At 62.1% G+C, this 112,923-nt stretch carries 108 protein-coding genes, 2 tRNA genes and 1 riboswitch (2 of these 111 running past the window's edge); of the genes, 63 read left to right on the top strand and 47 right to left on the bottom strand.

Annotated features, from left to right (window positions below):
• The 5 genes from EK16_RS05000 to EK16_RS04980 all read right to left on the bottom strand — a co-directional run.
• Positions 1-403, bottom strand: partial view of an ABC transporter permease gene (locus tag EK16_RS05000; protein ID WP_081910273.1) — the start only. It extends 683 nt beyond the left edge of the window; 403 of the gene's 1,086 nt are visible here — the first part of the coding sequence; its start codon is at positions 401-403; its stop codon lies beyond the left edge, outside the window.
• 73 nt (positions 404-476) lie between these two features.
• Positions 477-2,090 (bottom strand): ABC transporter substrate-binding protein, encoded by a 1,614-nt coding sequence (locus tag EK16_RS04995; RefSeq protein ID WP_038035939.1) that lies wholly within the window; start codon positions 2,088-2,090, stop codon positions 477-479.
• A 339-nt stretch (positions 2,091-2,429) separates the two neighbouring features.
• Positions 2,430-3,176 (bottom strand): ABC transporter ATP-binding protein, encoded by a 747-nt coding sequence (locus EK16_RS04990; RefSeq protein ID WP_038035104.1) that lies wholly within the window; start codon positions 3,174-3,176, stop codon positions 2,430-2,432.
• Positions 3,173-4,243 (bottom strand): branched-chain amino acid ABC transporter permease, encoded by a 1,071-nt coding sequence (locus tag EK16_RS04985; RefSeq protein WP_081910272.1) that lies wholly within the window; start codon positions 4,241-4,243, stop codon positions 3,173-3,175. Before EK16_RS04985 ends, EK16_RS04990 begins: the two co-directional genes overlap by 4 nt.
• Positions 4,240-5,172 carry a branched-chain amino acid ABC transporter permease gene (locus EK16_RS04980; RefSeq protein ID WP_038035103.1) on the bottom strand — a complete coding sequence of 311 codons (933 nt, stop codon included), beginning with the start codon at positions 5,170-5,172 and terminating at the stop codon, positions 4,240-4,242. The genes EK16_RS04985 and EK16_RS04980 overlap by 4 nt, the downstream gene beginning before the upstream one ends.
• A gap of 130 nt (positions 5,173-5,302) precedes the next feature.
• On the opposite strand from EK16_RS04980, the gene moaE reads away from it, so the two are divergent.
• Together moaE and EK16_RS04970 are read left to right on the top strand one after the other, a co-directional pair.
• Positions 5,303-5,812: a molybdopterin synthase catalytic subunit MoaE gene (moaE, locus tag EK16_RS04975; RefSeq protein ID WP_051928952.1), complete on the top strand. Its 510-nt coding sequence runs from the start codon at positions 5,303-5,305 to the stop codon at positions 5,810-5,812.
• Positions 5,809-6,408 carry a thermonuclease family protein gene (locus EK16_RS04970; RefSeq protein WP_051928951.1) on the top strand — a complete coding sequence of 200 codons (600 nt, stop codon included), beginning with the start codon at positions 5,809-5,811 and terminating at the stop codon, positions 6,406-6,408. The genes moaE and EK16_RS04970 overlap by 4 nt, the downstream gene beginning before the upstream one ends.
• A 97-nt stretch (positions 6,409-6,505) precedes the next feature.
• On the opposite strand, the gene EK16_RS04965 is transcribed toward EK16_RS04970, so the two are convergent.
• The 5 genes from EK16_RS04965 to EK16_RS04945 all read right to left on the bottom strand — a co-directional run bounded on the left by EK16_RS04965 (position 6,506) and on the right by EK16_RS04945 (position 11,339).
• Positions 6,506-7,636, bottom strand: coding sequence for a branched-chain amino acid ABC transporter substrate-binding protein (locus EK16_RS04965; RefSeq protein ID WP_051928950.1), 1,131 nt, complete (start codon positions 7,634-7,636; stop codon positions 6,506-6,508).
• Positions 7,637-7,854: 218 nt separating this feature from the next.
• Positions 7,855-8,772, bottom strand: coding sequence for a 4-(cytidine 5'-diphospho)-2-C-methyl-D-erythritol kinase (locus tag EK16_RS04960; protein ID WP_038035927.1), 918 nt, complete (start codon positions 8,770-8,772; stop codon positions 7,855-7,857).
• Positions 8,772-9,569, bottom strand: a complete 798-nt coding sequence (locus EK16_RS04955; protein WP_081910271.1) for an HdaA/DnaA family protein — start codon at positions 9,567-9,569, stop codon at positions 8,772-8,774. The genes EK16_RS04960 and EK16_RS04955 overlap by 1 nt, the downstream gene beginning before the upstream one ends.
• A 5-nt stretch (positions 9,570-9,574) precedes the next feature.
• On the bottom strand, positions 9,575-10,753 hold the full coding sequence (locus EK16_RS04950; protein WP_231573609.1) for an AI-2E family transporter: 1,179 nt from the start codon (positions 10,751-10,753) through the stop codon (positions 9,575-9,577).
• 40 nt (positions 10,754-10,793) lie between these two features.
• Positions 10,794-11,339, bottom strand: coding sequence for a CDP-alcohol phosphatidyltransferase family protein (locus EK16_RS04945; protein ID WP_231573608.1), 546 nt, complete (start codon positions 11,337-11,339; stop codon positions 10,794-10,796).
• Between the two features lie 210 nt (positions 11,340-11,549).
• On the opposite strand from EK16_RS04945, the gene gltX reads away from it, so the two are divergent.
• The 3 genes from gltX (at position 11,550) to EK16_RS04930 (ending at position 14,299) form a co-directional block, all read left to right on the top strand.
• Positions 11,550-12,905 (top strand): glutamate--tRNA ligase, encoded by a 1,356-nt coding sequence (gene gltX / locus EK16_RS04940; RefSeq protein ID WP_038035920.1) that lies wholly within the window; start codon positions 11,550-11,552, stop codon positions 12,903-12,905.
• A 116-nt stretch (positions 12,906-13,021) separates the two neighbouring features.
• Positions 13,022-13,378 carry a MarR family transcriptional regulator gene (locus tag EK16_RS04935; RefSeq protein ID WP_038035101.1) on the top strand — a complete coding sequence of 119 codons (357 nt, stop codon included), beginning with the start codon at positions 13,022-13,024 and terminating at the stop codon, positions 13,376-13,378.
• Between the two features lie 96 nt (positions 13,379-13,474).
• On the top strand, positions 13,475-14,299 hold the full coding sequence (locus EK16_RS04930; RefSeq protein ID WP_051928949.1) for a C40 family peptidase: 825 nt from the start codon (positions 13,475-13,477) through the stop codon (positions 14,297-14,299).
• 87 nt (positions 14,300-14,386) lie between these two features.
• On the opposite strand, the gene EK16_RS11865 is transcribed toward EK16_RS04930, so the two are convergent.
• Positions 14,387-14,557: a Flp family type IVb pilin gene (locus EK16_RS11865; RefSeq protein ID WP_081910401.1), complete on the bottom strand. Its 171-nt coding sequence runs from the start codon at positions 14,555-14,557 to the stop codon at positions 14,387-14,389.
• 707 nt (positions 14,558-15,264) lie between these two features.
• Here EK16_RS11865 and EK16_RS11455 point away from each other — a divergent pair.
• The 11 genes from EK16_RS11455 to EK16_RS04875 all read left to right on the top strand — a co-directional run bounded on the left by EK16_RS11455 (position 15,265) and on the right by EK16_RS04875 (position 26,513).
• Positions 15,265-15,780, top strand: a complete 516-nt coding sequence (locus EK16_RS11455) for a pilus assembly protein N-terminal domain-containing protein (RefSeq protein ID WP_051928948.1) — start codon at positions 15,265-15,267, stop codon at positions 15,778-15,780.
• 262 nt (positions 15,781-16,042) lie between these two features.
• A complete protein-coding gene (locus EK16_RS04920) occupies positions 16,043-16,567 on the top strand; it encodes a TadE/TadG family type IV pilus assembly protein (RefSeq protein ID WP_197059610.1) in 525 nt (174 codons plus the stop codon).
• Positions 16,568-16,639: 72 nt separating this feature from the next.
• The gene (locus EK16_RS04915) at positions 16,640-17,254 is read left to right on the top strand and encodes a TadE/TadG family type IV pilus assembly protein (protein ID WP_038035095.1); all 615 of its coding nucleotides are present in this window, start codon (positions 16,640-16,642) and stop codon (positions 17,252-17,254) included.
• Between the two features lie 186 nt (positions 17,255-17,440).
• On the top strand, positions 17,441-17,944 hold the full coding sequence (locus EK16_RS04910; RefSeq protein WP_081910268.1) for an A24 family peptidase: 504 nt from the start codon (positions 17,441-17,443) through the stop codon (positions 17,942-17,944).
• 384 nt (positions 17,945-18,328) lie between these two features.
• Positions 18,329-19,150: a Flp pilus assembly protein CpaB gene (cpaB, locus tag EK16_RS04905; protein WP_051928947.1), complete on the top strand. Its 822-nt coding sequence runs from the start codon at positions 18,329-18,331 to the stop codon at positions 19,148-19,150.
• Positions 19,151-19,177: 27 nt separating this feature from the next.
• Complete coding sequence (locus EK16_RS04900; protein WP_197059609.1) at positions 19,178-20,632, top strand: type II and III secretion system protein family protein; 1,455 nt, start codon at positions 19,178-19,180, stop codon at positions 20,630-20,632.
• A gap of 25 nt (positions 20,633-20,657) precedes the next feature.
• A complete protein-coding gene (locus EK16_RS04895) occupies positions 20,658-21,236 on the top strand; it encodes a CpaD family pilus assembly protein (RefSeq protein ID WP_038035090.1) in 579 nt (192 codons plus the stop codon).
• 101 nt (positions 21,237-21,337) lie between these two features.
• Positions 21,338-22,618 carry an AAA family ATPase gene (locus tag EK16_RS04890; protein ID WP_051928945.1) on the top strand — a complete coding sequence of 427 codons (1,281 nt, stop codon included), beginning with the start codon at positions 21,338-21,340 and terminating at the stop codon, positions 22,616-22,618.
• A gap of 312 nt (positions 22,619-22,930) precedes the next feature.
• Positions 22,931-24,430 (top strand): CpaF family protein, encoded by a 1,500-nt coding sequence (locus EK16_RS04885; protein ID WP_231573607.1) that lies wholly within the window; start codon positions 22,931-22,933, stop codon positions 24,428-24,430.
• A 109-nt stretch (positions 24,431-24,539) separates the two neighbouring features.
• On the top strand, positions 24,540-25,535 hold the full coding sequence (locus tag EK16_RS04880; protein ID WP_038035085.1) for a type II secretion system F family protein: 996 nt from the start codon (positions 24,540-24,542) through the stop codon (positions 25,533-25,535).
• Between the two features lie 9 nt (positions 25,536-25,544).
• Positions 25,545-26,513 carry a type II secretion system F family protein gene (locus EK16_RS04875; protein ID WP_038035084.1) on the top strand — a complete coding sequence of 323 codons (969 nt, stop codon included), beginning with the start codon at positions 25,545-25,547 and terminating at the stop codon, positions 26,511-26,513.
• An 84-nt stretch (positions 26,514-26,597) separates the two neighbouring features.
• Here the strand turns inward: EK16_RS04875 and EK16_RS04870 are convergent, their stop codons facing one another.
• Positions 26,598-27,869, bottom strand: a complete 1,272-nt coding sequence (locus tag EK16_RS04870) for an NAD(P)/FAD-dependent oxidoreductase (RefSeq protein ID WP_038035083.1) — start codon at positions 27,867-27,869, stop codon at positions 26,598-26,600.
• A gap of 453 nt (positions 27,870-28,322) precedes the next feature.
• Between EK16_RS04870 and EK16_RS04865 the strand changes: the two genes are divergently transcribed.
• Positions 28,323-29,069, top strand: a complete 747-nt coding sequence (locus tag EK16_RS04865) for a pentapeptide repeat-containing protein (protein ID WP_197059608.1) — start codon at positions 28,323-28,325, stop codon at positions 29,067-29,069.
• A gap of 50 nt (positions 29,070-29,119) precedes the next feature.
• On the opposite strand, the gene EK16_RS04860 is transcribed toward EK16_RS04865, so the two are convergent.
• From EK16_RS04860 to EK16_RS04850, 3 genes are all read right to left on the bottom strand, one after another.
• A complete protein-coding gene (locus EK16_RS04860) occupies positions 29,120-29,998 on the bottom strand; it encodes an S-methyl-5'-thioadenosine phosphorylase (protein WP_038035914.1) in 879 nt (292 codons plus the stop codon).
• Between the two features lie 175 nt (positions 29,999-30,173).
• A complete protein-coding gene (locus EK16_RS04855) occupies positions 30,174-31,187 on the bottom strand; it encodes a universal stress protein (protein ID WP_038035079.1) in 1,014 nt (337 codons plus the stop codon).
• A gap of 19 nt (positions 31,188-31,206) precedes the next feature.
• The gene (locus EK16_RS04850; RefSeq protein WP_231573606.1) at positions 31,207-32,772 is read right to left on the bottom strand and encodes an SLC13 family permease; all 1,566 of its coding nucleotides are present in this window, start codon (positions 32,770-32,772) and stop codon (positions 31,207-31,209) included.
• 135 nt (positions 32,773-32,907) lie between these two features.
• On the opposite strand from EK16_RS04850, the gene EK16_RS04845 reads away from it, so the two are divergent.
• Positions 32,908-34,314, top strand: coding sequence for a dipeptidase (locus EK16_RS04845; protein WP_038035077.1), 1,407 nt, complete (start codon positions 32,908-32,910; stop codon positions 34,312-34,314).
• Positions 34,315-34,388: 74 nt separating this feature from the next.
• Here the strand turns inward: EK16_RS04845 and EK16_RS04840 are convergent, their stop codons facing one another.
• A complete protein-coding gene (locus tag EK16_RS04840) occupies positions 34,389-35,066 on the bottom strand; it encodes a pyridoxamine 5'-phosphate oxidase family protein (protein WP_038035910.1) in 678 nt (225 codons plus the stop codon).
• Between the two features lie 7 nt (positions 35,067-35,073).
• Complete coding sequence (locus tag EK16_RS04835; protein WP_051928944.1) at positions 35,074-35,340, bottom strand: cold-shock protein; 267 nt, start codon at positions 35,338-35,340, stop codon at positions 35,074-35,076.
• Between the two features lie 218 nt (positions 35,341-35,558).
• On the opposite strand from EK16_RS04835, the gene EK16_RS04830 reads away from it, so the two are divergent.
• From EK16_RS04830 to EK16_RS04805, 6 genes are all read left to right on the top strand, one after another.
• The gene (locus tag EK16_RS04830; protein ID WP_197059607.1) at positions 35,559-36,143 is read left to right on the top strand and encodes a DUF922 domain-containing protein; all 585 of its coding nucleotides are present in this window, start codon (positions 35,559-35,561) and stop codon (positions 36,141-36,143) included.
• 291 nt (positions 36,144-36,434) lie between these two features.
• Complete coding sequence (petA, locus tag EK16_RS04825; RefSeq protein ID WP_038035071.1) at positions 36,435-37,010, top strand: ubiquinol-cytochrome c reductase iron-sulfur subunit; 576 nt, start codon at positions 36,435-36,437, stop codon at positions 37,008-37,010.
• Between the two features lie 16 nt (positions 37,011-37,026).
• Entirely contained in the window at positions 37,027-38,271 is a 1,245-nt protein-coding gene (locus tag EK16_RS04820; protein ID WP_038035067.1) for a cytochrome b, read from the top strand.
• Between the two features lie 35 nt (positions 38,272-38,306).
• The gene (locus tag EK16_RS04815; protein WP_038035065.1) at positions 38,307-39,143 is read left to right on the top strand and encodes a cytochrome c1; all 837 of its coding nucleotides are present in this window, start codon (positions 38,307-38,309) and stop codon (positions 39,141-39,143) included.
• Between the two features lie 413 nt (positions 39,144-39,556).
• Entirely contained in the window at positions 39,557-39,931 is a 375-nt protein-coding gene (locus EK16_RS04810; RefSeq protein ID WP_156098486.1) for a hypothetical protein, read from the top strand.
• Between the two features lie 161 nt (positions 39,932-40,092).
• On the top strand, positions 40,093-40,755 hold the full coding sequence (locus EK16_RS04805; RefSeq protein WP_038035062.1) for an EI24 domain-containing protein: 663 nt from the start codon (positions 40,093-40,095) through the stop codon (positions 40,753-40,755).
• Positions 40,756-40,763: 8 nt separating this feature from the next.
• Here EK16_RS04805 and EK16_RS04800 read toward each other — a convergent pair whose 3' ends face one another.
• Complete coding sequence (locus EK16_RS04800) at positions 40,764-41,414, bottom strand: alpha-ketoglutarate-dependent dioxygenase AlkB (protein WP_081910267.1); 651 nt, start codon at positions 41,412-41,414, stop codon at positions 40,764-40,766.
• A gap of 210 nt (positions 41,415-41,624) precedes the next feature.
• On the opposite strand from EK16_RS04800, the gene dnaK reads away from it, so the two are divergent.
• Positions 41,625-43,550 (top strand): molecular chaperone DnaK, encoded by a 1,926-nt coding sequence (dnaK, locus tag EK16_RS04795; RefSeq protein ID WP_038035059.1) that lies wholly within the window; start codon positions 41,625-41,627, stop codon positions 43,548-43,550.
• Between the two features lie 306 nt (positions 43,551-43,856).
• Entirely contained in the window at positions 43,857-45,002 is a 1,146-nt protein-coding gene (gene dnaJ, locus EK16_RS04790; protein WP_038035055.1) for a molecular chaperone DnaJ, read from the top strand.
• 913 nt (positions 45,003-45,915) lie between these two features.
• On the opposite strand, the gene EK16_RS11450 is transcribed toward dnaJ, so the two are convergent.
• Positions 45,916-47,052, bottom strand: a complete 1,137-nt coding sequence (locus EK16_RS11450) for a DUF2066 domain-containing protein (protein WP_051928943.1) — start codon at positions 47,050-47,052, stop codon at positions 45,916-45,918.
• A 187-nt stretch (positions 47,053-47,239) separates the two neighbouring features.
• On the opposite strand from EK16_RS11450, the gene purM reads away from it, so the two are divergent.
• On the top strand, positions 47,240-48,346 hold the full coding sequence (gene purM / locus EK16_RS04780; protein ID WP_038035054.1) for a phosphoribosylformylglycinamidine cyclo-ligase: 1,107 nt from the start codon (positions 47,240-47,242) through the stop codon (positions 48,344-48,346).
• 3 nt (positions 48,347-48,349) lie between these two features.
• A complete protein-coding gene (gene purN / locus EK16_RS04775; protein ID WP_038035051.1) occupies positions 48,350-49,039 on the top strand; it encodes a phosphoribosylglycinamide formyltransferase in 690 nt (229 codons plus the stop codon).
• Between the two features lie 31 nt (positions 49,040-49,070).
• Here the strand turns inward: purN and EK16_RS11445 are convergent, their stop codons facing one another.
• Complete coding sequence (locus EK16_RS11445) at positions 49,071-52,256, bottom strand: ATP-binding protein (RefSeq protein ID WP_051928942.1); 3,186 nt, start codon at positions 52,254-52,256, stop codon at positions 49,071-49,073.
• Positions 52,257-52,598: 342 nt separating this feature from the next.
• Between EK16_RS11445 and EK16_RS04765 the strand changes: the two genes are divergently transcribed.
• The 9 genes from EK16_RS04765 to paaK all read left to right on the top strand — a co-directional run bounded on the left by EK16_RS04765 (position 52,599) and on the right by paaK (position 62,951).
• Positions 52,599-52,675: transfer RNA gene (locus EK16_RS04765), tRNA-His, on the top strand.
• Positions 52,676-53,049: 374 nt separating this feature from the next.
• Positions 53,050-53,529, top strand: coding sequence for a DUF992 domain-containing protein (locus EK16_RS04760; RefSeq protein ID WP_038035050.1), 480 nt, complete (start codon positions 53,050-53,052; stop codon positions 53,527-53,529).
• 187 nt (positions 53,530-53,716) lie between these two features.
• Positions 53,717-55,777 carry an elongation factor G gene (locus EK16_RS04755; RefSeq protein ID WP_038035043.1) on the top strand — a complete coding sequence of 687 codons (2,061 nt, stop codon included), beginning with the start codon at positions 53,717-53,719 and terminating at the stop codon, positions 55,775-55,777.
• Between the two features lie 322 nt (positions 55,778-56,099).
• Positions 56,100-57,920, top strand: coding sequence for an indolepyruvate ferredoxin oxidoreductase subunit alpha (gene iorA / locus EK16_RS04750; RefSeq protein ID WP_197059606.1), 1,821 nt, complete (start codon positions 56,100-56,102; stop codon positions 57,918-57,920).
• Between the two features lie 18 nt (positions 57,921-57,938).
• Complete coding sequence (locus tag EK16_RS04745; protein ID WP_038035041.1) at positions 57,939-58,889, top strand: 2-oxoacid:acceptor oxidoreductase family protein; 951 nt, start codon at positions 57,939-57,941, stop codon at positions 58,887-58,889.
• Positions 58,886-60,025 carry a 2-oxoacid:acceptor oxidoreductase subunit alpha gene (locus tag EK16_RS04740; protein ID WP_038035037.1) on the top strand — a complete coding sequence of 380 codons (1,140 nt, stop codon included), beginning with the start codon at positions 58,886-58,888 and terminating at the stop codon, positions 60,023-60,025. Before EK16_RS04745 ends, EK16_RS04740 begins: the two co-directional genes overlap by 4 nt.
• Positions 60,022-60,891: a thiamine pyrophosphate-dependent enzyme gene (locus EK16_RS04735; RefSeq protein WP_156098485.1), complete on the top strand. Its 870-nt coding sequence runs from the start codon at positions 60,022-60,024 to the stop codon at positions 60,889-60,891. The genes EK16_RS04740 and EK16_RS04735 overlap by 4 nt, the downstream gene beginning before the upstream one ends.
• Positions 60,888-61,442 (top strand): 2-oxoacid:acceptor oxidoreductase family protein, encoded by a 555-nt coding sequence (locus EK16_RS04730; RefSeq protein WP_038035036.1) that lies wholly within the window; start codon positions 60,888-60,890, stop codon positions 61,440-61,442. The genes EK16_RS04735 and EK16_RS04730 overlap by 4 nt, the downstream gene beginning before the upstream one ends.
• 192 nt (positions 61,443-61,634) lie before the next feature.
• Entirely contained in the window at positions 61,635-62,951 is a 1,317-nt protein-coding gene (gene paaK, locus EK16_RS04725) for a phenylacetate--CoA ligase PaaK (protein ID WP_038035035.1), read from the top strand.
• A gap of 170 nt (positions 62,952-63,121) precedes the next feature.
• Here paaK and EK16_RS04720 read toward each other — a convergent pair whose 3' ends face one another.
• From EK16_RS04720 to fabI, 13 genes are all read right to left on the bottom strand, one after another.
• On the bottom strand, positions 63,122-63,862 hold the full coding sequence (locus EK16_RS04720) for an ABC transporter ATP-binding protein (RefSeq protein WP_231573605.1): 741 nt from the start codon (positions 63,860-63,862) through the stop codon (positions 63,122-63,124).
• Between the two features lies 1 nt (position 63,863).
• Positions 63,864-64,634 carry an ABC transporter ATP-binding protein gene (locus EK16_RS04715; RefSeq protein WP_038035031.1) on the bottom strand — a complete coding sequence of 257 codons (771 nt, stop codon included), beginning with the start codon at positions 64,632-64,634 and terminating at the stop codon, positions 63,864-63,866.
• Complete coding sequence (locus tag EK16_RS04710) at positions 64,631-65,575, bottom strand: branched-chain amino acid ABC transporter permease (protein WP_038035029.1); 945 nt, start codon at positions 65,573-65,575, stop codon at positions 64,631-64,633. The genes EK16_RS04715 and EK16_RS04710 overlap by 4 nt, the downstream gene beginning before the upstream one ends.
• A complete protein-coding gene (locus EK16_RS04705; RefSeq protein ID WP_081910265.1) occupies positions 65,572-66,447 on the bottom strand; it encodes a branched-chain amino acid ABC transporter permease in 876 nt (291 codons plus the stop codon). Before EK16_RS04705 ends, EK16_RS04710 begins: the two co-directional genes overlap by 4 nt.
• A gap of 152 nt (positions 66,448-66,599) precedes the next feature.
• Entirely contained in the window at positions 66,600-67,784 is a 1,185-nt protein-coding gene (locus EK16_RS04700; RefSeq protein WP_051928941.1) for an ABC transporter substrate-binding protein, read from the bottom strand.
• A 367-nt stretch (positions 67,785-68,151) separates the two neighbouring features.
• Positions 68,152-69,417 (bottom strand): SAM-dependent methyltransferase, encoded by a 1,266-nt coding sequence (locus EK16_RS04695; RefSeq protein ID WP_038035027.1) that lies wholly within the window; start codon positions 69,415-69,417, stop codon positions 68,152-68,154.
• Positions 69,418-69,896: 479 nt separating this feature from the next.
• Positions 69,897-70,547 carry a 50S ribosomal protein L9 gene (rplI, locus tag EK16_RS04690; protein ID WP_038035025.1) on the bottom strand — a complete coding sequence of 217 codons (651 nt, stop codon included), beginning with the start codon at positions 70,545-70,547 and terminating at the stop codon, positions 69,897-69,899.
• An 81-nt stretch (positions 70,548-70,628) separates the two neighbouring features.
• Complete coding sequence (locus tag EK16_RS04685; RefSeq protein WP_156098484.1) at positions 70,629-71,597, bottom strand: YybS family protein; 969 nt, start codon at positions 71,595-71,597, stop codon at positions 70,629-70,631.
• Between the two features lie 402 nt (positions 71,598-71,999).
• Positions 72,000-72,236 (bottom strand): 30S ribosomal protein S18, encoded by a 237-nt coding sequence (gene rpsR / locus EK16_RS04680; protein ID WP_038035021.1) that lies wholly within the window; start codon positions 72,234-72,236, stop codon positions 72,000-72,002.
• Between the two features lie 18 nt (positions 72,237-72,254).
• Positions 72,255-72,611, bottom strand: coding sequence for a 30S ribosomal protein S6 (gene rpsF, locus EK16_RS04675; RefSeq protein WP_038035020.1), 357 nt, complete (start codon positions 72,609-72,611; stop codon positions 72,255-72,257).
• Positions 72,612-73,029: 418 nt separating this feature from the next.
• Positions 73,030-74,139 (bottom strand): chorismate synthase, encoded by a 1,110-nt coding sequence (aroC, locus tag EK16_RS04670; protein ID WP_038035018.1) that lies wholly within the window; start codon positions 74,137-74,139, stop codon positions 73,030-73,032.
• A 106-nt stretch (positions 74,140-74,245) separates the two neighbouring features.
• Entirely contained in the window at positions 74,246-74,899 is a 654-nt protein-coding gene (locus EK16_RS04665; RefSeq protein WP_051928940.1) for a histidine phosphatase family protein, read from the bottom strand.
• Positions 74,889-75,683 (bottom strand): enoyl-ACP reductase FabI, encoded by a 795-nt coding sequence (fabI, locus tag EK16_RS04660; RefSeq protein WP_038035017.1) that lies wholly within the window; start codon positions 75,681-75,683, stop codon positions 74,889-74,891. Before fabI ends, EK16_RS04665 begins: the two co-directional genes overlap by 11 nt.
• Positions 75,684-75,985: 302 nt before the next feature.
• On the opposite strand from fabI, the gene EK16_RS04655 reads away from it, so the two are divergent.
• On the top strand, positions 75,986-77,476 hold the full coding sequence (locus EK16_RS04655) for a replicative DNA helicase (RefSeq protein WP_038035015.1): 1,491 nt from the start codon (positions 75,986-75,988) through the stop codon (positions 77,474-77,476).
• 77 nt (positions 77,477-77,553) lie between these two features.
• On the opposite strand, the gene EK16_RS04650 is transcribed toward EK16_RS04655, so the two are convergent.
• The 3 genes from EK16_RS04650 to EK16_RS04640 are packed head-to-tail and all read right to left on the bottom strand — an operon-like array spanning position 77,554 to position 79,670.
• Positions 77,554-78,177, bottom strand: a complete 624-nt coding sequence (locus EK16_RS04650) for a hypothetical protein (protein ID WP_038035013.1) — start codon at positions 78,175-78,177, stop codon at positions 77,554-77,556.
• A 6-nt stretch (positions 78,178-78,183) separates the two neighbouring features.
• Entirely contained in the window at positions 78,184-79,383 is a 1,200-nt protein-coding gene (gene dapE / locus EK16_RS04645; RefSeq protein ID WP_038035011.1) for a succinyl-diaminopimelate desuccinylase, read from the bottom strand.
• Positions 79,380-79,670, bottom strand: a complete 291-nt coding sequence (locus EK16_RS04640; RefSeq protein WP_038035010.1) for an HPr family phosphocarrier protein — start codon at positions 79,668-79,670, stop codon at positions 79,380-79,382. The genes dapE and EK16_RS04640 overlap by 4 nt, the downstream gene beginning before the upstream one ends.
• Positions 79,671-79,783: 113 nt before the next feature.
• Between EK16_RS04640 and EK16_RS04635 the strand changes: the two genes are divergently transcribed.
• On the top strand, positions 79,784-80,017 hold the full coding sequence (locus tag EK16_RS04635) for a hypothetical protein (protein ID WP_038035008.1): 234 nt from the start codon (positions 79,784-79,786) through the stop codon (positions 80,015-80,017).
• A gap of 121 nt (positions 80,018-80,138) precedes the next feature.
• Positions 80,139-80,282 (top strand): hypothetical protein, encoded by a 144-nt coding sequence (locus EK16_RS12195; RefSeq protein ID WP_156098483.1) that lies wholly within the window; start codon positions 80,139-80,141, stop codon positions 80,280-80,282.
• Between the two features lie 67 nt (positions 80,283-80,349).
• On the opposite strand, the gene EK16_RS04630 is transcribed toward EK16_RS12195, so the two are convergent.
• On the bottom strand, positions 80,350-80,748 hold the full coding sequence (locus tag EK16_RS04630; RefSeq protein ID WP_038035007.1) for a PTS sugar transporter subunit IIA: 399 nt from the start codon (positions 80,746-80,748) through the stop codon (positions 80,350-80,352).
• Positions 80,749-81,040: 292 nt separating this feature from the next.
• Here EK16_RS04630 and nth point away from each other — a divergent pair, with 292 nt between their 5' ends.
• The 7 genes from nth (at position 81,041) to EK16_RS04595 (ending at position 87,993) form a co-directional block, all read left to right on the top strand.
• Positions 81,041-81,832: an endonuclease III gene (gene nth / locus EK16_RS04625; RefSeq protein WP_081910264.1), complete on the top strand. Its 792-nt coding sequence runs from the start codon at positions 81,041-81,043 to the stop codon at positions 81,830-81,832.
• A 66-nt stretch (positions 81,833-81,898) separates the two neighbouring features.
• Positions 81,899-82,537, top strand: a complete 639-nt coding sequence (pdxH, locus tag EK16_RS04620; protein WP_038035005.1) for a pyridoxamine 5'-phosphate oxidase — start codon at positions 81,899-81,901, stop codon at positions 82,535-82,537.
• Between the two features lie 74 nt (positions 82,538-82,611).
• The gene (locus EK16_RS04615) at positions 82,612-83,460 is read left to right on the top strand and encodes an SDR family NAD(P)-dependent oxidoreductase (protein WP_081910263.1); all 849 of its coding nucleotides are present in this window, start codon (positions 82,612-82,614) and stop codon (positions 83,458-83,460) included.
• A 172-nt stretch (positions 83,461-83,632) separates the two neighbouring features.
• Positions 83,633-84,658: an HlyD family secretion protein gene (locus EK16_RS04610; protein WP_038035003.1), complete on the top strand. Its 1,026-nt coding sequence runs from the start codon at positions 83,633-83,635 to the stop codon at positions 84,656-84,658.
• Positions 84,633-85,697, top strand: coding sequence for an ABC transporter ATP-binding protein (locus EK16_RS04605; protein WP_231573603.1), 1,065 nt, complete (start codon positions 84,633-84,635; stop codon positions 85,695-85,697). Before EK16_RS04610 ends, EK16_RS04605 begins: the two co-directional genes overlap by 26 nt.
• Positions 85,694-86,866 (top strand): ABC transporter permease, encoded by a 1,173-nt coding sequence (locus tag EK16_RS04600; RefSeq protein WP_038035001.1) that lies wholly within the window; start codon positions 85,694-85,696, stop codon positions 86,864-86,866. Before EK16_RS04605 ends, EK16_RS04600 begins: the two co-directional genes overlap by 4 nt.
• Positions 86,867-86,997: 131 nt before the next feature.
• Complete coding sequence (locus EK16_RS04595) at positions 86,998-87,993, top strand: acrylyl-CoA reductase (NADPH) (protein ID WP_038035000.1); 996 nt, start codon at positions 86,998-87,000, stop codon at positions 87,991-87,993.
• A 149-nt stretch (positions 87,994-88,142) separates the two neighbouring features.
• On the opposite strand, the gene EK16_RS04590 is transcribed toward EK16_RS04595, so the two are convergent.
• The 6 genes from EK16_RS04590 to EK16_RS04565 all read right to left on the bottom strand — a co-directional run bounded on the left by EK16_RS04590 (position 88,143) and on the right by EK16_RS04565 (position 92,991).
• Positions 88,143-88,595 (bottom strand): arsenate-mycothiol transferase ArsC, encoded by a 453-nt coding sequence (locus EK16_RS04590; RefSeq protein ID WP_038034999.1) that lies wholly within the window; start codon positions 88,593-88,595, stop codon positions 88,143-88,145.
• A gap of 3 nt (positions 88,596-88,598) precedes the next feature.
• Positions 88,599-89,108, bottom strand: a complete 510-nt coding sequence (locus tag EK16_RS04585; protein ID WP_038034997.1) for a UPF0262 family protein — start codon at positions 89,106-89,108, stop codon at positions 88,599-88,601.
• A 227-nt stretch (positions 89,109-89,335) separates the two neighbouring features.
• Positions 89,336-90,634, bottom strand: coding sequence for a histidinol dehydrogenase (hisD, locus tag EK16_RS04580; protein ID WP_038034996.1), 1,299 nt, complete (start codon positions 90,632-90,634; stop codon positions 89,336-89,338).
• A 136-nt stretch (positions 90,635-90,770) separates the two neighbouring features.
• Complete coding sequence (locus EK16_RS04575) at positions 90,771-91,223, bottom strand: DUF2948 family protein (protein ID WP_038034994.1); 453 nt, start codon at positions 91,221-91,223, stop codon at positions 90,771-90,773.
• 94 nt (positions 91,224-91,317) lie between these two features.
• Positions 91,318-92,607 (bottom strand): UDP-N-acetylglucosamine 1-carboxyvinyltransferase, encoded by a 1,290-nt coding sequence (murA, locus tag EK16_RS04570; protein ID WP_038034992.1) that lies wholly within the window; start codon positions 92,605-92,607, stop codon positions 91,318-91,320.
• 195 nt (positions 92,608-92,802) lie between these two features.
• Positions 92,803-92,991 (bottom strand): hypothetical protein, encoded by a 189-nt coding sequence (locus EK16_RS04565; RefSeq protein ID WP_197059661.1) that lies wholly within the window; start codon positions 92,989-92,991, stop codon positions 92,803-92,805.
• 184 nt (positions 92,992-93,175) lie between these two features.
• Between EK16_RS04565 and EK16_RS04560 the strand changes: the two genes are divergently transcribed.
• Positions 93,176-93,250 (top strand) — tRNA-Thr (locus tag EK16_RS04560).
• 90 nt (positions 93,251-93,340) lie between these two features.
• Here EK16_RS04560 and EK16_RS04555 read toward each other — a convergent pair.
• From EK16_RS04555 to EK16_RS04540, 4 genes are all read right to left on the bottom strand, one after another.
• Positions 93,341-94,123, bottom strand: a complete 783-nt coding sequence (locus EK16_RS04555) for a S41 family peptidase (protein WP_038034989.1) — start codon at positions 94,121-94,123, stop codon at positions 93,341-93,343.
• Between the two features lie 247 nt (positions 94,124-94,370).
• Positions 94,371-95,582 (bottom strand): YncE family protein, encoded by a 1,212-nt coding sequence (locus EK16_RS04550; RefSeq protein WP_038034988.1) that lies wholly within the window; start codon positions 95,580-95,582, stop codon positions 94,371-94,373.
• A gap of 184 nt (positions 95,583-95,766) precedes the next feature.
• Positions 95,767-96,065, bottom strand: a riboswitch (cobalamin riboswitch).
• 164 nt (positions 96,066-96,229) lie between these two features.
• Positions 96,230-98,188 (bottom strand): autotransporter outer membrane beta-barrel domain-containing protein, encoded by a 1,959-nt coding sequence (locus tag EK16_RS04545; protein ID WP_038034986.1) that lies wholly within the window; start codon positions 98,186-98,188, stop codon positions 96,230-96,232.
• Positions 98,189-98,400: 212 nt separating this feature from the next.
• The gene (locus tag EK16_RS04540; protein WP_038034984.1) at positions 98,401-99,144 is read right to left on the bottom strand and encodes a TerC family protein; all 744 of its coding nucleotides are present in this window, start codon (positions 99,142-99,144) and stop codon (positions 98,401-98,403) included.
• A 549-nt stretch (positions 99,145-99,693) separates the two neighbouring features.
• Between EK16_RS04540 and EK16_RS04535 the strand changes: the two genes are divergently transcribed.
• The 15 genes from EK16_RS04535 to EK16_RS04465 all read left to right on the top strand — a co-directional run.
• Positions 99,694-100,719 (top strand): aspartate-semialdehyde dehydrogenase, encoded by a 1,026-nt coding sequence (locus EK16_RS04535; RefSeq protein WP_038034983.1) that lies wholly within the window; start codon positions 99,694-99,696, stop codon positions 100,717-100,719.
• Between the two features lie 428 nt (positions 100,720-101,147).
• Positions 101,148-101,921, top strand: a complete 774-nt coding sequence (locus EK16_RS04530; protein ID WP_051928939.1) for a response regulator transcription factor — start codon at positions 101,148-101,150, stop codon at positions 101,919-101,921.
• A gap of 226 nt (positions 101,922-102,147) precedes the next feature.
• On the top strand, positions 102,148-103,410 hold the full coding sequence (locus tag EK16_RS04525) for a flagellar hook protein FlgE (RefSeq protein ID WP_038034981.1): 1,263 nt from the start codon (positions 102,148-102,150) through the stop codon (positions 103,408-103,410).
• Positions 103,411-103,450: 40 nt separating this feature from the next.
• Entirely contained in the window at positions 103,451-104,914 is a 1,464-nt protein-coding gene (gene flgK / locus EK16_RS04520) for a flagellar hook-associated protein FlgK (RefSeq protein WP_038034980.1), read from the top strand.
• Between the two features lie 236 nt (positions 104,915-105,150).
• On the top strand, positions 105,151-106,200 hold the full coding sequence (locus tag EK16_RS04515; protein ID WP_051928938.1) for a flagellar hook-associated family protein: 1,050 nt from the start codon (positions 105,151-105,153) through the stop codon (positions 106,198-106,200).
• A gap of 25 nt (positions 106,201-106,225) precedes the next feature.
• Positions 106,226-106,576, top strand: a complete 351-nt coding sequence (gene flaF, locus EK16_RS04510) for a flagellar biosynthesis regulator FlaF (protein WP_038034978.1) — start codon at positions 106,226-106,228, stop codon at positions 106,574-106,576.
• On the top strand, positions 106,573-107,157 hold the full coding sequence (gene flbT / locus EK16_RS11440; RefSeq protein ID WP_051928937.1) for a flagellar biosynthesis repressor FlbT: 585 nt from the start codon (positions 106,573-106,575) through the stop codon (positions 107,155-107,157). Before flaF ends, flbT begins: the two co-directional genes overlap by 4 nt.
• Complete coding sequence (gene flgD, locus EK16_RS04500; protein WP_051928936.1) at positions 107,154-107,573, top strand: flagellar hook assembly protein FlgD; 420 nt, start codon at positions 107,154-107,156, stop codon at positions 107,571-107,573. Before flbT ends, flgD begins: the two co-directional genes overlap by 4 nt.
• A 25-nt stretch (positions 107,574-107,598) precedes the next feature.
• The gene (fliQ, locus tag EK16_RS04495) at positions 107,599-107,865 is read left to right on the top strand and encodes a flagellar biosynthesis protein FliQ (RefSeq protein WP_038034977.1); all 267 of its coding nucleotides are present in this window, start codon (positions 107,599-107,601) and stop codon (positions 107,863-107,865) included.
• A 97-nt stretch (positions 107,866-107,962) separates the two neighbouring features.
• Complete coding sequence (gene flhA, locus EK16_RS04490; protein ID WP_051929105.1) at positions 107,963-110,017, top strand: flagellar biosynthesis protein FlhA; 2,055 nt, start codon at positions 107,963-107,965, stop codon at positions 110,015-110,017.
• 24 nt (positions 110,018-110,041) lie between these two features.
• Positions 110,042-110,815, top strand: coding sequence for a flagellar biosynthetic protein FliR (locus tag EK16_RS04485; protein ID WP_038034976.1), 774 nt, complete (start codon positions 110,042-110,044; stop codon positions 110,813-110,815).
• Positions 110,816-110,843: 28 nt separating this feature from the next.
• Positions 110,844-111,245, top strand: a complete 402-nt coding sequence (locus EK16_RS04480; protein ID WP_038034975.1) for a hypothetical protein — start codon at positions 110,844-110,846, stop codon at positions 111,243-111,245.
• A gap of 173 nt (positions 111,246-111,418) precedes the next feature.
• The gene (locus EK16_RS12500; RefSeq protein ID WP_038034973.1) at positions 111,419-112,036 is read left to right on the top strand and encodes a rod-binding protein; all 618 of its coding nucleotides are present in this window, start codon (positions 111,419-111,421) and stop codon (positions 112,034-112,036) included.
• A 223-nt stretch (positions 112,037-112,259) separates the two neighbouring features.
• Positions 112,260-112,697 (top strand): hypothetical protein, encoded by a 438-nt coding sequence (locus tag EK16_RS04470; RefSeq protein ID WP_038034972.1) that lies wholly within the window; start codon positions 112,260-112,262, stop codon positions 112,695-112,697.
• Positions 112,691-112,923, top strand: partial view of a hypothetical protein gene (locus EK16_RS04465; RefSeq protein ID WP_038034970.1) — the 5' end (the start) only. Its footprint extends 235 nt past the window's final position; 233 of the gene's 468 nt are visible here — the first part of the coding sequence; its start codon is at positions 112,691-112,693; its stop codon lies off the right edge, out of view. The genes EK16_RS04470 and EK16_RS04465 overlap by 7 nt, the downstream gene beginning before the upstream one ends.

The raw sequence follows: 112,923 nt of genomic DNA, 5'->3' as shown, positions 1-112,923 counted from the left end.
TGATGGTGGCGAGTGTCGCAAGCTCGAAGGTGGCGGGCACCACCCTCTGGATGTCCTCGATCACCGGCCGCGATGTAAGCAGCGACACGCCAAGGTCACCATGCAGCACCTGCCAGACATACATGGCGAACTGCACGATCAGGGGCTTGTCCAGCCCCATGGCCTTGCGCGTCGCCTCGTAGACCTCCGGCGGGGCGCGTTCGCCGACCACGGCCAGCACCGGATCGATGGGAATGACGCGGCCGATGAAGAAGGTGATGGCGAGAAGGCCGAGAAAGGTGACGATCAGCGAGACGAACAGCCGCAGGAAGGGGCGCAGGCGATCATACAGGCGCCGGAGCAGGGGATCCTCCCCGGCGCCGCCGGATCGCATGCCGACGCTGTCGCTTCTGAAATCCGACATGGGCCTTCTCTTGAACCGGAGAAAAAGGAGCCGGGAGGCATCAAGCCTCCCGACCCGTTCAGGAAGCAAACGCTCAGTCCTTCGTCACCGTCCAGTAGTGCACCTGCGAGATGGCGCCGCCGGTGATGAAGCCGTTCACGTTCTTGCGCATGGCCGACTGAATGATCTGCTGGAACATGATCACATACGGCCCTTCGCGCTGCACCTTGCGCTGCAGCTCGCGATACATCTCCGCACGCTTGGCCGTATCCTTCTCCAGAACGGCCGCCTCGGTCATCTTGTTGACCTCCGGATTGAACCACGAATTGCGCCAAGCCAGCTTGCCGGTCAGCTTGGCCTCGTCGCGGTTGTCCGGATTGTGAGCGAAGGAATCGGCGTTGGTGTGCGGATCAGGATAGTCCGGCCCCCAGGCGCCGAGATAGATCTCATGCTTGCGGGCGCGGTACTCGGTAAGGATCTGCTTGCCGGTGCCCACGACGAGCTCGGCCTTGATCCCCACCTTGGCAAAGGTGTTCTGCAGCGATTGCGCAATCTCCAGCCGGTCCTGCGCATTGCGCACATAGATCTTCACCGAAAAACCATCGCCATGCCCGGCCTCCTTCAGCAGGGCCCGCGCCTTTTCGATATTAAGCGTATAAGGCTTCTCCTTCAGCTCGCCGAGATAGGTCAGCGGCAGGAAGGCCTGATGCACCACATACTGCCCACGCAGGAAGGACTTGGTCATGCCCTCGTAATCGGCCAGATAGCGGAAGGCCTCCCGCACCTTGGGCTTGGAGAGGATTGGATGCTTCTGGTTGAGGGCGAAATACATGATCCGGCCCTTCAGGTCGTTCTCCACCTTCAGGTCCGGGTTTTTCATCACCGCGGCGATATCATCGGGGGTGAGCTTGCGGGCCACGTCGACATCGCCCTTCTCCAGCAGCAGCCGCTGCGAGGAGCTTTCCTCGATATGGCGCACGAAGACGGCCTTCATCGCCACCTTGCCGCGCCAGTAGTCCCCGGCCCGGTCAAGCACATAGATCTCGTTGGGCTTCCATACCCGCAGCTTGTAGGCGCCGGAGCCGGCGGAATGGGTCTTCAGCCAGCCGTTGCCAAAATCGCCATCCTTTTCATGCTCTTTCAGCAGCTTGGAATCGACGATGCCGGCAATCGGCGCCGTCAGGCAGTTGTAGACGAACGAGGGCGCATAGGGCTTGTTGGTGACGATTTGCACCGTGTAGTCATCCAGCGCCTTGATCTTCTCATCCACATTCTCCGGCGTGAAGCCAAACTGCGTGAGGATGAACGACGGCGTCTTCTTCAGTTTCACCGCCCGGCGCAGGGAATAGACCACATCATGGGCGGTGAGAGGATTGCCGCTGTGAAACTTCAGGCCCTTGCGGATCTTGAAGGTGTAGGTCACGCCATCGTCGGCCAGCGACCAGCTTTCGGCCACTCCGGGCTTTAAGGGGCCGAAGTTCTTGGGATCAAAGGTGATGAGGCGGTCATAGACGTTCTGGGCATAATCATAGGCCGAGAACTCGAACATCTCCGCGGGATCGAGCGAGATGAGATCGTCGATCTTGTCGGCCACGACGAGAACGTCCTTGGGCGTCTTGGCCAGCGCAGGCCCATAGCTGCCGGCCAGGGTGAGAAGCCCCGCCGCGGTCGCCGTCAGAAGGGCGCGTCGGGTCAGTGCATGAAGCATGTTTATCCTCCCTCTTTCCTCCGTTTGCTTGAGGCCTTCGCCCACATGAAAGGCGAAAGCCGCATATGCCGGCGCCACATATGCCTCTCTCCCGTCCCGGGCGGGCGCCGGTTATCAACGCGTGACCTGATGAAATCAGAAAAACCGATCACTTCACCAGATGAATGGTCACGCCAATGCCGCCATTATGCGCCAGCCCGCGCCGCTTGGAAACACGCCCTTTTGGCGAGAGGAAAGATCTCATCACGCCATGCGCGACAGAACCGGCGCCCGGCACGTATCCGGCGTGGATATCCTTTCATCATCAAACGGCCAGACCTTGCCAGAGGCAGAACAGGCTCATCCATGGCCTAGATAGGCTTTTTGCACTTCCACATTGGTGCGAATGGATTGCGGATCCCCGCTGGCGATGATGGCGCCATTGACCAGCACCGAGATGCGATCGGCCAGGGCGAAGACGGCATCCATGTCGTGTTCCACAAGCAGAATGGCCGTTTGCTCCCGCAGAGCGGCGATGCGCCCGCGCATGGCCTGCCGCTGTTCCGGGCCGAGGCCGGCCAGAGGTTCGTCCAGCAACAGCACCCGTGGTGCCATTAGCGACACCATCGCCAGCTCCAGAAGCCGCCTCTGCCCGTGCGAAAGAGCCGCGGCCGAAAGAGCGGCCACTTCCGTCAGATCATGTTTGGCAAGCGCAGCGTCCGCCCGCTCGCGATAGGCCCGGCAGGAGAAGGTCGGCCGGGGCAGACAGGAAATAAAGCCGGCGCGCCCCGCCGCCGCCAGCATGAGGTTGTCCATGACGCTTAAGTCATCGAACAGCCGCACCACCTGATAGGAGCGCACAAGCCCCAGCCGCACACGCCGCGCCGTGGACATGCCGGTCACCGCCCGGCCGTCCAGCAGGATCTCGCCCGCATCCGGCCGTGTCTCTCCGGCGATCTGATCGATGAGCGTGGTCTTGCCCGCGCCGTTGGGGCCGATGAGGGCATGGATCTCCCCGGCGCGCACATCAAGATGAATGTCACGGCTCACCTGCAGCCCGCCGAAGGCCTTGCTCAGCCCGCGCACCTCAAGGATCGTTGCGCTCATTGGTCCGCCTCCGCCCGCATCGCGCCCTGCTTTCCACGAGCCCGGACCTGCGCCGAAAACGCCGTGAACGCACCCGCCTGATGCAGGGCCACCGCGATCAGCAACAGCCCGAAGGGCAGGTGCCAGTAGCGCGTGAAGGAAGAGAGCACTTCCTCCAGGATCACGAACACCGCCGCACCGGTGAGCGGCCCGGTCACCCGCCCGCTGCCGCCGAGAATGACCATGAACAGCAGATCGCCCGAGCGCGTCCATTCCGCCATGGACGGCGAGACAAAGGCGGCATGATTGGCCGCCAGACCGCCGGAAAGCGCCGCCAATGCCCCGGCAAGCACATAAAGCGAAAGCTGCACGGCAAACACCGGATAGCCCAGCGCGCGCATCTTCTGATCATCCGCCTTCGTTCCGCGCAAGACCAGGCCGAAGAAGGTGCGCTTCAGTCCTGCATGCAGCAAAAGGGCGAGCAGCAGGCCCGCCACGGCCAGCCAGTGCATGATGGCGGCATCATCCAGATTGAGGCCGGCAATCTGCGAGCGCAGATCCAGCGTCAGCCCGTCATCGCCGCCATAGGCTTCAAGGCCCGAGAGCAGGTAGAAGATCATCTGCCCGAAGGCGAGCGTGATCATGAGAAAATGCACCCCGCGCGTGCGCAAGGCAACGAAACCGGTCAGCAGTGCCCAGCCCGCGCCCAGCCCGGCGGCCAGCGCGAAGTGAAACAGGCCGGATTCGCCGGCCAGCCAGTCCGCCCCGCCGTAAACCGCGTGCCAGACGGGAATGGCCACGGCATAACCACCAATGCCAAGAAAGGCGGCATAACCAAAGGAGACAAGCCCCGCAAGCCCCATGATCATGTTCAGGGAGGCCGCGGCCATGGCCAGGATGCTCATGCGCGTGGCCAGATCCAGCCAGAAGGGAAGGTTGAGCCACGCGCTCAGCCACGGCGCCATGAGAAGAGCGGCAAGCAGCACAATCTCGGCGTAAAGAAGCAGGCGCGCCCCACGCCGAATCAACGGCCGCGCGCGGGGAGGCTGTTGGATCTGTGCCGCTCCGTTTCGTTTCGGATCGTTCATGGCCGCCTCCCCCGTGTCCGTGGCGGAAACAGGCCCGCCGGCCTGATCGCCAGCACCAGCGCCATAAACAGATAAATGCTCATGGAGGAAATGGCCGGCGCTGCCGTCTCCGCCGCTTCTGCGGAAAGCACCGCCCTGAGGAGATCATCAAGGAAGGCGCGCCCCATGGTGTCGATCATGCCCACCAGCAGCGCGGCGATGAACGCGCCCATTAAGGAGCCAAGCCCGCCGATGATGATGACGACAAAGGCGATGATGATGACCTCGAAGGCCATGGCCAGGCTCGCTTCCGACAGCGGCGCCACCAGCACCCCTGCCAGCGCGGCTAGCCCGGCGCCGAAGGCGAAGATGCGCGCTTCCAGCGCCACGGTGTCGATGCCCAGTGCTTCCGCCATGGCCCGGTTGCTGGCCGTTGCCCGCACCTGCATGCCAAAGCGCGTGCGGTGAATCAGCAAAAAGGCCGCCGCCGCCACAAGAAGCCCGATTGCCACGATGAGAATGCGATAGGTGGGCAGAATGGCGCCGAAAACCGTCACATGGCCGCGCAGCCAGGCGGGAAGCGGCACGCCGCGCCCTTCCGTGCCCCAGACGAGCATCGCCAGCGCCTCGATCACCAGCAAAAGCCCGAAGGTGGCCAGCACCTGCGCCAAGGGGGACGCGCCATAAAGCGGCCGCGCCACCAGCCGCTCCGCCGGCAAGGCCAGCAGGGCAACCACCAGCGGAGAGAGAAGCAGGGCCAGCGGCCAGGAGCCGCTTGCGGCCGTGATCGTGGCCGAAACGAAGGCGCCCAGCATGTAGAATGCGCCATGGGCGAGATTGACGAAATCAAGAATGCCGAACACCAGCGTCAGCCCCGCCGCCACCAGAAACAGCAGCAGGCCGTATTGCAGGCCGTTGATGAGCTGGCTGAGAAGAAGGGCCCCGTTCATGATCCGCGCGCTTTCCTGCCCGTGGAAGGGTTGAGGATTCGCCCCCGATGTTTTGGTCTGGATCTCCTTTGCGCTATGATGCACAGCAAGGCAATGCCTTTTGCACCGGACTTTTTTCGGGAGAACGAGCATGGACATTCCCGATCCGCAACGGGGGCCCCTGGCACGCACCGTCACCGAGGTGCGCGTGCAGGAGGCGCCGTTTGACGCCGCAGCGGAATACGCGGACTTTTCCCGCCGCAAGGACGGACGCGGCGCCGTGGTCATGTTCACAGGCTGCGTGCGTGATTACAGCGAGGATGCCCATGTTTCGGCCATGACCCTGGAGCATTATCCGGGCATGACCGAAAAGGCCATGGCCGCCATTGTCGAGGAGGCCTGCCGCCGCTGGCCGCTGAAGGCCGTGCGCGTGATCCATCGCCATGGCCGTCTTGAGCCGGGAGAGGATATCGTGCTTGTCCTTGTTGCCTCCGATCATCGCGCCGATGCGTTCGCCGCCTGCCAGTTTCTCATGGACTGGCTGAAAACCCGCGCGCCATTCTGGAAACTGGAGGAAACGCCCAAAGGTCCGCGCTGGGTGGAGGCCAAGGCCGCCGACGATGCCGCGGCCGCGCGCTGGGAGCGTGAAGAGGCCTCGTGAACGTCCGCCGCCGCTTGAGAAGAAAAGCCGCCGATCTTGGCCACCCGTACCGGCGCCGGCGCCGCAGCCCTTTATGGCGCCTGCTCGATCTGCCCCTCGCCGCCCTCCTGATTACGGCCGCCATCTGGCTGGTCGGCCATTTGCCGCCAGAGGAAGGAACGGCTCGCATCATCGATGGCGATACCCTCATCCTGAATGGCAAGCGCATTCGCTTAAAGGGCATCGATGCGCCCGAGCTGCATCAGACCTGCCGCCGGGCTGATAACCGCTCCTGGCCCTGTGGCCGCCGTGCCCGCGCCGCCTTGCGTGCGCTGATCAGGGGAAGGCGCCTTTCCTGCCGCGCCATGGATCACGACCGTTATGGCCGCACCGTCGCCTATTGCCGGATCCTGACGGATGACGACAGGAAAGGCGAAGACGTCGGGCTTGCGCTCATCAAGAAGGGCCTGGCCATTGCGCGGCCGAATGCCCCGCTCTCCTACCGGCTGGCCGAACGCCGGGCGCGTCAGGCCCGCATTGGTCTGTGGCAGGGCCCCTTCCTTGATCCCGCCACATGGCGCAAGGTCTGCAGCGGAAAAGGCCATTGCCCCGGTTAGAAATTCTGGCCTCGATCGCTGAAATGTCGGATGCCGAAACAAAAGGCCTGCCGGAGGGTTTCCGGCAGGCCTCGTGTTCATGCCCTGACAGATGGGATTATTTCTTCTCCATCTGCTTCTTGTATTCGTCGTAGTACATGTATTTGCCGTCGTGCCAGATGTACACGACATAGCCGGGCAGGGTCACATCGCCCTTCTCGTCGAAGGAGAGCTCGCCCAGAACGGTCTTGAACTTGCCCTTGTGCAGGGCCTCGGTGACCTTGGCCGGATCCACGGACTTGGCCTGCTCCGCCGCCTGCTTCCAGGCCTGAATGGCGGCGTAGGTATACAGCACATAGCCCTCCGGGTTGATGCCGGCGGCCTCGAACTTCTTCACCACCTCAGCCGCGGCCGGGCTCTTGCGCGGATCGGGCGAGAAGGTCATCAGCGTGCCTTCCCCGGCCGGACCGGTGATCGCCCAGTATTCCTGCGTCACCAGCGCGTCACCCGACATCAGGCGGGTCTTCATGCCCTGATCGCGCATCTGGCGCACGATAAGGCCGGCCTCGGTGTGATAGCCGCCGAGGTAGAGAAGGTCGATCTTGTTTTTCTTCAGCTTGGAAACCAGCGCGGAGTAATCCTTCTCGCCGGCGGTATAGGCACCGTAGAGGATCTCCTTCTTGCCCAGCTCGTGGAAACGTTTGCGCATCTCGTCGGCCAGGCCCTTGCCGTAGGCGGTCTTGTCATGGAAGATCGCCACCCGCGCGTTCGGGAACTCCTTGGCGATGAACTCGGCCGCCGTCTTGCCCTGCTGGTCGTCACGGCCGCAGACGCGGAACACGTTCGGCCCGCCCTCGTCGGTCAGCTTCGGGTTGGTGGAGGCCGGCGAGATCATCACAATGCCTTCCTCCTCATAGACCTTCGAGGCCGGAATGGAGGAGCCGGAGCAGAAGTGACCGGCCATGAACACAACGCCGTCACCCACAGCCTTGTTGGCCACGGCCACCGCCTGCTTGGGATCGCAGGCGTCGTCGTAGACCTTCAGCTCCACCTTCTTGCCAAGCACGCCGCCGGCTTCGTTGATGTCCTTCACCGCCATCTCGGCGCCGTTCTTCATCTGCTTGCCGAAGCTGGCGTACTGACCGGTCATCGGGCCGGCGGTGCCGATCTTCACCGTGTCCTCAGCATGCGCCACGCTGGCGGCAATGCCGAAGACCACCGCGGCCGCCGTCATCAGAAATTTCTTCATGGCGATTCCCTTGAACCTCCCTCTGGATGTCTGTCGCTCGCCGCCCGCGCGCCCGAGCGGCGCAAGGAATGGGCGGCCTTCCGTCTCGTGAGATGGATGCACCTTGGGATAAGAAATTTCCCCTCCTGTGCACCCGGCACCATAGACTAGGGCCAATGCCCCCTTCGTTCAAGGCCTTGTTTCGCTGCCGGAACAACACGCAGCGATCACGATTGCAATCAGGTGCCGCGTTCTCGTTTGGCCGCATCTCCCAGCCGCACCGGCGCCACCCACCATTGCGGGCACCGGTTCTGCACCATCCGGACAGCCCGCAGGGCCGCCGCTTCATCATCGAAAAGGGCAAAACACGTCGCACCGGAGCCGGACATGCGCACAAGCCGCACATCGGGCAATTCCTTCAGCAGGGAAAGACAGGCCGCAATCTCAGGCGCACAGGCGCAGGCGGGAGATTGCAGATCGTTGCGCTGCTTCATGAGCCACTGCAGCCAGGTTTCGGCATTGCCCTCCGGCAAAGGCTCTGCAAGCGGAGGAAAGCCCGTTCCTCCCGGTGCCAGACCAAGCCGGGAAAAGACCGCGGCGGTGGAGACCGCAACACGGGGATTAACGAGCAGTCCCCGCAACTCAGGAAAGGCGGCGATGGGGGCGATATCCTCGCCAATACCGCGCATGCGGCAGGCATGCCTGGCGAGACACACAGGCACATCCGCGCCAATCTCAAGGGCGATTTGGAATAGGGCCTCATCCGGCTCGCGCACCGGCGGCGGCCCATAAAGCCGGATCATGGCGCGCAAGGCCGCCGCCGCATCCGCCGAGCCGCCGCCAATCCCGGATGCCACCGGCAGATGTTTTTCCAGCCGGAAATGACAGCCGCCAAAAGTCTCCGGCCAGGCGTTATTGAGCGCCTGCGCCGCCTTCAGCACCAGATTGTCCGCATCCGCCGAAAGCGCGCCCGCTTCAGGCCCCGCAAGCTCAAGCCTGAACCCGTCCGCCTTTCGCGCCTGCAGCACATCGCCGACATCGGCGAAGGCCACGACGGAATCGAGCAGGTGATAGCCATCCTTGCGCCGTGCCGTCACATGCAGGGCGAGGTTCACCTTCGCGGGCGCAAATACCCGAATGCTTTCCGGATGACGCATCATGACGAGGAAGGGGACTGTTCATCCGCCTCAGCGGAAGGGAAGGCAGGATCATGTTTCTCTTCTGCTGCTTCAGCGGCATGATCTGCCTCACGGCTCCCGGCAAAATGCGCCTTCAGGAGGCGGGCCACAAACGGTCGCGTGATCTTCGCCTTGTGTTTCAGGGCTTCCCTGTCGATCAGTGTCACCAGGCGCTGGGCCGCCGCTGCCGAGCGTTCCATGCGCACCAGCAGATAGGAGATCACCTCTTCCGGCACGCGCAGCTGCCGGTCGGTAAACAGCTTAACCAGCAGGGCCCGCAGCAGCGCATCATCCGGCGGCGCGATGGCAACACTTTGCGCTGCGGCCAGACGCGTGGCGAGGTCAGGCAGGGTGATGGGCCAGGCCGCAGGGGGCGTGCGCGCGGTGAGCATGATCCGCGCATGATTTTCGCGCGCCATGTTGATGAGATGAAACAGCGCGGTCTCGTCCAGATGAGCGCCCGGCATGTCCTCGATCACAAGCCGCCCGGTGGAAAGCAGCGCCGGCAGATTGTCGGTGCACACATCATCAGGCTGCGCCCGCAGCGCGCCGGTGCGTGCGCGCCAGATTTCGGCAAGATGTGTCTTGCCGCTCCCTTCCGGCCCGTGAAGGTTGAGAAGCGGGCTGCTGCCGGCCAGAACATCATCCTCCGGCCAGCGCATGATGATCTCGAAGGCTGCGCGGTTGCTGTCGGTGACCAGAAAATCCTCCGCCGACATGCCCTCCGCAATCGGCAGATCGAAAATGAGCTGTTCCGGCCGGGGTGTACCGTTCATCGCCGTCATGCCGCCGGGGTGTCGTCGTTTGTGGTGTCGCTATCCTGGGCCGCATCCGCCTCGGCTGCTTCCGCCGGTGTTTGCGCTGCGCAGGCGGGGTCGAGATAAAGCGCGCTGTCCATGTACTGCTTGAGCGCATAATGCGCCACCACCTTGATCGCCGCCGCGATGGGCACGGCCATCAGCATGCCGACAAAACCGAAGAGATAGCCAAAGGCCACCAGCGCGAACATGATCCACACCGGATGCAGCCCCACACTGCCGCCCACCAGCCAGGGCGAGAGGAAATTTCCCTCAATGAACTGACCGAGCGCGAAAATGCCGGCGATGATCAGCACCTGAACCCAGTCCGGCCAGAACTGCACCAGCGCCATGCCGATGGACAGAATGCCGCCGATGGTGGAGCCCACATAGGGGATGAAGCTCAGAAAGCCGGAAATGAGGCCGATGGTGAGCCCGAACTTGAGCCCGGCCATGACCAGCAGCACCGCATAGAAGATGCCAAGCGCCAGGCACACGGTGCCCTGCCCGCGAATAAAGCCGGCAAGCGCCTTGTCGATATCGCGGGCGATGGCACGGATGGTCTCGGCATGCCGGCGGGGAATCCAGCGGTCGATGGTGGCCACCATCCGGTCCCAGTCGTTGAGCATGTAGAACAGGACGATGGGCGTGATCACCAGCAGGGAAATCAGATTGAACAGAGCCATGGAGCCCGACCAGATGGAGCGGGCCACAGCGACGATCCACTGCCCGGCGCGCGCGGCCATGTCGGCCGGGTTGGCCCCGTTCTTCAGCGAGGCGCGCGAAAGCGCCTCCTTCAGCCAGTCGGGGGCGTGTTCGTTGAAGAGTTTCACCAAAGTGGCGATGGCCCCCGGCAGGGCATCAAGCAGCTGCCCCATCTGCTCAACGAGCAGCGGCACCAGCATGAGCAGCATGATCACGCAGAGCACAAGAGCGAGAAACAGTATGGTGCTTGTGGCCACGATCCGCGGCATGCCCCAGGATTCCAGCTTGTCGGCGAGCGGATCGAGAAAGTAGGCCAGCACCATCCCGGCGATGAACGGGGTCATGACATCGCCCAAAAGCCACATGCCGAAGATCAGCATGGCCAAAAGGCCAAGCCAGAAGGCGATCTGGGCCTTGAGACTGATGTCATGCCCCGTGTTCATCTGCAAATCCGTCATGATCATGCCCCGGGCATATTGCGAAAGGCGTGCGCCTGGTTCAGCCTTCGCTCATGTGTCGCAGTCCGTCTCGCACGTATAGCGCGCCGGAGATCACAGTGAAAGCGGCAACGATCGGTGCGCCAAGAAAGATCAGCGTCTCTGTTGGCCAGCCCAGCGTGCGAAACAGCAGATAAAGCCCGGCAAAGGCAATCTGCACCGCCGTGTTGATCTTGGAGATCACCAGGGGGCGCATCTCCATGGGATGATCGAGCAGCCAGGCAAGCACCACGCCCCCGACAATGAGCACATCACGCGAAACCACGATGATGGCAAGCCATGCCGGCAGGGCATCGACAATGGCCAGCGTCACATAGATGGAAATGAGCAAAAGCTTGTCCGCCACCGGATCAAGAAAGGCGCCAAGCTCCGTGCGCATGTTGAAGCGCTTGGCGATGAAACCGTCGATGCCGTCGGAAATTCCCGCCAGCAGAAAGACGGCCAGGGCGAGGTCCATGCGCCCGATGAGGATCAGCCAGATGGTCAGCGGCACCATCACGATCCGTGCGATGGTGATCAGATTGGGCAGGTTCATGGGTCGTGGCATGGTTCTCGCCCGCAAAGCATGTGCAAACGACTGGCGGCTTTAGCACAAAAGCCCCCCTGCAAGACACCCCGATGATGAAATTTTTCATCATCTTGCGTCTTGACGCCTTCTCGCATGCATGCTGCATGCACTCGCAATCCCATGCGGGAATGGGGTGTCTGTTTTCCATTCATGGCCGCAAAAGGCTTTTACTGACGAGGTCAGATGCCCATGACGACCACCGTCCGCTTTGCGCCTTCGCCCACGGGCCGGCTGCATATCGGAAATGTGCGCACGGCCGTTCTCAACTGGCTTTTTGCCCTGAAGGAGAACGGGCGCTTTCTGCTGCGCCTTGATGATACCGATCAGCTTCGCTCCCGCGAGGAATATGCGCAGGCCATCATCGAGGATCTGGCCTGGCTCGGCATTCAGCCCCATGAAACATTCCGCCAGAGCGCGCGCCTGTCCCGATACGAGGAAGTGGCTGAAAGGCTGAAACGCGAAGGGCTGCTCTATCCCTGCTATGAAACGGAACGGGAATTGGCCCTGAAGCGCAAGGCCGCGCTCATGGCCGGCCGCCCGCCAGTTTATGATCGCGCCGCCCTGAAACTCACGCCCGAGGCCCGCAAGGCCCTGGAGGAGGCCGGCCGTGTGCCGCACTGGCGCTTTCGCCTGCCGGAAGGCACCATCCGCTGGCAGGATGCCGTGCGCGGCGAAGTGGAGATCGATCTCGCCACCCTGTCCGACCCCGTGCTCATCCGCGCCGATGGCAGCTTTCTCTACACCCTGCCGTCCGTGATCGACGATATCGACTACGGCATCACCCACATTATCCGCGGCGATGATCATGTCACCAACACCGCCGTGCAAATCGCCCTCTTTCAGGCACTGGGCGCAACCCCGCCCCGTTTTGCCCATCATGCGCTGCTGGTGGACAAGGATGGCGGTCCGCTCTCCAAAAGGCTCGGTTCCCTTGGAATTGCCGATCTGCGCAAGCAGGGCCTGGAGCCGGAAACCATCGTTTCCTATTGCGGCACCGTCGCTTCCGCGGAACCGGTGCGCCCGTTTCTGGACATGAAAGAGCTGGCCGAGATCTTTGCCCTGGAGAAGCTCTCACGCGCCCCGGCCCGGTTTGATGAAGAGGAGCTCTTCGCCCTCAACGCCCGGCTTTTGCACGCCATGCCCTGCGAGATGGCCCTGCCGCGTCTGAAGGCCCTGGGCCTTGAGATGGACTGCCACGCCTGGGAAGTGATCCGCCCGAACCTGCGCACACTTGCCGAAGCGGCGGACTGGCTGGCGATCATCCGGGGCGAGATTGAACCGCCCGCCCTCACCGAAGAGGAAAAGAACCTCATAGAGAGCGCATTGAACAATCTGCCGCCAGAACCTTGGGATGAGACCACCTGGAAGACTTGGACCAGTACACTGAAACAGCTGACCGGCCTGAAGGGGCGTCGCCTGTTCATGCCCCTGCGACGCGCGCTCACCGGCCGTGAGCATGGACCTGAAATGTCCCGCCTCCTGCCCCTGATCGGACCAGAGAAAGCTGCGGCGCGCCTGCGCGCGGCCCTGACGGATTCCGGATGAACGATATAGCCTCTTCCTGCATCGTCATTTCCGCTCTTGTCAGGAAGCGAAGGATTCGCTTGAATGGAACGGCAGCGAAATGATTTGTTTGTGAAGCCGGGCAGGGAGGGCAGGAGGTGTCGCTCGAAGTTTCGGAGTCAGAGGCTCTCCAGCTGTGGCGTCATGTGACCCTGGCCATGGTTCACGATGAAGAGCCGGACCTGACAGTGCGTCAGATGGCCGTGCTTTTCATCGTCTATCTTGATCCGCCGCCGCATACCGTACGCGATCTGGCCCGCAAGCTCGGCGTGACCAAACCGGTCATCACCCGCGCTCTTAACGCCTTGGGAAAACGCGGGCTTTTGCAGCGCCGCCGCTCCGAGACCGATCGCCGCAATGTCCTCGTGCAGAGAACGGTGGAAGGCGTGCTCTATCTGGATCGGCTCGCCCGCATGATCCGTGAAGCGGCGCGCGAACTCAATGGCGAAAGCTGAAACGGCGGCTTGTCCGGGCCCCAAGGTCGGATCTTTGCGACAACGGGCTGCGGAATAGGATTGGGCAGGCCGCCCATTCCGGGGGCAAAAGAACGAATGACGGAAAAGCCAGAAACGCCTGAAACGCCAAAAACACCAAAAACGCCGGAAACATGGTGTGTGGCTGTGCCCATCATGCCGGTGCATGCCGCGCCTGCCCGGGATGCGGAACAGGTCACGCAAGGGCTTTTGGGCGAGCCCGTGCAGGTTGTGGATGAGGCGGATGCGGATTTCGTCCGCCTCCGTCTGTTGACGGACGGATATGAAGGCTATGGCCGGAAAGCCCATATCGCCCCCGCACGTGGCGATCCGACGCACAAGGTGATTGTGCCCGCAACCTTGCTGTTTCCGAAACCGGATTTGAAAAGCGTTCCCGCCCGGCCGATCTATGCCGGTTCCCGCCTCGTGGTGCGCGGCCATGAACAGCGCTATCTTGAAGTACTGCTGCCTGATGAAACCTCCGGCTGGGTGGTGCGGGAGCATGTGGCGCCTGTGAATGATGACGTGCCGGATGCCGCCGCTTTCGCTCTGCGGCTTCTGCATGCGCCCTATCTCTGGGGCGGGCGCAGCGTGCGCGGCATCGATTGCTCCGGCCTCGTTCAGCTCGCCCTTGCCCTGGCCGGGCATGCGGGCGTTCCCCGCGATTCCGGCGATCAGATGCGGCAGGTCGGAAAGCCTCTGCCTTTGGATCTTCTGCAGGAAGGCGGGCTGCAAAAAGGCGATCTCGTGTTCTGGAAAGGGCATGTGGGCATGATGCTGGATGCCGAAACCCTCATCCATGCCAATGCCCATCACATGATGGTTGCCACTGAGCCGATCAGGGAAGCCGTGCGACGCATCGCCGATCAGGGCAGCGCAGTCCTTGCCATCCGGCGGCCATGAAAGACCAAAGACGATTCCCCTTCACACACAAAAAGGGGGCAGCCAGCTGGCTGCCCCATGTGAATGCGACCTGAAGGTCTGGATATATTATCCATAGTTCAGGTGGTTGTTGATGTTGCCGAAGAGGTTCTTCAGAGAGTTGTGGATGAAGGGCATCGTGGCCACGAGAGCCAGGCCGGTGGCGGCGGCGATCAGGCCGTACTCGATGGCGGTCGCACCGGACTCGTCCTTCACGAAAGCGGCAATCTTCTTCTTCAGCATTTCCGTTCTCCTCGAAGTCTCACGGTTTCAGCACACTTGAAGGTCCGGGCACGTCCTTGTTCTGTCATTGCCCCCGAACCGTGGCCAACCATACGTGACGGCTTTTAAGATGAGGTAAACATGCTCATGTAAATGCGCTTTCGTATACGAGAAGTTGCGTTTGGATAATAAAAGGTTACCGCAAAATTACATAATAATACATGATAATGTTTTATCGTAATGCTTAAATCAAGAAAGGTTATTTCATGAAATATTGCTCAGGATTTCGTTTGCGCCCCTTCTTGCAAGACAGGCTCTGGCCGTGGCGCACCGCACGATTTTGCTACCGCAGGAAAACAAAAGTTGTGACAACGAAACAAGATGATGTCTTACGCCTTTGTCGGAAACTGCCTCGATGAGGGATGGAATGATCAGAATGCAATCTGGATTCGATGTGATTAGAGACATTATATAATAAGGCGTGTATACGCGTTTGGTTCTGCCCAAAGTCAGGTGATGCGCAGAAAATCAGCGAAATGTCCAAGGTGTTAGTGCGCGTCTCGGAAGGGGGAAACATCTGAAAGTGTCGGTATCATCAGATGAGGGATGCGTATTCCTGCACCTGAAACCGATAGGCAGTAACCAAAGATTCACCATGCGCGTGTAGAACCGATCAGGAAAGCGAAAACACCTGCGCTGTTGAGTTTCGAATTGGGAGAATGGCTATGAAATATCGTCACGGCCTGATGCTGGCTCTGATTGCCGGAGCCATGGCCATGAGCGCGGAAGTCAAGGTTCAGGCGGCGGAAATGCGCATCAAGCCTGCGGAAAGCCGCATGATCACGATCGCCGGAGAGCCGCGCACGATTATCATTTCTCGGCCGGAAGTCATCAATGTCCGGATCATGGGCGGAAACAAGCTGATGGTTCAGGGTATCGCCAATGGTGATACGCGTGTCGAAGTCCTGGATTCGGATGGACGCAAACTGGCGAATCTGGATGTCATAGTCAGCGATGCGCGTGATCGCCGGACCGTGCGCATGTATCTGGCCGGTCGGCGCAGCACCTACTCCTGTGCGCCGAACTGCGTGAAGGTTTTCGTGCCCAATGATGACAGCAAGGCCCTGGCTGATGCGGCGCATAGTCATGGTTTGGTGCAAGGGTTTTATGCCGGTGTCGTGGGCCAGACGGGCGATTTCGTGCCCACGGGCAAACGTGAGCGTCCCCCCGTGGAGGACTGAACAGGCCGGCCGGCAAGGCAAAAATATGGGAATAACCGGGGATAATTCCCAAAACGTGCCGCACCCGAAAAAGGGTGCGGCATTGTCATTGATGCAGTGGCAAAATGGAAATCGGTTTCATCTGCGAGCAACTTTAGCGCGCAAATTCAATTTTTCATAACGATCATCCGCTATTTTGTGAGCAGACTGTGAAATGACGGGCGAGCTGCCTGCGCGTTTGTGCGCTCCGTCAAGAGGGGCCATGAGGTATGGAGCTGGCAAGATGATGACCAAACTGCGTCAGCTGTTGGGACGGTTTCGTCGCAAGGAAGAAGGAGCGACAGCGATAGAGTTTGCGCTGATCGCGATTCCCTTCTTTCTTATTTTCATGGCGCTGTTTGAAATGAGCACCATGCTTCTTGCGCAGTACGAGCTGCAACAGGCCATGACCAATGCAGCGCGCGCCATTCGCACCGGACAGGCGAGAAGTGGTCTTTCATTGAATGATTTTCGCGATTCTTACGTTTGCCCACACCTGACGTTCGTCAAGTGTAGCAATATAAAAATAGAGGCCAAGAATTTCTCTTCATTTGGTGCTGTGAGCTATACGGATGCCGATGAAGATTATCTTGATGATCCCAGCAAGACCTTGCCTTTCTCAATAGGAGGTCCTTCCGAGGTCATGGCCATTCGCATGTTCTATAAATGGAAATTCTTTACTCCTTTGATTGGCCAATTCATGGGAAAAACGGGTAATTCACGCTATCTGGCCGCGGGCACGGTGTTCCGCAATGAGCCCTATAGCTGACCGCGGGTGATTGAGGCGGTGTTGGTCATGCCCGGATGGCGGAAAGTATCTGGAAGCGAGCGGGAGAGAGACATGAACGGCGAGAAGTTTGCCTTCAAGCGGTTCCTCAAGGCCTTGCGTGCCTGTGGCAAGGACGAGGATGGCGTTGCTGCCGTGGAATTCGCGCTCATTTTTCCCGTCATGTTGCTCCTGCTTCTCGGGGCCATGGAACTTTCGGAAAGACTCTATCAGAGCAGCCGAACCGTTCAGGCGGCCTCTCTGATGGGAGACCTCGTCACGCAGGCCTCCACGGGTTCGATCACCTCTGCTGAAATTGAGGATTTTTATAAGGCCATGAAATATGCCCTTGATCCTTTTGATGATAATCGGGTGAAAATTTACATTGCCGCTTTCAGAGAGGATACGTCCAATCCGGGAGAGGTGCGTATTGCCTGGCGAAAGCAGCTGGGAAGCTTCAATAACGCTGAATGTAAGGATTTTGTGAAAAGCGACTTGCCTTCCGATCTGAAAGGCATTGTCACCAGTGGCACGGACATTGTGGCCACGCGTGTATGCTGGGAATACAAGACACCTCTGAAAAATCTGAAACTGCTGAAATTCATCAACGGCCTGAGATTTCTCAAACGGGAGGTATTCCTGCGCCCGCGCGCCGGCAACCAGCTGACATGCTCAAGCGGCTGCAGCTGAAGCAGATGCCCCCATCATTACACAGCAAATCATGTATGTATGCAGCACATGTCGGGTTTTGGGGTGAATACACGCAAGTGCTGATCCGCGATTGACAAATTGTAAACGCCCTTGTGCCATTCTGCCGGGCAGGATGCGTGGAATTCAGCCAGTGATGCGATAAGGCGCAATTGGAGACATTTGCCGATGTTGTGGTTCATCGTTATGGTGGCATGGCCCTTTCTTGTCGTTTATGCGGCCATTGGTGATTTTATGACGATGCGCATTCCGAACTGGCTGAATCTGAGCATCTTTCTCCTCTTCTTTCCGGCGGCGTTACTGGCGGGCATGCCATTGGAGCAGTTTCTCTGGCATGTGGCGGCTTTCTGCTTTACGCTGATCATTGGTTTCACTTTGTCCATGACCATTCGTTTCGGTGGTGGCGACGCCAAGATGATGGCCGCCCTCGCCATATGGTTCGGATGGGATCTTCTGCCTGCGTTCATTGCTTTTTCCGCCATTGCAGGCGGTCTTCTCGCCATCGCGATGAAGGCCTGGCAGATGATGCGTGTTGAGGATACCGTCTGGAATGGAGGACGCTTGAGCAAGATCCTTTTCCGGGATCTCGACTTGCCCTACGGCATTGCGTTTGCTTCAGGTGCCCTGTTCGTGTTTCCGGAAAGCTGGTGGGCCAGCGTTTTGTTCACCTGAAAAACAGCCGGTATTCGACCTCTCTCGCTTCTTTTTCCTCAAGAGCTGAACCGAAAATTCGTCACTCCGCCCGCCCCAATACCTTGTTCCAGCAGAATATCGAACGGTTTGGCAGGATCATGGGACGGTATGCCTGAATGATATTTCTGATGAAAGGGGATGAAGCCTCTTTCATAATTTTACTTCATGAACTGATTGCCTGTGCCGCTCTTCCGTCTTCGACGTCACAGCTCCCATCACCTTCAGGTTGCAGGTTTCGCCACGAGACGGCGAAAATACGCGCATTGTTAACCATGCCTTGACCATTTCCCGAAATAATCTCCGCGAAAGGCAAACGAGGGGCAGGTGAGTTCACTGCCCGATTGCAGGCGGGAAGTGGTTCAAATGCAGAAAAAGCGTGAAATCATCCTCTATTCCGTGGGTGCCGTCGCGGCCATTGCGGCTGCCGTAGCGGTGAACAGCATGTTTTCCGCGCCTGAACCGGAGCCGAAACCGGTTCCACAGGTGCGAAACGAGCAGGTCAAGGTTCTTGTCGCAAGCAAGAATGTCGGCATTGGCGATCCCCTCAGGGTTGACGACGTGCGCTGGCAGTCCTGGCCGAAGCATAGTGTCCTTCCCGGCATGATCAAATATGAGGGCGACATCAACCTTGAGGAGGTCCTCAAGAACGTGCGCACACGCTCGATGATTTTTGCGGGCGAACCGATCATGCCCCAGAAGCTGATCTATCCCGATGACGGCGGCTTTTTGTCCTCCGTTCTGCACAAGGGCATGCGGGGCATTGCCGTGAAGATTTCTGTCGTCACCAGCGCCGGTGGCTACATCAAGCCCCTGGACCGCGTGGACATCTATCTTGTCCGCAAGGTCAAGGGCAAGGCGATCTCCGAACTGGTGATGCGGAATGTCAAGATCCTCGCCATCGATCGCGAGAACCTGACCAAGAAGGATGACAAGGTTGATGCTTCCCCCAGCGTGAATACGGCGACGGTTGAAGTCACACCCTTGCAGGCGCAGTTCCTCGCCAAAATCAGCATGATGGGGCGCCTGACATTGGCCTTGCGGTCTCTTGCGGAAAATGACCCCGGTGGCATGCCGGAGCTTGTCGGGCGTTTCGCGGCGGAAGCCCGCAGAACGGCCAGCACATTGGATACCGGCTCTGGCATCGCCGTCATAGGTGGGCGGCAGACCCGCATCATCCAGTACTGAACGCAATTCCAACGGATGGATGTCGTCATGAAGAACATCACCGAAAAACCCATCAACGCAATGCGCCGCCTGCTGCGGGCGAGCGTTGCCGGACTTGCTCTGGTCGCGGTTCCTGTCGCCGCCGTTTCGGTCATCGGTCTTGGGCCCGATACGGCGCAGGCGGCCACGCATCAGAAATATCTGCGTATGGAAGTCGGCAAGTCGGTGGTTTTGCGTCTGCCGCGCCCGGCGTCCGAAATCCTCGTGGGGGATGACAAGATTGTGCGCACCGTGTTGCGGACCAAGCGCACCGTCTATCTGTTCGGCCTGGCGAATGGTCAGACCAACATTTTCTTCCTTGACGAGAATGGCCGTCAGATCCTGGCGCTGAATGTCGAGGTCTCGCAGGACGTCAAGGCGCTGCAACGGCTCCTGCAGCGTGCGCTGCCTGGCTCTGCCATCGTTGCGGATATGGTGGGCAAACAGCTCGTCCTGCGCGGCGAGGCCCGCAATCCGGAAGAGGCCAAGAAGGCCATGGAGCTGGCCGGCAAGTTCAGTGACAATGTCGTCAATGCCATGACCATTGCCGGCCGCAATCAGGTGACCATCAAGGTTCGCATCGCCGAGGTGCAGCGTTCCGTGGCCAAGCAGTATGGCATCAACTGGCATAAGCTGCTCGAGGCGGGTGATTTCACCACACAGATCATCATGGCCAATCCCTTCTCCCTGGGACAGGCCTTGGGTTCCACGGTGACCAGTGAAATCAGCCCCCTCAAGACGCTGGGTCTCATAGGCCCCGGTGTTGGTGTTACGAACTCCACTGGCAAGACGGCCGCCGTTCTTCATGCCATGGAACGTGATGGTCTCGTGCGCACCCTGGCCGAACCGACGCTTACGGCCGTTTCCGGAGAGGAGGCCAATTTCGTCGCCGGCGGCGAAATTCCGATGCCGACCGGATACGACCCGGATACCAAGCAGGTCACTTACTCCATGCGCAGCATCGGCGTGACTTTGTCCTTCAAGCCGGAGGTGCGCTCCGCCAACAATATTCGTCTCAAGATCAAGACGGAGGTCAGCGAGGTCAGCTCTCGCTATACCCAGAGGCTGGGCGAGGTCTCCTATCCGGGCCTTGAGAAGCGCTCCGCTGAGACCACCGTCGAGATTCCGTCCGGAGGAACACTCGCCATTGGCGGACTTATCCATGACGTGAGCAAGTCGAGCATCGATGGTGTTCCCGGCCTGAAGAACCTGCCGGTTCTGGGCGCGCTGTTCCGTTCCAACGACTTCCTGACCAACCAGACGGAACTGGTGATTTTCGCCACGCCCTACATCGTCAAGCCGGTGAGCGAGAAGAAACTGCGCACGCCGATCGATGGCCTCGCCCTGCCCAGCGATGCCCAGATGGTTCTCTTCGGGCGTCTGCAGCGCGTTTATGGGGCGCCGACGGGACCGAAAGGATCGGGACGCGTCTATCACGGCGACGTGGGCTTCATTGTCGAATGATCGGCGGGCTTGAGGAGACAGAATCATGATTGCGCGGAAATTTGCTTTGCTCATGGCGCTGACGGGTGTCGTCGCGCTGGGCGGTTGTCAGACGAATTCGGAGTACGTTCCCTTTGGGCCGGAGGAGTTGCATCCCATCGAGGTCGTCGAGGGCAAGTCCCGGATCACCATTCCGGTGCGCTCCGGTCGTCTGGGTGACGATGGTGAGAACATGGTGCGCCGCTTCGGCGCCGAGGTGGCGGCCATGCCCGGCACGGTCGTGATTGTGCGCCCGGCGGGTGTCTCCGGGGAGCTGGCGGCGGCGCGCGCCACCGTGCTGCTCAAGGAACAGGGCGTTGCGCCGCAGCGCATCCGGCATGTCGTCAGCAAAAAGGGCAAGAATCTGGTCATCAGCACGAACAGGAAGTTCGCGGTGACCCGCGAGTGCGGTGACTGGTCGAAATCACTCTCCGCCACGCTGGATAACGAGCCCTATCCGAATTTCGGTTGTGCCCAGCAGCACAATCTCGCGGCAATGGTGGCCAATCCGGAGGACTTCGAGCACCCGCGTCCCATGAAGGGGCCGGATGCACAGCGTGCCATCAATGCGATCTCAAGCAAGTGAGTGCCCGGCCCGGCACTTTTGCCGGGCCATGATCGGCGGACGACCGGGGAAAGGGACACAAGGGAATTGAGTGATCGGGGTTTGAAACGATGATGTCGAACATGAATCCGCAGGCCATGACAAACTCGGGCATGATCAATCTGCCGCCTTTGCCGCATATCTCCATTCATGCCTTCTGTGAGACCGACAAGGGCGTGGCATTGATGCAGGCCACCTTTGCCGACAGACACTTCGCCCGAACCTCTTCCCAGGTCTTCACAGGAGGCATCCCGGCGGCCGTGCAGGCGTACGCGCAGGCTCTGACGCCGGATCTGCTGATTGTGGAATCGGCGAAGGATTCTCAGTCTCTTCTTGCGGAATTGCAGGCCCTGGCTCAGGTCTGTGCGCCGCAGACGAAGGTCATCGTCATTGGCCACCACAATGACATCCACCTCTATCGGACCCTGATCGCTCAGGGCGTGAGCGAATATCTCGTCATGCCCTTGCAGCCCCAGGATATTTTGATGGCTGTTTCCAACATCTTTGGTGGTGACAGCCAAGCAGCCTCCATCGGCAGGATCGTGGCCTTCATCGGTGCGCGGGGCGGGGCGGGTTCCTCTGCCATTGCCCACAACGTGGCATGGTTCCTCGCGGAGCAGTACGGCAAGAACACCGTGGTCGCCGACCTGGATCTGGCCTACGGCACCGCCGGACTCGATTTCGACAAGGAGCCTGCGCAGGGCATTGTCGATGCGCTGATGGCGTCCGATCGTATCGATCCGGTCCTCATCGACAGGCTCCTGGCCAAGTGCTCGGAGCATCTCATGCTCCTCGCCTCTCCGGCCAGCGTCGACAGGGTCATCGACATTCAGGAGGAGACCCTCTCGGTGCTCCTGGACGCCTTGCGTGCCACTGCGCCGATCACCGTTCTCGATCTGCCGTCGGACTGGGAGTCCTGGACCCGGGGTGCGCTCATTGGCGCGGATGACGTGATCATCACAGCCACCCCGGATCTCGTTTCGGTGCGCAACGTCAAGTCGATTCTCGACATGCTCAAGCAGTTGCGCCCCAACGATGCAAAGCCGGGTCTTGTCCTTAACAAAGTGGGACAGACCAAAAACAAGGATCTCGAAATCTCCATGCAGGAGTTCGTCGAGGCCTTCGACATCGAACCTCTGGGGACTGTGACGTTCGCGCCGGAGATTTTCAATGCGGCCCTGAACGAGGGGGTGCTTGTTTCCCAGTACGATCCCAAGTCCGAGGCCGCGAAGGTGTTCGATCAGCTGGCCCGGCGGCTGCTCGGGCAGAACATGCAGGAAGATGCAACAACCGACAGCAGCACGAGCAAGGGACTGTTCGCGTCCTTGCGGGGAATGCTGAGCAAGGTTGGCAAGAAGGGGTAAGAGCCCATGTTCGGCAAGCGTCAGAATGAAGGGGCAAATCAGGGCCAGCAGCCCGCGATGAACGAGGGAGTGCAGCCACAGGGCGCTCCCGCGCAATCCTCGCAGCAGGCCATGGCTGCGGGCATGGCATCCGGTCCTGTGCCCGGTATGGCGGGCGGCCACACAGGTGCCGCGCCTGCATCCATGCCCGGGATGAATCCTGCGGCCCAGTCCGTGGCAGGTGCGGCGCCCCAGATGCATCAGGGCATGGGCGGCCCGCAGCAGGCTCAACCGGTCATGCCATCCGCGCCGGCGGGCGCGGGAGGCATGGGCATGGGGCAGATGCCCATGGGCGCTCCGGCTCAGCCGGGCATGGCGGCGCACCAGCCTGCGACGGCTGTTCCCGGAAATCCGGCGGGCATGTCACCCCAGCCCTCGACATCGGCGAGCTCTGTGCGGCCTTCCGCGCAGGATGCCAACGACGCTGTTTCATCCGGCTCTTCAGTTGGTGCCGAGATCGTTTCGCAGCGGTCGGAGGAGTATTACAACATCAAGTCGATGATCTTTAACGCGCTCATCGACGCCATCGATCTCACCCAGCTTTCACAGCTGGATCCCGAGAGCGCGCGTGACGAGATCCGCGATATCGTCAACGAGATCATCGCCATCAAGGATGTCGCCCTGTCCATCGCCGAGCAGGAAGAGCTGCTCGAGGACATCTGCAACGACGTTCTCGGCTATGGTCCGCTGGAGCCGCTGCTCGCCCGGGACGACATCGCCGATATCATGGTGAACGGCGCCGATAAGTGCTACATCGAAGTCAACGGCAAGGTGCAGCCGGCCAACATCCGCTTCAGGGATAACACCCAGCTGCTGAACATCTGTCAGCGCATCGTTTCCCAGGTTGGCCGCCGCGTGGATGAGGCAAGCCCCATCTGTGACGCGCGCCTTCCCGATGGTTCGCGTGTGAATGTGATCGTGCCGCCGCTGGCCATCGACGGCCCGGCGCTCACCATCCGTAAGTTCAAGAAGGACCGGCTGAAACTCGATGACCTCGTGCGCCTGGGGTCCATCACTCCGGAAGGCGCCGAGATCCTCAAGATCATCGGCCGCGTGCGCTGCAATGTGCTCATTTCCGGTGGCACGGGTTCCGGTAAGACGACCCTGCTCAACTGTCTGACCGCTTACATCGATAACGACGAGCGCATCATCACCTGCGAGGACGCGGCGGAACTTCAGCTGCAACAGGATCACGTGGTGCGCCTGGAGACCCGTCCGCCCAACCTGGAAGGGGAAGGCGAGATCACCATGCGCGATCTTGTGCGTAACTGTCTGCGTATGCGCCCGGAGCGGATCATCGTCGGTGAGGTGCGTGGCCCGGAAGCCTTCGACCTGTTGCAGGCCATGAACACAGGCCACGATGGCTCCATGGGCACACTGCACGCCAACAGCCCGCGCGAGGCGCTCTCGCGTCTTGAATCCATGATCACCATGGGCGGTTTCTCGCTGCCGTCCAAGACCATCCGCGAGATGATCGTCGGTTCCATTGACGTCATCATCCAGGCTGCCCGTTTGCGTGATGGCTCGCGCAAGATCACCCACATCACCGAGGTGACGGGCATGGAAGGCGACGTGATCATCACCCAGGACCTCTTCGTTTACGAGATCCTTGGCGAAGACGAAAACGGAAAGGTTATCGGTCGCCACCGCTCCACCGGTATTGCCCGCCCCGCTTTCTGGGATCGCGCGCGTTATTACGGTGAGGAGCAGCGTCTCCTTGAGGCTTTGGAAAAGGCGGAACTCAGGAACGAAGAGGCGGAAGCGGCATATTGAGAGCACGCATGCGGATGCTGAAGCGTTGAAGAGTGTGACGTTGCCTTCTCGCTGATGCGGAACGCTGGGGTTTTGATGCAAAAGTTCCGTAACTGACGGGAGAGACTAGATGAATCCGCAGTTTCTGCAAATCGTCATGATGGGGGTCATCGCCCTTGTGGTGGGCGGGTTGACGATTTTCATCTTGCAGAGGTTCATGTCGGACAAGGCGTCGCGCTCTCGGCGCATGAACCGCATCGTGAATGAAAAGGAAGTGCAGAAGGCCAACCTGCAAAAGCTGCACAAGGACAAGCGCCGCAAGCAGGTGCAGGCCATGCTGCGTGAGGTTGAGGAAGAAACGCGGCGCCGCAAGAAAGGACAGCGTCCCAGCCTGAAAAAGATGTTGCGGCAGGCGGGGCTGAAGGTTTCCCCTGTTCAATATTATCTTTTCGCGTTGGGCTCCGGCGTGATTTTGGGGTTGGTCACTCTTGTGCTGTCGCGCAATCCCTTCGTGGGGCTTGGTGGATTGCTCGTTGGCGGGCTTGGCGTTCCCTACTGGCTGCTGAAATTTCTGCGCAAGAGGAGAGAGCTGGCCTTTCTCACGCTTCTGCCCGAAACCATCGATGCCATGGTTCGCTCCATCAAGGCCGGCCTGCCTCTCAATGAGGCTCTCAAGCTGGTGGCCAAGGAGATGCCGGACCCCATCGGTGTGGAATTTCGTGAAGTCGTCGAGGGCCAGAGACTTGGCATCCCGCTGGATCAGGGCTTTCAGCGCATGTATGACCGCATGCCCTTGCCGGAGGTAAACTTTCTGTCCATCGTCATCGGCATTCAGCAGCAGTCGGGTGGCAACCTCTCCGAAGTGCTGAACAATCTTGCCAAGGTCCTGCGCGACCGCAAGGGTATGCGGCTGAAAGTGAAGGCGCTTTCGCAGGAAGCAAAAGCGGGTGCCTCGATCATTGGTGCGTTGCCTGTTCTGCTTTTGGCGGCGATCAGCGTTCTCAATCCGGAATATATCCAGCCCCTGTTCAACACGATCACGGGCAAGTTCATGCTTGTTGGTGCGGTTGTGTGGATGTCGACCGGCATCATCGTGATGTACAAGATGATCAACTTCAAGGTCTGAGCGAGAACCATGTGGTCTTTCATTGAATACTTCACCAAGACCGAGAACCTGGTCACGGTCGCCGTTGCCGGCCTGGTCTTTCTCATGATCGTGACCTTTCTCAAGCCGCTCATGGCGCGCAATGAACTCAAGGATCGCATGGAGCGCGTCGCCTTGGAGCGTGACAAGCTGCGTGCGCAGCAGAAAGCGGCATTGGAAGAAGCGCAGAACAAAAGATTGCGCGAGAAGCCGAATGGCCTTCTGGCGGAGCTCGTTCGGGCTCTCAATTTGCACGAGCTGCTCGAGGCGGAGCGTTATCGCGAGAAATTGCGCATGGCGGGTCTGAGGCAGGAGAAGCACATGGTGATCTTTCTTGCCGCCCGCGTGATCCTGCCCGTGGCGCTTATGATCTTCGCCTATGTTTACATGGGGCTGCTCAATTCCGAAGTGGACACGACCATAAGAATAGCGGGCACTCTTGCGGCGGGTGTCGTGGGCTTCTATTTGCCGACAATCATTCTGACCAACATGATTCAGCGTCGGCAGCAGTCCATTCGCATGGCCTGGTCGGATGCGCTGGACCTCATGCTCATCAGTGTCGAATCCGGCATGTCCATTGAGGTGGCCATGACGCGTGTGGCCAAGGAGATCGGCACCATCTCCCCAGCGCTCGCCGAGGAGCTGCAACTGACGACGGCGGAACTCTCTTATCTCGGCGATCGTTCCAAGGCTTTGGAAAATCTGGCCAAGCGCACGGGCCTGCCCGTTGTCAAGGCAGTGGTGAACTCGCTCATCCAGGCGGAAACCTACGGCACGTCCCTTGGCATGGCGCTGCGCAATTCCGCCGAGGAAAACCGGCGCGAACGCATGATGGAGCTGGAAAAGAAGGCAGCGGCCCTGCCGCCGAAACTCACTGTTCCCATGGTGATGTTCTTTCTGCCGGTTATCTTCATCGTGCTGCTTGGGCCGGCTTCCATCGTGGCTTTCAAGCTTCCCTGATCTGAGCAGTGCCTTGGTATGAATGAGAAAAGGGCGCCGGAGGATGTTCCGGCGCCCTTTCTGCATGAGAATGACGAAAGCGGATCACTTCAGGCGGTGCATCTTCACCAGGCCGAGCAGATAGCGCTCGATGAACGGCTCGGACACACCCTTGCGCACCTTGCGCAGGAAGTATTTCTCGAAGGCGATCTTGGCCAGATGCACCCACTTGCCCTCGGCCGACCAGTTGATGTTCCGCGGCGGGTTCTGCGGCCGCGCGAAGAATACCACGCCCTTGTCGCCAAGATCGGCCAGGCACAGGGCGTTCCACGTTGGCTCGTGAGTCGGTTCTCGGCCCTTTAACAGCTCGCCGATGTTCTGCACCGTGGCCGTCACCATCGATTCGATCATGTAGCCCGTCTTGGGCACGCCCACCGGCACCGGCGTGGCCTCCAGCGGCGGAATGGCGATGCAGACGCCGACGCCGAAAATGTTGGGATACTTGGGATTGCGCTGATGCTTGTCCACGATGATGAAGCCGCGCGGATTGGCCAGCCCCTCAATACCCATGGCCGGACGCACGCCACGGAAGGCCGGCAGCATCATCGCATACTTGAATTCGAGCTCGTGCTTCTTCTTGTCGTTGCCGTCCTCGTCCACCTCCGTGACGAACATCGTGTTGGGCTCAACCTTGTCCACCTTGGCGTTGGTGATCCACTTGATGTTGCGGTCACGGAACTCGGATTCCAGCAAGCCTTTGGTGTCACCGACGCCGCCAAGGCCCAGATGCCCGATATAGGGCTCGGAAGTGACGAAGGTCATCGGCACCTTGTGGCGGATGTCCCGCTTCTTCAGGTCCGTGTCCATGATGGCGGCAAACTCATAGGCCGGACCGAAGCAGGAGGCCATCTGCACCGCGCCCACCAGCACCGGGCCGGGATCGGCACAGAACTCCTCCCAGGCCACATAGGCCTTCTCGGCGTGTTCGATGGTGCAGACGGACTGCGTATAGCCGCCCTCCGGCCCGAGGCCTTCCACCTCGTCGAAGGCCAGTTCCGGACCTGCGGCAATGACCAGGAAGTCGTAGTCCAGCGTTTCGCCGCCTTCCAGCTCGATCTTGTTCTCTTCCGGCAGGATCTTGGTCACGGTCTTCGCGATGAAGTCGATCCCGTGGCGCGAGAACACCGGGCCCATCTCGATGGTCACGTCCTCGCGCTTTCTCCAGCCGACGGCCACCCAGGGATTGGACGGCGTGAACTGAAAGACAGGCCGGTTGTTGACGACAGTGATCTTGTCTCCGGGACCGACGACTTCCTTCAGCTCATAGGCTGTTGGAATGCCGCCGATGCCGGCACCGATGACGACGATGTGGGCCATGCTCCTCTCCCTCTGTTGAATGCTTGTTGGCCCCGTCGCCCCTTGGCCAAGGACGGCGGAGCGATCCAGCTCTCGCTTTAGTGAACGGCGGAAGTGTCCTTCTGCCGCGAAAGGCCGCACTTTATGCTGCGGCGAATTCCGTTCCCCCCTGCCGCGTGCTCCGACAAGGCCGGATCCTCCGGCTCACGCGCCGACAAGAACTGGCCTTTTCTGTATCGCCCGTCTCGTTCTCGTTCAAGTGGCAACCCGTCGCAATGTCCGGCTTATTCCTGCCTGCGCAAGGCAAAGCCCGATCTGCATCAGCTTTCTTCCCTCATGCCGTGCACATTCCGCATGCTTTCCCGGCCCAAACGCTCCAGGCGTTTGAGGCCTATCCACAAGCGCCCGCAGACATGCTAGAGAACCTTGCGGGGAACAGAAGCGATGCGCTGCCTGCATTCGGGAGCCTGTCTCATGCCTGCGAGCATCGCCACACGTCTAGCCGCATCCGCCCTTCTGATCGCATCCATCACCCTTCCCGCGGTGGCCATGCCAAAGGGCGATTGCCAGAAACCTGCACCGGAAACCGATCTGCGCCACTGCAATTTCAAGGGGCGCATGCTCATGGGGGTGGATCTGCATGGGGCCGACCTGCGGGGCGTGAATTTCACCAACGCGCGCATGCAGGGCTGCTCCCTTATTTCCGCGCGCCTGGACGGGGCAAACTTCCGTTGGGCCAATTTGCAGGGGTGCAAGCTCGATGGCGCATCGTTCAGGGATAGCGATCTGCTCCATACGCGCCTGGGCAACACCTCGGCGGAAGGTGTGGATTTCACCAAGGCCTACATGTTCGGCGCCATCTTGAGCGGCATGCATGGCAAGGGCGTGCGCTTCAACGGGGCGCATCTGCGTGATGTCGAGATGGATGAGGCAAAACTGCCCGATGCCGATTTTTCGGGCGCGATGATGTTCCGCGGCTTCATCATTGGCTCTGATCTGCGCAACGCCCGTTTTGACAAGGCCAACATGACCGGCCTCACCATTGAGGAATCCGATCTCACAGGCGCCCGCTTTCACGGCGCCGATCTCTCAGGGGCGAATTTCGTCTCCACCCGGCTGGAAAACGCCGATTTCACCGGGGCCAGGCTGGACAACATCACCATCGAGGAGTGCAAGACCGCAGGCGCCAAGGGCCTGCCGCAAAAACGGGCAGACCGCTGAGGGGAAACAAAACTGTCACCAGAGAATGGTGATGCCCTTCGGAAAAAGGCTTAGCCTCTGTTCAGAACCCGCCCTGCCACGGCGTCCAGCTTGGCGAGCAGCGCGGGATCCCGCGCTTCCGGCGCGGTGATGATGGCATGCTCAAGCGCGGTGTCCGATCCGGCCGGACAGGGCTCGAACGTGCGCGGAAAATCGGCGACCAAGCGCTTCACCAGCTGCAGGGCGTTGGCGGAATTCTCCTGCATCACCTTGATGATGGCGGTGATGTCCACCTCCCCGTGCTCCTCATGCCAGGAGTCATAGTCCGTCACCATGGCCACGGTGGCGTATTTGATTTCCGCTTCCCGCGCCAGCTTGGCCTCCGGCATGTTGGTCATGCCGATGACGTCACATCCCCACGCCCTGTAAAGATGGGATTCCGCCAGGGTGGAAAACTGCGGCCCCTCCATGGCCAGATAGGTGCCGCCACGATGATGGCGCAGCCCCTCCGCCTTGCAGGCGGCCTCGATGTGATCGACGAGGATGGGCGAGACCGGATGCGCCATGGAGACGTGCGCCACGCAGCCCTTGCCAAAAAAGCTCGCCGGGCGCGCCCGCGTGCGGTCGATGAACTGATCGACGAGAACGAAGGTGCCGGGCGAAAGCTCCTCCCGGAACGAACCGCAGGCGGACAGCGAAACGAGGTCGGTCACCCCCAGCCGCTTCATGGCATCGATGTTGGCGCGGTAGTTGATGTCGGAAGGCGAGATGCGGTGTCCGCGCCCGTGTCGGGGCAGAAAGACCACCTTCAGCCCATCATAATGCCCGACGAGAAACTGATCGGACGGCTCCCCCCAGGGGCTGTCCACCTTCACCCATTCGGCATCCTCAAGATCCAGCCCGTAAAGCCCCGAACCGCCAATGATGCCAAGAACCGCCTTCTTCTCCATGATGCCCGTCCTCTCGAAAGAAAAGCTCATGCCCAGACATGCCGCCGGCTGTTGCCATGCTGTCTGATGGGGGTTTGCCGATCCGGAAACACAAGTCAAGACGGCCCAGGCCGGAAACACGCCTTTCAACCGAACGGACAAGCCCGGCCGGATCCTGCCGTTTTCAGGCTGGCTTTCAGCGCACGTTGAGCACGGAGGTCTTCGCCTTGCGTGCCACCTCGAAGGCCAGCGAACCGAACAGGATGCGATAAAGCCGCGAGCGCCCTTCATCCGGAATCACCGTCAGCAGATGATCGGCGCCGCATTCCACGATCTTGTCCGCCGGGCGGCCCACCTCCACGCGTTTTTCCTTCACCGGAATGTCCAGCTTCTCCAGAATGCCGGCCACGTCCTCCACCGCCTTTTCGGCCTTTGCCCGTTCCGCCTTGCTTTCGGCCACGGAAAACAGCGTGATGTCCTCCCCGGCTTCATAGGCCAGAACGGCGGCGCGTCTGGCGGCATTGGCGGCGCGGGCGGAGCCGTCCACATAGATGAAGAAGCCCTTGCGATCCAGAGAATCACGGGCGATGAGCACGGAGCACGGCGCTAACGCCAGCACCCGCTCGGCCACAACGTGATGGAACAGCACCCAGATGCCGGATTTCTTCCAGCGCGTCGGCTCGCCAATGATAATCAGGTTATAAGGCCCGAGCTCATACTGATCGAGAATGCCGGAAGCCACCTCCGGCGCCACCTTCAGCTTCAGGACGATTTCCCGCCCCTCCGGACAGCGGAAGCTCACCTTGTTGTCACCGGCCGGATCGCCCCAGGCCTCCGTGTGCACCGACTTGCTCTCGCAGGAATCGAGCGGCAGGTTGAGCTCCTCCTTGAGAACCTCCAGCGCCTGCTTGAGAAGCCGCAGGCCGGGCAGCTCCACACCGGCCTCCAGCATATTCTTGCGGGCCAGCTGGATCTGGATGACGCCGGATCTGTCCACCGGCCGCACATAGAGCAGCACGATGTCGCATTTCGGACAGTTGGCCAGCCGGGCGGCCAGGCGCACCACATAGAGCGTCTCCTCGTCCTTCAGGGCGACGAGAACGCGAAAGCGCTTTCGACGCTCCTCCTGCAGCTTGCGCACCTGTTCGATGACGGCCTGTTCATGGCGATCCTTGAGGGGCGAAGAACGGAAGAAGTCGGCAAGTCCCATGGTCAAGCCTCCCGGATCGTCAGGTGCCCAGCAGTGGCCAGTAGAAATAGGCCGCCAGCAGCAGCAGGATGGTGGACATGATCACCATCCGCCAGCCCACCTTGAGGAAGTCGGTGGTTTTCAGATAGCCCGATGCGTAAACGATGGTGCACGCCGGCGTGCCCACCACGGTGAGATAGGCGAAGGCGGAGGAAATGGCGGTGATGAAGCCGATGACGATGGGGCTTTCGCCCGCCGCCTGCGCCAGCTTCAGCACGATCGGGCCAAGAACGGCCACTGCCGCGCCGTTGGACATGGTGTTGGTCACCGCCGTCGTCAGGGCGGAAACCGCGGCCCACAGGCCCACGCCGTGTCCCATGCCAATGGGATCGAGCAGCGAAAGGAACTGGTTGGCCACCCAGGCGGCCGCGCCGGTGTTCTTCATCTGCACGCCGAGCGAGATCGCCGCCGCATAAAGCAGCACCACACCCCAGTTCACACCGGAGTTGATGTCCTCCCAGTTGACCAGCGCCGCAATCAGGAAGGCCGCCGCGCCGGCAACGGCGATGGTACCCATGCCGTATTCGCCGGACAGGAAGATCCAGCCATAGAGAATGGCGAAGAAAAGAATGATCGCCACCCAGTCAGCCGGCTTCAGCGGCCCCTGTTCCAGCACCCGGCTGCGCAGGCGCGCAACGGCACGGTCCAGCTTCTTGTATTCCGGCCTGAAGGCCGTGAACAGGATGAGCGTGACGAAAGGCAGCTGCAAAAGGAAGATCGGATAGGCGTAGGCCATCCACTTCGCATAGTCGATGACGTACTTGAACGTCTCCGGATCGTTGGGATCGTGGAAGAACTCCTGCCAGTAGCCGATCATGATCGCGTTGCGCGCACCGCCAGACGGCGTGCCGATGCCGGCCACCGAACAGCCATAGGAGATGGAGAACAGCAGCACCGCGGCGAGATTGCGCACCTTCTTGGGATCTTTCGAGGTGAGCGTAATCAGGGTGATGCCCACCGGCAGCATCATCGCCGCCACCGTGTGTTCGCCGATGAACGAGGCAAGAAGGCCGGAAACGAAGGAAATGCCGAAGGCGATGTTGATGGTGCGCGTGCCCGTGATCCGCACGATGGCCCAGGCGATGCGCGTATCCAGCTTCTGCTTCACCACCGCCACCGCCAGCATCAGCGAGCCCATGATGAACAGCACCGAATCCGTCATCAGGCTCTTGGCCACCTTGGTGGATTCCACCCCCAGCAGCACCACCTGCGCCACCACGATCAGCAGCGCCACCGTCGGCAATGGCACCGGCTCGGTGATGAACAGGATCGTCGCCACCACCGACATGGTCAGCACGATCTGCCCTTCCCGCGTCAGCCCCTCCGGCGTGGGCAGCAGAATGAGAATGGTGCCGAGAATGAAGGCAAAGAACAGCCAGCGTTTTTCGATGAAATATTGGAGGTTGATGTTTCGCTGAAACAAAAGCCAGCGCTGATACCCACGCTGGCGCAAATGATAAAGCAAATCGGGCGCGGGCGCCTGTAGGCTTTCCCGCGCGAGATCGAAGTGGGGCCTGCTGGCGGTATTCTCCTGCGTCATGCTCATTCGGGCTCCCTTGCAAGAAACGGCCGGCGGCGCTTTAAGAACACCTCGGTCGTCATCATTCGGGCATGGCGCATATCGGGCCGGGTCCGATACTTACATGTTAACCTTGCGGCTTTCTAGACCGGAGATCCGCTCATGTCGAGACTGCACGCCGTTCTTGCCGCGATCGATGAGGGATTGAACGCCAGCATGGAGCGCTGGTTTGAGCTTCTGCGCATGCCCTCCATATCCGCCGACCCGGCCCATGCCGAAGACTGCCGCCGCACGGCACAGTGGCTGGCGAATTTGCTTGCCGACATGGGACTGAAGGCGTCCGTTGAGGAAACCGGCGGTCATCCGGTCGTGCTGGCGCATTCGGTGGATACCATGCATGCCGCGCCGCGCGTTCTTTTCTACGGTCATTACGACGTGCAGCCCGTGGAACCGCGCGAGGCCTGGCACAGCGATCCCTTCAAGCCCGAGATCCGCACCGGTGCCGATGGGCGCGCCCGCGTCTATGCCCGGGGGGCCGCCGATGACAAGGGCCAGCTGCTCACCTTTCTGGAAGCCTTGCGTGCCTGGATGCAGGTGCACGAGGGCAGGCCGCCCTTTCCCGTCACCATCCTGCTGGAAGGCGAGGAGGAAATCGGCTCTCCCTCGCTCGATGCCTTTCTGAAAGCGCGCAAGGCGGATTTGCAGGCCGACATTGCCCTTGTCTGCGACACCAACCAGTGGGATGCCGAAACCCCCGCCATCACCACGCGCCTGCGCGGTATCGTGCATGACGAGGTGGTGATCAAGGGGCCGAATGCCGATCTGCACTCCGGTCTTTACGGTGGCCCGGTGCCAAACCCCCTGCATGTGCTCGCCCGCCTTGTCAGCGCGCTTTGGGACGAAGAGGGGCGTGTCACCCTGAAGGGCTTTTATGAGGGGGTGTCCGATCTGCCCGCCACCCTGCGCCGGCAGTGGGCCAAGCTCGGCATGGACGATGCGCGGTTGCTGGCGGAGGTCGGCCTGAAACCACCGGCGGCGGGTGAGAAGGGCTATACGGCGCTTGAGAAGATTTGGGCGCGGCCAACCGCCGAGGTCAACGGCATGGGCGGCGGGCACATGGGCCCTGGCGCCAAAACCGTCATTCCGGCCGAGGCTTTCCTGAAAATCTCCTTCCGCCTTGTCGGGCGGCAGGATCCGCAGGCCGTGCGCGAGGCCTTCCGTGAACACGTGCGCCAGCATCTGCCCGCTGGCTTCACCGCCCGCTTTGCCGAGGCCGAGGCCGGCGCCCCCGCCATTGAAATCCCCGAAGATTCCCCGCCGGTGAAAGCGGCCGCCGCCGCTTTGGAGGAAGAATGGGGCAGGGCGCCGGTTTTCATGGGCTGCGGCGGCTCCATTCCCGTTGTCGGCAGTTTCCGCCACATTCTCGGCATGGACACCCTGCTTGTCGGCTTCGGCCTGCCCGACGATGCCATTCACGCCCCCAATGAAAAATACGATCTCACCAGCTTTCACAAGGGCATGCGCAGCTGGGCCCGCATCATGGCCCGTCTGGCTGAAACCACCATGTGAGGAGACCTGGCCATCTTCTGCGCGACCGCAAGGCCGCACTTTTCACGGGAACGACCAATAAAAGGTTGCCCGCATTAGCAATTCTGGCCGTTTGCGCGCAGGTAGACCGGGATCACATGATCCGGCACCGGCGTGTCTTCAGGCAGATTCGCATCCGGCTGCGGATGACCGGCCACGGTCTTCACCGGAACGACACCGGCCCAGATCGGCAGGTTCAGGTCCTCGGCATCGTCCTGCACCGGCAGGTCGTCCACCTTGGCCACGGCCTCGTCAAGAGAGATGCCAAGCACCATCGTCGCCTTCAGCTCCTTGGCCTTCATCGGGCGCAGAATGCCGCTGCGGCCGGGAAAGAAGGTGTCGATCATGGTATCGAGCTTTGTCTTCTTCTCTTCGTCAGAAACGGCATGCATGCGCCCGTGAATGACCACCGAGCGGTAATTGACCGAATGATGGAAGGCCGAACGCGCCAGCTTCCAGCCATCAAGCAGCGACACCGTAAGGCACACCGGCCGCGCCAGTGCCGCCTTCAGCGCCCGCGAGGCGGCCGAGCCGTGAATGTAGACGTGATCGCCCTCGCGCCATTGCAGGGTGGGAATGACCAGCGGCGAGCCGTCATCGAGCACCACACCCAGATGCGCCAGCGGCTGCGCATCAAGAATGGCATGGATCGTCTGCCGGTCATAGCGCGCCTTGTGCGGGGCACGACGGATGCGGCTGCGGGAAGAGGGGGGTGTTAAATCTTGTGTGTTCATGCTGGAATCATCCGTGTTCATCCGCTTCATCGAGAAGCTGCAGGCGGGTTGCCTGCAGGGAGCCTTTCTTAGGCGCTTCGTCGAGAACGAAGGCCACGCGCATGCCCGCCTCCAGACAGGCGATGCCGGCCTCGTGCACGGCGGTGATGTGAACGAACACATCCGGCCCGCCATCGTCCGGCACGATGAAGCCATATCCCTTTTTGAGGTTGAAGAACTTCACCGTCCCGGAAAGTTTCTCGCCGGCAAGGCGCGTTTTTCGCGAAGTGTTCATAAGCCTCGGCCACCAACGGTATGCAAGCGGATTGCATCCTCTTAGCCCTCCCGCTACCGTGTGGCCATGTCGCAAAACGTTTGCGTGATTCGCGTATACAACCGTAACGTGGGGCAGGCAAGCGCATTTGGGCGGGCGGAATGAAGAAAGGCATGATCATGCCGGCAGGGGTGATGAAGGGATCTACCTGGCATCTCCGTGCATGGGCGTTGCGGGGGGTGCTGCTGTTTCTCCTCGGTCTGGGGCTTGCCATTCCGGCCCATGCCCGTTTCATCACGTCCACGCGCACCAAGACCTTTCTCGTGCCCGGGCGCACTCCTGCGGCCCTGCTCGCGGCACTGGCGAAAAACGGCCCGCGCGTTTCCGGGCACCTCGCCTATGCCCGCACCCGCATGAAAAGCACCGTGGAGGCGGGTTTCGTGGCCGACGCCCGCGGCTGCCGCATTTCACGGGTGGATGTGAACGTGAAATTCGAGATACTCGTGCCCCGCGCCCGGGACTATGCCGCATTCCCGCCGGCGGTGAAAAGGGACTGGCGCCGCTTTCGCCGGCATCTGATCTGGCATGAAAAACAGCATCGCCGCATCTGGTTGTCCTGCCTGAAGCGTCTGGAAAAGGATCTCAGGACCGTGCGCGCAAGCAATTGCTCCCGTGCCCGCCGCATCATGCGCCGGCTCCATCGCGCGGCTCTGAAGCGCTGTGACAGGCTCCATGATCGGTTCGATATCAAGGAAAGGCGCCGCACCCGTCGCATGCCTTTCGTGCGCCGAGCACTGGGGCCGGCTGGCAAGGCCGGATCATGACCTCCGTCATGGCCGGAATGACGCCGGGCTTGCATTGTTCCGGCTATCGCTCTATGCCGCACGCGGATGTGATCTCTTCACTGTGGATCAGGGGCGAGGGTGCGACACTTCAATTCTGGACATTGCCTTTTGGCAATGTAAAAACACCGCCAGCCCTGCCGGCCTTGGGCCCGAAGCGGCGTGTCGCGTCATGCCTGCTTTCAGGTTTGCGGCAGACGTGACCGGGCGCAAGGCAGATCGTCACGGGGGAGCGAAAGCTTTTCGGCAGGTTCAAGCCAAGGGATCGGAATCATGACCACCACGACGGACAATGCAGATCTCACCCGGCGCGACTTTCTCTATGTCGCAACGGGCACGGTGGGCGCCGTGGGCACGGCGCTCGCGCTCTGGCCGTTCATCGATCAGATGAACCCGGATGCTTCCGTGATCGCCCTGGCGTCCACGGAATTCGACCTGGCCCCGCTTGAGGAGGGGCAGGGCGTCACCATCAAATGGCGCGGCAAGCCCGTTTTCGTGCGTCATCGCACGAAGAAGGAGATCGAGGAGGCGAAGAACACGCCGCTGGCCGAGCTGAAGGACCCCATCGCGCGCAACGCCAATCTGCCTCCCGACGCGCCGGCCACCGACGAGAACCGCGTGAAGGACGCCACCGGCAAGGTCAACGAGAAATACCTGATTCAGATCGGCATCTGCACCCATCTCGGTTGCGTGCCGCAGGGGGAGGCGGGGGAATATCACGGCTGGTTCTGCAACTGCCACGGCTCCGTCTATGACACCGCCGGGCGCATCCGCAAGGGGCCGGCCCCGCGCAATCTCGATATTCCGCCCTACAAGTACATTACCGACACGAAGATCGTGATCGGCTGAGGGGAGCGATCGGATCATGAGTGGACACTCCACGTACGAGTTCAAGAATCCCGTGGCCCGCTGGCTGGATTCGCGCCTGCCGATCCTGTCCGTGGTGCGCGCCCAGCTGGTGGATTTTCCCACGCCACGCAATCTCAACTACTGGTGGACGTTTGGCGGCATTCTCGCCACCATGCTGGCCATCCAGATCATCACCGGCATCGTGCTGGTGATGCACTACACGCCGCATGTGGATCTCGCTTTCACCTCGGTGGAAGAGACCATCATGCGCGACGTCAATTACGGCTGGCTCATCCGCTGGATGCACGCCAACGGCGCCTCCTTCTTCTTCATCGCCGTCTACATCCACATCTTCCGCGGCCTCTATTACGGCTCCTACAAGAGCCCGCGCGAGGTGCTGTGGATGATCGGCGTCATCATCTTCATCGCCATGATGGCCACCGCCTTCATGGGATATGTGCTGCCCTGGGGTCAGATGAGCTACTGGGGCGCGGTGGTGATCACCAACCTGTTCTCGGCCTTCCCGGTCATTGGTGATCCGATCGTGAAGTGGCTGTGGGGCGGCTTCTCCGTGGGCAATCCCACGCTGCAGCGCTTCTTCTCGCTGCACTACCTGCTGCCTTTCGTGCTGGCGGCGCTGGTGTTCCTGCACATCTGGGCGCTGCACGTGACCGGCAACAACAACCCCGATGGCATCGAGGTGAAGAGCGAGAAGGACACGGTGCCCTTCCATCCCTACTACACCATGAAGGACCTCTTCGCCATCGTGGTCTATCTCATGGTCTATGCGGCCTTCGTGTTCTATTCGCCCTGGTACCTTGGTCACTCCATCAACTTTGCGCCGGCCAACCCGATGTCCACGCCCGCGCACATCGTGCCGGAATGGTACTTCCTGCCGTTCTACGCCATGCTGCGCGCCATCCCCAGCAAGCTGGGCGGCGTGGTGGTGATGTTCGCCTCGATCATCATCCTCTTCTTCCTGCCCTGGCTGGACAAGTCCAAGGTCAAGTCGGCAAAGTACCGGCCGCTGTATCGCCAGTTCTTCTGGCTGCTCGTGATCGTCTGCATCATCCTGGGCATCTGCGGCTCGCAGCCGCCTGAGGGCGCCTGGCTGAGAGTTGCCCAGCTGGCCACGGCCTGGTACTTCATCCACTTCCTCATTATCCTGCCGCTTCTCGGTTTCCTCGAGAAGCCCAAGCCCATGCCCTCCTCCATTGCGGAGGCCGTGCTCGGCAAGGATGAAGAGGCAGCCAAGGCCTGAGGCCTCAAGGATAGTGAATGTGAGGGAATGAGATCATGAAAGCGATCATCAGACTGTTCACCGCCTTGGGGCTTTCGCTGGCCGTCATAACGGGTCAGGCCATGGCCTCAGGGTCGGAGCGCAAGAACGCCGAGGATTACGACTTCAGCTTCGAGGGGCCTTTCGGCAAGTTTGACCGCGCCCAGCTTCAGCGTGGCTGGCTTGTTTACAAGGAGGTCTGCCACAACTGTCATTCGCTGAAGTATATCCGTTTCCGCAATCTGGCGGAGCCGGGCGGACCGGAGTTTACCGAGAAGCAGGCCAAGGCCATCGCCGCCGAGTTCGAGGTCGAGGACGGCCCCAATGACGAAGGCGAAATGTTCACCCGCCCCGGGCGTCTCTCGGATGCGGTGCCCAGCCCCTATCCCAATGAAGAGGCGGCCAAGGCCGCCAACAATGGCGCGGTGCCGCCCGATCTCTCGCTCATCGTCAAGGCGCGCGAGGGCTGGGACTATCCGTGGTACATCTCGCCGATCATCAAGCTGTTCAAGGGCAACGGCGGTGCGGAATACGTCCGCTCCCTCATCGCCGGCTATCAGGATCCGCCTGCGGGCGAGGAGGTCAAGGAAGGGCTGAATTACAACCCCTACTTCCCGGGGCATTGGCTGGCCATGCCGCCGCCTCTGGCCGGTGAGGACGTGGAATATGCCGACGGCACCAAGCCGACGCTGATCCAGGAAGCCACGGATGTGGCCGCCTTCCTCGCCTGGGCTTCCATGCCCAAGATGGAGGAGCGCAAGCGGATCGGCCTCATGGCCCTGCTCTACATGGGCGTGTTCGCGCTGCTCATGCTCATGGTCAAGCAGGCCATCTGGAGCCGCATCAAACACTAAAACAAAATTCACATCACCACGCTCATCGGGCCCGGCCATTTTCGCCGGGCCCTTCTTTGTTCCGGTTCGTGCATCAGGAGAGCGGCATCATCGCCTGATTGTGCAGGGAAGACAAAACCGGCCGGAAATGCGCCGCCGGACACATTTTCGTCATCATCTGCAGCCACATGGCGGCTGGCTTTGCAAAAGGGGCCATTGGCCAAGCCGGAAAGCGGCCGGAAACACTCTTAAAGCCTTGACGCGGGATCTCCCGCATTCATCAGACAACGTGCAGATGAACCGGGGCTGAATGCACCTTCCACGCGCTGTTCAGCTTCGATGAGGCAATATCGTTCTGCCGGTGAGCCAAAGAGATCATGCATCGGCAGGAAAGCAAGGATTTCAAGAATTCAAACGGGGAGATGCGAGAAAAGATGCGTTCCGTCAGGATTAAGGCCATCGCCACAATTCTTTTCATCGGCGCCATTGTGACCACGCCCTTGATTTCGACCGCATTACAGCCGGCACAGGCCGGAGAGCTTTTGCGCCCCAGCGAACTGCGCCGGCTCTTTCCCGGCACCTTCAAGGCCATGGTCAAGGGCTATGCCATCCGTATCACCGCCGCCGCCAACGGGCGCCTGCATGGCCAGTTCGGCCCGGTCACCGACAGCGGCCGCTGGAGCCTGAAAGGGCGCCGCTTGTGCATCCGTTTCAACGAATGGCTGGATGGCCGCCGTCATTGCTCCATTGTCCGCCGCGTGTCCGGAAAATGGTATGCCGTGGCCGGCATCCGCTTCCGCCGCCTGTAACGAGCCGGTAAAGCCGTCACCTGCGCTTGTTTTCCCTCGTTACACGAGAAGAATCCCAAACCGCCGTTGTCTTGAGGGCCGTGCGCGGTATCATGCCCGCCGCCTTTGTTGCCAACCCGGCCTGATCGCAAGGCCATGCCCGGAAAGGAAGCAGCGCGTTCATGATTGAAGCTGCGCTCAAGGCCGTGCGCGACATGCTCTCGCCGGACTTCCGCCGCATTTTGTGGAAGTCCCTGGGGCTGACCGTGCTGCTTTTCCTGATCCTGCTCGTTCTGGTTCAGACGGCGCTGTCCCTCTTCGCCCACCTGCCCTGGGGCTGGCTGGAAACCGCGCTTGCCTGGCTGACGGGCCTTGGCCTTTTCGCCGCCTTTCTCCTGCTCATGGCGCCCGTCACGGCCCTGTTCGCCGGCTTCTTTCTCGATGATGTCGCCGAGCTCGTCGAGAAGCGTGACTATCCCGCCGATCCGCCCGGTCGGGAGGCGCCCTTTCTCACCTCATTGTGGATGGGTGTGGAAACGGGCCTGATCATGCTGATCGCCTTCCTGCTGCTGCTGCCGCTGTGGTTTTTCGCCATCGGGCCCGTCGTCATGGTGGCGCTCAACGCCTGGCTGCTTTCGCGCGAATTCTTTCTCATGATCGCCACCCGCCACATGCCCATGCGCAAGGCCAAGCGGCTGCGCAAGAACCATCGGCTGCGGCTGTGGCTTGCGGGGCTGATCCCGGCGCTTTTGGCGCATGTGCCGCTGCTCAATCTTTTCGTGCCGCTTTTTGCCACCGCCTATTTCGTGCACATCTTCAAGCGAATTGCGAAGCCTGCGGCTTAAGCACGAGACTAGGGCAGCGTCACCCGGCGCAAGGTGATGTTGATTCGCCCGGGCCCAATCGCAGCCGGCAGAGAGGGGCCGCTTTCCGGATAAATGCGATCAATGCCGTGATAACAGCGGCGCGCCGTCCCGCCCATGATCAGCACATCGCCATGTTTCAGAACCAGCGACAGCGTGTGCCCGCCCCGCCGCAGCCCTCCGATGCGAAAGCGCGCCGTCCAGCCCAGCGAGACGGAGAGAATGGGCACATCCGTCGCCTCCTCATCCGCGTCCACATGCAGGCCCATGCGCGCCCCCGGCGCATAATAATTGATCAGCCCCGCTTCCGGCGGCAGCCGTGGATCAACAAGCCGCGCCCACAGATCGCGCAATATGGCGGGCATCTCAGGCCAGGGCTTGTTGGTCACGGGATGCAGCGGTTCGTAGCGATAGCCCTTCTCCTTGTCCGAGACCCAGCCCAAGGGGCCGAAATTGCTCATCCGCACGGAGAAGGGCCGGCCGCTTCCCGGCATGCGCGGCACGAACAGCGGCGCATCCTTCAGCGCTTCCTCGACGGCCTCAAGAAGGCTTTGGCAAGAATTCCCGGTTAAAAGCCCGGGGTAGAGCACGAGGCCCTCGGGCCAGTCCGGTTCACGGATCGCATGGAAGGTCGCCTGCATTTTCCTTGCGCCCAGCTGCTTGATGGAGGTTTGGGCCGTTCCTATATAACACCCGAGCCCGAAACCGGCCCTTTAAGTGAATCGCCGGAATTCGTTGAATTACAGGGGTTGTCAACCGGAGGCCGGCCTCCGCGAAACCAGGCGGGGCAATGAAGGCGCCTGAAGTAAGGGCTTTCACCGCCGGCCTGCCAAGAGGAGGATAGGATTGAGATGAGCAAGATTGTCGGTATCGACCTCGGCACCACCAACTCGTGCGTCGCCGTCATGGACGGCAAGGACCCGAAGGTGCTCGAGAATGCCGAAGGCACTCGTACCACACCGTCCATCGTCGCCTTCACTGAGGAAGGTGAGATTCTGGTCGGCATTCCGGCCAAGCGTCAGGCCGTCACCAACCCGGAGAACACGATTTTTGCCATCAAGCGCCTGATTGGCCGGCGCTTTGACGACCCGATCGTGAAGAAGCACATCGAGCTAGTGCCCTACAAGGTCGTCGAGGCCGACAATGGCGACGCCTGGGTGGAGGTGCGCGGCAAGAAATATTCGCCGCAGCAGATTTCCGCCTACATCCTCGAGAAGATGAAGGAGACGGCGGAGCGCGCCCTGGGCGAGACCGTGGACAAGGCGGTGATCACCGTGCCCGCCTACTTTAATGACGCCCAGCGTCAGGCCACCAAGGACGCCGGCAAGATCGCCGGCCTGGAGGTGCCGCGCATCATCAACGAGCCCACGGCGGCCGCGCTCGCCTATGGCCTCGACAAGAAAAAGGAAGGCACCATCGCTGTTTATGACTTGGGTGGCGGTACCTTCGATATCTCCATCCTCGAGATCGGCGATGGCGTCTTCGAGGTGAAGGCCACCAACGGCGACACCTTCCTCGGGGGTGAGGACTTCGACATGCGCATCGTCGATTTCCTCGCCGACGAGTTCATGAAGGAGCAGGGCATCGACCTGCGCAAGGACAGGCTCGCGCTGCAGCGCCTGAAGGAGGCTGCGGAGAAGGCGAAGATCGAGCTGTCCTCATCCACCCAGACGGAGGTGAACCTGCCCTTCATCACCGCCGATCAGTCCGGCCCGAAGCATCTGCAGATCAAGCTGACCCGGGCCAAGCTGGAGGCGCTGGTGGAGGACCTCATCGACCGCACCATCGAGCCCTGCAAGAAGGCGCTGGACGATGCGGGTCTGAAGCCCTCCGACATTGACGAGGTTATCCTCGTCGGCGGTCAGACGCGCATGCCGAAGGTGCAGGAGAAGGTCAAGGAGTTCTTCGGCAAGGAGCCGCACAAGGGCGTGAACCCGGACGAGGTCGTGGCCATGGGTGCGGCGATCCAGGGTGGTGTGCTCTCTGGCGACGTCAAGGACGTGCTCCTGCTCGACGTCACGCCGCTGTCGCTCGGTATCGAGACGCTGGGTGGTGTCTTCACCCGCATCATCGAGCGCAACACCACCATCCCGACCAAGAAGAGCCAGATCTTCTCCACCGCCGAGGACAACCAGACCGCGGTCACCATCCGCGTTTATCAGGGTGAGCGCGAGATCGCGGCGGAGAACAAGCTGCTCGGTCAGTTCGATCTCGTCGGCATTCCGCCCGCACCGCGTGGCGTGCCGCAGATCGAGGTGACCTTCGACATTGACGCCAACGGCATCGTGCACGTCTCGGCCAAGGACAAGGCCACCGGCAAGGAGCAGGCCATCCGCATTCAGGCCTCCGGCGGTCTCTCCGATGAGGAGATCGAGCGCATGGTCAAGGAGGCCGAGGCGCACCGCGAGGAGGACCGCAAGCGCAAGGAGCTGATCGAGGCCCGCAACCAGGCCGACGCCGCCATCTACCAGGCCGAGAAGACCCTGAAGGATCTCGGCGACAAGGCGGCCGAAGCCGACAAGAAGGCCGTGGAGGAGGCCATCGAGGCCCTGAAGAAGGTCATGGAAGGCGACAACAAGGACGAGATCGTCGCCAAGACCCAGGCTCTGGCCCAGGCCATGATGAAGCTGGGCGAGCATGCCTATCAGGGTGAACAGGCCTCCGCCGGTGCCGCGGGCGGTGCGGAACAGGCCGCGTCCGGTGGTGCCTCCCAGGCCGGAGACGAGGATGTCGTCGATGCCGACTTCGAGGAGGTGGACGACGACAAGAAATCGTAATCAGTGCCCCGCCCGGACAACGGGCGAGGCGTGCAGGCAAGACCGCCCCCGTCCCCCGTTCAGGTGGGGCGGGGGCCTTGCCGTATCAGCGTAAAGGCCGCCAAGGGCCTCGAAATCAGGCGCATGGATGATCCGCATCAGGCGCTCATAACCGGTGAATATGGGGGAGAGGCCCCGTGCCGGCTTGCTTTTGCCAGGATTATGATGAACATGGCGCAAGATGTTCGTGCCGGTTCGGCAGCCGCGAAACCTGCATGATTCGCCAAAGGCTGCCGCAGGCTAAGCAACGCACGGAAACATTCGGCCATGGCTAAGCGTGATTATTACGAAATTCTCGGCGTTTCGCGCACCTGCACCGAACGGGAGCTGAAAGCCGCATTCCGGCGGCTGGCCAAGAAATATCATCCGGACGCCAATCCCGACGATCCCGAAGCGGCGGAGAAGTTCAAGGAGATCAACGAGGCCTACGAGGTTCTCAAGGATCCGCAGAAGCGCGCCGCTTACGACCGCTATGGCCATGCCGCCTTCTCCAACGGAGGTGCCGCGGGCGCTGGCGGCGGCCCCTTCGACGGGTTTGGTCCGGATTTCGGCGCCGCCATGTCCGACATTTTCGAGGAGATGTTCGGCGAGTTCATGGGCGGCGGCCGCCGGCGCTCTCAGGCTGCGCGCGGCGCCGATCTGCGCGTGGATCTGGATATCACGCTCTCTGAGGCCTTCTTTGGCAAGAAGGCCACCATCACGTTGCATACCGCCGTGCCCTGTGAGGCCTGCGAAGGCACAGGCGCCGCCAAGGGCTCGCAGCCGCGCATCTGCCCCACCTGCGGCGGCCGCGGCGCGGTGCGCACCTCATCCGGCTTCTTCACCGTGGAGCGCACCTGCCCCTCCTGTCACGGGCAGGGAGAGATCATCGCCGATCCCTGCGATGTCTGCGGCGGATCGGGGCGCGTGGCCAAGGAGCGCAAGCTGAAGGTGAAGATCCCCGCCGGTGTGGAAGACGGAACCCGCATTCGTCTCGCGGGCGAAGGCGAGGCCGGCCTGCGCGGCGGCCCGCCCGGAGACCTCTACATCTTTCTTTCCGTGCGCCCACACGAGTTTTTCCAGCGCGACGGCGCGGATCTCTTCTGCCGGGTGCCGATTTCCATGGTCAAGGCTGCCCTGGGCGGCGAAATCGAGGTGCCGACCATCGAGGGCGAGAAGGCCCGTGTCACCATTCCGGAAGGCACGCAGCACGGCGCCCGCTTCCGCCTGAAGGGCAAGGGCATGCCCGTGCTCAATTCCTCGCGCCGGGGGGACATGTACATTCAGGTGGACGTGGAAACGCCCGTCAACCTCACCGAACGCCAAAAGGAGCTCCTGCGCGAGTTCGAAAAGGAGGCGGAGAACAATTCGCCCAAGTCAGACGGCTTCTTCGCCCGCGCCAAAAAATTCTGGGAATCCCTCAACAGCGACTGACCCGGCCCCACCGCCGATCCGTCTGTCTAAGAGTCCAACCGGTAATTCGCAAAACCGCTCCGTGGCCCCGCCCAAGCATCTTGTTTTGTGCATAATATCAGGTGGCCTAAGTGGGGGCACGGGACGGTGGGTGGTGCGAAAATTCACCTGAAGGCGAATTTTCGTTTGGACACGACACTTATACCGTCATACCGTAGATCAGCCGGTATCTCAGGCCATTTATTCATGCGTTTGTGGCACGAGATCCCGGCTTTAGCCCAATGATGTCCAATTAAATTGCTTTGTGTGTTGCGAATGATTTTCGTTATTAAGAGCGCAAGCGCTCACATGCACCATGGATGCTTTTACCGAGGCATTCTCCCGCCATCGCCCAAACCTGGAGTGTGTTATTTTTATATGGAATATCAACAAGTTACGTCATGCCCGGGCGTGTCCCGGGCATCCAGGGGCGGTTTACGCATGCAGGAGTGGCAGGCAAGAACGCTTCTTCCAGGCTCAGAGCTTACCGTCGGGAGGATGTTGTACATCCTTCCGGAACGTTTTGGCGGGCTTTTAAACTCCGCCTAAGGCATGGCCGGCGGGGTAACATACCCCGCCTAAACGTTCCGGAACGGGATAAAATCCCGTTCCGGCATTTTATTTTCATACGGCTTAAATCAAGCCTGGTGACGAATTCCATCGCCCACCAGACCCGCCTCATTCCTGGCCCTGGATTGCCGGCACAAAGGCCGGCAATGACGTTTTCTTTTTGTTTATCAAAGAGTTAAACAACTAACGCCCAACGCATGGAAAGTCTTTTTTCCTCGGTCGGTTTGACGGCAATATCATGCTTTCTGAATTTCCTCGGACACTTTAGAGAAAACCGCCCTCTCTGAAGCGGCTGAATGTGTGGCCATTGGCAAGTGGCTGTCTCTCAATAGGCCTGCAGGTACCAGCGGCCGCCGGAATTGCGCAAGGAGAGGCGGGATGCGCGCAGGGCATCCTGCAATTGCGCCGCCGACAGCGATGAGGTGACCGTCACTTCCGCATGCGTGCCCGAAAGGGCCGAAACGTCCACGCTTGCAACACCGGGAGTGGAAGCCAGGCGTGCCCGGATCGCCTGCCATTCCCGCAGGGAATTGAACGGCACGATGACCTTCAGCCGCGTTGCCGTCGCCTGTGCGCGCGCGCGCGCGGCCCGCTTGGCCATCACCTTCTTCTTCCACTTGTAGGTCATCACCTCGTGGAAGCGCTGCGCTGCCATGCGCGCCGCCTCGGCAATCCCGCCTTCGGGTGCGATATAGGTCTTGTCGAAGGCGATGGTGCCCACAGGCGAAGGTCCTGTCATCACCGCACGCACGGCATTCTCCCCTTTCGGCCCGGCCACGGCGACAAGCACCCCTTCCGTGTCATAACGCAGCTTCAGGGCCTGCAGGCGGCCGGCGTCTCCCGCCAGGGCATCCTGTGCACTCAGGGTCTGCTGGTCCGTGTCGTCTCCCGCCGGAATGATGACGGGCACGAGCGCATCCTCGGCATGCAGATTGCGCCAGGCTTCAAGCCAGGGGTTGTCCGCCCACAGAACGGGGCCGTCCGGCCCTTGCCACACGGGGATGATCAGAATGCGCGGCGCCCGCTCGGTTATGTAGCCCACGCCCTTGTTGCGCAGCAGCGCCCGCACCTTGCGCGGCGAAAAGCGGATGGTCAGCCGTCCGATATAGCGATTGGGGCCGGTGCGTTCCTCTTCCACTGACAGCGAGGACATCATCCGCCCAATGTCGCGCGCGGAAAGCCCCTTCAGGCGACTGGCCGCTTCCGGACTGGCGATCCGTTGCAGCAAGATGTGAAAGGCCTTTACCTGCGCTTCCGTGATCGCCTTGATCTTGGCGGTGGCGGCGTCCTTGTCTGTCACGTCCACGGCAATGCCCTTCACCGTGAACACATCCCGCCCTTCCGCCCGCGCACCATGAAAGGTGCCGATAGCGAACAGAATGGCAAGGCAGAAAACGATCAGCCGCTGTCCGATGAACCGTGTGGAAGATCCCTGGAAGAGAGACGCGTTGAATTGACTCATGAGCTGTCTTCTTGCCCCCGTGAAACGCCAGCGGGGCGCGCCAGTCCGTTTCTGCCGTGATGACCCAACTGAAAAGCCTGTGCGCCCCGGTCTCTTTTTGCTTGCGAAAGCATGCATCACCTTCCATTACATGGCTTGAATGCGAAGGTCAAAACCTGCGGGAGAACGGCTGGGAAAAGGTGCCTTCATGAGGGAAAGCGAAACGGGTTCACGTAAATCCTCGCTCACCTATCGCGACGCGGGCGTCGATATCGATGCCGGCAATGCGCTTGTGCGCGCCATCGCGCCGCTCGCCGCCGCCACGCGTCGCCCCGGCGCCGATGCTGATCTCGGCGGATTCGGCGGACTGTTCGACATCTCAGCCCTCAATTACGAGGATCCCGTCCTCGTCGCCGCCAATGACGGGGTGGGCACCAAGCTTCTGCTCGCCATCGTCACTGGCCGGCATGAGACCATCGGCATCGATCTTGTCGCCATGAGCGTCAACGATCTCGTGGTGCAGGGAGCGGAACCGCTTTTCTTCCTGGACTACTTTGCCACCGGCCAGCTCGATGTGAAAACCGCGCAGGCCGTGATCGCCGGCATCGCCGAAGGCTGCCGGCAGGCGGGCTGCGCCCTCATTGGTGGTGAGACGGCGGAAATGCCGGACATGTATGCGCCGGGCCATTATGATCTCGCCGGCTTCGCCGTTGGCGCGGTGGAACGCCATGCCATTCTGCCGAAGCGTGAGCGCATGCAGGCCGGCGATGTGCTCATCGGCCTTGCCTCCTCAGGGCCGCATTCCAATGGCTATTCGCTCATCCGCCGCATTGTTGAGCGCAGCGGCCTTGACTGGGCTGATCCCGCACCTTTCGCGCCCGGCATGAGCATGGGCGAGGCCTTTCTTATCCCCACACGCATCTATGTGTCCGCCTTGCTGAACGCCTTGCGCGCCTTGCCGGAGGCGGTGCATGCACTGGCGCATATTACCGGCGGCGGCTTTGTGGAGAACATCCCGCGCGTTCTGCCCGATCACCTGGCCGCCGAGATCGATCTTTCTCGTCTTTCCATTCCCCCCGTCTTCGGCTGGCTGAAGCGCGAAGGCAATGTCGATGATGCCGAGATGCTGCGCACTTTCAACTGCGGCTGTGGCATGGTGGCCATTGTTTCGGCCGATTGTGCCGAAGCCTTCATGGACGTGGTGCGCGAAGCGGGAGAGACCCCCTTCCTGCTTGGCCGCCTCGTCACCGACGACAAGGCGAAAGGCGCGGCAGAAAAGGTGCGTTTCATCGGACAGGCCGATTTCGGAGCGTGATCCATGGGTGTGCGGCGAAAGAAGGTTTCCGTGCTCATTTCCGGCCGGGGCTCCAACATGCAGGCGCTCGTTCGCGCCTCGCGCGAGCCGGACTGCCCCTTCGAGATCTGCGCCGTGATCTCCAACGAACCACAGGCGAAGGGCCTTTCCTTTGCCGCGGATGCCGGCATCGCCACCGCCGTTGTCGATCATCGCCAGTTCGAAAGCCGCGAGGCCTTCGAAGAGGTGCTGCATGAAACCCTGCTCGTCTTCGAAAGCGAGCTTGTGGCTCTTGCCGGCTTCATGCGCATCCTCACTCCCACCTTCGTGCGCAACTGGGAAGGGCGCATGCTCAACATCCATCCCTCCCTGCTGCCGCTGTTTAAGGGGCTGCATACGCACAGGCGCGCGCTTGAGGCCGGCGTGCGCATTCATGGCTGCACGGTGCATTTCGTCACCGCCGATCTCGATTCCGGCCCCATCATCGCCCAGGGGGCCGTTCCCGTGCTGCCTGATGATACGGAAGACAGCCTTGCCGCCCGCGTCCTGAAGGTGGAACACCGCATTTATCCCGAGGCCCTGGCCCTGGTCGCCTCCGGAACGGTGCGCATGTTGGATGGCCGTGTCGTCGGAGACTGGCAGGCGGATGAACAGGCCTGGCTCTCTTCCCCCGCCGTGACCCGCCGGTCGCTGCTGAAAGACATCACATCCTGACCGTCAGCCTTCCGCCATATGGCCGCAAGGATCAGGCCAGCACCCGCTGGGTGGGAAAGATAATGCGCACGCGCGTGCCCTTGCCCGGTTCGCTGTCGATCTCGAAGCGGGCGTGATTGGCCTCCGTCAGCGCCTTGGTCAGGGGCAGGCCAAGGCCCGTCCCCGGCTTGTCCTTTCGGCCCTTGCCGGTGATGCGCTCAAAGGGCTGCAGCGCCCGCTCCAGCTCTTCCGCGCTCATGCCGATGCCGGTATCGCGCACGACGATCTCCAGCTCCCCGCGGCGCGTGGTGCGGGCCGAAAGCATTACCTGCCCGCCCGGTTCGGTGAATTTCACGGCATTGGACAGCAGATTGAGCAGGATCTGCTTCAGTGCCCGTGCATCGGCCACCACCCGCGGCAGGTCATCCGGAATGGAACGCCGCAGGATCACGCGCGCCTGCGCCGCCTGCTCCTGCATCATCTGCAGGGCCTCTTCCGCCACGGCCTTCACGTCTACGTCGGCAAAGCGCATCTCGAACTTGCCGGCCTCGATGCGCGAAAGGTCGAGCAGATCATTGATCAGGCTGAGCAGATGCTCGCCGGACTGATAGATATCGTTGGCATAGCCCTTGTATTTCTCGTTGCCGATGGCGCCGAAGCGCTCGTTGCGCATCACGTCGGAAAAGCCGAGGATGGCATTCAGCGGCGTGCGCAGCTCATGCGAGATGGCGGCGAGAAATTCCGTTTTCTGCGCCAGTGAGCGCTCCGCCGCCTCCTTGGCGCGGCGCAGCTCGCTCTCCGTCTTCTTCCATTGCGTAATGTCACGCACCACCACGCAGAAGGCCGCCTTGTTGTCGGGCCTTTCCGCCTCGTCGCTGCGTCCGAGCTTGCCGATGGTGATGAACAGCGGAATTTTGCCGCCGCCGGCGGCCCGCGCCGTCACTTCCCGGCCTTCGTTGTAGATCGCCGCCATGTGACCGCCGCTGGCGATAGCATCCAGATAATCGGTCACGACCTTGCGGGATTCACCTTCCAGCAGATCGGCAAAGGGCCGGCCCACCGCCTCTGCCGTGCTCAGGCCAAACAGCGCCTCCGCGCCGGCGGAGAAGGAAAGGATCTCGCCCTTGCGATTGAGCGTGATGATCCCGTCGGTTGCCGTATCCAGAATGGCGCGCAGCTCTTCATCCAGCGTTTCCGGAACGCAATAGCCGCCAGCGGATGGGGGCTCCGCCGCCTTTTCCGAAGGCTGCGGGATCAGCGCCATTTCATCGGAAGGACCGTTCTCCGGGCCGGTTTTCGCATCCGTTGCCGATTCCGGTGTTGTCACATCGCTGGACGTGGCCGAGTTGGCGGCTGTCTCGGCCGTCATGGATTCGGAGTGTCTTTTCGCCTCTTTTGCATCTCCAGCGGAAGGTGCCTCATCGCCGCTCTCCAGGTCAGAAGGCGCCGTTTGATTCGCCGCAATGTCCTGCCCATGGGCGCGGGGGCGGATGGAGATGATTTTCACAGGCGCGCGCTTGGGCTGAGGCGCAATCCGTTTCTCTTCGCCCGCTGTGTCTTTTGATGCGTCTTCATCGGCGGCAGGGGCGGGGCTTTCCGCTTTCACCGGGGGTGTCGTCTTCTCCTCCGGTTCAGAGGCCGCCGTTTCATGCCGAGTCGTCGGGGGATTGGCCGCGCTGCTTTCCGAGGCCGTTTCCCTGCCCGCAGATGCGGCCTCCCGAGAAGCAACGGCGACATCCTGTTTATCGGAAAAGAGTGTTACCTGCACCAGCGCGCCATCCCGCCAGGGAAAGACATCCCGCCGCAGATGAAACGTCCGCACGCCTTCTTGCGTGTTCAGCGCAAGCGGTGCTTCCTCGCTGGCCGCGCGCAGCTGTTCGGTCAGCGCATCCCAGCCCGCATCCTCAAGCGCCATGCCGAACAGGGTGCGCGCCGCCGCATTGGCGTAATGAAACCGTCCGTCGCGATGCAGGATGATGGGATCGGGGCGATGATCGAGCACCTCCTGCACCAGCGGCGGCACCTCCGGCCGCACGCGCCCCGATGAGCGAGACGCCATGGTCGATGAAGCCGGCACCGGGCGCGCCTTCTCGGAAGACGTGCGGGCAGACACCGCCGTTTCCTTTACGGCCGTGTCATCTGCGGCCGCGTCATCCGCAAGGGGTTTTTCGCTGGCGGTCTCCGGCGTTTCGGCTGCCGTCTCTTTCAGGCGGGTTTCGGCATCCCGCCTTTCATCAGCCGTTTTATCGGCCGTTTCATCGGCCGCGCTAGCCGCTGCCGGGGCGCCTTCGCTCAGCCGCCTGAAAATGGCAATGTCCTCTTCCGAAAGCGGCAGGGGCCGGCGCGGTGATGCGGCTTGTGTATCATCCGCAGCTTTCGTCTCTTCCTCGGTGGCATCCGGCGTTGTCTTCTTGGCCGGCGTTTTGGCCTCAACATCCTCGCGTGAGCCACCAGACTCTTGGCTTAGGGACCTCTTGTCCAGGGCCTGTGCCAAGGCACCCGGTTCATGATCCGGCTCGAGTTGCGCATGCCGGTCCGTGATGTCTTCAAGGATCAGCGAAAAGGCCTCCACCGCATGCAGGCGCTCATCCAGCGGCCGCGCCAGCAGGCGGATGCGCCTGTCACCAAACCGGGTCGGCGCCGTCACCGTGCGGCTGGCCACGCCGGCCTTGCGCGCGCGAGAGAGGAAATCGGCAAGATCCCGCTCGTCCGCAAACAGGGCGGACAGCCCGCCAAGCGCATCGGCATCAAACAGCTCAAACGCCGCCGGATTGGCATAAAGCAGCCGCCCGCGCGCATCGATGGCCGCCACGGCCAGCGGCATGGCATCCAGAACCTCGCGCAAAAGCGGCGTTGCACACGCATCATCGGCGAGCAGCGGCGCATCGGCCACAATGAGCAGGCCCGGCCGCCCGTCGGGCAGCGCATGCAGATGCGCATGCGCCGAAAGCGCCTTGCTGCGCCCGGTGGACGGAAATTCAAGCGATACCGCCATGCCCTTTTCCGGCAGCGGGCGATGCTCGGCCGTGTTGGCCAGGGCTTCGCGCGCCAGATCGGCCAGCGCCGCCACGCCCGGCTCGCGCGCATCAAACGGGCGCTCCTGCAGCTCAATCAGCCCGTCCTCATTGAACCAGGCGACAGCGGCCGCATTGGCCCAGGCGATGCGCCGCCGGGCCGGATCCCAGAGAAAGGCGGGCCGGGGCGATTTTTTGAGCTGCTCTGGATCAAGGACCGTCATTCTGTTCCTGGCCTGTCCTCGCCGATGTCACAATCCATACGGTTCATTCTGATTCGCAAGCCGCGCTGTTGTGCGCGCATGATACGCCCTTCTGTCGCATTCTGATACAGCGAAAGCGGCAAAAAGGCGACAATGCGCCCTCATCCCCCCGGGTATCGCCTTTGCATGCAGGATCCGTGCAAATTCATGATCCCGAAAGGCATGCAGGCCGCCTGTGCGACCTTTCAATTCTCTGGCCGATCGGGAAGGCGAAAAATCCTCTTGAAATCCCCCGCGCCACGGAATAATTTGCCCCCGCACACGGCACGCCGCCGTGTCTGAGATATTGCTCAAATCTTGTGTGCAGCTGTAGCTCAGTTGGTTAGAGCACCAGATTGTGGATCTGGGGGTCGGTGGTTCGAGTCCACCCAGCTGTACCATTTCTCCCGCACAGCTCTTTAAGCACTGCTTTCACATCCGGGCACATGAAGAGTGCTCAGCGCCCATGCATGGGCGTGATGTCTGTTTCTTGCTGTTTGGGCGGCATGGTCTGTTTTCATCAGAAAACAACCTGAGTTCTTGCCGTTTCTGTTCGTGGTTGATCCGCATCAAGGCAGTCCCCCTTGCCAAGGGCTGCAATAGGTGGTGGACTGGATTCGCCAGGCTGGGGGGCGGAAACGGATCCGGCATCTTGGGGCCGCGCTTGGGCTTGAGGATTTGGAGCATTGCGCAGTGCGGTCCTGTCGGAAGGTCATACGGGATGCCGAAACCCGCTTCGGCTGCAATCAGGCCGTTGACATTTGGGAGGATCAGAATGAAACCGCGGACAATCCCCGTTCTTTCGGCTCTTGCCGGCGTTGCGCTCTTGGCGGTGATGGCCGCCGCTCCCGCGCACGCGCTCGTCAAGATCGGCGTGCTCACCTGTCACATCGATGGTGGCCTGGGCGCCATCGTCTATTCCAAGAAGACTCTGCGCTGCAAGTTCCGCAGCACTTCGGGGCGCGAGGAGCGCTATGTCGGCAGCATCACCAAGGTGGGCGTCGATATCGGCGAGACCACGGGCACATCCCTGATGTGGAACGTCTTCGCCCCCGGCAGCACCAAACCCGGCGCGCTGGAGGGCTCCTATGTCGGCGCCTCCGCACAGGCCACGCTGGGAACGGGCATCGGCGCCAACGCCCTCATCGGCGGCCTGAAGCGCTCAATTACCCTGCAACCGGTCAGCCTGACCACGCAAACGGGCGTGAACATCGCCGCCGGCCTGGCCGGGCTGACACTGAAAGCCGTAAGATGAACAGCCTTGCGGGGCGGAGCCGGAAGGGGCCGGTTCCGCCCCGAGCGTTTTCGGGCGCCGATGAAACGCTTGCGCCCCCGTCCCCGGGACATGAAGGCGGACATCTCGGGATCAGGCCAAGAAAGGTGATCTTGCGATCGCAAGCAGGCACGATAACCGCACAAGACAACAGGGAGGGGCTAAAGCCATGACCGAGACCACAGGCGGCAGACCTTCGGGCCCCCGGTGCATCGCGCTGGTCGGGCCCTATCAGAGCGGCAAGACGACGCTTTTGGAGGCCATTCTCCATCGCACCGGCGCCATTAGCCGCATGGGTTCGGTAAAGGAGGGCAACACCGTCGGCGATGCCTCTGCCGCGGCGCGTGCCCATGGCATGAGCGTTGAGGTCAACGTGGCCAGCACCGAATTTCTCGGCGATACCTACACCTTCATCGATTGTCCCGGTTCGGTGGAATTCGCCGAGGATGCCCGCGCCGCCCTTGTTGCCTGCGATGCGGCGGTCGTGGTCATGGAGCCGGATCCCAAGAAGGTGCCGGCCCTGCAGCTCATCTTGAAGCAGCTGGACGAGATCGGCCTGCCGCGTCTGATCTTCATCAACAAGATCGACAAGGCCGAGGGCGGCGTGCGCGACATGCTTGCCTGGCTGCAGCCGGCCTCCAGCCAGCCGCTGGTTCTGCGCCAGATCCCCATCTGGAAGAATGGCATCGCCATCGGCACCGTCGATCTCGCCCTGGAGCGGGCCTACATCTACAGGGAGCATGCACCGTCCGAGGTGGTGGAGATCCCGGCCGAGGAAAAGGATCGCGAGGCGGAAGCCCGCTTCGAGATGCTCGAGAAGCTCGCCGACTATGACGACGAGCTGCTCGAAACACTGCTCTCCGACATGGAGCCGCCCACCGACAAGATCTTCGAGGATCTGCACAAGGAGCTGGCCGAGGGGCTGATCACCCCTGTTCTCCTTGGCTCGGCCGAAAACGAGAACGGCATCTTGCGCCTGATGAAGGCCCTGCGGCACGATGTGGATGGCATCGAACGCACGGCCGCCCGTCTCGGCGTCGATCCCGAGGCAAAAGGCGTTGGCTGGGTGATGAAGACCTTCTATCTGCAGCAGGGCAAGATGTCTCTGGTGCGCGTGCTCGCCGGCAGCCTTTCCGACGGCGATACCGTGCATGCCTCTGGTGGCAACAGCGCCCGCATCGGTGGCCTGTTCACCCTGTTCGGTCAGGAGGCGCGCAAGATCTCCGGCCCTGCCCGCGCCGGCGACGCGATAGCACTTGGCCGCCTGGAGGGCATTGGCACCGGCGAGGCCATCTCCCTTGACAAGGCCGAGCTGCCCGACATTGCCGTTCCGCCCGGGCCGCAGCCCGTCTATGGCATGGCGCTCACCGTCTCCGACCGCAAGGACGAGGTGAAGCTTACAGGCGCGCTCGCCAAGCTCATGGAAGAGGATCCCGCCCTTGTGCTGAAGCATGATCCCGACACCGGCGAGATGGTGCTGTGGGGCCAGGGCGAGATGCACCTGCGCGTGGCGCTGGAGAAACTGAAGGAGAAGTTCGGCGTCTCCGCCGAGGCCCATCCGCGCCGCATCGCGTACAAGGAAACCATCCGCAAGCCCGCCCGCGCCCGCGGTCGTCACAAGAAGCAGACGGGCGGTCATGGCCAGTATGGCGATGTCATTCTCTCGATCCGTCCGCTTGGCCGCGGCGAGGGCTTTGCCTTTTCCGACACCATCACCGGCGGGGTCGTGCCCAAGCAGTACATCCCGGCCGTGGAGGCGGGCGTGAAGGAATACAACGAGCGCGGCCCCTTGGGCTTTCCGGTGGTGGACATTGCCGTCACCCTTGAGGACGGCAGCTATCACACCGTCGATTCCTCCGAGCTTGCCTTCAAGCTCGCCGCGCGTCTGGCCATGAGCGAGGCGATGAAGGAGGCCTCGCCGGTGCTGCTGGAGCCCATCGTGCACGTGAAGATCCACGTGCCCAGCGAGGCCACCTCGAAGGTGACCCAGATCGTCTCCGCCCATCGCGGCCAGATCCTGGGCTTTGCCCCGCGCGAGGGCTGGACGGGCTGGGATACCGTGGAGGCCCACATGCCCGAGGCGGAAATCGCCGATCTCATCGTCGAGCTGCGATCGGCCACCGCCGGGGTGGGCACCTTCGAGTTCGCCTTCGATCACATGCAGGAGCTCACCGGCAAGCTCGCCGAAGACGTCATCCGCCGCTTCGGCGCCGGCGCCGGAGAAGGCTGATCACCGCGAAAGGCGTGCTTTGTCCGCCGGATTGGTCTTGCCTGACAAGCGTGACATTCGGGCCCATGGCATGCGTTGCCATGGGCCTTTTCAATAAGAAAATTACTGAAAATGATTATGAAGATCAAAAAGAGGCGCCGTATATCACGAAGCGAGCAAATAATACAACTGCCGCTAAGTAATGTTGTATAAAACACCTTTAAAGCCGCAAGGCGAGCACCGTTATGCTTTTAGACTTCGGTCGGAGATTTCTTGACGAGGCCGCCGGCGATGTGATTGGTTCCTTGCCTGAATGTGCGGTCATGGGAGGGATCGACAACACATGGACAGCCTCAAGACCAATGCCGGCGCGCAAAAGACAGAGCCAGCCATTCGCCCCCTGATGGGCAATGAGGCCATCGCCCGCGGCGCCTGGGAGGCGGGCGTGAAGGTGGCATCGGCCTATCCCGGCACGCCCAGCACGGAAATCCTGGAAAATCTCGCCCGCTATCCCGCCGAGGACATTTCCGTTGAATGGGCCGTGAACGAGAAGGTGGCGCTGGATATCGCCATCGGCGCGTCTTTCGCCGGGGTGCGCGCCTTCTGCTCCATGAAGCATGTGGGGCTCAATGTCGCCGCCGATGCCCTCATGTCCCAGACCTATATTGGCGTCAACGGCGGCCTGGTCATCACCGTCTGCGACGATCCGGGCATTCATTCCTCCCAGAACGAGCAGGACACCCGCATCTATGCCCGCCTGGCCATGGTGCCCTGTCTGGAGCCGGCCGATGCCCAGGAGGCCTACGAACTGGTCAAGACGGCCTTCGACATCTCCGAGGAATACGACACGCCCGTGATCGTGCGTTCCACCACGCGCCTGTCGCACACCCGCTCGCCGGTGCGCATTGGCGAGCGTGAAGAGGTGCCCCGAAAGCCCTTCGAGGAAAATCCGGCCAAGAACGTCATGATCCCCGCCCATGCCCGCCAGAGGCATGCCCGCCTTCTGGAGCGGGAGCAGCGCTTGAAGGAGCTCTTCGCGCAGGAGCCTTTCTCCCGCATCGAATGGGGACGCAAGGACATTGGTGTCATCACCCTTGGCGTGCCCTATTCCTACGTTAAGGAGGTCTTGCCGGAGGCTTCCGTGCTGAAGCTTTCCGCCTCCTGGCCGCTGCCGGAGGATCGCCTGCGCGAATTCGCCGAGTCCGTGGAGCGGCTTTTCGTCGTGGAGGAGCTGGAGCCCATCGTCGAGGACGAATTGCGCCGCCTCGGCATTGCCGTGGAAGGCAAGGTCTGGTTCCCGCGCACGGGCGAGCTCTCTCCGGAAATCGTGCGTGATGGTTTCGTCGCCGCCGGTGTTCTGGAGCCGCCGCCCGCCGCGGAGGAGGAGCTTGACATCGAGCCCCTGGTGCGCCCGCCGGTGCTCTGCGCCGGCTGTCCGCACATGTCCACCTACAACGTGCTGCGCACCATGAATGCCCGTGTCGCCGGCGACATCGGCTGCTATACCCTGGCCGCCATCGAGCCGCTCAAGGCCATCGACACCTGCGTCTCCATGGGCTCTTCCATCGCCAACGCCATCGGCATGGCCCGCGCCGGCTACAATGAGCGGCCCATCGTCGCCACCATCGGCGATTCCACCTTCCTGCACGCAGGCATTCCGCCGCTCATTGATGCCGTCTACAACAACGTGAACATCACCGTCGTCATCCTCGACAATTCCATCACCGCCATGACCGGCGGCCAGCATCATCCCGGCACCGGTTATGGCATTCGCGGCAACAAGACCCACAAGGTGGACTACGAGGAAATCTGCCGCGCCGTCGGCGTCAAATGGGTGCGCACTGTCGATCCCTATGACTTAAGCGCCCTGTTCAAGGCCCTGCGTGAGGCGGTGGAATACAAGGGCGTCTCCGTGGTCATCGCCGATCGCCCCTGTGTCATCGATCCGGTGCGCATCACCGGGCCGGCCATGGTGGTGGATCAGAAAACCTGTATTGCCTGTCAGGCCTGCATGAATCTGGGCTGCCCGGCCCTGACCTGGAGTGATGAGTGGTATGAGGGGCATCACAAGGTGAAGATCGATCCGGGGCTGTGCATCGGCTGCGCCGTCTGCGCCCAGATCTGCCCGACCACCAGCATCCAGCCAAGCCAGGCCGACACGTAAGGGGAGCGTGCAATCGTCATGACCGAGACCACCGTCAACGAAACCGCTTCCGCCGGCGCTTCCGGTGAAAAGACCGTGGCCGAGCGCCCCACCAACGTGCTGATCGTCGGCGTCGGCGGCCAGGGCGTCATTATGGTGTCGAAGGTGCTGGCCACGCTGGCGCAGGCGGCAGGCAATCAGGTCAAGCAGAGCGAAGTGCACGGCATGGCCAAGCGCGGCGGTGCCGTCTTCTCGCATGTACGCTTTGGCCGCAAGGTCTTTTCGCCCACCATTCCCCGCGGCGAGGCGGATGTGCTGCTGGCGCTTGAATGGGCGGAAGGCCTGCGCTGGCTGCCCTATCTCAACCGCGCGCGCGGCGTCTTTATCGCCGATACCCAGCGCATCGTGCCGCCCTTTGCCTGTCGCAACCGCGCCGATGGCGCACCGCTTGGCTATTCGCGCGAAACCCCGAAAGACATCCTCGCCAAGGTGAGAACCGGCTATGCCCTCAACGCCACCGGTATCGCCGAATCTTTGGGCAATCGCCGCGCTGCCAATACCGTCCTGCTCGGAGTGCTCTCCACCGCGCTCGATTTTGCCGAGAAGGACTGGCTAAAGGTCATTGAAAGCTTCGTGCCCCCCAAGACGGTGGAGGTCAATCGCGCCGCTTTCCTTAAAGGGCGGGAATGGGCCGAGCGCCATGCCGACGTTGGCCTGGACGAGGATGTGGACTTTTCCCTGCCGTCGCCGCCGGCGGTGGAGCCGAAAAGGCCGCAGGTGTTCATCGAGCGCGCCTGGTGCAAGAGCTGCGACATCTGCGTGAAGATGTGTCCGGAGCGTTGCCTGGAGCTCGATGAAAAGAACATCGCCCGCATGAAGGCGCCCGAGCGCTGCACCGGCTGCCGCCTGTGTGAATATCTCTGTCCGGATTTTGCCATTCGTGTCCTGCGTCTGCCCGCCGGTGACAGCCAGCAGGAGGTGCGGCCATGAATACGCAAACACCGGTGAACCTTCAGGGCAATCATGCCTGCGCCCTTGGCGCCATCGCCGCCGGCTGCACCTTCTATGCCGGCTATCCCATCACGCCATCCTCCGAGATCGCTGAGCACATGGCGCGCGAACTGCCCAAGGTGGGCGGGGTTTTCATCCAGATGGAGGACGAGATCGCTTCCATGGCCGCGGTCACTGGCGCCTCCATGGGCGGCGCCCGCGCCATGACCGCCACCTCCGGCCCCGGCTTTTCGCTCAAGCAGGAGAACCTGGGCCTTGCCGCCATGATGGAGGCGCCCTGCGTCGTTGTGGATGTCATGCGCGGCGGCCCCTCCACCGGCATGCCCACGCGCCCCTCCCAGAGCGATGTCATGCAGGCGCGCTGGGGTTCTCATGGCGACCGTCCGGTGATCGCCATTGCCCCCGCCTCCGTGCCGGAGGTCTATGCCGAGACCATCCGCGCCTTTTCCCTGGCGGAGCGGCTGCGCACGCCGGTCATACTTCTCGTGGACGAAGTGATCGGCCACCTTGTCGAGACAGTGACCCTGCATGAGCCCGACGAGGCGGAAAAGGGCGCGCGCAAATGGGCCGAGGGTTCAAGGGAAGGCTTCCTGCCCTATGCCATCACCGAGGATGGCATACCGCCCATGCCCCGGCCCGGAGACGGCTATCGCGCGCATGCCACCGGCCTCACCCATGGCGAAAACGGCTTTCCCACCCAGAAGCCGGAAGAGGTGGCCAGGGTCATGAACCGGCTTCTTGGCAAGATCGAGAAGCACCGCGACATCATCGACAAGTGGGAGTGCGTGGATTGCGAGGATGCCGAAATCCTCGTGGTTGCTATCGGCATTTCCGCCCGCGCCGCCCGCGCCGCGGTGCGCGAGGCAAGAAGCCGCGGCATTCCCGCCGGTCTCTTCCGCCCGATCACCCTCTGGCCCTTCCCGGAGGAGGCGGCGAAACGCGCAGCGGCCAATGCCCGCACCGTGATCGTGCCGGAGATGAATGCCGGACAGCTCGTGCTTGAGGTTGAGCGCGTCCTCGGCTGTGGCCGCAATGTGCGCCCCGTCAACCGCATCGACGGCGAGCCTGTTGCGCCGGCCGAGATCCTGCAAGCCATTGAGGAGGCGAAGGCATGAACGAGCGCGCCGATCCGCAAAAGCTGCCGCGGGATGGCAGTTTCGAGATCCGGGACTGGCTCAGGCTGGAGCTCATGCCGCATTTCATGTGCCCCGGCTGCGGTCATGGTATCGCCCTGCGTGCGCTGCTCTGGGCGCTTGATGAACTCGGCATCGACAAGGACAAGCTCGCCGTCGTCTCCGGCATCGGCTGCTCCGGCCGCACCGCCGCTTATATCGATGCCAACACCTTTCACGTCACTCATGGCCGGCCGCTGGCCTTCGCCACTGGCCTGAAACTGGCCCGGCCGGATCTCACCGTCATCGTCATCTCCGGCGATGGAGACAGCCTCGCCATCGGCGGCAATCATTTCCTGCATGCCTGCCGCCGCAATCTCGACATGACGCTGATCCTGCTCAACAACGAGATCTATGGCATGACCGGCGGTCAGGTTTCGCCCACCACCACGGCCGATCGCTTCACCACCACCACGCCTTTCGGCAACAACGAGCCCGTCTTTGATGCCTGTGAGGTGGCAAAGGCGGCGGGAGCCACCTTCGTTGGCCGCGAGGCCACGCTGCAGACACCAAATCTCAAGGACCTGCTTAAACATGCCGTGGCCCACCATGGCTTTTCCATGGTGGAGGTGATCTCCGACTGCACGGAAATCTATGGCCGCAAGAACGATCTCGGCAATTCGCCGGAGATGATCCTCGCCCAGAAATCCGGCATGCGCCCGGAGGCCTATCGCAATACCGTGGATCAGCCCTTCCGGCCCAATCCGTTCAGAACCGGCGTGCTCCATCGCGGTGATCGTCAGGAATACCTGGATGCCTACCGCGCCCGTGTTCAGGCGGTGCAGGCGGCGAAAGGAGGCGGCAAATGAGCACGCGTCAGACCGAAATTCGCCTCTCCGGTTCCGGTGGTCAGGGGCTTATCCTTTCTGCCCGCATCCTCGCCGAGTGTTTTCTCAGGCAGGGGCGCAAGGTGGCGCAGTCACAAAGCTATGAACCCACATCCCGAGGGGGCTTAAGCCGCGCCGATGTCGTGGTCTCCGACGATATCCCCGACTATCCTCTCGCCACCGCCCTGGATTATCTCGTGGTGCTGGATCAGTGCGCCGTTGAGGCCTCCCGCGACATGATCCGCGACGATGCGCTTGTGCTCGTCGATGCCGAGCGCGTCACCGAACCCCTTAAGGGACGGTTCAGAACCGTGTCCTTGCCTTTCATTGCAAGGGCGCGCGCCCTCGGCAATGAGCGGGTGGCCAACATCGTTGCCCTTGCCACGCTGATTGAGCTGGGTGATCTGCTGCCCGAGGGGCTTTTGGAGGAAGTGGTGCGCGCGCGGGCGCCCAGGCGTTATCTGGAGCTCAATCTGGACGCCCTCGCTGCCGGCAGGGAGCTGGCCCGCCGGGAAAGGGCCGATGCGCAATAACATGGTCGGAACACACATGACAGGCCATGACCGGCAGAAATGACACCGATCACGCCCCGGTTTTCATTCCGGGGCGTTCTTGGGCCGGCGTCGCACTCTTTTGTCAGGGAGTGAAGGGCAAAGGCCAGAAACCCATGACCATGAGCGGGATGAAGAACGAAAAGCGGGAAGAGCAAGCGAAAGGCAGGGACCATGAGCAAGAGGGAGCGGGATTACGGCAAGCCCTATGAACCCATCGAGACGGCCAGCCGCGATGAAATCGCCGCCTTGCAGCTGGAGCGCATGAAGAAGACCTTGCGCCATGCCTACGAGAACGTGCCCTTTTATCGTGAGAAATTCGATGCGGCCGGCGTTCATCCCGATGATCTGAAGGATCTTTCCGACCTGTCGAAATTTCCGTTCACCGAGAAGGACGATCTGCGCCAGAACTATCCCTTCGGCATGTTCGCCGTGCCCCGTGAGCAGGTGGTGCGCGTGCATGCCTCTTCCGGAACCACCGGCCGCCCCACCGTCGTCGGCTATACCAGGAACGACATCGAGACCTGGGCCAATCTCATGGCCCGGTCCATCTGGGCCGCCGGCGGCCGCCCCGGCGACATCGCCCATAATGCCTATGGCTATGGCCTGTTCACCGGCGGGCTTGGCTTTCATTATGGCGCGGAGAAGCTGGGCTGCACGGTGGTGCCCGTCTCCGGCGGCATGACCGAGCGCCAGGTTCAGCTCATCCTCGATTTCAAGCCCGACCTCATCATGGTCACGCCCTCCTATCTCCTGGCCATCGCCGATGAGTTCGACCGTCGCGGCATTGATCCGCGCGAGACCTCCCTGCGCATCGGCATGCATGGCGCCGAGCCGTGGACGGAGGAAATGCGCGCCGAGATCGAGGAGCGCTTCGGCATCGATGCCATTGATTTCTATGGCCTCTCTGAGGTGATCGGCCCCGGTGTCTCCGTGGAATGCATCGAGACCAAGGACGGCCTGCACATCTGGGAGGATCATTTCTATCCGGAGATCATCGATCCCGACACCGGCGAGGTCCTGCCCGATGGCGAGCTGGGTGAGCTTGTCTTCACCACGCTGACCAAGGAGGCCTTCCCCGTCATCCGCTATCGCACCCGTGACCTCACCCGCCTTCTGCCCGGCACCGCGCGCACCATGCGCCGCATGGAAAAGGTGCGCGGCCGCACCGATGACATGATGATCATCCGCGGCGTCAACGTCTTTCCGTCCCAGATCGAGGAGCTCATCCTCAAGGACGAGCGCCTCTCGCCCCATTACGTGCTGGAACTGAGCCGGGAAGGCCCGCTCGATCGCCTTGATGTGCACGTGGAGATCAAGCCGCAGCTGGAAAGTGAGCTTGAAACCCTGGCTGAGGACTGTGCCAAACGCCTGCAGCACAACATCAAGAACTACATTGGCGTCTCCACCATCGTGCACATCCGCCGCGTCGGCGAAATCGAACGCTCCATGGGCAAGGCCAAGCGCGTCATCGACAAGCGCAAGCTCTGATGCTCATGCGCGGTCTCTTTCTTTTGAGAAGAAAATACCGGAACGGGATTGTATCCCCTTCCTTAAACATTTTGGCGGGGTATGTTACCCCGCCATTCGTGCCTTTGCCGGGAATGAAAACCTCGCCGGACTGTTCCTTCATGAGGTTGAAAGCCTCTTCCGGCAAGGGATCACACCCCGAGATAGGCCTCCTTCACGCGCGGATCGTGCAGCAGCGCTTCGCCTGAGCCGTCCAGCGTTGTCACGCCGCCTTCCAGAACATAGCCGCGCGTGGCAATGGAAAGGGCCACATAGGCATTCTGCTCCACGAGGAAAATGGTCATGCCCTCTGCCGCCAGCTTCTGGATGATCTCGAAGGTCTGATCCACCAGAAGCGGCGAAAGCCCCATGCTTGGCTCATCCATCAGCAAAAGCCGCGGCTTTGCCATCAGGGCGCGGCCGATGGCCAGCATCTGCTGTTCGCCGCCGGAGAGCGTACCGGCCAGCTGCCGCCGCCTGTCCTTCAGACGCGGAAACAGATCATAGGCGCGCTCCAGCCCCTCTTCCTCCTCATTCTTTGAGCGGCTGATGGCGCCAAGGCGCAGGTTGTCCTCCACCGTCATCGCTCCGAACACCCGCCGCCCTTCCGGCACCTGCACGATCCCCAGCCGCACGCGGGCGGCGGCGTTCATGCGGGAAATATCCTTGCCTTCAAAGAGGATGCGCCCGCCCGTGATCGGCTGCACGCCGGAGATTGCCCGCATCAGCGTGGTCTTGCCGGCACCGTTGGCGCCCACCAGCGCCACCAGCTCTCCGCCATGCACCGTCACCGAAACCTTCTTGAGCGCCCGGATGCGGCCATAGCGGGATTGCAGCTCCCGCACCTCCAGCATCGGCACCGCTGACGTCTCCGTCCGCTGCCTGTCCTTCATCTCAGCGCTCCCGTGCCCTGTGGCCCAGATAGGCCTCCACCACCTCCGGATTGGCCCGGATCTCTTCCGCCGTGCCCTCGGCCAGCACCCGCCCATGGTTGAGCACCATGATGTGATCGGAAACGCCCCAGACCAGATGCATGTCATGCTCCACCAGGAGCACGGTGATTCCGTCCTCGGCGATGCGCTTGATCAGGGCATCGATCTCCGCCGTTTCGGCGGGGTTGAGGCCCGCGGCCGGTTCATCCAGCATCAGGATGCGTGGCCGTGTGGCCAGCGCCCGCGCGATTTCCAGCCGCTTCAGCGCGCCGTAGGGCAGGGCGGAGGCATCGGCGTCGACATAATCGCCAAGGCCGACATAATGCATCAGCTCCTCGGCAAAGATGCGGGTGCGTGCCTCGCTGTCGCGCACTGAGGATGAGCCGAACAGGCAGGGCAGAAAACGGCGCGTGGTGTGCAGGTGATTGCCGACCATGACATTTTCCAGCGCCGTCATGTTGAAGAAGATCTGCAGGTTCTGAAACGAGCGGGAAACGCCCCGCGCTGCCAGCTGATGGGCGGGCAGGCCGGTAACGTCCTCGCCATCGAGGATGATGGCGCCGGCATCGGGCATCGTCAGCCCCGTGAGCAGGTTGAACAGGGTGGTCTTGCCGGCCCCGTTCGGGCCGATGATGGAAAAGACATGCCCGGCCTTGACTGTGAAGTCCACCTGATCCACGGCCTTCACCCCGCCAAAGCTCTTGCTCAGACCCGTCACCCTGAGAAAGGTCATGACCGCCGCCCCTTAAACAGACCCGCCAGCGTCGGCACCAGCCCTTTCGGCATCAAAATCATCATGCTCATGAGAATGGCGCCGAAGACGATCATCTCATAGTCATGAAAATCGGCCAGCATCTGCGGCAGCACCGTCAGCAGCACCGCGCCGACGATGGAGCCGGTGATCGAGGCCATGCCGCCCAGCACCACCATGGTGACCAGCTCGATGGAATGAATGAAGCTGCCTTCATCCGGCGTGATGAAGCCGCTGTAATGCGCGAAAATGCTGCCCGCCACCGAGGCGATGATCGCCGAGACCACAAAGACGAGCACCTTGTAATGAAACACATCCACGCCCATGGCCGCAGCCGCGATCTCCGAGCCGTGCACGGCCTTCAGCGCCCGGCCCACCGGCGAATGCACCAGATTGAGCGCCAGCCACACCGTGATGAACAGAAGAATGGCAACGAGCGTGTACCAGGCGAGATTGCCGCTCACCACGTAGCCGAAGGCGGAGAGATCGCCCACCGGCATGCCATCGGGCCCGCCGGTGATGTCCACCTCCTGATCCAGCACAATGGAAACGATAATGCCCATGCCCAGCGTGGCCATGGCCAGATAATGCCCTTTAAGCCGCAGGATCGGGCGGGCCACGGCAAAGGCGATCAGGCCCACCGCCACCGCGCCGGTGATCATCGCGCCCAAAGGATGAAAGCCGAAACGGTCCGGCAGGATCGCCGAAGCATAGGCGCCAAGCGCATAGAATCCCGCATGCCCCAGGCTGATTTGCCCGGCATAGCCGATGAGCAGATTGAGCCCGATGCAGACAATGGCGTTCAGCCCGGCGAGAATGGCCACGTTGTAGTGAAAGCCGTTCTGCAGAAACAGCGGCCCCAAGGCGAGGGCAAGAGCGAGCAGCAGCAGGCCGCCGTAGCGTTGCAGGCGTGTTCCGTTCATACCTTGGTCACCTCCGCACGGCCGAACAGTCCGTTGGGCATGAACAGCAGAACGAAAAGAATGATGATGAAGGCCACCGCGTCCTTGTAGGCGGAGGTGAGATAGCCTGCCGTCATCGCTTCCGCGATGCCCACGATCAGCCCGCCGGCGATGGCCCCCAGCGGATTGCCCAGGCCGCCGACGATGGTCGCGGCAAAGCCTTTCAGCCCCAGCATCACCCCGACATTGGCATAGGTCATGGTGATGGGCGCCACCAGCACCCCGGCCATGGCGCCCAGGGCAGCCGAAAGCACGAAGGACAGGCGCACGATGCGCCGGGTGTCGATGCCGACAAGCTGTGCCGCCAGCGGATCGATGGCCGTGGCCTGCATCGCCTTGCCGATGCGCGTATGCTCGAAGAAGAGCCTCAAGCCCAGCATGGTGAGCACAAGCGCCGTGCCGATGATCAGCGACTGCGGCAACAGCGCCGCACCCAGGATCTGAATGGGCGTATCCCCGGCGAAGGCGGGCAGGGCGTGAAAGTTCCGGTCCCAGATCACCTGCGCCAGCCCTCGCAACAGGATGGAGGCACCGATGGTGATGATGATCAGGCCCACCACGGTGGAGCCGCGCGCCGTCTCGATGCCGAAGCGGGCGAGAACCCAGCCGACAGCAGCCGCCCCCGCGATGGCAATGAGGATGGCCAGCGGCATCGGCACGCCCGCCTTCATCAGAAAGACCGTGGCCATGCCGCCGATCATCACGAACTCGCCCTGGGCGAAGTTGATGACGTGGCTGGCGTTGTAGATGACGGCGAAGCCAAGGCCGATAAGCCCGTAGATGGCGCCCACCGTCAGCCCCGAAAACAGAAATTGCAGAAACTCTGCCAGCACCGTGCGCCCTCTCGCCTTGTTCCGGATGCCTTTCTGAGGTGAGGCCCGGCCCGCCGGTCATCAGCGATGGCCCTCAGGCCGGGAAGCGGGCCGGAGATGCAATTTTCTCCGGCCCGCGGTTGACCTGGAAATGCATATGTTCAGCGCCGCCCTTACTTGAGCAGCTTCCAGGTGCCGTTGCGCACTTCCACCATGACGAAGGACTTCTCATCCAGCCCCAGATGGTCGGTGGGCGACATGTTGTAGATGCCATCAGCCCCGATGTAGTTCTTCGTCTGCTCAATGGCGTCGCGCACCTTGGCCTTGTCGGTGGTGCCGGCGCGCTTGATGGCGTTCACCGCAATCATCAGCGCGTCATAGGCATGCCCGCCGAAGGTGGAGACGGCGTCATGATAGCGGCTCTCGTAGGCCTTCTTGTAGGCGAGCGCCACCTTCTTCTGCGGATTGTCATCCGGCAGCTGCTCCGCCACCAGCAGCGCCGCCACCGGCAGGCGCACACCTTCCGCACCGCCTTCGGCGCCCTTGATGAACTTCATCGAGGCCGAACCGTGGCTCTGATAGTGCGGGATGGTCATGCCCAGCTGCTTGAAGTTCTTGGCCACAATGCTGGTCGGCGCGCCAAAGCCGCAATAGAGGAAAGCCTGCACGCCGGGGGTGTTCTTGATGCGGGTCAGCTGCGGCGTCATGTCGGTATCACCCTTGCCGTGGGTCTCGTCGGCCACGATGGTGATGCCGAACTCCTTGGCCAGCTTGCGGGCATTGCCGGCGCAGGACTTGTCAAAGCCACCGGAACCGGAAAGCAGGCCGATCTTGGTCAGGCCCCGCTTCTTCATGTCGGCGTAGATCTTGCGCACCGCCAGCCGGTCCGTATGCGGCGTCTTGAACACCCACTTCTTGACCGGATCGATGATGATGCTCGCGCCCGCCAGCGAGATGAACGGGATCTCCGCCCGCTCCACCAGCTTGATCACGGCCATGGTCGTGCCGGTGGTGGAACCGCCGATGATGAGGTCCACCTTGTCCTGCTCGATCAGGCGCCGGGTAAAGGTCACGGCCTTTTTTGCCAGATGCTGGGAGTCATAGTGAATGAGCTTCAGCGGCCGTCCCAGCACCCCGCCTTCCTTGTTGATCTTCTCGATATAGAGCTGCAGGGTCTTCAGCTCGGGATCGCCCAGAAACGAGGCCGGGCCGGTCACCGCCAGGAAAGACCCGATCTTGATCGGCTCCGGATCGCCCGCCATGGCCGGCTTCTGCCCCATGGCGAAAGCGCCCAGCGCCAGGCCGGTGCCCAGCATGGTGGCCGCCGCCTTTCGCAACAGTCTGCCCAGAAACGACATCGACACCCTCCCTCTCGAACAGCCTGAAATCTCCTTTGCAGTAAGCGCTCCCGCCTGCTTCATCCCGCAGCGGGCAGGTGGCGCAACCGCTCCTTGCCCGGGTTCAAGCCGGACGACGCCTTCCGCCCGCCGGAAACTTGCGATTAACTCGCAACTATCCCGCATGGCGGAAACGGCCAAGCGCATGATTCTCCGCTTTTTTTGGAACCGCAAGCCACGTATTCCGCGAACACACGCAAAAAACGCCTTATGCGCGAAATACGGGCCGCCCTTGATGCCAGAAAATGCGGGATAAGAACCGAAACCGCAGCAGACGCACCGCCGCCATCAGCAAGAAAGACCTGAACTGCGTAAAACCTGAAGGCGTTCAGGACTGGCCTGCCGCCGGCACCGAGACGAGATGACGCCGGCCGCTGTCGATGCGGCGCAGGCGCTCCTCTTCCTCAAACATGTAATCGCGTGTCATCGGCACCGCCTGCTGATCCCGCACCATCTGGATCTGGAAATTGTTCATCAGTCCGGTGCGGAACATCACCTCCGATGCGGCAAGATAAAACTCCCACATGCGGCAGAAACGCTCGTCATAAAGCGCGCGCGCCTTCTCCCATTGCGAGACGAAGCGCTCCCGCCAGCAGCGTAAGGTTTCAGCATAATGCAGGCGCAGGATCTCCACATCGGAAATGATCAGCCCCTCGCGCTCGATCACCGGAATCACCTCGGACAGGGCCGGAATGTAGCCGCCGGGGAAGATGTAGCGGTCGATCCAGGCGGAGGTGACGCCGGGGCCGTCAGCCCGGTTGATGGAATGCAGAACGGCAATGCCATCCGGCGTTAACAGCTCCCGGACCTTGGAGAAGAAGGCGGGATAGTGATTGACGCCGACATGCTCGAACATGCCGACGGAAACGATGCGGTCAAAGCTCTCGTTGATGTCGCGATAATCCTGCAGGCGGAATTCCACCCTGTCTTCAAGCCCGCGCTGCCGCGCGCGGGCGCGCGCCACGTCATATTGTTCCTCCGAGAGGGTAATGCCCACAACCCGCGCCTGACACACTTCGGCCAGATAGAGTGCAAGCCCGCCCCAGCCACAGCCGATGTCCAGAACCCGCATGCCGGGGCGGATCATCAGCTTGGCGGCGAGATGGCGCTTCTTGGCCAGCTGCGCCTCATGCAGGGAGGCGTCCGCCCGCTCGAAATAGGCACAGGAATACTGCCGGTCACTGTCCAGAAACAGCTCATAGAGGCGCCCGTCCAGGTCATAGTGATGGGCAACGTTGCGCTTCGCCCGTCCGCGCGGATTGAACTGTTGCAAACGGCGCTTCAGCCCGCGCAGGAAACTGGGAATGGTAAACCCGGCCGGGCCGCCGTTGTGCTTGACATTGTCCATCAGCAACAGCAGCAAATCGTAGATGGAGCCCTTCTCCATCACGATGCCGCCGTCCATGTAGGCTTCGCCGAACTTGAGATCGGGATCGAACAGAAGCTTCAGCGCCCAGCCCGTGGAGGTGATGCGAAACCGCACCTCCTCGTCCTTGCCGTCGCCAAAATGACGCACATGGCCGTCCGGATGCACAACGGCGAGATTGCCCCGTTTCACCAACCGGTCAAGGACGGTATTGACGAGCGCTTTCATGGCAGCCTCCCGATCTGCCCCGGCGCAAAAACGGAGCATATGCGCTCCGCCATCAGCCCCCGCGCAATTCAGGCGCCGGCCTGGCCAAACTCACACGGATGGCAGAAAAGGATGTGGCGCCCGGCAATGCCCTCTTCAAGGCGTCCATCCCCCACCGTCCGCTCATTGTGTTGTTTTTTGAAGAGAAACTATAGTGACGCGCGCTTGCCACGACAAGAGCAGGGGGACATGACCTATCGTCACACGAGTCATGACGGCCTGTTTGCGGGCTTGATCAAGGAAGAGAAAGGTCTCAGCCCTCCCTCTCAGCATCGGGCAAATCCTTCGATATCGAAACGGGATTTTTTCGAGAAAAGTAAGGCCGAAGCGCCCTGATTTTGGCGGCTTCGGCCTTTTTCGTGTCTGGCCTTGCGGCATGAGGCCTAATCGGCCTCCGTGCGCAAGGGCGCCATGGTGTTTGGTTTGGGGTGAGGAGAGCCTCAAGCCTCCTTTTCGGCCTCGTCCGTCTCCCCGGCGGTTTCGGCTTCGCTCTCGCCCTCGGCCTTGGCCTCGGCTTCCGCCTCGGCTTCGGCCTTGGCCGCCTCGATTTCGGCCAGCATGGCCTCGGCCGCCTCGCGGGCCTCCTCGCGCTCCGCCGCCGAGCCGACGAGGATCTCGCCCTTGGCCTGCAGCTCCGCCTCGTCCTCGTTGCGGGCGACGTTGAGCGTCACCGTCACGCTCACTTCGGGATGCAGCCGCACGATCACGTCATGCAGCCCAATGATCTTGATCGGCCGGTCAAGCTGCACCTGATTGCGCACCACCTCAACACCGAACTCCTCCTTCAGGGCATTGGCGATGTCGCGGGTGGTGACGGAACCATAAAGCTGCCCCATCTCGCCGGCCTGACGGATGAGCACCAGCTTGGCGCCCTCGATCTTCTCCGCATCCTTCTCCGCGGCGGCGCGCGCCTCGGCGTTCTTGCGCTCCAGTTCCTCGCGCTCGCGCTCGAAGCGCTCCAGATTGGCCTTGGTCGCGCGCAGCGCCTTGCCCTGCGGCAGCAGGAAGTTGCGGGCATAGCCGTCCTTGACGGTGACGACATCGCCCATGTTGCCCAGCTTCTCGATCCGTTCCAGCAGAATGACCTGCATGATGCTTTCTCCTTGATCGTTGAGTGAAGATCGTTGAGTGAACCGCAAATACGGCCGGATCATCCGGCCAGGGAGGATTTTCTAGGAAACGGTGTTTCCGGGCGGCCCGCCGCCCCGGCCCAGCACCCGCCGGCGGATGCCGAAGGCCACTTCCGCCATGCCGAGAATGACCAGCGGTAGGGCAATGAGCCAGTTGAGCACCAGAAGGCCGAAATAGAGCACCGCCAGCACCACCGGCCGCCAGGGATTGCCCAGGGTGACGGCATGCACCACCGCCAGCCCCAGCAGCATGAAGGCCACCAGCAGCGTGCTGGCGAAAATCTCGCCGATGAGCCCGAATATCCCGGGAAGAAAGGTGGCGAAGGAGGCAACCGCCAGCCCCGCCAGCGCGCGCGGATGCAGCGTGAGCTTCCAGAACGGCGCCCAGGGCCGCACCGGATAGCCGAAGGCCTGCGCCAGCCGCCCGCCGGCCCAGAAGTTCACAAGCATGGTGAGCATCCACACGATGGCCGACACCGGCGGGGTGGCCGCGATCAGATAATCGCGCACGGTTTTCACCTGATCCGGCGGCAGGTCCTCGGCCAGGCGCGTGGCCTCAAGCACGGCATCGGCCATTTTGCCCAGGCCTGCGCGGATGCTCTCCAGATCCGTGCCCAGCAGCAGAAGCGCCGCTGAAACGAGCACACCGCCCATCACCGCCAGCCAGATGAGCAGCCGCCCTTCCGGATACCATTCGCGCCCCGCCTCATCCTGGGCCTCGCCCTCGCCGCCGCCGGCCGCCGGCCGCCACATCAGGGCCAGTCTGGAGAGAATGACCGGCGCCACCGCCATGGCCAGAAGATAGAACAACGCCGCCCGCATCCCCGCCGTGGCCAGCACGTATAGGGCACCGGCTGCGCCCGCCACCGCAGCCGCCACCCAGCCAAAGGCGAGCCCCACCATGAACAGCGGAAACGGCGAGGCATAAAACAGCAGGAAGGACGCCATTGAGCGCCCGATAATGCCGGTGAAGAAAAAGCCGGAAAGCACTCCCGCTGTAATCGCGATCACCAGCCACGCCGGGGCGGACGCGGCAGGCGGGCCGGACTTGTTGTCGTTCCCGCTGTTCTGTGGGGCAGGGGAGGGCGGAGTGGCATCCTTTTCCGGGGCGTCCCAGGGCCCCGCGGCAAGCACCAAGGGTTTCAAAGGCGCAGCCGGCCATGCGGCAAGGCCCTTTCCCGCTTGCATCAGGCGGAAAAGGGCCCTTTCAGCATGTCCTGTGCATGAAAACCGCATGCGGCTGTCCCCGTTTTCGGGTTAGGGGCGGAAAATCTCCGCTCCAACCATCGCCCGCTCCGGCCATATCCGGACGCAGACTTCGCCAGATGGTGTTCTCAAGGTTCTTCGCCGGTCGGCTGCCGGATCTTCATTTTCGCTCTCCGGCCGGAGAAGAACCTCCTTGCCGATTGTGCCTTACTTGATCACGAAGGGCAAAAGCCCGAGGATGCGCGCCCGCTTGATGGCCCGCGCCAGCTCGCGCTGCTTCTTGGCGGACACCGCCGTGATGCGGCTCGGCACGATCTTGCCGCGCTCGGAAATGAAGCGCTGCAGAAGCTTCACGTCCTTATAATCGATCTTCGGCGCGTTGGCCCCGGAGAACGGGCAGGTCTTGCGGCGACGGAAGAAGGGACGACGGACAGGAACGTTCATGGCTTATCCTCCTCTTCCTCAGTGCTCGCGCCGGCGGCCGCGGCCGCGCTCTTCCTTGGCCCGCATCATCACGGACGGGCCTTCCTCCAGCTCTTTCACGCGCACGGTCATGAAGCGGATCACATCATCGGAGATGCGCTCCAGGCGCTCCAGCTCCTGCACGGCTTCCGCGGGGCCGTCGATGTTCATCAGAACGTAATGGGCCTTGCGGTTCTTGCGGATCTTGTAAGCCAGATTGCGCAGGCCCCAGTATTCGGTCTTGCCGACCTTGCCGCCTTTTTCCTCGATGATCTTCTTGTGGTTTTCGGTGATCTGGTCCACCTGCGCCGGGCTTAGGTCCTGACGCAGCAGGAAAACATGCTCGTAATAGGGCATGTGGCCTTTCCTCGCTTTACGGGTTGACGATCCTTAAAAGCCGCATCCCTTCCGGCGCGAAGCCTCCCGACGGCCCGGGAAAGGCCAGACGGGATCCATCACCAGGAGCGGAGACACCGGAAGCCGGGCTGGCGATGCCAACAATGCCTGCACAATCGGGACAGGCTCATGATATCCCAATGGTGCATCATCATGTGACATCCGCCCTGCCGCTTTAATCCCCCTGCCAACGAAAAAAGCCGCGCTGGCATGGGGATGCAAGCGGCCTTCCGTTCAGCCTCCGACCGGAAAGGCGAACGACGATGCCGTCCTCTACACCGATTGCGCCATTGAGGCAAGAGGCAACCTTGAGCCTTGGAGAACCATGAATGCGCGCCATGAATGCGCGTGATGGCGCAGTGTCACTGCCGTGGCGGGATCATGTCGGAAACTCTGCCCCTTCCCGCCCTATCTGGGCGCGATGCAGCAGGAAATGATCGGCCAGCACCAGCGCCAGCATCGCCTCCGCCACCGGCACCGCCCGGATGCCAACACAGGGGTCGTGCCGGCCCTTGGTGACGATCTCGGTATTCTCGCCGGTGCGTGTTACCGTGCGCCGCGGCACCAGGATGGAGGAGGTGGGCTTCACCGCCAGCCGCACCACGATGTCCTGCCCGGAGGATATGCCGCCGAGGATGCCGCCTGAATGATTGCTTGAAAACGTCAGGGAACCCTCGGCGATTTCCATTTCATCAGCGGCCTCGGAGCCGGTCATGGCCGCGGCGGCAAACCCGGCGCCGATCTCCACGCCCTTCACCGCCGGAATGCTCATCATCGCCGCCGCGATATCCTGGTCAAGTTTGGCATAAACCGGCGCCCCCCAGCCGGCGGGAACGCCCGAGGCCACCACTTCCACCACCCCGCCCACGGAATCGCCTTTTTTGCGGATGTCATCCAGATAATCCGCCCAGATTTCCGCCATTTCCGGATCGGGGCAGAAGAAGGGGTTCTCCTCCACCGCCTCCCACGAGAAGCGGGCGCGGTCGATCTTGTGCGGGCCCATCTGCACCAGTGCGCCGCGGATGGTGACCTGCGGGATGATGCGCCGGGCCACGGCCCCCGCCGCCACCCGCGCCGCCGTTTCCCGCGCCGAGGCGCGTCCGCCGCCGCGATAATCGCGGATGCCGTATTTCATCTGGTAGGTGAGATCGGCGTGTCCGGGGCGGAACTTCTCGCGGATCTCGCTGTAATCCTTCGAGCGCTGATCGGTATTCTCGATGAGCAGGGCGATCGGCGTGCCCGTGGTCACCGGATGTTCCATGCCTTCATCCTGAAACACGCCGGAGAGGATGCGCACCTTGTCCGGCTCGCGCCGCTGTGTGGTATAGCGGCTCTGTCCGGGGCGACGGCGGTCCAGATAGGGCTGGATCATCTCCTCGTTGAGCGGGATGCCGGGCGGACAGCCATCAAGAACCGCGCCAATGGCCGGCCCGTGGCTCTCGCCAAAGGTGGTCATGCGTAAGATGCGCCCGAAGGTGTTGTAGCTCATGCGCCTTTTGCCCCGTATCACCTTGCTTTCGGGAGATGTTTAATGCCCCCGCCGCGGAAAGTCACGCCGGCGGGCGATCCTGCGCGCCTGAAACAGGACCTGACCGTTAATCTCCGGTATTGGCGGCCTCGGCCGGAAACCATTCGATCCGCTCAGGTGTGAGGCGACAGAAGCCGTCCTGCGGCACTTTCAGCGTGGCCACCTCCTGCGGCGGCAAATTCAGGATCACGCGCCGCATCACGCGATGGATGCCGCCATGGGAGACGATAATGGCCGGGTTTTCCATCTCCGCCACGAAGGCCCGCACGCGCACTTCCACATCCGCATAGCTCTCGCCGCCTTCGGGACGCCAGTGATAGTAGGAGAGGGGATCGGCCCGCGGATCGAGGCCCTTGGCCACCAGCGTATCCCACACCGTGCCCTCGATGACGCCGAAGCTGCGCTCCTTCAGCCGCGGATCAAGCCGCACCACGCTTTCATCAAGGCCATAGGCGGCCAGGATCGGCGCCAGTGTCTGGCGCACGCGTTTCATGGGGCTGGCGTAGATGGTGAAACGGGAGATGTCCGGCTCCAGCACCTTCAACCTCTGAGCGATCATCTCCGCCTGTCTGCGACCGCGGGCATTCAGCTCTGTTTCCACATGGCCCTGCACCCGGCGCTCGGCGTTCCAGTCCGTCTCGCCATGCCGGATGAAATAGCAGTATGGCCGCGCGCCGCCCTGCATCATCCCCCCGCCGGCCGGCTGCCGCTCATTCCGCATCGAGCGCCTTCATGCCAATGACGTGATAGCCGGCGTCCACATGCACCACCTCGCCGGTGATGCCGGCGGCACCGTCGGAGACAAGAAAGGCGGCCGTCTCGCCCACATCGTCGATGGTCACGTTGCGCCGTAGGGGAGCGTTGGCCTCGTTCCAGTCCAGCATCAGGCGGAAATCGCGAATGCCGGCGGCGGCCAGCGTGCGGATGGGACCGGCGGAAATGGCGTTGACACGAATGTTCTCCGGCCCCAGATCCGCTGCCAGATAGCGCACGCTTGCCTCCAGCGCCGCCTTGGCCACGCCCATGACGTTATAATGCGGCACCCACTTTTCCGCGCCGTAATAGGAAAGCGTGATCATCGCCCCGCCCTCGCTCATCAGCTCAGCGGCGCGGCGGGCCACCGCCGTGAAGGAATAGACGGAAATGTCCATGGTCTGCAGGAAGTTGGCGCGGGTGGTGTCGGCATAGCGCCCTTTCAGCTCCTCCTTGTCGGAAAAGGCGATGGCATGCACAACGAAATCCAGCCGCCCCCAGGCGTCCTTCAGGGTTGCGAAGACCGAATCGATGGACTCATCCTCGGTGACGTCGCAGGGCATGAGATGCGCCACCCCCAGTTCCTCGGCCAGCGGCGCCACCCGTTTTTTTAAGGCCTCGCCCTGATAGGTGAAGGCCAGCTCCGCCCCGGCGCGCGCGCATGCCCGGGCAATGCCCCAGGCGATGGAGCGGTTGTTGGCCACGCCCATGATCAGCCCGCGCTTGCCCGCCAGCAGTCCGTTCTGCGACATGGTCGAAACTCCCTGCGCAATTAACCCCCTGCTTGCCCGCCCTTATTGCCCATTGCCCGCACCCTGACAAGGGGCGAGAATGTTCATTGGAGAAATGAGCGATTCGGCCTGATATTCCCGCGCCGTCAAGCTTCTTCTCGCCGCGGCTGTGGAAGAGCGGCAAAACTTTCACCACACGGCGCCAATGTGCGCCCGGCGTGCTATGCTGCGGCTCCTTCCGGCATCGGGCCGGCGCGCAATGCGCATGAACTAGGGTCACGCCCCCGGCAGGAAACGGTGCAAGAACACACAGAAGAGTTCCCATGACCGACGGCAATTCGCAGGCCACCATCGAACAGCTCGCCGCCTGGACGGCGCCGCACAATCTCGAGGCGGAAATGGCCCTTCTCGGCGCCATTCTCACCTACAATGCGGCTCTGGACCGGGTGAGCCATTTTCTCAAGCCTGAGCATTTTTCCGAGGGCATTCACGGCCGCATCTATGAAGTGCTCTCCGAGATGATCTCGCGCGGGCATGTGGCCAACCCCGTCACCATCCTGCCCTATCTGCAGGACGAACCGGCCTTTGAGGATCTCGGCGGTGCGGCTGCCTATCTCGGCAAGCTGGCGGTCATGGCAGCCCCCTTGGTCGATGTCGAGGGCTATGCCCGCGAGATCTACGAGCTCGCCCGCCGCCGCGCGCTGATCGAGATCGGTTCCGATCTCGTCGTTGAAGCCCGCTCGCCCGACATCGACCGCAGCGTCAACCAGATCATCGAGGAAACCGAACGGGCCCTGTATGAGGTGGCGGAAGAAACGCGCTTCGGTCAGGGCTTTTCGGCCTTTCACGAGGCCATGCGCGAGGCCATCGACATGGCCGCCGCCGCCTATCAGCGCGACGGGGGGCTTTCCGGCCTGTCCACGGGATTGCGGGATCTCGACGAGAAAATGGGCGGCATGCAGCCCTCCGACCTCATCATTCTCGCCGCCCGCCCCGCCATGGGCAAGACGGCGCTGGCCACCTCCATCGCCTATCACGTCGCCCGCAACTACCGGCCGGAGCAGATGGCCGACGGCTCGGTGCGCGCTGCTGACGGCGGGGTTGTGGCCTTCTTCTCGCTGGAAATGTCGGCGGAACAGCTGGCCACCCGCATCATCTCCGCCGAGACCGGCATTCCCTCAAGCGACATCCGGCGCGGCAAGATCACCGAACAGCAGTTTGGCGATCTGGTGGACGTCGCCCAGAAGATCAACAGCATCCCTCTGTATATCGACGATACCGGCGGCCTCACCATCGCCCAGGTGGCGGCGCGCGCCCGCCGCATCAAGCGCCAGCACGGCCTCGGCCTCATCGTCATCGACTATCTTCAACTGCTCTCCGGCTCCACCCGCCGCGCGCTCGAAGGCCGCGTGCAGGAGCTCACCGAAATCACCACGGGGCTGAAGGCCCTGGCCAAGGAGCTCAACGTGCCCATTCTAGCGCTCTCCCAGCTCTCCCGTCAGGTGGAGAGCCGCGATGACAAGCGCCCGCAGCTGGCGGACCTGCGTGAATCCGGCTCCATTGAGCAGGATGCCGATGTCGTGCTCTTCCTCTTCCGCGAGGAATATTACCTCTCGCGCAAGGAGCCCAAGCCCGGCACGCCGGAACATGCCGAATGGCAGCAGCAGATGGAGGAAGTGCACAACATCGCCGAGATCATCATCGCCAAGCAGCGCCACGGGCCGACGGGCACGGTTCTGGTCAACTTCGATCCGCAGTTCACCCGCTTCACCAACCTCGCGCATGAAGACCGCCTGCCCGAACGCATGGACTGAGCACACCTGCGGGCATTTCTGAAATCCTGCAGAAAAAGGCGCGGGCACCTCGCAATGGGTGCATGGCTTTCTTGGTTTCAGCCGAACAGGCGGGAAAGGGCGATGGAGAAGAGAAGCTCCGCGGCCGGAAAGGCCAGGGCCAGAAAACCCGGGGCCTCAAATCCGAGCCGCGCGTTCTGCCAGCGCAGGTAAAGCACCACCCCGACAAGAAACAGCGCGAAGAAGCCGGCGGCCTGAACCGTGATCAGCCCGAAGGCATACAGCGCCATCGGAATGACCTGAAACAGGGCGGCCAGCGGTGTGCTCCAGTTATAGAGGATCACGTAGCGGCCGAAATGGGCGGAAAGCCCCAGGCCCCTGGCCATGAGCGCGGCCAGAAACAGCCAGCCGAGCCAGCCGGCGGCAATGAGCGCGATCTGCTTGAACATGACCATATTGGCCATGGCGCGCTGATCGGCACCTTCCAGCGCCGGGATCCCAAGCCGGATGGCAAAGAGGAACACCGGCAGCCCCACGGCGAGCGCGAAAAAGGAGCGGAAAAAGCCCCGTTCGCTCAAGTTGAAATGCCGCGCCACCGCTTCCGCCTGCCCCATGAGAACGAACCAGCTGCCGATGAGGGCGTGGATTACCTCCTCGGCAAGGCCGGCATCCTGCAGCCGCGGCGGTTCATTCGCTTCGGGATCCTGTCGCTGCACTGGCATGAGCCCTCACGTTTGTTCGCTGTTCATGAACAGATCGATCACACGGGCATAGATGCGTTTCAGGCGCTTGATGTCCTCAACCGGCACCCGCTCGTTGACCTGATGGATGGTCTCGTTGACCACACCGAATTCCACAACGGGGCAATACTGACGGATGAAACGGGCATCTGACGTGCCGCCGCCGGTAGACAGCGCCGGGGTGAGACCGGTTTCCGCCTGCACGGCCTTGCGCACCACATCGACGATGGGGCCGCCCTCGGTGATGAAGGCCTCGCCGGAAATGACGGCATCGATGAAAAAGCGCGCACCGGTTTCACGCGCCACCTCCTCGGCCAGAACATGAGCCCAGCGCTCGATGTCAGCGCCCGTGTGCAGGGTGTTGAAGCGCACGTTGCACACCGCCTTCGCCTGTGCCGGGATCACGTTGGTGGCGGGATTGCCCACATCGAAGGTGGAGAAAGCGACCGTGGAGGGCTGGAAATGGTCCGTGCCCTCATCGAGACGGGCCGAGGCCATGCGATCCACCAGCCGCGCCAGCGCATGCACAGGATTGAGCGCCTTTTCCGGATAGGCCGTATGCCCCTGCACCCCTTCGGCGGTGATGAAGAGATTGATCGAGCCGCGGCGGCCATTCTTGATGGTATCGCCCAGCTCTTCGGAACATGTGGGCTCGCCGACGAGGGCGGCATCGGGCAGATGCCCCTGCTGCTGTAACCAGGCCAGCACCTTGCGCGTGCCGTTGATCGCCGGGCCTTCCTCATCACCGGTGATAAGCAGCGACACACTGCCCGGCAGCGGCCGCCCGTTTTCCAGATGCGCCCGCGCCCAGTCCACGGCGGCGGCAGCGAAGGCGGCCACCCCGCTTTTCATGTCCGCCGCGCCGCGGCCATAGAGCACGCCATGATCGATCACCGCCTCAAAGGGCGGATGCAGCCAGGCCGCCTCATCTCCGGGCGGCACCACGTCGGTATGTCCGGCAAAGCACAGGTGCGGCCCGCCCTCGCCGATGCGGGCGAAAAGATTGTGCACGGGCGCAGTGCCCTCTTCCGTGAAGGTGAGGCGATGACAGGCAAAGCCCGCGTTTTCAAGCAACACCTCCAGAACTTCCAGCGCCCCGGCGTCCTCAGGCGTGACCGAAGGACAGCGGATCAGCGCCTGGGTCAGCGCGACCGGATCGGTTTCGTGGGGCGTTGCCGCCGTCATCATTCCTCCTCCTCGAAACGGGCCGCCACCAGGGCCTCAAGCGCATCCAGCGCCTCCTTCGCCTGAGGGCCGCGCGCCTTCACCTCGATCTCGCTGCCGCAGGCCGCCGCCAGCATCATCAGGCCCATGATCGAGGTTCCGGGCACTTCCTCGCCATCCTTGCACACGGTGATCTCGGCGTCGAATTCTTCCGCACACTTCACAAACCGCGCCGAAGCCCGCGCATGCAGCCCCCGCGCATTGATGATTTTCAGGCGACGCGAGAATGTTTTCGACAACTCTTGGTTCATATCGTTGACGCGATTCGACGGTGAACGTATGTAAAACATGCACGCCAGTCAGGTTTACGGGAAACAGGCGAAACTGGCTTATACGCAGCCCACATAATCAGCAATGGTGAAAAATGGAAATACCCCTCTTCAGCCGCAAATGGTCCAAACGGACGTCCGATAACATCCCTTCCGATGAAGACATCGCCCTGCGTGTAATCAGCCGCTTTAGCCGTGGCAATATTCGCATGCAGCAGGGAGCAATTCTCACGCGCGAGGAATTGGATGTCCGTGCAAAACTACGGGAGAAGCAAATTAAACGTTTATTAAAGCTATATAAAATTGATATCAAAAAGCTTGATAAATAAGACTAATGAGAATAGTTTAGGAATAAATTTGAAGATAGCAATATTTTTAGAATTTGGAAAGGTTTTCAAATTGATGAAAGATTTATAAATGACCTTGCAAAAAAATAAAAGGAGCGAATGCATGCAGAAGAACATACAAAAAGAAAATGAACGAGAGCATAGAAATAAAAAACTTATAACAAAAATAGAAGAATGGTTAGATATATTAGTAATAGTCGCAAGTGTATTAATTGCTCTTTTTGCCTGGCTTTGGGTAGCAAATTAGCTAAAAAAACGACGATCAGGTAGAGAGGGCAAGCAAGATCTTATGACGGAAGGGGGCAGATCCCCGTTCACGGACTCAAAACGCGGGAAGCGACGCGGATGTAGCGGTGGCCGGCTTCTTCCGCGGCGCTGACGGCCTCGGCCAGCGGCATGGTGGCCCGCACCGAGGCGAGCTTGACCAGCATCGGCAGATTGACGCCGGCGATCACGTCCACCCGGTCCGGCTGAAGCGCCGAGATCGCCAGGTTGGACGGCGTGCCCCCGAACATGTCGGTGAGCACGATGACGCCATCGCCTTCATCCACGCGGCGGATGGCCTGCAGAATGTCCTGCCGCCGCTGTTCCATGTCGTCGTCCGGTCCGATGCACAGGGTCTCCAAGTGCCTCTGCGGGCCGACAACGTGTTCCAGGGCGGCCCGCAGCTCTTCCGCCAGACGACCGTGAGTGACGACGACCAGTCCGATCATGGGGATGATTGCCTCGCGTTGATCCGCAACGGCGCCTTGTCAATCCTTCAAGGCCGCATTCTTCCAGGGGAATAAGACCGGCGTGCAAGGCCGGCAACTTTTCAAACATCGAATTGTGCGCCCTTGCGCTCACGCTGGCAAGAGGCTTTGACCGATCAGGCAAAAAAAGCCTTTCATCTTGCGCTTGCGGATTGACCGTCCAGGGGGCATCTTGGCCGCCGTGCATTAAGGGCGCTTGCGCCTGACAGCACGGCTGAAAAACCGCTCCACAATCAGGTTACGGAGGCAAACCATGGCGAAAGGGGCCCGATCCTCTTCCTCGGCGCGCGGCAAGAGAAAGGGCAAGAACAGCACCGCCAACGACGGGCCGAAGACCCTGCTTTCCCCGCAGGAAATCGAGGAAATGATGCGCCGTTTTGCCGCGGCCAATCCCAACCCCACTTCCGAGCTGTTCTGGACGAATCCCTACACGCTTCTCGTTGCCGTCGTGCTCTCCGCACAGATGACGGACAAGGGCGTCAACAAGGTGACCGAACAGCTTTTCAAGGAAGTGGACACGCCGGAGAAGATGGTGGCCCTCGGCGAGGAGAAGCTGGCCGAACGCATCCGCTCCATCAACTACTACAAGACCAAGGCCAGGAACGTCATTGCCCTTTCCCGCGCGCTTGTCGAGAAATATGGCGGTGAAGTGCCTCATGACCGCAAGGCGCTGGAAAGCCTGCCCGGTGTGGGGCGCAAGACGGCCAATGTCGTGCTCAACGTCGCTTTCGGCGAGCCCACCATCGCCGTGGATACCCATATCTTCCGGGTCGCCAACCGCACAGGCCTCGCCCTTGGCAAGACCCCGCAGGAGGTGGAGAAAATCCTGCTTAAGGTGATCCCCGAGAAATACCGCCACAACGCCCATCACTGGCTGATTTTGCATGGGCGCTATGTCTGCAAGGCGAGAAAGCCGGAATGCGAGCGCTGCATCATCTGCGACATCTGCAAATGGCCGGAGAAACACTGCGCCGGCGAGGAGCTGGCCACAGCGCCGGATGAGGCGGATGCGCCAAAGAACAGGGATGAAAAAACCGGCCGCTGATCCCATCTCGTGTGTGGTTTTTGAAAAGGCGCCGTATTGGCGTCGGCAAGAGGTCTGAGCTGTCCCATGAGCGATCCCTTCGAGAAAATCCGGCATCTGACGGCGGAGAAGGATTTCGCGAAGGCCGAAGATCCTTTCGCGCTTTTTGCCCGTTGGTTTGAGGATGCCAAAAAGGCCGAGGACGAGTATCCGGAGGCCATGTGCCTGGCCACCGTGGATGAAAGCGGCATGCCGGATGCGCGCATGGTGCTGCTTAAAGGGTTCGACGAAAACGGCTTTGTCTTCTACACCAACATGGAAAGCGCCAAGGGCCGGCAGCTTCAGGCCAATCCCAAGGCCGCGCTCGTTTTCTGGTGGCGCAACCTGCACCGTCAGGTGCGCATCCGCGGCCTGGTCGAACCGGTGTCGGATGAGGAGGCCGATGCCTATTTCGCCTCCCGCCCGCGCGGCTCGCGCATCGGCGCCTGGGCCTCGCGCCAGTCGCGGCCGCTGGAAAGCCGCCATGCCCTGGAAAAGGCCGTGGCCCGCTATACGGCGAAATTTCATGTCGGCCCCGTGCCGCGCCCGCCATACTGGACGGGGCGGCGCGTTGTGCCGCTGCAGATGGAATTCTGGCACGAGCGGCCTTTCCGCCTGCATGAGAGGCTGGTATTCTCCCGCGAGACGCCAAAGAGCCCCTGGCGGCGCGAGATGCTCTATCCGTGATCACCCGTGATGGATGATCCCTCCTTGCGCCGGGGAGAGGAAACGAAAGCGATCATGGAGGATGACGTAAGGCCATGGCTGCCAATGAAACCAGGAGCACATCCGCCGAATGCCCGCATGCCGGCGGCACTGCGCCGGATGAGGACAGGCGGGAAAAAAGGCGCCGCGTGCCCGATATTCCCAATTCCGAACGCAAGACACTGGTGCTCACCGGTGCCTCGCGCGGCATCGGCCATGCCACCGTCAAGCGCTTTTCCTCCGCCGGCTGGCGCGTGATCACCTGTTCGCGCCATCCCTTCCCGGAGGACTGCCCCTGGGAAATGGGCGAAGAGGATCACATTCAGGTGGATCTTGCCGATGTCGAAAGCACCGAGCGCGCCATCGCCGAGATCCGCGAACGCCTTCAGGATCAGGGCGGCCGCCTCAACGCCCTTGTCAACAACGCCGCCATCTCCCCCAAACTGCCGGGCGGCAAGCGCATGAACTCCATCGATACCAGCATCGAGGACTGGAAAATCGTCTTTCAGGTCAATTTCTTCGCGCCCATCATGCTCGCCCGCGGCCTCATCGAGGAGCTGAAGCGGGCAAAAGGCGCGGTGGTCAACGTCACCTCCATCGCCGGCTCGCGCGTGCATCCCTTCGCCGGTTCGGCCTATGCCACCTCCAAGGCCGCGCTCGCTGCCCTCACCCGCGAGATGGCGCACGATTTCGGGCCGCACGGCATTCGCGTCAACGCCATTTCGCCCGGAGAGATCGAGACCTCCATCCTCTCGCCCGGCACGGAAAAGCTCATCGAGCAGATCCCCTTGCGCAGGCTTGGCCAGCCGGAGGAAGTGGCCAAGGCCATCTATTTCCTTTGCACGGAGGCCTCCTCCTACGTCACCGGCGCGGAGCTGCACATCAACGGCGGCCAGCATGTGTGATCGCAAGGGCCGGCAAACGGCCCAGGCCTGCATCTTGAGCGGTGCATGGGCGACAAAGACACTGCCGCCGGCGGAGGAAATGCCATGACATCATGACACGCCGGGCCATGCGCCGGTCAGGCCGCGGTTCGGCAAATGCGTCATGAAGCGCCGCAGGAAAAGGAAGCCGCCCATGAAGCGTCTCGCCATAACCATCCTTCTTCTTGCGATCGTGATCGGGGGCGGCTTCGTCTTTTTGCGCTGGGACCGGCTGTTTCCGGCACCGGCGCCCCGTTTCTTTCAGGGCTATGTCGATGCCGATCTCATTCAGGTCGGCCCGGAGATCGCCGGCCGGCTCAAGCAGCTTGACGTTGATGAGGGCGATCGTGTGCGCATCGGCCAGCTTCTCTTCGCGCTCGATGACGCGGTGCTTTCCGCCGAAGTGGATCTGGCCGCGGCCCGTCTGGAAGAGGCGCGGGCGCGGCTGCGTCTGGCCGAGGCCCAGAGGCGGCGGCCGGAGGAGATCCGCGTTCTTGAGGCGGCGGTGGATCAGGCCCGTGCCGCCTTGGAGGTGAGCCGCGCCGAATATGAGCGCATCAAGCGTCTGTATGAGCAAAAAGTCGTGCCCAGGGCCCGCCTGGATGCCGCCCGCGGCGCCTGGCAGCGGGACAAGGCCCGCTATGAGGAAGCTTTGCGCCAGCTGCAGACCGCGCGCCTGCCCGCCCGCGCCGAGGAAATCAGCGCCGCCATGGCCGCGGTGCGCGCCGCGGAGGCACAATTGCGCGCCGCCAGGGTGCGCCTGCAGAAGAGCCGGGTTTTCAGTCCCGTGGCCGGCCGCGTACAGGAAGTTTACTACCGGCCCGGAGAGATCGTTGCCGCCGGCCGCCCCGTCCTGTCCGTCCTGCCGCCGCGCAACCTGAAAATCCGCTTCTACGTACCGGAGCGTCAGCGTGCCGCCTTCGCCATCGGCGATCATGTGAACGTGCGCTGCGATGGCTGTCCCAGGCCTGTGCCTGCCCGCATCACCTATATATCCGATGTGGCGGAATATACCCCGCCGGTGATCTTTTCGCCCGAGGAACGCGCCAAGCTCGTTTACCGCTTCGAGGCCAGGCCACTGCAGGGTGATCATCGCCTTACCGTTGGTCAGCCGGTGGATGTCTATCCGAAAAGGCGGGAAGCGAAGGATCCGGATGGCGGAGGCGGCAATGACGGCTGATACGGCAGCTTCCGGAAAAGAGGGCGATGCCAGGGCCGAAGGCCCGGCGGATGCGGCGGGTGCGGCCGAATATGTCATCGATGTGCGCAACCTGCGCAAGTCCTTCGCCGGGCGTGAGGTGGTGCATGGCATCGCCCTGAAGGTGCGCCGCGGCGAGATCTATGGCTTTCTCGGCCCCAACGGCTCGGGCAAGACCACGACCATCCGCATGCTCTGCGGCCTGCTCACGCCCGATGCCGGCGAGGGCCATTGCCTGGGCTATGACATCCTGCGCGAAAGCCGCCAGATCAAGCTGCATGTCGGCTACATGACCCAGCAGTTCTCCCTCTATGCCGATCTCACCGTGCTGGAAAACCTCGCCTTCATGGCGCGGGTGCACGGCATGCCACAGCCCCTGGCACTGGCGCGGAAAAAGGCGGAAGAAATGGGGCTTGCCGACCGGATGCATCAGCTGGCCGGCACGCTTTCCGGCGGCTGGAAGCAGCGGCTGGCGCTGACGGCCTGCACCCTGCATGAGCCGGAGCTTCTGCTGCTGGACGAGCCCACCGCCGGTGTTGATCCCCGCGCCCGCCGCGATTTCTGGAATAGCATTCACGCGCTTGCCGCCAAAGGCGTGACCGTGCTCGTCTCCACCCATTACATGGATGAGGCCGAGCGCTGTCATGAGCTCGCCTATATCTACAACGGGCGCATCCTTGCCCGCGGCCCGGTGCGGCGCATCATGGCCGAAAGCGGCCTGTTCGCCTATGCCGTCTCGGGGCCGCAGAAACGGCTGGAGGCGCTGGCCGAACGCCTGCAGAAGGAGAATGCGGTGGAGATCGCCACCTTCCGCGGTGAGGCCCTGCATCTGGCCGGTCGCGATCGGGAAAGGCTTCAGGCGACAGTGAAGGAGATCTGTGCGCACAATGACCTCTCCTGTCAGCCGGCGGAGCCGACGCTGGAGGATGTGTTCATTCACTTCATGAACACCGCCGGGGGGCGTGCGCAGATCACCGGAGCCATCGCGCCTGATGAGAAGGCGCGGGAGGCGGGATCATGAAGGCGCAGCCCGCACACATCCGCCGCCCGCCTGCCGGCCGCAGCACCTTTTTCAAGCGGCTGTGGGCGATGATCGTGAAAGAGTTCATCCAGCTCAAGCGCGACCGCCTCACTTTGGCGATGATCGTGGTCATTCCGCTGATGGAGCTTCTGGTTTTCGGCTATGCCATCAACATGACACCGCGCCATCTGCCGCTTGCCGTGCTCAGCGCCGATGATTCCGATCTCGCCCGCGATTTCATCGCCGCAGTGCGCAACACCGGCTATTTCGACATTCGCGCCGAGGTGACCACCGAGGCGGAAGCGGAGCGCCTGATCCGTTCCGGGCGTGTCATCGCCCTTCTGCAGATCCCGCCCGGTTTCGGCCGCAAGCTGCGCCGCGGCGTGCGCCCGCAGGTGTTGCTGGTGACCGACGCCACCGATCCCGTCACCACTTCCGGCGCCGTTTCCGCCATCACCGCCTTAGGCCCCCGTGTCTTCCCCCGCGCCTTGCGTGGCCCGCACCGGGACCTGCTTTACAAGCCGCCGCCCTTTGAGCTGATCGTGCAGAAGCGCTACAACCCTGCCGGCAAGACCGCCATCAACATCGTGCCCGGCCTCATCGGCGTCATTCTCACCATGACCATGCTGGTCTTCACCGGTCTTGCCGTCACCCGTGAGGTGGAGCGCGGCACCATGGAGGCCCTGCTGGCCACGCCGCTGCGCCCGGTGGAGATCATGCTGGGCAAGATCGCGCCCTATATCATCGTCGGCTTCGTGCAGCTGGCCATCATCATGAGCGCCGGGCGGTTGCTGTTCGGGGTGCCTCTGTTCGGGCCGCCGGCGGTGCTTTTGCTGTTCACGCTCATCTTCATCGCCGCCAATCTCGCCATGGGCTATACCATCTCCACCATCGCCCGAAACCAGCTGCAGGCGGTGCAGATGTCCTTTTTCTTCTTCCTGCCCTCCATCCTCATGAGCGGCTTCATGTTTCCCTTTCATGGCATGCCGCTGTGGGCGCGGGTTATCGGCGAGATGCTGCCGCTTACCCATTACCTGCGCATCGTGCGCGGCATCATGCTGAAAGGCGCAGGCTTTGCCGATCTGGCGCGGGAGGGCTTTGCGCTGCTTGTCTTCATGCTGGCGGTGATGATCATTGCCGTACTGCGCTTCCGATGCACCCTGGACTGAGGGAGAAGGAAACGAATGCCATTTCTCAACGGATGGGCAATGGCCGGAGAAAGCCCAACGCGCCTATGATGTATCAATTGAAAACCTGAGTGGTGAAACCGGATAACTGATCACAAGGGAGGAGGCGGCTCATGGCGGAGACCTTCAGGGCCCTGGTTGTCGACAAACCGGAAGGCACGGAGACGCAGACCGTGGCCTTTCGTGAGGTGGACGAAGACTTCCTGATGGACGGGGATGTGGACATCGAGGTGATCCGCTCCACCGTCAATTACAAGGACGGCCTGGCCATTACCGGCAAGGCGCCCATCATCCGCCGCTATCCGCTGATTCCGGGGATCGATTTCGCCGGCCGCGTCATTGCCTCCCGCAGCGAGGAATTCCGCCCCGGAGATGACGTGATTCTCACCGGCTGGGGCGTGGGCGAAAAGCACCATGGCGGCTATGCCGAGCGCGCCCGCGTCTCCTCCGGCTGGCTGGTGCCCATGCCGGAAGGCCTGGATTATGACCTGGCCATGGCCATCGGCACCGCCGGGCTGACCGCCATGCTCTGCGTTCTCGCCCTGGAGGAACAGGGGGTTACGCCCGATGCCGGCGAGGTGCTGGTCACCGGTGCCACCGGCGGCGTCGGCTCCGTGGCCGTGGCCCTGCTTGCGCATCGCGGCTTTCATGTCGTGGCCGTAACCGGCAAGACGCAGGAAGAGGCCTATCTGAAGCGTCTGGGCGCTGCGGACGTGATTGGCCGCGAGGCCTTTTCCGGAAAGGTCAGGCCCCTGGCCTCCGGCCGCTGGGCTGCGGCGGTGGATGTGGTGGGCTCCACCACCCTGGCGCACGTGCTCAGCCAGATGAAATATGGCGGCGTGGTTGCCGCCTGCGGTCTGGCGCAGGGCATGGACCTGCCCACCACCGTCGCCCCCTTCATTCTGCGTGGGGTGCGTCTCATCGGCGTGGAATCGGTATTCACGCCTAAGGAAAAGCGCATCGCCGCCTGGCGGCGTTTGGCCAGCGATCTTGATCGTGCGCTTCTGGAAGAGATGAGCACGCACATTTCCCTTGATGACGTACCGGAAGCGGCGGCGCGCATCGTTGCCGGCAAGGTCAAGGGGCGGCTGGTTGTGGATGTGGCCTAAGATCTTGGAGCCCGAGTGAAAAATCGTATTCTCGCCCCGCGCCCCCGCCCAAACACCCTTGTGAGATACAATGATCGGGTGGTTGGGCGAGGGCGTGGGGCGGTGGGTGGCCTGAAAATTCGCTTGCAAACGAATTTTCGGCTGGACGCTTACACCCCGCGCGGCGGCGGGGGGGGCGGCCCGAAGCGCTCCAGAATGCGCTTGTGCAGGGAATCGCGCACCATGCGATAGGCATCAAGGATCTGCTCGCGTGATCCGGTGAAGGCGGATGGGTCCATCGTCGGCCAGTATTCCACCTCGATGGCGTTGGTGCGCGTCAGCTCCAGCGCGTGATGATGCGCTTCCGGCGAGAGGGTGATGATCATATCGAAGGCGGAATCGGAGATGTCATCGAAACTCTTTGGCGTGAAGCCGGACAGATCGATGCCCATTTCCTCCATCACCTGCACCGTGAAGGGATCCGGCCCCTCCTCGGGCCGCACGCCGCAGGAATCCACATAGACCCGCCGCCCGTGCAGCCTTTTCATGATCGCTTCCGCCATGGGCGAGCGGAAGGCGTTGAGCGTGCAGGCGAACAGGACGCTGCCGGGCAGATCGGCCATGACCTAGCCTCGCCAGTAGAGAACGGCAACCAGCGTGAACAGCCGCCGCGCGGTGTCGAAATCCATCTCCACCTTGCCCTTCAGCCGCTGTATTAAGGTTTCCGTGCCTTCGTTGTGCAGGGCGCGGCGGGCCATGTCGATCGGCTCGATGCGGCTGGGCGGCGCATTGCGAATGGCGTCGAAATAGCTTTCGCACAGCGTGAAATAGTCCCGCACGATGCGGCGGAAAGGCGAAAGCGCCAGCCCGATCATCACCAGCCGCTTGCCGCCCTCGTTGAAGATGTCGAAAATCAGGCGCCTGTCGGCGATGGAAAGCTTCAGGCGATAGGGCCCCGGCCCCTTGCCGATCACGGAAAAACGGTTTTCCTGCAAGAGGTCATAAACGGCCACGGCGCGCTCATGCTCGATATCCGGCGAGGGCGCACGCTTGAGATTCTCATCAAGCTCCACCGCGATGAGGCGCTCGCTTTCCGGCCAGTCCCGGGCTGTGGCGCTGTTATCCTTTTCGTTCATGCTGTCCCGTGGCCGCATTCACTGCAGCGCCAACCGCCCCGGAAAAAGGTGCGCCGGCGCCGGTTTGCTTCACTTAAAAACAGGTGTGCCGCCAAAGGGGCGCGGTCAAGCCCTTGATCCCTGCGGGATGGCTTGTCGCCTTGCAGGAAGCATGATCCGCGCCGCCCGGCACCACCGGCAAAAGGCGCAAGGGGGCCTGGGCGAAAGCCGCATAATAAGCCTTCCATTTACGCCTCTTTGTTCAGGCGCATGCGCACGGAGCGCGCGTGTGCTTCCAGCCCTTCCGCCTCCGCCAGCTTCACCGCCGCCGGGCCAATGGCGTTCAAGGCCTCGCGCGAGCAGCCGAGAATGGTCGTGCGCTTCATGAACTGCAGCACGTTGAGGCCGGAAGAGAAGCGGGCGCTGCCTGATGTGGGGAGCACATGATTGGGCCCGGCCACATAGTCTCCCACCGCCTCCGGCGTATAGCCGCCGAGGAAGATGGCGCCGGCGTTGCGAATATCGGCAAGCAATGCCTCAGGCTCGGCCACCTCCAGCTCCAGATGCTCCGGCGCCACCCGGTTGGCCAGCGCCACCGCCTCGTCAAGATCGCGCACCACGATGACCGCGCCATGATCCTGCCAGCTCTTGCCGGCGATATCGCGTTTGGGCAGGTCGGCCAGCTGCGCGGTGACCGCATCCAGGACCTCACGGGCCAGATCGGCATCGGGCGTGATCAGGATGGACTGGGCCTTTTCGTCGTGTTCGGCCTGGGCGAGAAGATCGGCCGCCAGCCACGCCGGATCGGCGCTGCCATCGGCGATGATGAGCACTTCCGACGGCCCGGCGATCATGTCGATGCCCACCTGCCCGAACACCTGCCGCTTGGCCTCCGCCACGAAGGCATTGCCGGGCCCGACGATGATGTCCACCGGCGCGATGCTTTCCGTGCCATAGGCGAGCGCGGCGATGGCCTGCGCCCCTCCGATGCGCCAGACCTCATCGACACCGGCGAGATCGGCAGCGGCAAGGACAAGATCATTGACCGCCCCCTTCGGCGTGGGCACGGCCATGGCCAGCCTGTCCACTCCGGCCACCTTCGCCGGAATGGCGTTCATCAACACCGAAGAGGGATAGGCGGCCAGCCCTCCGGGAACGTAAAGCCCGGCGGCAGAGACCGGTGTCCACTTATGCCCGAGGCGCGCGCCGATGGCATCCGTCCACAGCTCATCATCCGGCATCTGCCGTTCGTGATAGGCGCGGATGCGCTCCGCCGCGAGCGCGAGGGCCTCCAGCACCTCCGGATCGATGCGCGCCCTGGCCTGCGCGATTTCCTCGGCGGTGATGCGCAGGCCCGCACTGCGGGAATCGAAGCCGTCGAAACGGGTGGTATACTCATGCAGGGCCTCATCGCCGCGGCGGCGCACATCATCGATGATGGCACGCACCGTGTCCGCCACGTCGGCCACCGCCTCGTTGCGGTCGCGCAAGAGCGCGGTGAATGCGGATTGAAAGCCGGGATCGCGGGTGTTGAGCAAACGCGCCATGAAACCGCTCCTGCTGGCTGATGGGCAAACAGCGAAAGATCGGAGAATTCAGCCCATCACATGACAGAAGCGCCATTTGCGCGCAAGAGCGCATGGAAAGAGAAAAAGGCATGCAACGCCTGAAAAGGCGGTTGATTCATGCATCATCTTCGTCAATGTCGTGACAGGGAATGCCGCCCGCCTGCCAGCATTCGCCGAAATCACGCAGCCAGGCATCGATGCATTCCACCTCCAGGCGGACGATCCCGTCTCCTGAGAAGACCAGATCGACAAAGCCGCCGGGCGGCTCCGGCCCCGGAGTGAAGGTTATGGCGAGAAGCGAGAGCAGGCCGTCCGGATCGTCCATGCGGATGTTGCGGTATTTCACGCCGCGCACATGATCGAAATGCAGGCCGGTGCGCGCGCGCGTCGGCGCCTCGTGCGGCCGGCTCTTGTGCGTGAACCACTCGAAGCGGTTGGCGACAAGGGCAAACCGGGCGCGGCGCGGCTGCCAGCACATGTCGCCCACGCGCAAGATGGCATCCTGCATGTGTGCGGAAATGATGCTGAGATCGTCTTCGTCCAGCGCGGCGAGCCTCAGCAGTTCCATGGCTCCGGCTCCCTGGGACACCTGCTCTCTCCCCTTTTCGTTTCCCCTATATAAGAAGCGCGGGCGGCCGTTTTTAGGGGCCGTGCCGCAAATTTCAGCCTCGCACCCGTTCGATGTCGGCGCCCACGGCCGCCAGCTTGTGCTCCAAAGCCTCAAAACCGCGGTCCAGATGATAGACGCGGTTGAGCTCCGTGGTGCCGCGCGCCGCCAGCCCGGCGATCACCAGCGATACCGAGGCGCGAAGATCCGTGGCCATCACCGGCGCCCCGATCAGTTCATTCACGCCGCGCACCTGCGCCGTATCGCCGGAGAGCGAAATGTCGGCGCCAAGCCGCGCCAGTTCCTGAACATGCATGAAGCGGTTCTCGAAAATGGTCTCGCGTATCACGGACACGCCGTCGGCCATGGTCATCAGCGCCATGATCTGCGCCTGCAGGTCTGTGGGAAAGCCGGGATAGGGCTGTGTCTCCACCGAAACGGGCTTAAGCCCGCCATTGCTCTTCACATGCATGCGCGTTTCATCGAGGGTGATGGTCACCCCGGCTTCCTCCATCACCTCGAGGAAGGCATCGAGAAAATCCGGCCGCGTATGCGTGAGCGTGCCTTCGCCGCCGGTCATGGCGATGGCCATGGCATAGGTGCCGGTTTCGATGCGGTCCGGCAGCACGGCATGGTCCGCGCCATGCAGGGCGGTAACACCTTCGATGTGAATGGTGGAGGTGCCTTCGCCCTCGATTTTCGCGCCCATGGCCTTCAGGCAGCGGGCCAGATCCGCCACCTCCGGTTCGCGTGCGGCATTCTCGATCACCGTCTCGCCCCGGGCGAGAGCGGCCGCCATCATTGTTACGTGGGTGGCGCCCACCGAGACCTTGGGAAACACGATGCGCGCCCCCTGCAGCCCCTTTTCGGGCGCCTTGGCCACCACATAGCCCTGTTCGATGTCGATCTCCGCGCCCATGGCGGAGAGGGCCTTGAGATAGAGATCCACCGGCCGTGTGCCGATGGCGCAGCCGCCGGGGAGCGAAACGCGCGCCTGCCCGCAGCGCGCCAGCAATGGCCCGATCACCCAGAAGCTGGCGCGCATGCGCGAGACCAGCTCATAAGGCGCGGTGATGTTGGTGATCTCCTCGGCATGGATGCGCACAACATCCCCCGCGAAGGGGCTTTCGCCCGCCTTGCGGCCAAGCAGCGTGGTATGAGCCCCCAGCTCCCGCAGGATGCGCTGCAGCAGCGCCACATCGGCCAGGCGCGGCACATTGGACAAGGTCAGCGGCTCTTCAGTGAGCAGGGCGGCAATCATCAGCGGCAGGGCCGCATTCTTTGCGCCCGAGATGGGAATCTCGCCCTTCAAGACCTTGCCGCCGCGTATCAGGATCTTGTCCATGCGCTTTCGCCCCGCTTGTTGTCACGCCGCCATAGTGCTCATGTCGTTGCGGCTTGAAGCACGTTTGGCCGGGGGCGGTCAACCGCCACAGCCCGGCACCGGCCGTTGGATGATGGAGCCGAGCGCCTTCTCTGGCGCACAGTGTCTGAAAATCCCCTCTTTTTGGCTCATGCCGCAGGTCCATGGCTGTTTTCTTCAGCGCGCCGGTTCTTCGCTATCCGCATCGGGTTCGGAACAAGGCCCATCAGCAGACAGGCCCGTTTTTTCACGCTTTTCGGCATTGGCGATGTCCTGTTGTCTGCGGGCGCGCGCCTGTGCCTTGCGGCGGGCGAGATTGGCGCGCAGCTGTGCGGCCAGTTCCGCCTTGTCCGGTTTGCGTCCCATGACAATCCCCATCCCTTTTCTTGCGCTGCAACATCACTTGCCCCTTGAGCGCCAAAACGGCAAGGCCAGGGGGAGGCGCATGCGAAAAATCCCTCTTGAAATGCGGCGGAAATCGCGCCATAAGCGGCTTGCCGCTCATGCGGGGCAAAACCTGCCTGATCAGGCATGAGCGCCTCGTTTGGCTGCTGCCGTAGCTCAGGGGTAGAGCACTCCCTTGGTAAGGGAGAGGTCGTGCGTTCAATTCGCACCGGCAGCACCATTTCCCCCTTCGCTTTTGCACGCCTTTCTCACCGGCAAACAGACAGCGCTCTGGCGATATCGCATTTTGAGGGATTGCGCCCCTTACCAATCAGGGCGCCGTTTCCGCTGCGTCTTCATGGGCAGAAGATATATCGAGCGGCCCATCCGGTTTCAAACCGCCGGCAAGTGTTTCTCCGGGAATGACGATGCGTTCCGCCGGCACCAGCAGCCGCCAGTCGTGGGAAACGGCGACAGGGCGCAAGATCCAGTCCTTGCCGAAGGTGCGGCGCCCCAGAATGCGCGCGCCCGCATGCCGCCGCAGAAGGGCGGCGAAGACTTCGGCGCTGCTTGCCGTTTTGTCATTCACCAGCACTTCGATGCGTACGCCTTTGAGGTTTTTCTTCAGCAGGGCAGGCTCTTCTGCGAAAAGGGCGATCCAGCGCAAGGATCCCTGCCGGTTTTTCAGGGCGAAGGCACGCGGCACCGGCCCCAGCAGGCCGCCGGCCAGCCGCAGCATGCCGCGCAACGATCCGCCGGGATGATCACGCAAATCGAACTGCACCGTGTGAAAGGCAAATCCACCTGTTGATGTGCGCGCCGTCAGCGCCGCCCGGATCTCGCGCAAGGCCCGACGGCCGAAACGGATGATGCGCAGGCGGATGATCCCTTTGCCCGGATGCGTGATGTCGGTGAGTGTCGGTAGGGAGCGAACGAAACGAATGGTATCGGTATCGGGATGCATGATGCGCTCCAGTCGCGCCCGGTGGCCGAGCGCCCTTTGCAGATGCTTTCCGATGCAAGGCCAGCGGCCCTTGCAGATGCCAAAAACCCTTTCCGGTGCGGGCAGCGTTTTGCCGGTGATGCGTGCCACCTCCCGCCAGAGATGACGCATGCGCACAGGCAAGGCGGAGTGCTTGTACGTTCGGACGCCGGAGGCGGGTTGTGCGGCATGTGCTCGGGGAAAGGACATGTCGACTGCGGAACCGGTCTTCCGAGCTGGCGCCGGAAGGTCCTGACGCAGGCCCATGATCAGGATGAGACACGCAAGCATAGCCCCGCCCGCCCGAGACGGGCGGAGCCGCCATCTTTGCAATCCTTTTCCGCAGGATCTGTCCGTCATGGCCCCGGCCGGGCCGTCCTCAGTGGCAATAATTGAGCGCACCGACCATGTGCGCGCCCCAGGGTTCGCTGCCCACGCCGGAAATGCGTTTGATCAGCCGCCGGGTACGCGTATCGATCAACGCCACCTGATCCAGGCCGGACAAGGCCACATAGAGCTTCTTGCCATCCGGGGTCACCACGCCGGTCTCCGGGGTGGCTCCCTTGCCGAGACCGATGATGCCGGCGTTCTCCATCTTGAGAAGATCGAGAATCACCAGCCTGTCCGCGCCGCGCGAAATGACAAAGGCCACTGTTTCGAACCAGCCGGTGTTCACGCCCGTCATGTCGGCCGCGCCCTTCAGCCGCGCCACCTCCTTGAAGGGCGAGCGCGTGGAGACGATGGAAACGCTGCCATCACCGTTGTTGGGAATGATCATGAAGCGGCCATCGGCCGTGGAATAGGCCCGCCAGGGCAGCCGGCCAAGGCGCAGGGTCTTCAGCGTGCGGCGCGTGCGCAGATCGATCACCGCCATGGCATCGCCGTCGCCATAGGCGGCAAAGCCCAGCCGCCCGTCCGGCGTGCGGGTGACATTGATGATGCCCTGATGCTCCTCTTCCGATCCCGGCAGGGCGGCCAGGGCCACATTCTCGCCCACGCCGATCTCGTCGATCACCGCGCCCCTGGCCACGTCGATGACGGAAATGAAATTGGCGCCCAGATTGCCCACATAAATGAAACGGCCGTCGGGGCTGAATGTCATGTTGTGCGGTTCGAACAGGCCGGTGATGCGCCGCACTTCCCGTTTCTCATCCAGACGCACGAGCGAAACGGTGCCTTCGCCGATGTTGCCTACCGCCGCCAGGGTGCCGCGCGGGGAAAGCTCCATGTGTTCCGGCTCATGCCCCAGAGGCAGGGTGGCCTCCGTGCGCAGGCTGGCCAGATCGATGATGGAGACGGTGTTGTCCTCGATATTGGTGGCAATCAGCTTGCCCAGCACGTCGGAAACGGCCACCTGATGCGGCACATTGCCCACCGGCACGCGAGCGATGACCACATCCCTGTCCGTATCGATGATGGCCACGTCCGCCGAATTGCGGTTGGGCACGAAGACATAATGGTCGTAAGGTGCCTGCAAGCCCGCTTGCGGCAAGGCCGCTGCATGGGCACGTGCCCATCGCCCACCGGCAAGGCCAAACGCACCGGCAGCAAAAGCGGAATGAAGAAATCGTCTGCGATTGATCTTGGACATGACCCGGTTCTCCTTACGCTTTGGATGATTGTCTGGGGTCATGCCAGCAGCAGGAGGCATGCGGCGAAAACCGCACGGATGGACTTGCGAAGGCGCACCTCTGCCCCGTTTTCGGATCAATTCCCGAAAAAGCAGAAGCACACCTACGGGTCCTTCGGCTTCGGGGACACCCCGCCCCGATCCTGCCGATGGCATGGCGGCCGGCAGGTCTCCTGGCTTGCGGCTCGGGCGCTCCTTGAGGGTGGCGCGTCTCCTCACAGCGATTCATCGCCGCCCTCGGAATGGGCTTCGCCGGGCCTTCCCGATTCGGCGGCGTGCTCCTGCGGCAACGGATGCCGAAAGGCGCGCAACCACGTTCGAATCAGTGACCATGATGGCGAAGCGAGCTCGCCGCTCACAGTTGCGGGGGCAGCCGCGGATTTTCACCGCGTTCCCTCTTCAAGCGGCAAAGACTGATCCTTTGCCGCCCTCGCCTTCCCCAATGGGGAAGAACCGACCGCAAAGTTCAGGCTAATGCTCCCGAAAAGAAAGCGCAAGTCACTTGCAGTTTGTGTAAGGACAAGTTTGTCAGACCAGATGGGAAAGGCCCGGGCGCGCCTGGCAACCCGGGCCATCCTGTGAGCAAGCTTCGAAAAAAAGGGGAGGGATCAGAAATTGATGGCGTAACCGATGCGACCGGAAAGCCCCGCGGCATCCTTGCCACCGAACGTGGCTTCCATGTCCAGCATCAGATGACTGTTCTGGCTCAGAGACAGGGCCGCGCCAATGCCGGCGAAGCCTGCGATGACGTTGCGTTTCACCGATGCCGTCAAGGGCACGCTCATGTCCCCTATGCGCGCGCTCGGGGCATCCTTGTCAAAGCGGGAGAAATCCACGCCAATCCGCGAGGAAATCTGCAACAGGCCGCTTTCCAGCTCCATGGTCTTGTAAAGGGCAAGCTGCGCGCGTCCGCCCCAGGAGAGGCTCGTGTGCTTGCCCACGTCATAGGCGGCCACGGAGCCGCTTTCGCGATAGGCCTCGTTGCGCGCCCAGGTGAGGCGGGCGGAAAGCCCGGGCTGCAGAACGAAGCCGTTGTTGAACGTCGCGATATCCCAGCCAATGCCGACATGACCGGAAAGGAAGAGGCTGTCGTATTTGCCGCGCACCTGTGCCATGCCGCCCGGCGCCATGTTGTCAAGGATCGTTCGCCGGGTGTGATTTTTCATGATGCCGCCGGAAAAGACGCCGCTGAGATGCAGCGCGCCGCTGTGCCAGCCGGCCTGAATGCCGCCAAAGAACAGATCCGACTTCATGCGCGCGGCTGAGTCGCTCTCGCCCGATTCCGCCATGGAGCGACCATGGCCGCCGCCGGCGAACAGCCCCACGATCAGGTTTTCCCCGCGCCATTGCAAACCGGCCAGTCCGCCGCCCAGGCGATGTTCCACATTGTCCGTCACACCCTTGCCGGGCAGGGTGCCGATCCCGCCAATGCCGGTGAGAAAGGCCACAAGCCCGCTGCCGGGCATGTCGGCCACCGAGGCGGATGAGCCGCTGACCGGCTGAATGCGCATGCCGCCCGCCCCCATGGCCGCGTTGGCCGCACGCGCAATCTGCCCGGCCGCCACCGGCGCCAGGGTCGAGGCCAGGTCAATGCCGGAAGACGAGAGCGCGATCACCCGGTTGTTGGCCTTGTCATAGATCAGCGGCATGGAGCTGATGAATGTGGCATTTTTGATATTGTCCACGGTCAGAACCGTGGTCATGCCGGTGTTGATGTGAATGGTCGAGCTCGTGCCCACCATGACGAGGCCTTGCAGCCGGCTTCCGGGTTCGAGCACGAGCGTGTTGTTGATCCCGGAGAAGGCGATCGCGGCATCACCACCGCCGAAGATCCGTCCCGAATTGACGATTTTCACACCGCCGCCGAAGCCGTGGAAGGTGAGCGCCCGCCCCTTGGCGGAATAAATGGTGCCGGTATTGGTGATCTGACTTTCGCTTCCGGCTCTGACGGGGTCACCCCGCTCCCCGCTCGCGGTGATCGTGCCCGTATTGATGATCACGATACGCCGTTCGCCGCTAATGCCTGTGGCCTCATAGCCTGAAGTGGAAATCGTGCCGCTGTTGGTAATCGTGGCATCGTCATTGCGGACGCGGATGCCATGGGAATAGGGGCTGTCGGTCTTAATGGTCCCGGTATTGTTGACGGTGAGATGCCTTCCGCTGGCGTCGATGCCATCAGCGCCGTTGTCCCATGTATTGCCTGATGTCGTTATCTGCCCCTTATTGATGATCGTGACATTGTCTCCGCCCGCTTCTATTCCATCAGCGATGTCGCCCTTGGCTTCAATTTTCCCTTCATTGATGATGGTGGAATTTCCATAGGTATGGACCGCATTGGCATTGAAGCCCTCTGTGCTGATTGTTCCCTTGTTGGTCACATGCGCAGAGCTACCGATCTGAAGCGTTCCATACAATTTCTCACCATCGGCAATGATGCAGCTTTCGTTGTCCGGCACAGGGTTGGGACATGCTGCATGAGCTGTTTTGCCCGCCAGAACGGAAAGAAACACAAGCCCGAGAGCAGTGCTCGCCATGCAGCGCAGGCGCAACTTTTGCGATATGGACATGATCGAATCCCCCGCCTGAATGAATCAATCATGGATTGTATATATCACAGGTTGCAAATAGTGACAATAATCGTAAACGAAGGGTTAACGACACGTTTCAGAGCGAGGGAGTAATCTGGTTGAAACAAAGGGAATGTGAGATAGCAATTTGAAAAAAAGAAACTTTCTCTGACTGCAGTCGGGGACCGCCACCCGAAAAACCATAGGCAGGGTCAGCTTCGGGAAATCTTCTGCGCCTTTCGGCCTCGCCGTCTTCTCACCCAACCGTTGATTCCCTCCACCGTCAGGGAGAAGAGTATGGCGAAATAGACATACCCGCGTGGGATGTGGAAATGCAGCCCGTCCGCCACCAGAACCACGCCAATGAGCAGAATGAAGGACAGCGCCAGCAGCTTGATGGAAAGGTGACGCTCGATGAACTGGCTCACCGGGCGGGCGAAGATCATCATCACCACGATGGCCACCACATTGGCCAGGATCATCACCGGCAGAAACTGGGTCATGGCCACGGCGGTGATGATGGAATCGAGGGCAAAGACCATGTCCACGACCATGATGGTCACGACCACGCCGAAAAAGCCATGGGCCTTCGGCGTGATGGTCATCTCCTCATCATCTGCCTCGGCCTCCTCGTGAATTTCCCGCGTGGCCTTCCAGATGAGATAAAGCCCGCCGATGAGCAGGATCAAATCGCGCCAGGAAAGGGAGAAATCGAGAACGACAAACACCGGCCGGGTTAAGTGCGTGGTGATCCACACAAGCCCGATGAGCATGCCGATGCGCAAGACAAGGGCTCCGATCAGGCCGATTTTCTGCGCTTTCGGACGCTCCTCTTCCGGCAGGCGGCGCGAGGCCACCGCCAGAAAGACGAGATTGTCGATCCCCAGAACGATTTCGAGAAGAACGAGCGTGGCCAGACTGAGCCAGCCCTCGAGCGTGAACAGCCAGTCGAACATTCCCAGTCCCAAACACCGGCTTTTGTCTGCCGGCGCACCCCCGGTCGCGATTCGTTTGCAAGACAGGTTGACGCGGATTGAAGCGCGGAACAAGCCCGAAAGTGCCGTTTGATACACAACAGCCCCATTGACGGATACAGGCCACCGGGGTTAGAACGCCGCCGAAAGCAAAAAGGCGTAAGGCCTTTTTTCAGACATTCCTCGATATGCTTGTCGGTCAGGGCGTAAAAAGCGAGACCGGCACAGCATCCGAAAGAGGCAGAACGAGAGCGCGGCATGCGGTATCTGAATGAGATAAACACCGCCATGATCCGTTGCCGTCAGACCATGACGGCAGCGCGTTGCCGCATGCCCGCTGCCTGCGCCCGGTTTACGCGCGCTGACAAACGCGGTTTCACCACCAAAACCACCACCAAAACCTGATCCCTCCCCCGGGCCTCTCCTCCCGCCGGGGGAGAGGCGAACGATGACCTGCCGGCAGGCGACGGAAAACGGATCCGTCCGGGAGCGGCAAGGAAACAGACTGGGGATCCTTCAAGGAGTAACACGATGGGTTACAAGGTTGCCGTTGTCGGGGCCACGGGCAACGTGGGCCGCGAGATGCTCAACATCCTCGCCGAACGCGAGTTTCCCGTGGACGAGATTCACGCCATCGCATCCCGCCGCTCGCTGGGCGTGGAAGTGTCCTTTGGCGATGATGTGGTCAAGTGTGAGGATCTGGAGCAGTTCGACTTCTCCAAGGTGGACTTCTGCCTGATGTCCGCCGGCTCCAAGGTCTCCAAGGAATGGGCGCCGAAGATCGGCAAGGCCGGCGCCATCGTCATCGACAATTCTTCCTGCTGGCGGTACGAGCCGGATATTCCCCTCGTGGTGCCGGAGGTGAACGCGCACGTCCTCGAGGACTGGGCGCGCGATGAGAACCGCCGCAACATCATCGCCAATCCCAATTGCTCCACCGCCCAGCTTGTCGTCGTTCTCAAGCCCCTGCACGACCGCTATGGCATCAAGCGCGTCGTCGTCTCCACCTATCAGTCCGTTTCCGGCGCCGGCAAGGCGGCCATGGACGAGCTGTGGAACCAGACCAAGGGCATCTTCGTCAACGATATGCCCGAGCCCGTGAATTTCCCCAAGCAGATTGCCTTTAACGTCATACCGCACATCGATATCTTCATGGATGACGGCTACACCAAAGAAGAGTGGAAGCTAAACGCCGAGACCAAGAAGATCCTCGATCCCAACATCAAGGTGACCGCCACCGCGGTGCGCGTGCCCACCTTTGTCGGCCATGGCGAGGCGGTGAACATCGAGTTCGAAAGGGAAGTGGACGAAAACGAGGCCCGCGAGATCCTGCGCGAGGCGCCCGGTGTTCTCGTCGTCGACAAGCGCGAGCCCGGCGGCTACATCACCCCGGTGGAGTGCGTCGGCGACTATGCCACCTATGTCTCCCGCATCCGCACCGATTCCACGGTGGACAACGGCCTCGCCCTGTGGGTGGTCTCAGACAATCTGCGCAAGGGCGCGGCGCTGAACACCGTGCAGATCGCCGAATCCCTCATCAACCGCGGGCTGGTCTGATCGCCCCAGAACCGGCCAGGTGAGAACACCATCATCCAGGCCCGTCATGCCGACGGGCCTTTTTCATGCCGGACCGCATGCTGCAAGCTCCTCATTCCGGGGTGAAATCAGGGAAAATCAGCCTCTCAAAACGGGTGATTCATGCGCAATTCGATCAGGCTTCCCGGCGGATCGCAAGGAAAGGCGCAAGGTTCAGCGGTGTGTCCTGGGGCAGGATGGCATGTTCGGGATACGACTATAACCCATTGAAAATAAAGAGATATTCAAACCCCTTTATGCGAGCAACGAATCATTTTGGCAAAATTTTGGAAAAATTGTGGCGCCTGTCAATCTGCAGAAGCTGCAAGTGTGCAGATTCGGCACACTTATCCACAATCTCCCGTGATTCGATTGCCAAATGGTTAATCGGTCGAGAGGGGAGAGAGGCAATGATCATCATCGTTGACAGGCGCCAGCTCGTTCTTGAGGGCTACAAGAGCAGTTTCGACCGCGAGGGTGTGGCCGCCGCCGGCTTTGACCCGCGCGAGTTTCACGAGTGGCTCAAGGCCACCTCCGAGGAGGTGCTGACCGCGGTGGAAGCCGTGCTCCTCGGCGATTGCTGCCCGGAGGGCGAGCGTCTGCCGCATCTCATTCGCGAGAAGATGCTGGCGCCGGTCATCGCCATGAGCGATTCCAGTGCGCTTGATGATGTGCTGCGCCTGTTCTCCGCCGGCGTGGATGACGTGGTGCGCAAGCCCGTGCATGTGCGCGAGATCCTGGCGCGCGCCAATGCCATCATGGCCCGTCTGCGCAGCCGCGAGCGCATTCTGCAGGCGGGGCCCATCCGCCTCTATGCCGACGGTCGTCCGCCGGAGATCAATGGCGAGCCGTTGCAATTGCCGCGGCGTGAATACCGCATTCTCCACTATCTGGTCACCCACAAGAACCGCCGGGTCACCAAGGCGCAGCTGTTCGATTATGTCTATGGCATTTTCGAGGATGACGTGGAGGAGTGCGTCATCGAAAGCCACATCTCCAAGCTGCGCAAGAAATTGCGGGCGCGGTTGGGTTATGACCCCATCGATTCCCGCCGCTACCTCGGCTACTGCCTGCATGAGCAGCCGCCGGAGAAGGCGCGCGAGAGGACTTCCCGCAAGAAGTCCGCTTCCCGCACGGCCAAGCCCACGCCCGCCCTTGAGGACGCCGAGCTGAAGGCCGCCTGAGCAACTGCCGTTCCCCCTCCATGGCGCGGTCTTACCTCTCCCGACCTTGCCTCCCCGCCGCGCCGAACTGGCCGCATTCCCCGAAACCCTCTCCCTTCGCGGAATGCGGCCCCTTCTTTTGCGCGTAAAGACACCTTGGCTGCCACACCCCCGGCAAGGCAGGGGCAAGGTTGCCCGTGCACCCTGTCAGGCAAGGACCATCCGCATCAGATACGGGAGCTGGACCATGTCCATCGGCAATATCATGCGCACCGGTGTTTCCGGCATGCTGGCGCAGGGCAACAAGCTTTCCGCCGTGGCCGACAACATCGCCAATTCCGACACCGTGGGGTATAAGCGCGCCGAGGCCGAATTCTCGTCCATGATCCCGCAACACCTGACCGGAAAATACGTCTCCGGCGGTGTCACCACCACCATCCGCCGTCATGTGTCCGAGCAGGGCACGCTGATGAATACCACCTCCATCACCGATCTCGCCGTGGCCGGTGATGGCTTTTTCATCGTCGAGAACGCAGCCGGCGAACGTTTTCTCACCCGCGCCGGAAATTTCGTGCCTGATGCGCAAGGCTATCTCGTCAATGCCGCCGGTTTCTACCTTCTCGGTTTCGACATCACCGACGGCAGCGATCCGAACGTAACCGCCAATGGCTTTGCCGGGCTGCAAAGGGTGCGCCAGTCCGAGCAGGCGCTGGAAGCAACCCCGACCACGCTGGGCACCCTGCGGTTCAACCTCGATGCCGACGAGACCGTGATTGCGGCCGCCGACCTGCCATCGGCCAATGCCGCCACGGCCCAGTATTCCGCCAAGACCTCCCTGGTGGTGCATGACAATCTCGGCGGCGAGAAGCTCCTTGACTTCTATTTCTCCAAGACGGGCGCCAACACCTGGGAAGTGGCCGTGTTCGACCAGGAACAGGCCGCCGCTGGCGGGCCGTTTCCCTATGGAAGCGGTCCGCTGGCCACCTTCACCCTGCAGTTTGACGGCACTACCGGCAAGCTCGTCTCTCCGGCCTCCGGCACGCTTTCCATCCCCGTGCCCGATGGCCAGACCATGACCCTGGATATCACCGGCTCCACGCAATACGCCGCACCGTTCAACGTGCTGGACGTGGATGTCAACGGCAATGCCGCCACCGGCTACAGGCTGTTCAAGATCAGCGAGGACGGTGTCATGTACGGCACCTTCCCCAATGGTGAAAAGCGGCCGACCTACCGCATCCCGCTGGCCACGGTGCGCAGCCCCGACAACATGAAGCTCCTGCCCGGAGACGTCTTCACCCAGACCGACACCTCCGGCGATGTGCTCGTTGGTTTTCCGCGCGAGGGCAATTTCGGAAAGATCATCTCCGGGGCCAAGGAGCAGTCCACCGTGGACCTCGCATCGGAGCTCACCGCGATGATCGAGGCCCAGCGCGCCTATACGGCCAATTCCAAGTCGTTCATGACCGGCGCGGAACTGATGGATGTCGCCGTCAACCTCAAGCGCTGATGGCCGTTCGAGTTTCACTGATGGCAGGAGGTGATCCGAGATGACGCTGGGTGCGGTTCTCAATTCGGCCCGCTCGTCCCTCTCGGCGCTGTCGGAGAAATCGCGCGTCGTCTCGGAGAACATCGCCAACATCGACAACCCGGATTTCTCCCGTCGTGAGACGGGAAACGTCATGGGCTATCACGGCATCCGCCGCGTCGCCGTCTGGCGGGCGGAGGACCGTGACATCTTCGCCCAGATGCTCTCTTATACTGCCGATCACGCCGGGCATGAAACCTTGAGCAAGGGGCTGGATCAGCTCTCCCGTGCCTTCGGCGGCCCCGATGGCGAGACCTCGCCCGCCGCGCTTCTCTCCCGGCTGCGGCAGGACATTCAGGCCTTCGCCGCCATGCCGGACAATGCCGCCGCCGCGCGTCAGACCATCGTCTCCGCCCGTGCCCTTGTGGATGCCCTGCATCGCGGCGCTGCCGCCGTTCAGGACCTGCGCACCCAGGCCGATGCCGAGGTGGCGCGTTCCGTTGACCGCATCAACGAGGCTCTGGCGCGCTTTCACGAGGCCAACGCCGCCATTGTCAGCGGCCGGCTGAACGATGCCGATCTTGCCCGCGAGAAGGATGCCCGCGATGCCGCGCTTGCCGATCTGGCGGAAGAGATCGACATCCGCACCGTGCAGCGTGATAACGGCGGCCTTGCCATCTACACCACAGGCGGTGCCGTGCTTTACGAACGGGAGCCGCGCGCGGTCACCTTCACCCCATCCGGCATTCTCGGGCCGGGCGCACCGGGTGCGCAGGTCTATGTGGACGGCGTGCCGGTGACCGGCGATGCCGCCGTCATGAAGCTCAAGTCCGGCCGGCTGAAGGCATGGATGACATTGCGCGATGAAAAGGCGCTCGCCTGGCAGGCGCAGCTTGATGAAATGGCCCGCGGTCTCATTGAGGCCTTTGCTGAACATGATCAGGCCTCCCCACCAGGGCCGGATCGCGCCGGACTGTTCACCTGGTCGGGTGGTCCCGCCGTGCCCGCCTCGGGCGTCCTGGTGCCGGGGCTGGCCGCCGATATCCGCATCCATGCCGCCGTTGATCCCGATCAGGGCGGCAATCCCTTCCTGCTGCGTGATGGCGGCATCAACGGCGCTTCTTATGTCGTGAATGTCAATGGTCTTACCGGCTTCACCGACCGGCTGCTGGAGCTGGATGCGGAGCTGGCGCGCGCGCGCCCGTTCGATCCTGCCGCCGGGCTTGGCGCAAGCGCCGATCTTGCCGGCTACATGGGCGATTCCGTGGCCTGGCTGGAACAGGAAAGGGCCAACGCCGTGCGCGATACGGACTATTCCGCCGCACTGCTCACCCGGGCCTCGGAGGCCTTGTCGCGCAAGACCGGCGTCAACCTTGATGATGAGATGGCCAACATGATGCGCATCGAGCGCACCTACCAGGCCTCGGCCCGGCTCATTTCCGCCGTGGATGAGATGCTTGCCGCCCTGCTGCGCGCGGCCGGATGAGAAGGGCTTGCACAGGCAACACGGTGATGAGCCGGGCATATGACGGAACACGATAAGGAACATGCACATTACACGACACAACGTTGCCATCTTTCTCGTCACCCCGGCGAAAGCCGGGGTCTCGGGCCGCAAACTCATGAATTTGTGGCCTTAGATACCGGCTTTCGCCGGTATGACGATGCATACGTCTTGTAGTGTGAGGAACATGACGGGGGCATGCAGAAGGTGATACGGCGATGAAATCGGCTCTGGTGCCACCCCTGACCACGCCATGGTCCACTCCGGCGGCGACCACAACCGCCCGCCGCGAGCTGGAAAAGGCCAACCTGCAGCTCGCTACCGGCAAGCATGCCGATGTCGGCCTCGTCATGGGCGGGCGCTCCGATCTGCTCGTGGATGCCCATGCCCAGGAGGTTCTCCTCGATGGCCTTCTTCAGGATGCCGTCATTTCCGAAAACAGATTGCAGGTCATTCAGCAGTCCCTGCAAACCATCACCGACGACGGCCACGCCCTGGTGGAGGCGCTCCTGCCCCTGCGCACCGGTCAGGCACAGCCTGCCGTTGTCGCCGGACAGGCCAAGGCGGCACTGACGGCCTTTACCGCCGCGCTCAACGCCACCGCCGCTGGCTCTTTCATCTTCGGCGGCCAGAACCTCTCCGAGGCGCCCTTTGCCGACTGGTTCGCCGATCCGCCTTCCGCAGCGCGCACCGCGGTGGAAAACGCCTTCATCGCCCGTTTTGGCTTTCCGCCGGGTGATCCTGCCGCCGCCGGCATCACGGCCGCCGACATGCAGGACTTTCTCGACAACGATCTGGCGCCGCTCTTCGATCCGCCCAACTGGAACACGCTGTGGTCGAAGGCGACCGACGAGCCGATGAAGACGCTGATCTCGCTCAATGACGTCGCCCCCGTCACCGCCTCGGCCAACGATCCAGCGATACGCAAGCTTGCCATGGCATACGTGATGGTGGCGGGACTGGGTATCGAGACCCTCGGACGCGCCGCCCGCGACGTCGTCACCGACCGCGCCATCGAGACGATCAACGGCGCCATTGCCGGCATCAACGATCTGCGCGGCATCATCGGTGTTCAGGAAAAGAGGGTCAGCGATGCCAAGGATCGTCTGGAACTGCAGAAAGGGTGGCTGGAAAAGCAGATCGCCGGCATGGAACAGGTGGATATGCACGAAATGGCCATGCGCGTGACCGACCTCAGCAACAAGCTGGAGGCATCCTATGCGATCACGGGCCGCCTGCAGAACCTGACGTTGCTCAAGTATCTGTAAGTCAAGTCAAATCGGGGAATGGCCCATGTACAAAAAGGCCTACAAGGACATCGCCGGTGAGGATTACGCCCGGGCGCGCGAAGAGGAAGCCATGGCCATAGATTTCGCCATCGACATGCTCCGCCGCGGCGAGCAGCAGGGCATCCGTTCGGTGGAAGCGGTCAAGGCTCTGCATTTCACGCGCCGGCTGTGGCTGTTCTTCCTCGATGACCTCGCCGATCCCGCCAACGGCCTGCCCGATGATCTCAAGGCCCGGCTCATCTCCATCGGCATCTGGGTGATCAAGGAGCTGGAGCGCATCGATCGCCGCGAGCAGGACACCTTCGCCGACCTCATCGACATCATGGAAATCATCCGCGACGGACTGAAGACATGACGACACCGGACAGACCCAGCGAAAACGGGACAAAAAGACCCAACGACAACGCGTCCGCCCCCCGCGAGGGCAACAAGCCCATCCGCATTTCCCTGCGGGCCGGCGAGCGTATCTTCGTCAACGGTGCGGTCTTGCGGGTCAACAAGAAGACCTCCATCGAATTTCTCAACAATGTCGTCTTCCTGCTGGAACAGCATGTCATGCAGCCGGAGCAGGTGACCACGCCGCTGAAGAAACTCTATTTCATCATCCAGCGGCTGCTGATCGAACCGGCCAACGGCTTCACCATCCGTCAGGACTACTATCGCCAGCACCTGCGGCTGCTTGATCTCTATCGCGACAGCGACCTTGAGCCGGAACTGGCCGGCATTCGCACGCTCATCAATACGGGCCGCAACTTCGAGGCGCTCAAGAAAGTGCGGGGCCTGTTCGCGCGCGAGGCCGAGATCATGCGCGAGCGCGGCATTCCCGAAGAGCCGCAGAGCGAGGTTATGGACGAGGATGTGACCGATCTCGTGCCGCCGCGCCCGGACCGGCAGCAACAGGGCCCCAAATCGGCCATGGGAGGAGAGGGATCATGACCGGCATCGACACCCTGCCGCCGGCGAATCCGGGCGGCACTCCCCGTCCGACGCAGGAAAAGACCGGCAAGGATGCCCTCGCCGGCATGGATTATCAGGCCTTTCTCAAGCTGCTCGTGGAGCAGATGAAGAACCAGGATCCCACCAACCCCATGGACGGCACCGAATACATGGCGCAGCTTGCCACCTTCGCCCAGGTGGAACAGACGGTGCGCGCCAATGCCCGGCTGGAAGAGATCCTCACTTCCCTGTCCATGACGCAGGGCAGCGATCTTCTCGGGCGCACGGTCAGCACCATGGACGGCAGTGTTTCCGGTGTCGTCTCCGCCGTCGAGATTCTCGATGGCGGCGTCAAGCTGGTGCTTCAGGACGGAACCCGCCTCTCTTACGGGCCGGATCTTGTGGTCTCGGCCTGAGCGCGAACGGGATGGGGAAAGCGGCATGAATCAGGCCGACGCCCTGGATCTTCTGCGCGCAGCCGTCTGGGTGGTGCTCACGGCCGCCGGCCCGGCCGTGATCGCCGCCATGGTCGTGGGCGTGGTCATCGCCCTCTTTCAGGCGCTCACCCAGGTTCAGGAAGTGACGCTGACCTTCGTGCCCAAGATCGTGATCATCCTGCTGGTCATTATCGTCACCGCGCCTTTCATGGGCGGCGAGATCCAGAAGTTTGCCGAAATGGTCTACGCCCGCATCGAGAGGGGGTTCTGACATGGCGCGTGTCGAAGGCCCCGGCGGCGCCAGCGGCGCACAAGCGATTTCCGCCCTCACCGCCCCCGGTGCCGACGGCGCCGGCGAGGCCACGGCCATGCGCTATCGCCGTGATGTGGGCTTTGCCATCGGCATCGTTCTCATTCTCGTTCTTTTATTTCTGCCCATCCCCGGCTGGCTGATCGACATCGGCCTGTCCATCTCCATCGCCTTTTCCGTGCTCATTCTCATGGTGGCGCTGTGGATTCGCCATCCCCTGGAGTTTTCGGCCTTTCCCACCGTGCTTCTCATCGCCACCATGCTGCGGCTGTCGTTGAACATCGCCTCCACCCGCCTCATCCTCTCCAGCGGTCATGAGGGGGTGACCGCCGCCGGGCATGTCATCGGCGGTTTTTCCACCCTGGTGATGCGCGGCGATTTCGTCATCGGTCTCATTGTCTTCGCCATTCTGGTTACGGTGAACTTCCTGGTCATCACCAAGGGCGCCACGCGCATCGCCGAAGTGGGCGCGCGCTTCACGCTGGATGCCATTCCCGGCAAGCAGATGGCCATCGATGCCGATCTCTCCGCTGGCCTCATCGATGAGAAGGAGGCACAGCGCCGCCGTCGTCTGCTGGAGGAGGAAAGCGCCTTTTTCGGCGCCATGGATGGTGCGTCCAAGTTCGTGCGGGGGGATGCCGTCGCCGGTCTCATCATCACCGCCATCAACATCTTCGGCGGCATCGTCATCGGTGCCACCCGCCATGGCATGTCCCTTGCCGAATCGGCTGATGTGTTTACGCGCCTGTCGGTGGGCGACGGTCTGGTCTCGCAGATCCCGGCGCTGGTCGTCTCGCTGGCCGCCGGCCTGCTCGTCTCCAAGGGCGCCAATCACGGCTCGGCGGAAAAGGTTCTGCTCTCCCAGCTCGGCGGCTATCCCAAGGCCCTCATCGTCGCCGGCGCCCTGATGTATATCCTCTCCCTCGTTCCGGGCCTGCCCTTCCTGCCGTTCTTCCTGCTTGGCTCGATCCTCGCCGGCACCGGCTGGCTGATTGCGCGCCGCACCCGCCAGCAGCAGGAGGCGCAGGAAGCGGAGCGCACCGCGGAGCAGGAGGAACAAGAGGCGCGCGAGGGCGGAGAGGCCGCCGTGGCCGCATCACTGGAGGCCCCGGCGCTGGAGCTGCGGCTGGGCAAGCAGCTGGCCCTGCATTTCTACCGTCAGCAGGATGCCCTCATTCATCGCGTCAACCGCATGCGGCGGCGCTTTGCCGAGCGCTATGGGTTCATCGTTCCCGAGATTCGGCTGAGCGACGACATCGACCTCGATCCCAAGACCTATCAGATCCGCCTGCATGGCACCGTGATCGCCACCCACCGGCTCAATCCCGGCGAGGCCCTGGTCATCACCGGCGAGGGGCGCAAGCCCTCAATCCCCTGCACCGAGACGCGCGAGCCGGCCTTCAACATGCCCGCCTGCTGGATTCCTGAGCATCTGAAGGATCAGGCCCGCATGGAGGGTTTTGAGGTGGTGGACATCATGTCGGTGATGCTCACGCACTTGAGCGAGACCATCAACAACAACCTCGCCCAGCTCCTGTCCTATCGCGATGTGCGCATGCTGCTCGACAGGCTGCCGGCGGAATATCAGCGCCTCATCGACGAGATCGTGCCGGCGCAGATCACCTTTTCCGGCATTCAGGCCGTGCTCAAGCTGCTTCTGGCCGAGCGCGTCTCCATCCGCAATCTCGAGCTCATTCTCGAGGCCATTGCCGAAATCGCCCCGCATGTGCGTCGCGCAGAGCAGATCGTGGAACACGTGCGCCTGCGCCTGGCGCGCCAGATCTGCGGCGACATTGCCGAGGATGGTGTGTTGCGCGTGCTCAGGCTGGGCAACCGCTGGGATCTCGCCTTTCACGAAAGCATCCGCCGCAACGGCGATGACGTGCTGGAGTTCGATATCGATCCGCGCATGGTCGAGGAATTCTCGCAGGAAGCGGCACGGGCCATCCGCAAGCACATGGAATCGGGGCAGGAGTTCGCCCTGCTCACCGCGCCCGATGCCCGTCCCTTCGTGCGCATGATCACCGAGCGGCTTTTCCCCAATCTGCCGGTGCTTTCGCAGCTGGAAATCGCCCGCGGCGTTCAGGTGGAGATCATCGGCAGCATTTCCTGAAATTGTCCGGCGAGGAGTGGCGCCATGCTCCTGCAGGCTTTCGCACCGGAGCTTCTGCTTTGGATTTTCCTCTACTTCTGCCGCATTGGTGCCATGCTGATGACCTTTCCCGGCTTTGGCTCCGCGCGCATCCCCGTGCAGGTGCGGCTGTTTCTGGCCGTGGCCGTCACCTTCGCCCTCATGCCCTTGCTGCTGAACGTGCCCGGGGCGGCGCCGCCTGCGAACCTGGGCGAGATGGCACCGGCGCAGCTGTTGCATTTCGCGCTTGCGGAAGTGCTGAAGGGGCTCGCCATTGGTCTGATGGCGCGCATCTATCTTCTGATGTTCGAGTTCATGCTTTCGGCCGTGGCCATGTATATCGGCATGGGCAACTTTCCCGGCGCGCCGGCGGAAGGCACCGAACCGGTGCCGGCGCTTGTCACCTTCGTCGCCCTTGCCGCCACCGCGCTCATCTTCATCACCGGCCTGCATGTGCAGGTTCTCGTCGCCATTATCGAATCCTACGGGGTTTCGCCTGTCGGCCGCTTGCCGGCCCTGGACATGCAGCTTTCGGAATTCGTTGGACAGCTTTCGCGCGCCACATGGGTGACCTTTCAGGCCACGGCGCCCTTTTTGCTCTACGCCGTGATCGTCAATCTCGCCATTGGCCTCATCAACCGGCTCACGCCGCAGATCCCGGCCTATTTCATCTCCCTGCCCATGGTGCTGCTCGGCGGGCTACTGTTATTGCTCTTCGTGATCGGCGGCATGCTGGAGGTGTTTCTTTCCGGTTTTGCCGAATGGCTGCTGGGGGGATGAGCGCAAGAGAAAAGGGAAGAACGCAACCATGGATGAACGCAGCCGCCGTCTTGCCCGTCTTTTGGCCGTGACTGAACAAATGAAGCGCCTGGAGGAATGGCGCGCCATGCAGGCACGGCTGGAAACCGAAAGCCGAAAAGACCGGCAGCGGCGGCTTCTGCAGGCGCTTGAGTCGGACGTGTTCCGCTCCATTGCCCTCAGCGAGGTCTTGAGCCGGCATCTGCGTCATGCGGCCGAAGCCGTGCAGGAGGCACAGGCACGCGAGCAGAAGGTGCGGGAAATTTTGAGCGAACGCCATCGCCAGACGAGCCAGATCGAACGCATCCGCGAACGCCATGCCGAGATCGTCCGCCGCCTGCAGGAACGGCGCGATCTTGCCGATGTCATCGACATGCACATGCAGCGCCGTGCCGATTCCAAACGGCGCTGAGGCGCATTCGCCCCGGGCTGCTCCCGTGTTTTGCAACGGGCCGACAAGCGCCAGCACCGCCCGCAAGCCTGCGGCAAGGTCGCGCCATTAGGGTCGGGGCCGGGTTTGGATGAAACAGGCCGGAGGAAGCATTTCGCTTCCGTGATCGGCACGAAGGAAAAAAGGCGCGCACCATGGCCATCTCTCCGCCCTCGGACATCGTCATGGACGTCATCCGCGCCGCCGATCCGGCACGGGCGGCCCGGGCCGCGGCGCGCCTGGGCGCTTCTGAAGCCCTGACCATGAGACAGGCGGATGCCGGTGCGTGGTCGCAGGCCCTGGCCGCGGCCGGAAAAGCCCCCGCACGGCCGCAGGCCGGCAGCGTCCCCGCCGGCATCCGTCCTTCCCCTTCTGCGCCCACTATCCCAAACGCCGCTTCTCCCTCAAAAGCCTGCGGCTGCGCCTCCGCCGTTTCACAGCGCAATGGGGCCGCTTCCGCAGGCATCCCGGAAAGGGAGGGGCTTTCCCGCCTCTCTTCGGGAAATGCGGAAAAAGGGGATGAGGCAAGGACGGAGTCCTTGCGCCGGGCCTATGCCGGGCTTGAAGCGCTGCTTGTGCGTCAGATGCTGGAAAACGCCTTTTCCAAAGGCGGCGATGCCCTTTTCGGCGGTGGTTTCGCCGGCAATGCCTGGAAGGCGTTAATGGCGCAGTCCATCGCCGATCGCATTGCCGAGGCCGGCGGGCTTGGCCTCGCTGCAACCCTGGCCGCCTCGCACGCTCTGCCCGGCCAAGCTGGAGGAGCCAGGGCATGAAGACGACAGGGCATGAATGACGCATGAGCAGCAGGTAAAAAAGGACACATGCCCTCATCCTCCCCCTGATAGGGGGAGGTCGGCCCCGTAAGGGGCCGGGAGGGGGTCGGGCCGCAAGCGCATGCGTTAAGTTGCCCGACCCCCTCCCTGCCCCTCCCCCTACCAGGGGGAGGGAAGCAAAGCAGTGCTATGTGTTGAAAAAATGTCAAGGGCATCTGAGTTGATGAATGCGCATGAGACATCGTTCGTTGCCGGTCTGGCAGAAGGCATGCGCAGCCTCGTGCGCCGCCTGCATCAGGTTCTCTCCGAGGAGATGAAGGACCTGGCCGCCAATCGTCTCGACAATCTCGAGGACTATGCCCGCCAGAAGGATCTGCTCCTGCTCGATCTGTCGCGGCTGGCCGCCACAGCGCCCGATGAGGCGGCCCTGGCGCGGCACCTGCAGGCGGAACTTGCCGAATTGAAGGCGCTGCTCGATGAGAATGCCGCGATGATCGCCCGCCAGCTTGAGGCGGCGCGGGAATTCACCGGCTTCGTCGAGGACACCATTCGCCGCCACACCACCGACGGCACCTATTCCCGAAAGGCCATGCGCACACGCAGCGCCGCGGGAAATGATGGCGCCGCCAGGCGGGCAGCGAGGGCCTATGGACAATGGTGAAGACCATCATCACCGGCATCGTTGCCACCATCGCCGCGCTTGGCTCTTTCTATGGCGTGCTCTTTTTCGCCACCAGCGGTGAGGCGAAGGTGGAGCCCAAGAAGGTCTTCGTGGCGCTCGAACAGCTCAAGACCGATATCATCAGCGTGCCCATGATCGCCGATGGCGAAGTGAAGGGCTATGTGCTGGCCCGTTTCGTCTATGTCGTGGAATCCGACAAGCTGAA

The organism is Thermopetrobacter sp. TC1, assembly GCF_000746275.1.
GTDB lineage: Bacteria > Pseudomonadota > Alphaproteobacteria > Rhizobiales > Aestuariivirgaceae > Thermopetrobacter.
Note: the sequence above shows the minus strand (reverse complement) of the source record. Positions and strands in the feature narration are given on the sequence as shown.

What these genes read in the sequence shown, in the direction of transcription:
- EK16_RS04995 (WP_038035939.1), bottom strand. Translation starts at nt 2,090, where the DNA reads ATGCTTCATGCACTGACCCGACGCGCCCTTCTGACGGCGACCGCGGCG.
- EK16_RS04990 (WP_038035104.1), bottom strand. Translation starts at nt 3,176, where the DNA reads ATGAGCGCAACGATCCTTGAGGTGCGCGGGCTGAGCAAGGCCTTCGGC.
- EK16_RS04985 (WP_081910272.1), bottom strand. Translation starts at nt 4,243, where the DNA reads ATGAACGATCCGAAACGAAACGGAGCGGCACAGATCCAACAGCCTCCC.
- EK16_RS04980 (WP_038035103.1), bottom strand. Translation starts at nt 5,172, where the DNA reads ATGAACGGGGCCCTTCTTCTCAGCCAGCTCATCAACGGCCTGCAATAC.
- moaE (WP_051928952.1), top strand. Translation starts at nt 5,303, where the DNA reads ATGGACATTCCCGATCCGCAACGGGGGCCCCTGGCACGCACCGTCACC.
- EK16_RS04965 (WP_051928950.1), bottom strand. Translation starts at nt 7,636, where the DNA reads ATGAAGAAATTTCTGATGACGGCGGCCGCGGTGGTCTTCGGCATTGCC.
- EK16_RS04960 (WP_038035927.1), bottom strand. Translation starts at nt 8,772, where the DNA reads ATGCGTCATCCGGAAAGCATTCGGGTATTTGCGCCCGCGAAGGTGAAC.
- EK16_RS04955 (WP_081910271.1), bottom strand. Translation starts at nt 9,569, where the DNA reads ATGAACGGTACACCCCGGCCGGAACAGCTCATTTTCGATCTGCCGATT.
- EK16_RS04950 (WP_231573609.1), bottom strand. Translation starts at nt 10,753, where the DNA reads ATGACGGATTTGCAGATGAACACGGGGCATGACATCAGTCTCAAGGCC.
- EK16_RS04945 (WP_231573608.1), bottom strand. Translation starts at nt 11,339, where the DNA reads ATGCCACGACCCATGAACCTGCCCAATCTGATCACCATCGCACGGATC.
- gltX (WP_038035920.1), top strand. Translation starts at nt 11,550, where the DNA reads ATGACGACCACCGTCCGCTTTGCGCCTTCGCCCACGGGCCGGCTGCAT.
- EK16_RS04930 (WP_051928949.1), top strand. Translation starts at nt 13,475, where the DNA reads ATGACGGAAAAGCCAGAAACGCCTGAAACGCCAAAAACACCAAAAACG.
- EK16_RS11455 (WP_051928948.1), top strand. Translation starts at nt 15,265, where the DNA reads ATGAAATATCGTCACGGCCTGATGCTGGCTCTGATTGCCGGAGCCATG.
- EK16_RS04920 (WP_197059610.1), top strand. Translation starts at nt 16,043, where the DNA reads ATGATGACCAAACTGCGTCAGCTGTTGGGACGGTTTCGTCGCAAGGAA.
- EK16_RS04915 (WP_038035095.1), top strand. Translation starts at nt 16,640, where the DNA reads ATGAACGGCGAGAAGTTTGCCTTCAAGCGGTTCCTCAAGGCCTTGCGT.
- EK16_RS04910 (WP_081910268.1), top strand. Translation starts at nt 17,441, where the DNA reads ATGTTGTGGTTCATCGTTATGGTGGCATGGCCCTTTCTTGTCGTTTAT.
- cpaB (WP_051928947.1), top strand. Translation starts at nt 18,329, where the DNA reads ATGCAGAAAAAGCGTGAAATCATCCTCTATTCCGTGGGTGCCGTCGCG.
- EK16_RS04900 (WP_197059609.1), top strand. Translation starts at nt 19,178, where the DNA reads ATGAAGAACATCACCGAAAAACCCATCAACGCAATGCGCCGCCTGCTG.
- EK16_RS04895 (WP_038035090.1), top strand. Translation starts at nt 20,658, where the DNA reads ATGATTGCGCGGAAATTTGCTTTGCTCATGGCGCTGACGGGTGTCGTC.
- EK16_RS04890 (WP_051928945.1), top strand. Translation starts at nt 21,338, where the DNA reads ATGAATCCGCAGGCCATGACAAACTCGGGCATGATCAATCTGCCGCCT.
- EK16_RS04885 (WP_231573607.1), top strand. Translation starts at nt 22,931, where the DNA reads ATGGGGCAGATGCCCATGGGCGCTCCGGCTCAGCCGGGCATGGCGGCG.
- EK16_RS04880 (WP_038035085.1), top strand. Translation starts at nt 24,540, where the DNA reads ATGAATCCGCAGTTTCTGCAAATCGTCATGATGGGGGTCATCGCCCTT.
- EK16_RS04875 (WP_038035084.1), top strand. Translation starts at nt 25,545, where the DNA reads ATGTGGTCTTTCATTGAATACTTCACCAAGACCGAGAACCTGGTCACG.
- EK16_RS04870 (WP_038035083.1), bottom strand. Translation starts at nt 27,869, where the DNA reads ATGGCCCACATCGTCGTCATCGGTGCCGGCATCGGCGGCATTCCAACA.
- EK16_RS04865 (WP_197059608.1), top strand. Translation starts at nt 28,323, where the DNA reads ATGCCTGCGAGCATCGCCACACGTCTAGCCGCATCCGCCCTTCTGATC.
- EK16_RS04860 (WP_038035914.1), bottom strand. Translation starts at nt 29,998, where the DNA reads ATGGAGAAGAAGGCGGTTCTTGGCATCATTGGCGGTTCGGGGCTTTAC.
- EK16_RS04855 (WP_038035079.1), bottom strand. Translation starts at nt 31,187, where the DNA reads ATGGGACTTGCCGACTTCTTCCGTTCTTCGCCCCTCAAGGATCGCCAT.
- EK16_RS04850 (WP_231573606.1), bottom strand. Translation starts at nt 32,772, where the DNA reads ATGAGCATGACGCAGGAGAATACCGCCAGCAGGCCCCACTTCGATCTC.
- EK16_RS04845 (WP_038035077.1), top strand. Translation starts at nt 32,908, where the DNA reads ATGTCGAGACTGCACGCCGTTCTTGCCGCGATCGATGAGGGATTGAAC.
- EK16_RS04840 (WP_038035910.1), bottom strand. Translation starts at nt 35,066, where the DNA reads ATGAACACACAAGATTTAACACCCCCCTCTTCCCGCAGCCGCATCCGT.
- EK16_RS04835 (WP_051928944.1), bottom strand. Translation starts at nt 35,340, where the DNA reads ATGAACACTTCGCGAAAAACGCGCCTTGCCGGCGAGAAACTTTCCGGG.
- petA (WP_038035071.1), top strand. Translation starts at nt 36,435, where the DNA reads ATGACCACCACGACGGACAATGCAGATCTCACCCGGCGCGACTTTCTC.
- EK16_RS04820 (WP_038035067.1), top strand. Translation starts at nt 37,027, where the DNA reads ATGAGTGGACACTCCACGTACGAGTTCAAGAATCCCGTGGCCCGCTGG.
- EK16_RS04815 (WP_038035065.1), top strand. Translation starts at nt 38,307, where the DNA reads ATGAAAGCGATCATCAGACTGTTCACCGCCTTGGGGCTTTCGCTGGCC.
- EK16_RS04810 (WP_156098486.1), top strand. Translation starts at nt 39,557, where the DNA reads ATGCGTTCCGTCAGGATTAAGGCCATCGCCACAATTCTTTTCATCGGC.
- EK16_RS04805 (WP_038035062.1), top strand. Translation starts at nt 40,093, where the DNA reads ATGATTGAAGCTGCGCTCAAGGCCGTGCGCGACATGCTCTCGCCGGAC.
- EK16_RS04800 (WP_081910267.1), bottom strand. Translation starts at nt 41,414, where the DNA reads ATGCAGGCGACCTTCCATGCGATCCGTGAACCGGACTGGCCCGAGGGC.
- dnaK (WP_038035059.1), top strand. Translation starts at nt 41,625, where the DNA reads ATGAGCAAGATTGTCGGTATCGACCTCGGCACCACCAACTCGTGCGTC.
- dnaJ (WP_038035055.1), top strand. Translation starts at nt 43,857, where the DNA reads ATGGCTAAGCGTGATTATTACGAAATTCTCGGCGTTTCGCGCACCTGC.
- EK16_RS11450 (WP_051928943.1), bottom strand. Translation starts at nt 47,052, where the DNA reads ATGAGTCAATTCAACGCGTCTCTCTTCCAGGGATCTTCCACACGGTTC.
- purM (WP_038035054.1), top strand. Translation starts at nt 47,240, where the DNA reads ATGAGGGAAAGCGAAACGGGTTCACGTAAATCCTCGCTCACCTATCGC.
- purN (WP_038035051.1), top strand. Translation starts at nt 48,350, where the DNA reads ATGGGTGTGCGGCGAAAGAAGGTTTCCGTGCTCATTTCCGGCCGGGGC.
- EK16_RS11445 (WP_051928942.1), bottom strand. Translation starts at nt 52,256, where the DNA reads ATGACGGTCCTTGATCCAGAGCAGCTCAAAAAATCGCCCCGGCCCGCC.
- EK16_RS04760 (WP_038035050.1), top strand. Translation starts at nt 53,050, where the DNA reads ATGAAACCGCGGACAATCCCCGTTCTTTCGGCTCTTGCCGGCGTTGCG.
- EK16_RS04755 (WP_038035043.1), top strand. Translation starts at nt 53,717, where the DNA reads ATGACCGAGACCACAGGCGGCAGACCTTCGGGCCCCCGGTGCATCGCG.
- iorA (WP_197059606.1), top strand. Translation starts at nt 56,100, where the DNA reads ATGGACAGCCTCAAGACCAATGCCGGCGCGCAAAAGACAGAGCCAGCC.
- EK16_RS04745 (WP_038035041.1), top strand. Translation starts at nt 57,939, where the DNA reads ATGACCGAGACCACCGTCAACGAAACCGCTTCCGCCGGCGCTTCCGGT.
- EK16_RS04740 (WP_038035037.1), top strand. Translation starts at nt 58,886, where the DNA reads ATGAATACGCAAACACCGGTGAACCTTCAGGGCAATCATGCCTGCGCC.
- EK16_RS04735 (WP_156098485.1), top strand. Translation starts at nt 60,022, where the DNA reads ATGAACGAGCGCGCCGATCCGCAAAAGCTGCCGCGGGATGGCAGTTTC.
- EK16_RS04730 (WP_038035036.1), top strand. Translation starts at nt 60,888, where the DNA reads ATGAGCACGCGTCAGACCGAAATTCGCCTCTCCGGTTCCGGTGGTCAG.
- paaK (WP_038035035.1), top strand. Translation starts at nt 61,635, where the DNA reads ATGAGCAAGAGGGAGCGGGATTACGGCAAGCCCTATGAACCCATCGAG.
- EK16_RS04720 (WP_231573605.1), bottom strand. Translation starts at nt 63,862, where the DNA reads ATGAAGGACAGGCAGCGGACGGAGACGTCAGCGGTGCCGATGCTGGAG.
- EK16_RS04715 (WP_038035031.1), bottom strand. Translation starts at nt 64,634, where the DNA reads ATGACCTTTCTCAGGGTGACGGGTCTGAGCAAGAGCTTTGGCGGGGTG.
- EK16_RS04710 (WP_038035029.1), bottom strand. Translation starts at nt 65,575, where the DNA reads ATGAACGGAACACGCCTGCAACGCTACGGCGGCCTGCTGCTGCTCGCT.
- EK16_RS04700 (WP_051928941.1), bottom strand. Translation starts at nt 67,784, where the DNA reads ATGTCGTTTCTGGGCAGACTGTTGCGAAAGGCGGCGGCCACCATGCTG.
- EK16_RS04695 (WP_038035027.1), bottom strand. Translation starts at nt 69,417, where the DNA reads ATGAAAGCGCTCGTCAATACCGTCCTTGACCGGTTGGTGAAACGGGGC.
- rplI (WP_038035025.1), bottom strand. Translation starts at nt 70,547, where the DNA reads ATGCAGGTCATTCTGCTGGAACGGATCGAGAAGCTGGGCAACATGGGC.
- rpsR (WP_038035021.1), bottom strand. Translation starts at nt 72,236, where the DNA reads ATGAACGTTCCTGTCCGTCGTCCCTTCTTCCGTCGCCGCAAGACCTGC.
- rpsF (WP_038035020.1), bottom strand. Translation starts at nt 72,611, where the DNA reads ATGCCCTATTACGAGCATGTTTTCCTGCTGCGTCAGGACCTAAGCCCG.
- aroC (WP_038035018.1), bottom strand. Translation starts at nt 74,139, where the DNA reads ATGAGCTACAACACCTTCGGGCGCATCTTACGCATGACCACCTTTGGC.
- EK16_RS04665 (WP_051928940.1), bottom strand. Translation starts at nt 74,899, where the DNA reads ATGCGGAATGAGCGGCAGCCGGCCGGCGGGGGGATGATGCAGGGCGGC.
- fabI (WP_038035017.1), bottom strand. Translation starts at nt 75,683, where the DNA reads ATGTCGCAGAACGGACTGCTGGCGGGCAAGCGCGGGCTGATCATGGGC.
- EK16_RS04655 (WP_038035015.1), top strand. Translation starts at nt 75,986, where the DNA reads ATGACCGACGGCAATTCGCAGGCCACCATCGAACAGCTCGCCGCCTGG.
- EK16_RS04650 (WP_038035013.1), bottom strand. Translation starts at nt 78,177, where the DNA reads ATGCCAGTGCAGCGACAGGATCCCGAAGCGAATGAACCGCCGCGGCTG.
- dapE (WP_038035011.1), bottom strand. Translation starts at nt 79,383, where the DNA reads ATGATGACGGCGGCAACGCCCCACGAAACCGATCCGGTCGCGCTGACC.
- EK16_RS04640 (WP_038035010.1), bottom strand. Translation starts at nt 79,670, where the DNA reads ATGAACCAAGAGTTGTCGAAAACATTCTCGCGTCGCCTGAAAATCATC.
- EK16_RS04635 (WP_038035008.1), top strand. Translation starts at nt 79,784, where the DNA reads ATGGAAATACCCCTCTTCAGCCGCAAATGGTCCAAACGGACGTCCGAT.
- EK16_RS12195 (WP_156098483.1), top strand. Translation starts at nt 80,139, where the DNA reads ATGCAGAAGAACATACAAAAAGAAAATGAACGAGAGCATAGAAATAAA.
- EK16_RS04630 (WP_038035007.1), bottom strand. Translation starts at nt 80,748, where the DNA reads ATGATCGGACTGGTCGTCGTCACTCACGGTCGTCTGGCGGAAGAGCTG.
- nth (WP_081910264.1), top strand. Translation starts at nt 81,041, where the DNA reads ATGGCGAAAGGGGCCCGATCCTCTTCCTCGGCGCGCGGCAAGAGAAAG.
- pdxH (WP_038035005.1), top strand. Translation starts at nt 81,899, where the DNA reads ATGAGCGATCCCTTCGAGAAAATCCGGCATCTGACGGCGGAGAAGGAT.
- EK16_RS04615 (WP_081910263.1), top strand. Translation starts at nt 82,612, where the DNA reads ATGGCTGCCAATGAAACCAGGAGCACATCCGCCGAATGCCCGCATGCC.
- EK16_RS04610 (WP_038035003.1), top strand. Translation starts at nt 83,633, where the DNA reads ATGAAGCGTCTCGCCATAACCATCCTTCTTCTTGCGATCGTGATCGGG.
- EK16_RS04605 (WP_231573603.1), top strand. Translation starts at nt 84,633, where the DNA reads ATGGCGGAGGCGGCAATGACGGCTGATACGGCAGCTTCCGGAAAAGAG.
- EK16_RS04600 (WP_038035001.1), top strand. Translation starts at nt 85,694, where the DNA reads ATGAAGGCGCAGCCCGCACACATCCGCCGCCCGCCTGCCGGCCGCAGC.
- EK16_RS04595 (WP_038035000.1), top strand. Translation starts at nt 86,998, where the DNA reads ATGGCGGAGACCTTCAGGGCCCTGGTTGTCGACAAACCGGAAGGCACG.
- EK16_RS04590 (WP_038034999.1), bottom strand. Translation starts at nt 88,595, where the DNA reads ATGGCCGATCTGCCCGGCAGCGTCCTGTTCGCCTGCACGCTCAACGCC.
- EK16_RS04585 (WP_038034997.1), bottom strand. Translation starts at nt 89,108, where the DNA reads ATGAACGAAAAGGATAACAGCGCCACAGCCCGGGACTGGCCGGAAAGC.
- hisD (WP_038034996.1), bottom strand. Translation starts at nt 90,634, where the DNA reads ATGGCGCGTTTGCTCAACACCCGCGATCCCGGCTTTCAATCCGCATTC.
- EK16_RS04575 (WP_038034994.1), bottom strand. Translation starts at nt 91,223, where the DNA reads ATGGAACTGCTGAGGCTCGCCGCGCTGGACGAAGACGATCTCAGCATC.
- murA (WP_038034992.1), bottom strand. Translation starts at nt 92,607, where the DNA reads ATGGACAAGATCCTGATACGCGGCGGCAAGGTCTTGAAGGGCGAGATT.
- EK16_RS04565 (WP_197059661.1), bottom strand. Translation starts at nt 92,991, where the DNA reads ATGGGACGCAAACCGGACAAGGCGGAACTGGCCGCACAGCTGCGCGCC.
- EK16_RS04555 (WP_038034989.1), bottom strand. Translation starts at nt 94,123, where the DNA reads ATGCGTCATCTCTGGCGGGAGGTGGCACGCATCACCGGCAAAACGCTG.
- EK16_RS04550 (WP_038034988.1), bottom strand. Translation starts at nt 95,582, where the DNA reads ATGTCCAAGATCAATCGCAGACGATTTCTTCATTCCGCTTTTGCTGCC.
- EK16_RS04545 (WP_038034986.1), bottom strand. Translation starts at nt 98,188, where the DNA reads ATGTCCATATCGCAAAAGTTGCGCCTGCGCTGCATGGCGAGCACTGCT.
- EK16_RS04540 (WP_038034984.1), bottom strand. Translation starts at nt 99,144, where the DNA reads ATGTTCGACTGGCTGTTCACGCTCGAGGGCTGGCTCAGTCTGGCCACG.
- EK16_RS04535 (WP_038034983.1), top strand. Translation starts at nt 99,694, where the DNA reads ATGGGTTACAAGGTTGCCGTTGTCGGGGCCACGGGCAACGTGGGCCGC.
- EK16_RS04530 (WP_051928939.1), top strand. Translation starts at nt 101,148, where the DNA reads ATGATCATCATCGTTGACAGGCGCCAGCTCGTTCTTGAGGGCTACAAG.
- EK16_RS04525 (WP_038034981.1), top strand. Translation starts at nt 102,148, where the DNA reads ATGTCCATCGGCAATATCATGCGCACCGGTGTTTCCGGCATGCTGGCG.
- flgK (WP_038034980.1), top strand. Translation starts at nt 103,451, where the DNA reads ATGACGCTGGGTGCGGTTCTCAATTCGGCCCGCTCGTCCCTCTCGGCG.
- EK16_RS04515 (WP_051928938.1), top strand. Translation starts at nt 105,151, where the DNA reads ATGAAATCGGCTCTGGTGCCACCCCTGACCACGCCATGGTCCACTCCG.
- flaF (WP_038034978.1), top strand. Translation starts at nt 106,226, where the DNA reads ATGTACAAAAAGGCCTACAAGGACATCGCCGGTGAGGATTACGCCCGG.
- flbT (WP_051928937.1), top strand. Translation starts at nt 106,573, where the DNA reads ATGACGACACCGGACAGACCCAGCGAAAACGGGACAAAAAGACCCAAC.
- flgD (WP_051928936.1), top strand. Translation starts at nt 107,154, where the DNA reads ATGACCGGCATCGACACCCTGCCGCCGGCGAATCCGGGCGGCACTCCC.
- fliQ (WP_038034977.1), top strand. Translation starts at nt 107,599, where the DNA reads ATGAATCAGGCCGACGCCCTGGATCTTCTGCGCGCAGCCGTCTGGGTG.
- flhA (WP_051929105.1), top strand. Translation starts at nt 107,963, where the DNA reads ATGCGCTATCGCCGTGATGTGGGCTTTGCCATCGGCATCGTTCTCATT.
- EK16_RS04485 (WP_038034976.1), top strand. Translation starts at nt 110,042, where the DNA reads ATGCTCCTGCAGGCTTTCGCACCGGAGCTTCTGCTTTGGATTTTCCTC.
- EK16_RS04480 (WP_038034975.1), top strand. Translation starts at nt 110,844, where the DNA reads ATGGATGAACGCAGCCGCCGTCTTGCCCGTCTTTTGGCCGTGACTGAA.
- EK16_RS12500 (WP_038034973.1), top strand. Translation starts at nt 111,419, where the DNA reads ATGGCCATCTCTCCGCCCTCGGACATCGTCATGGACGTCATCCGCGCC.
- EK16_RS04470 (WP_038034972.1), top strand. Translation starts at nt 112,260, where the DNA reads ATGAATGCGCATGAGACATCGTTCGTTGCCGGTCTGGCAGAAGGCATG.